Raw genomic sequence first — 83,911 nt, 5'->3', positions numbered from 1 at the left:
GCCGGGCAGAAAGTATATAAAAATGTCACAAAGACAGGCGCTTACGGCAGTACATACAGTTACAAACCAAAAGTACCATGGTATGACAGCCTGAGTTCAGCCAGTCAAGCAGAACTTACAGGGAAATATAATATACCCAAACGAATTATTACTGTTCATTATACACGGCGACAAGCAGAGATTACTCTATACTTCATAGATGATAGAGGACAACTTTTAGGACATCAGACGTATCATAACTACGAAAATAACGAATATTTGCTTTCTCCTCCACATTATCCATATTTAAGTCTTGTGAATACCAAACTTCAAACGCTCAAAGGAACATACAGTCATCCGCAAACAACAATAATTATTGAATACAAGCATATTCCAGCTTATTTAACGGTTAATTTGAGTATTGATGGACAGGTACAAAGTAGCACAGTGTTTGATGGCTACTGGGGAGACAGTTATTATTATCCAATTTCACCTTTAGGAGTGAATTATCTCATGCCTTATCCAGGTTATAGCTACGTTTCTGGGAGGTTTAATGCTATCTATAATTCAGTGACTCTGAATTACTATTATGTGAGAAGTACCGTTACGCTCAATCTTTACGGTACGGATGGGACTTATCTCACAAGCTACAGTCAATCAGGAGAATACGGACAGCTTTGGAGTTTCAACTTACCAAGCTGGATAGGTAATTATCAGTTGGCAATGAACGCCAATCAAAGTGGCAATTTCGGACTTTCAAACCAAAGTTATACTCTCTATTATAGCCAAGTTGTGCCAGTTGCCACACAAGTCGATTATACTGTAAGGACAACACGGAAAAAGAAAGTTCCGAAACGCACAGGCTTGACGGAAGCACAGTATATGAGCAAAGAGGGAATGTTGGAGTATGGCGATGACTCCTCGACAATGAAGCAATACCTTGAGTATGCTTATATGAACGAGCCAGTACTTGAAGAAAAAGTAGCAACAGAGTATCATGACAGTAAACCCGCTCCTTACTATGGTGTCATGTCGGTTGGGAACAGCACCATCGCACAGAACTTACGCACAACACGTCAGACGGTGACAAATGTTGTAAAGCAAAATATCGCAAGTTTCAAACTTTCTGCCAGTCATCACAATGTTGTAAGAAGCAAAACACAAACAAAAAACAAGAGCAAAACAAAGAAGTTAATTGGTGGGTTGCTTGCAGGGATGGCATTACTAGGTGGAACTGTAGCCTATGTAGGGAAGAAAATAAAAAATACCTTTGGTGAACAGACTGTTTATGCGGATGATGGCGAACCTCCGTATGATGATATGGAGCCTTTGTGGGGACCTGGAGGTCCTACAAAGAATCAGGAAAGTTCTGGCGGAAATCAAAAAGAGGTAATAAAGGGAAAAGGTAGTAAAAGTAGTAAAAGTTATGATAATTGGTTGAAGAATTCAACGGATACAGTTAAACATATATATAATAGCATAAAAGAAGCACCAAAATATCCGAAAGATTTTGAACCAGCTAAGAATGGTTCTGGAGGGAGTGAAGCTATAAAAAATAAAGATGTGATTGATATGTTAAAGAAGCTAGGTGGAAAATGGGTTAAGACTTATAAAAATGGCTATGATGCAGAGGGACACAAAATTTCAATTCACTACTTTCAGAATAAATCAAATGGGAAAGTTTTTAACGTTAAAGTGAAAGATAGTTGGAGTATAAAAAAATCTAATAAATAGAATGGAATAACATGGAAAATAATAAAATGATGAAAATTCTTATTGATGAGAACTTGGAAATCAATCGCACTATCTTAATTATTATTATTGGCTTGATGGAAAGCCTCTCCAAAAGTGCAATAACGGTGGAAGATGCAGAAGGTGCAATTTTTACTCCGTATAGTTACGTAGTTTTAAAAGAATTGGGAGTTAGTAATGAGCTATTGAATTTAGTTAAAGATGGTACAGAACTTGAAGACGTGGAGGCACTTGTTCCAGAACAACTTTCAAATAATTGTGAGAAGATAAAAAATGAAGCAATAAATTTACTAAAGAAATTACCAAAACGTGTTTCTCATTATTACTGGTTGAGTGTTGATAAAGAACAAACAGAGAAAGCTTTCTTTGATGAACCAGATATTAAGAAAACTTTCAATAGAGAACCTGAAAAAAAGAAAGTTACAGCTTCAGAGACAGAAAATTCGAGCCAAATTGATGCTGAAGAGCTGAAAGAATTTAGAAAGTGGAAAAGTAACAAGATGAATTAAAAAATTTTGGACTTAAAAGTTATATTTTCTGTTAGTCAATCAGGAGAATACGGACAGGCTTGGAATTTCAACTTACCAAGCTGGATAGGCAACTATCAGTTGGCAATGAACGCCAATCAAAGTGGAAACTTTGGACTTTCAAACTAAACTTACACTCTCTATTATAGCCAAGTTGTACCAGTTGCAACACAGGTCAGCTATACTGTCACGACAACACGTAAAAAGAAAGTAAAACGCACAGGATTGACCGAAGCACAGTATATGAGCAAAGAGGGAATGTTGGAGTATGGCGATGACCCTTCCACAATGAAGCAATACCTTGAATATGCTTATATGAACGAGCCAGTACTTGAAGAAAAAGTAGCAACAGAGTATCATGATAGTAAACCTGCTCCTTACTATGGGGCTATGTCTGTTGGAAATAGCCCACTAGCACAGAACTTACGTGCTACACGGCAAACAGTAACAGGTGTTATAAAACAAAATATCGCAAGTTTCAAACTTTCTGCAAGTCATCACAATGTTGCAAGTACTCAAACCCAAACCAAAAATAAGAGTAAAACGAAGGCTTTGATTGGTGGGTGCTTGCAGGTCTGGCATTAATTGGTGGAGCTGCAGCTTATGTAGGGAAAAAGATAAAAAATACTTTTGGTGAGCAGACCACTTATGCGGATGATGAAGTTTACAATCTCAATACTCGAGATGGCTTAGGCGCAGGCTATGGGAATGAACCTACACCAGCTGAGGAGGGACAATATGATGGCAATGGTCAAGAAGCTAAGACGTCAAAAGCCAAAGGTGGTGGAAGTTCTGAAAAGGTTGATGTTGAGACTGGGGCGGATTCAGGAAAATATCCACATGGAAAATATGTGGATGCCCCATATCATACAAATACCAAGAATTCTATTAAGAGCGAAAGACCAAGAAATGGTCAAGAATCCTTAAATGATTCATTGTCTGTAAGTGGAGACACTACTAATCGTAGGATTAGTGTAGCCAATAATCAGTTTGTTGTACTAGATGAAACAGAAAAAGGAGAATATCATGGTCATGTTCGAACTTGGAGAGAATTAAATCAAAAAATGCAAGCTATTTTAAGAAAAGCAGGATTAGTTACTAAGAAAGGAAAGATTATTGGATGATAAATATTTTTAAACTTTATTTAAATGACCATAGGGAAATAGACGTGAATATTGAAAATGAAGAGGTAAAAGATGAAAATTTATACTATTTTTCGAGGTGTTTAATATATTTTATAAATGAAGAAAATAAAATTTTGATATATGATGACTTTTTAACAGAAGCATTGACATCTTTAGTAAATTCATTAACATTGGTTAGAGATAATAAACAAGTAATATCAGAGAAAAACTATATGAAAGGAGCTGCCTATAATTTTAATTTGGCATTGAATATAGAGCAAGATTTTGAATTAGATGATGTATGGTCAACTATTCAGGAAGATAATCAATCACTTTGGATTTATAATTATAAAAATGAAACTTACTTAGAGATTGGAAAGATTTATCATTATCACTTTTTAGAGTTGCCAGAAAATGAGATGACTTATGAAGATTTTATGCGAGATTATAAATTTACTGTACGTATTTTGCTTACAAAAGAAATGATTGATTCTTGGCTGAAATTGACAGAACCCTTGTTAAAAAAGTTAAAAAAATGAGAAAGCTTAGAAATTAACAATAAAGAGATAATTTGAAGAAAAAGTAGCAATAGATATAGCACAGAACTTACACACCACACGTCAAACAGTGACGAGTGGTGTGAAGCAAAATATTGCCAGTTTTAAACTTTCTGCCAGTCATCACAATGTTGTAAGAAGCAAAACACAAACCAAAAACAAGAGCAAAACGAAGAAGTTGATTGGTGGATTGCTTGCAGGTCTGGCATTAATTGGTGGAGCTGCAGCTTATGTAGGGAAAAAGATAAAAAATACTTTTGGCGAGCAGACTGTCTATGCGGATGATGAAGTTTACAATCTCAATACTCGAGATGGCTTAGGCGCAGGTTATGGGAATGGACCGACACCAGCGGAAGAGGGACAATATGATGGCAATGGTCAAGAAGCTAAGACGTCAAAAGCCAAAGGTGGTGGAAGTTCTGAAAAGGTTGATGTAAAGACTGGGGCGGATGATGGGAAAAGTTTATCTAATGCTGCAAGTAACTGGGGAAAAGGAAGTTATAATTCTTCTGAAGATTCTTTACTGAATCATTTTGATAAGCATGGTAAGCAAGTTGGGGCTACGACACCTGAACAATATGCAAGAAAGGCAGAAGGAATGTTAAATAAGGTTTTAGGTAAAGTTAAAGGAAAACCAGTAGAAGGACAGACTTCTAATGTATATAGATATAGAAAAGGGGGATATTATATTGATATTCAACGGGGAACAGACAACATAATTTCATTTGGTAAATAGACAAATTATAAAAAAGAATTGGAGAAAAAATGAATACAATTAAAGATAGTGATTTTAATGTTTTACAAAAATTTTCGGCAGAATATGTAATAGGTACAGTGGGTGTACTTCCCATACCCAGAATGAAAATTAGGATTTATGAGGAAAAAGAAAGATTTATTGGATATACAGATGTTCAATTAAGAATTAAATTTGATGACTCATTTGAGCTTGCGGTTGGTTTTGGAAAAACTGAAGAAGAAGCTTTACAAGATACTCTTAAATACTTTAAAGAAATGATAGAAGAAAATTATCCAGATTTAGATGAACTAGCTTTGAATGAAAAAAATATTAATTTAGAGTAATGTCAAATCAATATTTTATTCTTTGATAGTAGCTTATTAAAAATATGGATGTAGAGTGTGGGACAATAAATAAATCACCGATTTTTTCGGTGATTTTATATGTTCAAATTAGCATAAAAAGATGCTGGTGTTTAAAGTTTTCATATTTTTTGCTATAATGAGTTAGCATAAAATTTTAACTTTAGAAAGATATAATTTTAGATACTTGTATGAAAGACATAGTTATTTTAGATAGCATAAGAACACCAATTGGTAAATATAAAGGAAAATTGAGTAATTATAGCTCAGTTGAATTAGGAACTAAAGTTGTTGGAAAGTTATTAGAGCGCAATCAGGCCGTTAAATCAGATATTGCTCAACTTATATTTGGTTCAGTAATCACTGCTGGTCAGGGGCAAAATGTAGCGCGTCAAATTTCGGTTAAATCAGGATTATCAGTGGAAATTCCAGCGATGACCGTTAATGAAGTTTGTGGTTCGGGTATGAAAGCGGCACTTTTGGCACGTCAGTTGATTGCACTAGATGAAGCAGAAGTTATTATTGCAGGTGGGACAGAAAATATGTCTGCTTCTCCTATGATAAGCACAGATGAAACAAGTCAGCCAGTGCAAGCATTTGTCACAGATGGTTTAATTGATGCTTTTTCTGAAAATTTGATGGGATTGACGGTAGAAGTTATCGCAGAAGATAATAAAATTTCCCGTTTGGAAATGGACGGATTTGCCTTAAAATCACATCAAAAAGCGTTGATAGCTCAAAAGACGCACAAATTTGATAATGAGATATTAGATTTTGGAGAAGGAATAAAAGACCAGCCAGTTCGTTCAGATACTTCACTTGAAAAACTTGCTCATTTACGTCCGGCCTTTAAAGCGGAAGGACAAATTACAGCGGGAAATGCTTCGCCGGTAAATGATGGTGCGACAGCTCTTTTGCTTTCTTCACGGGATTATGCGGAAAAGCATAAGCTTTCTTATCTTTCAATCATCAAAGAAGCTGTAGAAATTGGAGTAGAGCCAAAAAATATGGCAATTTCTCCAATAAAAGCTATTAAGAAACTTCTTGAAAAAGTAAAAATGACAGTTGATGATATTGACTTCTTTGAGATTAACGAGGCATTTGCAGCATCAAGTATTGTGATTGAACGTGAGCTTGGTATTGATAGCTCAAAAGTCAATATTTATGGTGGAGCGATTGCACTTGGGCATCCTCTTGGAAGTACAGGAGCGCGTTTATTGGGAACTCTTGCACGACAACTTATACAAGAAAAGAAACGTTATGGTATTACAAGTCTTTGTATTGGTGGTGGGCTTGGTTTAGCTGTTCTGCTAGAAAATCCTAATTTTACAAAATAAAAAGGAGCAAGCTCAGTCAGGATGAGCAGTTAATTGTTTGAATGGATAAAAAGTTTTATCAGATGAGTACCGATGAACGGATTGAAATACTTGATGCATCACAAGAGACACAAGAAATTTTGAAACAAATGTCGCTTGATAAAGATATTGCCAATAATCTCATTGAAAATCAAATTAGTGAAATTGAGCTTCCTTTGGGAGTGGCTCAAAATTTTATTGTCAATCATCATTCTTATCAAGTCCCAATGGCAACAGAAGAACCGTCAGTCATTGCAGCGGCTAGTAATGGTGCAAAGATTGCAGGGGATTTTAAGGCAGTTGTTGAACAACGCTTGATGCGTGGGCAGATTGTATTTTATGAGGTCAAACAAAGTAGCGATATCATCGAAAAAATTCAAGAAAGTCACACAGAAATTTTAAGAAAAGCGGAAAATGTTTATCCCTCAATCATCACACGTGGTGGCGGACTGCGAGAAGTAAGTACACGTAATTTTTCTAAAGAAAAATTCTTATCCGTCGATTTTAAAATAGATGTTAAAGATGCGATGGGAGCGAATATCGTCAATAGTATTCTTGAAGGTATTTCAGAACTTTTTCGTGAGTGGTTTCCAGAAGAAAATATTTTATTTAGTATTTTAAGTAATTATGCGACGGAATCTCTTGTTACTGCGCAGTGCACCATTCCTGTTGAGCATCTTTCCAAAATAGGAAATGGGCGTGAAGTTGCTGAAAAGATAGTTCAAGCATCACGGTTTTCAAAAATAGACCCTTATCGCGCAGCAACACATAATAAAGGAATTATGAATGGTATTAATGCTGTTGTTTTAGCAACCGGAAATGATACACGTGCGATTGCTTCGGGAATCCATGCTTTTGCAGCACAAAAAGGGAGTTATCAGGGATTAGGAAAATGGGAATTAAAAGAAAATGAACTTTATGGTGAATTGACCGTTCCTTTGCCCGTCGCAACAGTAGGTGGAGGAATAAAAATCCTTCCTAAAGCTCAAGCTGCATTGGAAATATTGCATGTCAATAAAGCTGAAGAACTTGCCGAGCTTATTGCGGCAGTTGGTCTGGCTCAAAATCTTGCAGCATTGCGAGCACTTGTGTCAGAAGGAATTCAAAGAGGACATATGAGTTTACAATCTCGTTCCCTTGCGATGGCAGTGGGTGCAGAAGCTGATGAAATTGCTATTCTCAGTGCACAGTTACGACAAGACAAAATAATGAACCAACAAATTGCAGAAGAATTATTAAAAAAAATCAGAAATAAAAAAGCTCATTGAGCTTTTTTATAACTGTAATTATTTTAAAAATAACAAAAATAGTCTGTCAAGTTTTTTTCTTGACAGCATCACTATATAGTGATATACTTACTAAGTAATCAAATTAAGAAGAGGAATAAATAAATATGTCTGTAAAAATCCGTTTGACTCGTATGGGTTCAAAGAAAAAACCATTTTATCGTATTAACGTTGCTGATTCACGTGCACCACGTGATGGTAAATTCATCGAAACAGTTGGAACATACAATCCACTTTTAGATGAAAATCAAGTGACTTTGAAAGAAGAACGTATTATGGATTGGATGGACAAAGGTGCTCAACCATCAGATACAGTTCGTAATATCTTATCAAAAGCTGGAGTTATGAAGAAATTCCACGAACAAAAATTCGGAAAATAATATGAGAAGCCACAGGTGTGGCTTTTTGTGCAAATTTCACAGAAGAAAAAGTAGAGGAAAGATATGCAAACAGATGTGAAAGATTTAGTTTTGACGATTGTAAAACCACTCGTGACAAAACCAGAAGAAGTGACACTTGAAATTGTTGATGGGGAAGAATTCTCAGAATATCATTTACGTGTTGCGGAAAGTGATATTGGACGTATTATCGGGCGACAAGGACGGATTATTCAAGCTATTCGTACAGTTGTTTATTTTGTACCTGTTGAAGGTAAAAAAGTCCGTCTTTTGGTTGACCAATGAGAGATTAAAGCCTGATTTACAGGCTTTTTTGCTAGAATATTTTTGAAATAAAATAGATAAGGTGAAAATTTATGTCAGAAAAATATGAATTTTTGGAGATGGCTGATGGTGAAAAAGTTCGTTTAGGTTTTTTTGAGCCAAATGATGAAATTAAAGGAGTTATTCAAATCATTCATGGTTTTGGTGAATATATTGGTCATTATTTGACTGTGATTGATTTTCTTACAAAACTTGGTTATGTTTGTGTCATTCATGATCAGCGCGGACATGGAGTACTGGCAAAAGAGTTTCCAAAAACAAAAGGAATTGCAGAAAACTATGAAAAATTTCTGAGTGATAGTTTAGAAATTCGTGAGTGGATTGGAAAACATTTTTCTGAATTTCCTGTTTTTATTTTTGGTCATAGTATGGGAGGGAATATTGTGCTTAATCTGCTTATCAAATATCCTCAAATTTATCAAAAAGCAGTTATTGAGTCTCCTTGGCTAGATTTAGCAGAACCTCCATTAGAAATTGTTCAAGTTTTAGCTAAATTTCTAGGAAAAATCAGTCCAAATATTCGCATACACACTCATTTAAAAGTAGAGGCAATCGCTCATGATACTGAATTGGTAAAGGCAATGACAGAAGATGGTTTTTATCATGATGTTCTTTCATTGCGCTTGTTTACTCAAATTAAAGAAGCAGGAAAGTATGTCCAAAAACACGCGAAAGAACTGAACACTCCTAGTATTTTGTTCTGTGCTGAGCAAGATGGAATTTGTTCGGCACCAGCTATTCGGGATTTTGCAAAGAATACAGGAGATAATGTCAAGTTTGTTGAGATTGCTGGAGGTTATCATGCTCTTCATTTGGATACTCAATCACAAGAATTTCTTGTACAAATGACAGAATTCCTGCTATAATTAAACTATGACGAATTTTTATAAAGTTGGAATAATTGTAAATACACAAGGACTTCAAGGTGAGCTTAAAATAATGCCCACAACAGATTTTGCTGAGGAGCGTTTTTCCAAAGGAACAGTTCTTTCGCTTTTTGATAAAAAAGATAATTTTGTGCAAGAATTGACGGTTAAAACAGGAAAAAGCTATAAAAATATGTATTTAGTTAAATTTGAAGGACTTTATCATATTAATGATGTAGAAAAATTTAAAGAGTTTTCGCTGAAAATTCCGGAAGAATCTCTTTCAGAGTTAGATGCTGGGGAATTTTATTATCACGAGATTATTGGACTTGATGTGTATGAAGGTGAGCGATTTATTGGAGAAATATCAGAGATTTTGCAACCTGGAGCAAATGATGTTTGGGTTGTAAAACGTAAAGGGAAACGAGACTTACTTTTGCCTTATATTCCAGCTGTTATTTTAAAAGTTGATTTGCCAAATCATCGTGTGAATGTTGATATTATGGATGGGTTGGATGATGAGGAAAATAAGTGAGAGTTGATATTTTAACCATTTTTCCAGAAATGTTCAGTCCGCTGAATCAATCAATGGTTGGTAAGGCGCAAGAAAAAGAGATTGTTGAAATCTATACACATGATTTTCGGGAAAATGCAGATAATAAACAAAGACATGTAGACGATATGCCTTATGGTGGTGGGCAAGGAATGCTCTTGATGCCTCAGCCAATATTTGATACAATGGATAAATTTTCTCATGAAAATGCGCGTGTTATTTTGCTTGACCCTGCTGGGAAAAAATTTAATCAAAAAGTGGCAGAAGAACTTGCAAAAGAAGAGCAACTTGTCTTTATCTGTGGACATTATGAAGGATATGATGAACGAATTAAAAGCTTAGTAACGGATGAGATTTCTTTGGGAGATTTTGTTTTGACTGGTGGGGAAGTAGCAGCAAATGTGATGATTGATGCAGTTGTACGTTTACTCCCTGGTGTACTTGGAAAACAAGTAAGTCATGAAGATGATTCGTTTTCAAGTGGACTTTTAGAGTATCCCCAATATACACGCCCTGAAGATTTTAGAGGTTTGCGTGTTCCTGAGGTTTTAATGTCGGGTCATCATGAAAATATTCGTAAGTGGCGTTTAACTGAAAGTCTGAAAAAAACATTGAAACGTCGACCAGATTTATTAGAAAACTATTCTGCAAATGAAGAAGAAATAAAAATTTTGGAAAAACTACGAGAAACGAGCGATGATACGCAGGATGTGGTAGAATAGATGAAGTTAAGAAATTATATCTGGGATTTTGATGGGACGTTGTTTGATACTTATCCTGTGATGCTCCAAGCACTGAGGCAGGTAATGAAGAATTATTCTATTGAGTATGATGGAGATTTAGAAGATTTTATTAAACGTTATTCAATTAGGAAATTTGCGGATGATTATGCGAATGTTTCTTTTTTGGAAAGTTACCATCAAGTAGAGCATGAGTTACAAAAAATGCCAAAGTTTTATCCTGAAATTCCTGCGATTTTAAAAAATATTGTTGTTCAAGGTGGACAAAATTTTGTATTGAGCCATCGAGACCATACAACATTTGAATATTTAGGAAATTCTAAGAAATTTTTTACTGAAATCATTACTTCAGAGGAAAATTTTGCGAGGAAACCTAATCCTGAAGCGCTTAATTATCTTATTGATAAATATGGGCTGGAAAGAGCTGAAACAATCATGGTGGGAGATCGTCCATTAGATATTGAAGCAGGGAAGAATGCAGGGATTTTAACACTTTTATTAGATGAAAATAATATTTTCGGTAATATTGCCGATAGAAAAATAAGAAAATGGAGTGAATTTTAAAATGACTTTAACAATCGAACGTGAACAAGAATTTGTCAATCAGTTTCATTATGATGCACGGAACTATGAATGGGAAAAAGAAAATGGAGCACCTGAAACAAACTTAAATGTTCAGTTTCAACTTGTGCCAGCTGACCAATTAGCTGATGGGAAAGTAAGTGAAGAAGATACAGCAATTCATACAATTCTTACATTTTTGATACCTTTGGATGATATCGTTATTTCTGGCTTTGTTAGTCAGTTGAACTATATTCGTGGACAAGTGATTCAGGAACAAACAGAAATTGATCAGGAAGATATGTCACAGATTGCTAGTCCTTTGTTTGAAATCTTGAAACGGATGGTATATGAATTGACAGAAGTGGCACTTGATCAACCAGGAATCAATCTGGAATTTTAAGAGGAAATGGATTTTTTGAAAGGAAAAGATTGTTTTTCTTTCAGAATGTGTGAAGAAAATGAAATTAGCAATAATTACAGATACTTCGGCGGATATTGCTGAGAAATTTAGGAATAATGAGCATCTTTTTGTGTTGGAAGTTCCTATTTCTATTGATGGGATAGATTATAAGCCGAGCGAATTTAGTCATGAAGCATGGTTTGACTTGATGCGTGAGGCAAAAGATGTACCGAAAACGTCACAACCTAGTGTTGCGGAGCTTTCGGAACTTTTGTTAAAGTTAGAAAAAGAAAATTATACTCATGTTTTGGGGCTTTTTCTAACTTCTGGTATTTCGGGATTTTATCAAAATGCTTTTTATTTGCAAAATGAGTTTGATAGGATGGTTGTAAAGTTTCCCGAGACTTATATCACATCAAGTCCGCTTGGTTTTATGATTGAAACAGCTCTTAACTTAGCCGATAAGGGAAAATCTTTTGAAGAAATTTTGGAAAAGTTTGAAGAGCAACGTGCGCATGATAATGCTTTTATGCTGGTTGATGATTTGCATTGGTTGGCAAAAGGTGGACGACTTTCACGTGGGGGAGAAATCCTTGGAACGCTTTTAAATATCAAACCCTTGCTACAATTTTCAGAAGATGGGAAAGTTGTGGTTTATGATAAGGTTAGAACAACTAAAAAGGCTGTTAATGAGATGGAAAAACTCTTTTTAGAAGCTTCTAATTCTGAAGATTTCAAGGTTTATATTATTCATAGTGGAGATGAAGAACGCGCTAGGGAGCTTTATGACTTTGCTAAGGCAAGTGGTTATGAAGATTTGGAATTAGTGACATTTGGTCCAGTTATTGCGACACATTTGGGACTTGGAGCTGTGGCTTATGCAGTGATACCTAAATAGAAATTAGTAGTTATAAAAGCACCTTTGGTGTTTTTATAAACACCAAAGTTATCAGAAAAATATGGAAAAGGAAAGAAAAATATGATTAAAGTCATTATCGCGGGATATAAAGGACGAATGGGTTCTACAGCTGTTAATATGGTTTTGGAGCAAGAAGATTTTGAGTTGGTAGGAGTTTTAGACCCATTTGCTAAGGAAAAAGAGGCTTTTGGAGTGCCTGTATTTACTGATAAGTCAGAACTTGTTGGATTTTCTGCGGATGTTTGGGTGGATTTTACGCAGCCATCTGTTGCTTTTGAAAATACAAAATTTGCATTGGAAAATGGTTTTCGTCCTGTGATTGGAACAACCGGATTTACAGAGGAACAGATTGCTGAATTGATAAATCTGTCGCAGGAAAAAGAAATTGGTGGATTGATTGCGCCTAACTTTGCTTTGGGGGCGGTACTTTTGATGCAGTTTTCTAAGCAGGCTGCGAAATATTTTCCTGATGTGGAAATTATTGAATTGCATCATGATAAGAAAAAAGATGCGCCAAGTGGGACGGCTGTAAAAACGGCGGAATTGATTGCTGAGGTCCGTGTGGAACATCATCAGGGAGCTGATGATGAGGAGGAAAGTATTGCTGGTGCGCGTGGTGCGGAGTTTGAGGGAATGCGTATTCATTCGGTACGATTGCCAGGACTTGTGGCACATCAGGAAGTTTTGTTTGGTTCAGCTGGTGAGGGATTGACTTTGCGACATGATAGCTATGATCGTGTGAGCTTTATGACTGGTGTGGCGCTTGGTATTCGTGAGGTTGTGAAGGTTCATGAGTTGAAATATGGACTGGAACATTTTTTAGAATTGTAAGAAGGAATTTATGGTAGAGAAATTAGAAATTCGTCAGTTGGAGTTGTCTGATGAAGGAGCTTTTGAGCGTTATTTTGCAAAATGGGAGAATGAGCCGATTGTGAATTATCATGTTCGGCGTTTTTCTGATTTGGAGAGTTTTGCGGATTATTTGACAGCTTTTGAGCGGGAAAAGACGGAATCAAATAGTTATTCTGGTTCGACTTCGACGAAATATTTTTCATTTTTGGAAAATGGTGAGATTGCGGGTTCGATTGATTGTCGTTGGGAGATTGAGAAGGGTGATTTGTTGATGACGGGCGGTCATATTGGTTATATGGTGGCTCCTGATTGTCGTAGGCAAGGTGTGGCTAGTGCTTTACTTGATTTTGCTTTGGGAAAATATCTGGAAACTGGGATTTTTCGGGTGATGATTTCGGCTTTGGAGACAAATGGGGCTAGTCGAGCGGTGATTGAGAAGTTTGGTGGTGTTTTGGAAAATATTGTTGATGAAGATGGGGAGAATTTATGTCGTTATTGGATAGAATTATAGAAATATTATAAAAATAAGCTAATCTTTCTATTAAATATTAAAAGTATGTTAAAATGGCTTTATTATTATAGAAAAGGAGCGTAAATGAAAGAGAGTGAATTAGAGATGGCGGGGGCTGAATTGCTTTCGCAGGGCTACCGAAAATATCGGGGACAGGAGTTGGATATTTATTATAATGTTTCTTTATGTGCGCACGCTGGAGAATGTGTACGTGGGGATTCAAAGATTTTTGAAGTGGGACGGAAACCTTGGATTTTGCCTGATAATGGTGGAACTGTTGAGCATACGATGACTGTGATAAATCGTTGTCCGTCTGGTGCTTTGAAATATTTGCGTCATGAAAAAAAGGAGGAAAATGTTTGATGAATCTTATATTTGAAGAAGATGATGAGAGTATCGTCATGAAAAATGAGGCTGGCGAGAAGCTGGGAGAAATTGCATTTTCTGGAGATGGGGATTATTTTACTGTTTTTCATACGGGGGTAAATCCTGATTATCGTGGGCAACATTTGGGAGATAAATTGGTCTTGCAAACGATTGAGAAAGCAAAAAGAGAGCAACGCAAGATTATTCCGACCTGTCCTTTTGCACGGAAGTATTTTTTGGAACACCCTGAATATCAGGAATTTGTGCAAGGTGACTTAAATTGAATTTTTGATGAATGAAACGCAGTTGGCTCTGCGTTTTTTTGTATAAAATGATAAAATAGAATTTATGAGATTAGAGAATTTACCTGAGGAGTTTGTGCGGGCTTTGCCTGTTTTGGAGAAATTGAATTTGGCGGGATTTGAGACTTATTTTGTCGGTGGTTGTGTGCGTGATGCTTTGTTAGGTCGTGCTATTCATGATGTCGATATTGCCACAAGTGCTTATCCTGCGGAGGTAAAGGCGATTTTTCCGAAGACGATTGATATTGGAATTGAACATGGAACGGTGCTGGTTTTGATGGGAAAATCTGAGGCTGAGCATTATGAAGTGACAACTTTTCGGACGGAGAGTGATTATACGGATTATCGGCGTCCTGACCATGTGGATTTTGTGCGAGACTTGCGGGAGGATTTGCGTCGGAGAGATTTTACGGTGAATGCTTTTGCTTGTGGGGCTGATGGAGAAATTATTGACTTGTTTGATGGTTTGCAGGATTTGCAAGACAAACGTTTGCGTGCGGTAGGACTTGCTGAGGAACGTTTCAATGAGGATGCTCTGCGGATTATGCGGGCAATGCGTTTTGCTGCGGCGCTTGGTTTTGAGATTGAGCCGATGACTTTTCAGGCGATGATGAGTCATGCTGAGTTGTTGATGAAGATTTCGATTGAGCGGATTTTTGTGGAACTGGATAAATTATTGCGGGCTGATGGTTGGCGAAAAGGTTTGTCAGTCTTGATAGAGTCGGGTGCTTGGCAATATTTGCCTGATTTTGAGTTGGCTGGCTTGAAAAAATTTTTGACAGTTTTATCAAAAACTTTTCAGTTTAAAAGTTCGGCACAAGCTTGGGCAATAATGTTGGCGCAGTTTGATAATATTTCTGTCAAAAAATATTTGCGGAAATGGAAAGTGTCAAATGAATTTATTCGGGATGTGACGGCACTGACAGAGGCACATCAGTTGGACAAATGGGATTTGGCGAGTGTTTATAAGTTTGGACTTGCGACTTGTCAGTTGGTAGATGATTGGAAAATGGCTGAAGGTCTGAAAATTGATTTTGACAGAACTGTCAAAATTGATGAGAGGCTGCAAATTCACGACAAATCAGAAATTGTTGTCAAAGGTTCGGATTTGATAAAAATGGGATTTCAGGCAGGTCCTGAGCTTGGTAAAATGTTGGCTGAAATTGAGGAAAAAATTGTCAATAATGAATGGATAAATAAACGAGAATTTATCTTAGAAAAAATAAGCACAGTAAGCGGAATTTGAATAATAAAAGAATTGGAGAAAAATTATGATTATCGAAAAACGACGCAAAGGTTCATGTACAACGGTTTTAGTTGGGAAAAATGCTACGTTAGATGGTTCAACTTTGATTGCTCGAAATGATGATGGACATGAAGCGCTTGACCCACAGCGTTTTGTTGTCATCAAGCCAGAAAATCAACCGAGTCACTATAAAGCAGTGTTGACAAGCTTTGAGATAGATTTGCCAGAAAACCCTTTGCGATATACGTCAACACCAAATGCAGATTTGAAAGATGGGCTTTGGCCTGCTGCGGGAATCAATAGTGTGAATGTTGCGATGTCAGCGACGGAAACTATCACGACGAATCCACGGATTTTGGGGCTGGACCCTTACAATGAAGCGAGCGGATTTGGCGAGGAAGATATTGTGACACTGGTGCTTCCGTATATTCATAGTGCGCGTGAGGGAGTTGAGCGCTTGGGCAAACTTCTCATGACTTACGGGACTTATGAGCCAAACGGTATCGCTTTTGCTGACCATGATGAAGTGTGGTGGTTGGAGACGATTGGCGGACATCATTGGGCTGCGGTGCGGATTCCTGATGATGCTTATGTGGTTGCGCCAAACCGCATGAACATTGATAAATTTGACTTTGATAGTAGTGATACCCTTTGTTCAAGTGATTTGCAAGCGTTGATTGATAATCATCAGTTAAATCCAGATTTTGAGGGTTATAATCTGCGTCATATTTTTGGTTCATCAGCGGTTAAGGATAATATTTACAACAATCCGCGGACTTGGTACGGTCAAAATTATTTTGGGACAATTTCTGAAAATCCGCAAAATCAGGAATTGCCATTTATTTGCCATGCCAATCGTAAAATTACTGTGGAAGATGTAAAATTTGTGCTATCAAGTCATTTTGAAAATACAAAATATGATGTTTATGGGACGACGAATACGGAAGCGGAGAAAAAACTTTTCCGTCCGATTGGGATTAATCGTAATCATTCAGCACATATCTTGCAAGTCAGAAATAATGTGCCTGAAGCGCTTGCTGGTGTGCATTGGCTCATGTTTGGAGCAAATACTTTCAATCATGCAGTACCATTTTACACAAATGTTGAAGATACCCCAGCTTGCTATCGTGATGCGACAACAGCTTATGACCCAACGAATATGTACTGGCTCTCTGCGACGACAGCAGTGCTTGGCGACAGTAATTACAATTTGTTCGTGGATTTGCGAGATAGTTACGCTCTCACGACAATGGCAAAATTCCGTGAAATTCAAAATGCAACAGATGCGCTGGGCGAAAAGGCCGATTTGGCAGCGGCGAATGAACAGCTGGCAAAAGTAGCGTTGGAAGCGCAAAATGAACTTCTTGGACGAATGGTATTTCTTGGCTCTGCGAATATGAAATTACGATTTGATTTTAATGATTAAATGATAAAAGGTTTAAGATGAAAAAAATTTATTTTTTGTGTACAGGAAATTCTTGTCGAAGCCAGATGGCTGAAGGATTTGCTGAAAAATATTTTGCGGATAGGTATGAAAGTCGTTCGGCTGGTGTTGAGCAACATGGCTTAAATCCACGAGCAGTGCGGGTTATGGCAGAAGTTGGTGTTGATATTTCTCATCATCGTTCTGATTTGATTGATGAGGATTATTTTAATCAATGTGAGCTGATAGTGACTTTATGTGGCGATGCGCGTGATAAGTGTCCAATGATTCCGCAGGGGACGAAGCATTTACATTGGGATTTGCTAGATCCTGCGCGTGCTGTGGGAACGGAAGAGGAAATTCTTACAGTTTTTCGGCAAGTGAGAGATGAGATTAAAGAATATGTCTTAAAACTTGATAAATTTTGATAAAAAAGTGAAAAAATTTTTTGACAGTTTTGCCTTGTTTGTGATAGAATATTCTGATAATTGGAAGTGGAGGAGAATTTATGAATATTGCAGAAGAAGTGCGGCCGGGAGCCAATCGTTATGTGAGTGGTCAGGGGATTTTGCAAGAGCTGGAACTTTATTTGACGGACTTTGGTAAGATTGCTGTGGTGACTGGGGAGAAGTCTTTTCGAGCTTTTAGTGACTTTTATCAGAAAGATTTGCCTTATCCTATTTTTCGTTATGATGGGACGGTTTCTGTTGAAGATGGGGAACGTTTGGCTGCTGAGATTGCGGAAAATGGTGAGACGGATACGATTTTGGCGATTGGTGCTGGTCGTGTGCTTGATACGGCGAAATTGGTTGCTGAAAATTTATCAGCTCGCTTGATTATTTTACCAACTTTAATTTCAAATTGTGCACCTTACACGCCGATTGGGGCGATTTACCATCCTGACCATAGTTTCCATAAAGTGGCATATTTTTCTCGGGTAAGTGAGTTGACCTTGGTGGATGTTGACTTTTTACTTGGAACACCGCGTGATTACTTGGTTGCGGGAATTGGTGATACTTTGGCAAAATGGTACGAAATGGAAGGAATTGTTCGTCATGTGCCTGCTGAAGAACTTTCTGCATCAACGAGACTTGGATTTGCGAGCGCACAGGAGATTTTGAAGATTTTACTTGCGGATTCAGCGCCTGCTTTGCTTGACTTGGAAGCTCAAAAAGTGACGACAGCTTTTGAGAGGATTGCGGATGCGATTATCGAGTTGTCAGGAACTGTTGGTGGCTTTGCAGGTGCTTATGGACGTATGGCTGGCGCGCACGCTTTGCACAATGGTTTGTCACTCTTGTCTGAAACACACGCGATTTTGCATGGTGCGAAAGTTGCTTACGGTGTGTTGGTGCAATTAAGTTACACAAATGATTGGGAAGAAATCGCGAAAATCTTGCCATTTTATCAAGCTTCTTCATTGCCAACAACTTTGGCTGAGCTAAATATCGCAACATTTGACCGTGAAAAATTAAGAGAAGTTGCAGATTTTGCAGCAGGAAAAAATGAGTCTTACAATTTGATTGACCCTGATGTGACAGCCGAAAAAGTGCTGACAGCGATTGAAAAATTGGAAAAATTTGTTGCTGAACAATGAAAATATTTTTGACAGTTCTGTCAAAAATATTTTTGTCTCTCGGACAATAGAATGTCCTGAAAGATGTGATATAATGGGATTAACAGAAGATAGGATGGATTGAAATGGCTGATTTTATTGCGCAAAATTTGACGAAAAGTGTTGGAGATAAAGTTGTTTTTGACAAGATAAACTTTATGATTCACCCGCTGGATAGAATTGGTCTTCTGGGCGTCAATGGGACGGGAAAGACGACTCTGCTCAACGTGATTGCTGGTGCTTCGGGTTTTGACGGCGATGTGTCGCCTTTTGACAAAGCTGTCAATTTTAAAATCACTTATCTCACGCAAGAACCTGATTTTGATGGAACATTGAGCATTTTGGAAACCGTGCTGGACGCGAGTTTGCCACAGATGAAAGCTGTCAAAAACTATGAAGCGGCTTTGACAGACTTGTCAAAATTGGAACGTGCGCAAGCGGAGATGGATGCGCTGGATGCTTGGCAGGTCGAGGCAGATGTCAAAATGATTCTCAGTAAATTAAAATTGCCAGATTCTGCGACCAAGATTTCACAACTTTCAGGTGGACAAAAACGCCGTGTTCAGCTGGCGCAAGCTCTTTTGAACGATAGTGACCTTCTGTTACTGGACGAGCCGACGAACCATTTAGATGTGGAGACGATTGTCTGGCTGCAAAATGTTCTGAAAAATAGCAAGCGAACCGTGTTGTTTGTGACACATGACCGCTATTTTTTGGATGCTGTTGCGACACGGATTTTTGAGCTGGACAATGCTGGACTGAAGGAATATCAAGGAAATTACCAAGATTATCTCGTCAAAAAAGCCGAGGATGAAGAACGAGAAGCGGCGGCGAGCCACAAAGCTCGTCAGCTTTATAAGAGCGAGCTGACTTGGATTCGTAAGTCTCCGCAAGCCCGTGCGACCAAGCAACAAGCGCGTATTGAGCGTTTTGACAAGCTGTCAGAAAATCTCAGCGCTGAAAAATCGCCGTCAGACGATTTATCTGTCAACATTGCCAGCCAGCGCCTCGGTAAAAAAGTGCTTGCTTTCAAAAATGCCAGTTTTGGCTTTCCTGATAAGAAAATCTTTGAAAATTTTGACTTGATTGTTCAGCCTCATGCGCGTCTCGGCATTGTTGGCGATAACGGTGTCGGCAAATCCACACTTTTGAATATCATTGACGGCGAATTGCAACTGAGCTCAGGCAATCTGGATATTGGCGAAACGGTCAACATCGGCTATTTCAGTCAGGAAATTCGCGGCTTGGACGAGGATAAGCGCGTGATTACATTCCTTGAAGAGACGGCAAATGCGGCGCACAATGCGTCAGGTGAAAATATTTCTATTGTCAATCTCTTAGAGCAATTTTTATTTCCCCGCAGCACGCACGGCACGCTGATTCGCAAGCTTTCTGGTGGCGAGAAAAAACGGCTCTATTTGCTAAAAATTTTGCTTTTGCAGCCAAATGTTCTCCTGCTCGACGAGCCGACAAATGACCTTGACATTGCCACATTGACCGTCCTTGAAAACTTCCTTGACAGCTTTCCAGGCGCAGTTTTGACCGTCAGCCACGACCGCTATTTTCAGGATAAAGTTTCAAATGAACTTCTAGCTTTTGAAAATGGCGAAATCAACCACATTTTCGGTGCTTACAGCGACTATTTGACGACAAAAACAGCCGAAAAAGTTTTTGACAGTTCTGTCAAAAATTCTGAAATCCCTGTCAGCGCTGACAGCCGTCGGACAACGCAAAAAATCCGCCTGACTTACCAAGAAAAACAAGAATGGGCAACGATTGAAGACGACATTTCCGAGCTGGAAAATCGCATCGCTGACATTGACAATGAAATGAACGCAAATGGTTCTGACAGCGGACTTTTACTCGATTTACAACGCGAACGTGACGAAAAATCCGCCGAACTTGACCACAAATACGAGCGCTGGGAATATCTCTCAGAGCGCGCCAATTAAGGAGAAATCATGACAACGCAAGAACTCATCACGATTTTAAAAGAACAACCGCAAAATGCGACCGTCAAAATCATCCAAGAAGACATCACAGGCGAGCGCTTTTTTGACATCAATACTGTCGAAAACCTAATACGCATTCGTATGACCACAAGTGGTGCCGAACAAGTCGAAACCGTCGTTATTGGCATATAAATTTTTTGACGTAGCAAAGCCGTTGTGAGCTTGCTCACATTACGGATAGGCTAGTTTGTTTATCTAAAACTGTCAAAAAAGGCACTGAACACCGTCAGTACCATAAAGAAATTTTTGACAGTTTTGTCAAAAATAATTTCGCTCAAAAGCATCAAAAAGGAGGCTATCATCATGTCAAAAAAAGCAACTTACACCCTTTATTACTGGCCTGTTCCCTTCCGTGGACACTTTATCCGCGCCATTCTCAGCTATGCACAAGCAGACTGGGAAGAAGGAGAAAACGTTCCAGCTCTGATGAGTACCAAACCCCACAATCAGCCGATTCCCTTTATGGGGCCGCCTGTTTTGGTCAATCATGAAAAACATTTTGCCCTCTCGCAAATGCCAGCGATTGCCAATTACCTCGGTGAGCAACTCAATTTATTACCAGAGTCAGCTGAGGACAAAGCACTCGCACTCAAAATCGTGGCCGACGCAAATGATGTCATTGATGAACTCACGCTCCAAGGAGGCATGACAATGTGGACACAAGAAAGCTGGCAAGCATTCATTCCAAGATTGCAAAAATGGATGACTTTCTGGGAAGAAGAATTAGCGCGCAGCAGTAGTAATTATCTCGTAAATACGCAATCCCCAACAATTGCCGACATCGTCTCAAGCACCCTCTGGAGTACAGTAACAGAGCGCTTTCCAGCCATCAAAGATTTATTAGAAAAAACAGCTCCCAACACAGCCTTACACGCCGAAAAACTCTGGAAAAACGAACTCGCCGATTTTGCAAAAATCAGCTGGGACACATACGGCGACAGCTATTGTGGCGGACAAATCGAACAATCCATGCGCAAAGTTATCAAATAAAATCAGCCCCAGCAAACAGAGTTTTTGCTATAATGAACTGAGAATAACAAAGAAAAGGAAAAGAAATGACCTTTGCAGACCAAATTTTCAAACAAAATATCCAAAATATCCTAGAAAACGGTGTGATGAGTGAAAACGCTCGCCCTCATTACAAAGATGGAAAAACAGCCAATAGCAAATATATCACAGGTGCTTTTACCAGCTATGACCTTGAAAAAGGCGAATTTCCCATCACAAGCCTACGACCAATTGCTATCAAATCCGCCATTAAAGAACTAATGTGGATTTACCAAGACCAAACAAGTGAACTCAGCGTTCTTGAAGACAAATACGGAGTGAAATACTGGCGCGAATGGGCACTAGAAGATGGCACCATCGGTCAACGTTACGGTGCAACCGTCAGAAAACACAATATTATCGGCAAATTCCTTGACGGTCTCGCCAAAAATCCTTGGAACCGCCGAAATATCATCAACCTCTGGCAATATGAAGATTTTGAAGAAACAGAAGGTTTGTTGCCCTGCGCCTTTCAAACCCTATTTGACGTCCGTCGCGACCCAAAAACACAAGAAATTTACCTTGATGCGACCCTCATTCAACGCAGTAACGATATGCTCGTCGCCCACCACATCAATGCCATGCAATATGTCGCGCTTCAGATGATGATTGCCAAACATTTCAGCTGGAAAATCGGGAAATTTTTCTATTTTGTCAATAACCTCCATATTTATGATAATCAATTTGAGCAAGCACAAGAACTCCTCAAGCGCACAGGTTCAGACAAAGAAGCAAAACTCGTTCTCAACGTCCCAGACGGCACCAATTTCTTTGACATCAAACCCGAAGATTTTGAACTCGTCGATTATGAGCCAGTAAAACCACAGCTCAAGTTTGACTTAGCAATATGAAAATAATCACCATTTGTGGCTCTCTGAAATTCATTGATGATATGAAAATCTGGGCAGAAAAACTAGAACTTGCCGGAAATTGCGTCCTCAGCGTGATTTATCCAACCAAAGCTGTTGAAGCATATACTGCAGAAGAAATTACAGCCTTCAGCAAAGCCCATCTGAGAAAAATTGATTTAGCTGATGCCATTTTTGTAGTCAATAAAAATGGTTATATAGGCGAAGCCGTAAAAAATGAAATTTGGTATGCCAAAAAACAGAACAAAGAAATTATTTATTTAGAAAAGAAAGATTAAAAAAGTCAAGAAGGAGCTATATGGACAACAAAGAAGAACTCAAAAAACGTTTATCTCCTCTGAGTTACGAAGTCACACAAGAAAATGCAACAGAAGCACCATTTAACAATGAATTTGATGACTTTTTTGAGCGCGGACTTTACGTTGACATCGTCAGTGGAGAAGCACTTTTTACAAGCGAAGATAAATACGATTCAGGTTGTGGCTGGCCCGCATTTACTCAACCCATTACACGCAAAGCTATTCAAGAAAAACGGGATAAAACACATGGAATGGAACGCACCGAAGTACGTTCAAAATCAGCTGACAGCCATCTAGGTCACGTTTTTAGCGATGGTCCACGTGACAAAGGAGGCTTGCGCTACTGCATTAACTCTGCAGCTTTACGTTTTGTACCCTACAAGGATTTAAAAAAAGAAGGATATGGCAGCTATTTGCCAATTTTTGGAGAGAATAAAGAATGAACATTATGATTATAGGTGCGACAGGCACGATTGGAAATGAAGTCAGAAAACGTATTTTGACAGAAACAGACTGGGAAATAACACTTCTCGTACGCAATCCCACAAAAATAGGAAAAAGCAACGCAGCACGCGAAACAATCATCGAAAGTGACGTTGACCATTTCAATAAAAACCAGTTGACAGATATTGATGCAGTATTTGTCGCCTTATCTGGCAATATGCCAGAGCTAACTAAGAAGATTGTCAATGTACTAGAAAGTTCCGAAACAAAACGTCTCGTACAGATTCTCACGATGGGAATTTACAATGAAGTCCCAGCCAAATATCTTCACGGTGGCGGTATGAGCGACTATGTTATACGTTACGCCGAAGCAGGCGAAATCATTGAAAATTCTGATTTGGATTATACCATTATTCGTCCCGCATGGTTTGACCATGGCGATGATGAAGTGAACGTTACTAAAAAAGGCGAAATGCTCACAGGACATGATGTTTCAGTCACAGCTATTTCAAAATTTGTTGTAAAAGCACTTGCAGAACCAGATTTTGCTAAAAGACAAAGCTTTGGACTCAATCGTCCCGACTAAAAAGCTCAAAACTGGCTCAACCTCAAGATTTATGCTATACTTATGAGCATGAATTATCTATTTTATACGAAAAAAAACCATGTGACACAGTCTATTCGCGATTGGATGCTGCGCGAGGAACTAGATTTTATTGAACTTCCAGTTTCTGAGATGACTCTCCCCGAGTTAAAGCAGATTTTATCATTTTGTGAAGATGGCTTTGACAATATTATCAATTATCGCTCCAACATATATAAACGACTTTTTCAAGAAGTTGGCAATTTCTCAGAACTGAAAGCAGGTTTTTTCATGAAACTCCTCCTTGCCAATCCAGAAGTCTTTAAAAATGGGATTGTCGTGAATTTTGAGAAAAAGCAATTAACCGTTGGTTATTCCGCCGAACAAATCCGAACATTTGTTCCAAGAAATCGTCGCAACATTGCGCGTATCATGCGTGGTATTGACATTTATGGCTATAAAGCGCTCAATTACGGAAAAAATGGACAAGCAGGACACAAGCATTTACTCAATCCACAAGGATAAAATCATTCTATTTCCGAACATTTAGAAATAAAAAAAATCAGAAAGTCCGTCTGGACTTTTTTATTTTTGAAAATTTTCATACAATAAAACTAGAAAGTAGAAAAGAGGAATTTCTAGTGGAAAAGCATGAATTGCTTTATGAAGGAAAAGCGAAAAAACTCTATACAACAGATGATAAAGAGATTTTATGGGTAGAGTATCAAGACCAAGCGACCGCTTTAAATGGCGCGCGTAAAGAACAAATTTCAGGAAAAGGCGCCCTAAACAATCAGATAACTTCACTCATATTTGAAAAATTAAATTCCGAAGGAATTCAAACACATTTCATCAAACAGCTATCTAAAACCGAACAATTAAATAGAAAAGTTCAGATTATTCCGCTAGAAGTTGTTTTACGTAATGTCGTGGCTGGTTCTTTTGCCAAACGTTTTGGACTAGAGGAAGGCGCAGTTCTACCTGAAGCTATCGTTGAATTTTACTACAAATCTGACGCGCTAGACGACCCTTTTATCAATGATGAACACGTGAAATTCCTAGATATTGCCACAGATGAAGAAATCGCATTTCTCAAATCTGAAACACGACAAATCAATAGCATTCTCAAAAAAATTTGGTCAGAAATTGGTTTAACACCGGTTGATTTTAAGTTAGAATTTGGGAGACTTGAAGATGGAACAATTATCCTCGCAGACGAGATTTCTCCTGACACGAGCCGGCTCTGGAATGCCAAGGGCGAACACATGGACAAAGACGTTTTCCGTCGCAATATTGGCGATTTGATTAGCGTTTATACGGAAGTTTTAGAAAAACTGGAGGCAGCAAAATGACAAAAGTACGTGTTTATGTGACTTACAAAGCATCTATCCTTGACCCCGAAGCGCAGGCAATCAAAGGCGCAACGAGCAAAATGGGGTATTCAGAAATCAAAGAGCTTCGCATGGGAAAATATTTCGACTTTGAAGTTGAAGCAGACGAAAGTACAGCGAAAGAAAAAGTCGCAGCTATCGCCAACGAACTCCTTGCCAATCCGAACATGGAAACTTATACTGTCGAAATCTTGGGGGATAACTAAATGAAATTTGCAGTCATTCAATTTCCCGGCTCAAACTGTGATTTTGATTTACTTTGGGCAATTCGTGATGTCATGGGGGCGGAAGCTGAGTTTGTCTGGCACGATGAGGCATCTCTCGCTGGATTTGACGGCGTGCTCATTCCCGGAGGCTTCAGCTACGGCGATTACCTCAGATGTGGTGCGATTGCGAGCTTTGCGAACATTATGCCAGAGATTATCCGCTTGGCAAATGAAGGCAAGCTCGTGTTTGGCACCTGCAATGGTTTTCAAATTTTGGTGGAAGCAGGCTTACTGCCCGGTGGTTTGATTCGCAATGAAAAACTGAAATTTGTGTCGAAATGGCAGAGTTTGCGCGTCAATAATCAAACGAAATTTACCAGTGAATTTGCTGAAAATGAAGGCATTAGCTTACCGATTGCCCATGGCGAAGGGCATTATATCGCGGACGAAGCGACCCTTGCGGAACTCCGTGCCAATCATCAAATCGCCTTTACCTACGACGGCGAAAATCCGAACGGTTCGGCGGAGGCGATTGCGGGCATTACCAACAAAGCGGGCAACGTCCTCGGCATGATGCCCCACCCAGAGCGCGCGGTTGAGGACTTGCTCGGTGGGAGTGATGGGAAAAAGCTGTTTGCAAGTATTTTGAAGAATTTTTTGGAAGTGCAGGCTTAGAAATAGTGAACGCGTCAAATTTGACGCGTTTTTTGTGATGGGAGTGTGGTATAATAAAGAAATGAAAGATGAGGCTGTAAATGAAAGTGGGTTGGAATTCTATTTTCACTTCGGTTGTTACTCTTATTGTTACAGCGGTTGTCAACTGGTTTGTTACCACACATACTATAAATAGAAAACAAGCCGAAATTGATAAACAGAAAAAATTACTGATATTTATTATGAAAAGAGAGCAGATAGCCTATTGTCATTGTATGGCGAATTATTTAGATTTATCTATATCAGAAAAATTTGTACATATGGCTGGACCAGAAATGCAAGTATCTTCTGATAAGGACATTGAAGGATTGAAAAAGATATTTACCCGACTGATGAATTTATCGGGTTCTTTAGGAAGTAATACTCTTAGGTCACAAATTTATCTAGATAATGACTTATACATGGAGGTTCATAGCTTTACTAGTATTGTTCAGCAAGCTTGCTCAGGTATAGTTAGTGGGATGAAGGAATTAGAACTTGTTGAAGAATTGATGTTTTCTATGTACGAAGATAGGTTTCCAACTAAAAAAGAGATGGAAAAATACGAATACTTTAGAAAAGAGATTAATAAGTTAAATTTTGAAGCTTATTGTGACACTTTAAGTAGGTATACTAATGAGTTGACTAATATAAAGATGGAAATACGTAGAAATTTGATAAAAAGTGAATATTAAATTTTAGAGTATTTAAGTAAAGGTGATATATTCAAGTAATACTATATCCTATTTTAATAATTTTATGGTAAAATGATACTAATGACTAAAAAAATTGGAACTTTTATAGATTTGTTTTGTGGAATTGGCGGAATCAGAATGGGAATGGAAATGTCAGGGTTTCAATGTGTATTTTCGTCTGATATTGATGAGGACTGTAAAAATGTATATGCTACTAATTATAGTGAACGCCCGGCAGGAGATATTTCTAAAATAGAAGCAAACGAAATACCAGATTTTGATATATTATGTGGCGGCTTTCCATGTCAGCCTTTTTCTATTTCTGGAAAGAAAAAAGGATTTGAAGATACGCGAGGAACTTTATTTTTTGAAATTTGTAGAATTGCTGAAGCTAAACAACCTAAAGTAATACTTTTAGAAAATGTTAAGTATCTGGTCCATCATGATGGTGGGCGAACCCTCAGTGTTATAACTGAAAAGCTTGAAGAACTGGGGTATATAGTAAATTGGCAAATATTAAATGCACTCGATTTTGGAATGCCACAAAATAGAGAACGCATAATTATTGTCGCAACTAAGGATTGTGAATTTGATTTTGATGATATTCAAAAAAAATCAAGAAAAACGTTGTCAGATGGCTTTCTTGATAAGAGCGGAGCTTTTGAATATCTTGAGCCTGAGGAGTATACTTTGCTTAAGGAGGAGCAAAAGACCATCCAGCTAAAATCAGGTCTGATATTTGCAGGTTACAGAAATAAGTCTATCCGTAAAGTTGGGGTAAGACCGGGTACAGAGCATCTGTCACGAGTACATAAACAACCGAATAGAATTTATGATGCTAGAGGAACGCATCCAACACTTCCATCTCAGGAAACTTCTGGACGCTTTTGGATTTTAGTTGAGGGTAAGGTTCGTAAGCTTACCATAGACGAATGCTATAGAATTATGGGCTTTCCAGATAGTTTTAAAAGAGCAGAATTACTTGGAACGCAATATAAACAGATTGGAAATTCTGTATGTGTTCCCATGTTTTCAGCATTAGCAAAATCTATTAAAAAACAATATTTTTCTCAAGGAGTGCGAAATGTCGAAAGAAAGCAAAAACAAATTAGCTTATTCTGATAAATTGCAAGAAATTTACCAAAAGGCTATGAATATTTATTCTAAAAAATCTAAATTACCAAACTTTAATGAAGAGACAACTCAAGAATTAGATGAAATTGTTTTTCGTGCTGATAATGCAAAGGGTGTTTTTGCGGTGTTGACAACATTATTAGTTCATAAAAGTTTGATGCCCCAACAAGATATTAGATATTATCAAACAAAGTTTGATAATGGTTTTTCAGGTAGAACTATTGATACTAAATTTATTACTCCATTTTTAAAGAGTATTTCTTTTCCTGCTCCCTCAACTTCTGGTTGGCTAACTCGAACTCTTGAGAGTTCTCAACCTTATATGCTTGATTATAAGCCAGCTATCAGTCCTAAGACGTTAAAAAGTGCTTTTTTAAATTTAATTGATAAAGTTCAGAATTACGATTTAAATAGTCAAGAAGCGTTAGTATACATATTTGCTCTTCTCGTTGAAAAGCGGGAAGAAGAACGGCTCGATAATTTGGCTAATCCGCATAACCTTCCAATATCTGATATTATTTTATTATTAGAAACACACTTTAATTATTCTTACGAGGGAGGAGGCTCGGGAGCTTCTAGATTACCTGTTTTAGCAATATATTCTGCATATCAATGTATGATGAATCAAGTGAAAAGGTATGAAGATAAGATACTTTGTGAGCTGGAAAACCATACATCTGCGGATACCCGTTCGGGTTCTGTTGGTGATGTTGAAATTGATGAGCAGGATGGCTCCGCTTTCGAAGGAGTAGAGATTAAACATAATATAGAGGTTACAAGAGAAATAATTGAAATCGCTTATGATAAGTTCAAATCGCAACAAACAAAACGTTATTACATTTTGACTACAGCAAATATGGATCGGGCAGATTGGAATGTATTAAATAAAGAAATTCGAAGAATTTCTAAAATACATGGCTGCCAATTGATAGTTAATGGAGTTTATAGTACTCTTAAATATTATTTAAGGCTTCTTGATGATACTTCAGAGTTCATTGAAAACTATGTGGAAAATATAAAGAATGATTCAGCAGTAAAATATCAGCATAGAAAAGCTTGGAATGACATTGTTTCTCGATTATCAAATGAATAAATGAAAGTATATATAGCAAAAGTATTTCCGAACAATAAACTGAATAATCCATAAAAAGTCCTATTAGGGCTTTTTATTTCCAAACAATCAAGGTAAAATTAGTTCTATCAAGAGAGTTTTGCGTTGGAATAGCGAATTTTTGTTTTTGGAGGGTACGTCAAATTTGACGTGTTTGTCAAATGTGAGAATGGTGTCAAATTCTGCCTGCGTCAGCTTGAAATCAGCTGTACAGGGGCGATAAGGTTTTTGACAGCTTGGTCAAAAATGTCTGACCTCGCAAAATTTCCCAAAAACCTAAAAAATAGGAGAAGATGATGACAATCGAACTGAGTCCTGAAGAAATCCGTGAGACGGCGATTTACCGCGACTGGGGCATGACGGATGCTGAATATGCGAAGGTGCAGGAGATTTTGGGCGGGCGGCTGCCGAACTTTACGGAGTGCGGGATGTACGCGGTGATGTGGAGCGAGCATTGTTGCTACAAGAACTCGAAGCCTGTTTTGAAGAAGTTTCCGACGACGGGCAAGCAAGTGCTGATGGGACCCGGCGAGGGGGCTGGCGTGGTCGATATTGGCGATGGGCTGGCGGTTGTTTTTAAGGCGGAGTCGCACAATCATCCGAGCTATGTCGAACCTTACGAGGGTGCAGCGACAGGCTCTGGCGGGATTATTCGTGATATTTTCTCGATGGGCGCGCGTCCGATTGCGATTTTGGACAGCTTGCGTTTTGGGCAGATTGATAATGCGCACACGCGGCATATCATGGACCAAGTCGTGGCAGGCATTGCGGGCTATGGTAACTGTATCGGGATTCCCACGGTCGGGGGCGAGGTGGCTTTTGACGAGAGTTATACGGGCAATCCTTTGGTCAATGTGCTGTGTGTCGGGCTGATTGAGCAGAAAAATATCCAAAAAGGGCAGGCGAAGGGCGTGGGGAATTCGATTTTCTATGTTGGTGCGAAGACTGGGCGTGACGGCATTCATGGGGCTTCATTTGCTTCTAAAACGTTTGGCTCAGGCAATGAAACGCAACGCTCGGCGGTGCAGGTTGGCGACCCATTTATGGAAAAATTGCTTCTTGAAGCCTGTATCGAGGTCATCAACGAACATGGTGATGTGCTGGTCGGTATTCAGGATATGGGGGCTGCGGGCTTGGTGTCTTCGACGTCAGAAATGGCGTCCAAAGCGGGTTCAGGCATGATTTTGAACCTTGACAATGTGCCTCAGCGCGAAACGGAGATGATTCCTTACGAGATGATGCTCTCTGAAAGTCAGGAGCGCATGGTGCTGTGTGTCAAAGAGGGGCACGAGCAGGAAATTATTGACGTGTTTAAGAAATATGAGCTAGACGCGGTCAACATCGGCGAGGTCACGGACGACGGCTTTTACACGCTCTATCACAAGGGCGAGATGGTCGCAAAAGTCCCTGTGGATAGCTTGGCGGAGGATGCGCCCGTGTATTATCGGGAAAGTCAAGTGCCTGCGCGGATTGCGGAATTTGACGCGTTACCAAAATGGACACCTGAATTTGACGATGTGAATGACGTATTTAAAAAATTGCTGGCACAACCAACGATTGCCAGCAAACGCAGTATTTACGAGACGTACGACTCGCGCGTGATGACAAACACGGTCGTGGCTCCCGGCTCTGACGCAGCGGTTTTGCGGGTGCGCGGGACGCGTAAGGCGCTCGCCATGACGACGGACTGCAACGCGCGCTATCTCTACCTTGACCCCGAAAAGGGCGGTGCGATTGCTGTTGCTGAAGCGGCGCGCAATATCGTGGCGAGCGGTGGGAAGCCTTTGGCGATTACGGATTGTTTGAATTTCGGTAATCCTGAAAAACCTGAACAGTTCTGGGAATTGACGACGGCGGCGGACGGGATTTCGCGTGCCTGTCTCGCGCTTGATACGCCTGTGATTTCTGGCAATGTCAGCTTGTACAATGAAACGAGTGGAACTGCGATTTTACCGACGCCGATGATTGGTATGGTGGGGCTGATTGCGGACACGGACGACATTACCACGCAGGCTTTCAAGCAGGCGGGGGATGTGATTGTTCTGATTGGCGACACGGGGGATGATTTTTCTGGGAGTGAAATTCAGAAGATGCTAACAGGTGAAATCTCTGGGACGGTGACGTTTGATTTGGATGCGGAGAAGAAAAATCAGGATTTTGTTTTGACGGCGATTAAGTCCGGGCTGATTCAGTCGGCGCACGACTTGTCAGAAGGTGGTTTGGCGGTTGCCTTGGCTGAATCCGCATTTGACGGAGAATTTGGTGTGGACGTCAGCGCTGAGCTCACTAACGAACAGCTTTTCAGCGAAACGCAGGGACGTTTTGTGATTTCTGTCAAATTTGACGCGATTGAAAAACTTGAAAAATTAGCTTTTGACAGTTCTGTCAAATTTGACAGACTTGGAGAAGTCACGGGTGACGGTGTTTTGAGCATCAACGGTATTTCTGTCAAAACTGACGAAGCGCTCAAAATTTATGAAAATGCACTTCCAGAGTTAATGAAATAAAAAGTTCTGTCAAAAAGAGTGCGAGCCTGAAAAAAATTATAATTTTACATAATTTCCAAAATGCTACAATTACTACGTAATCTAGCATTTTCTTTTGACGTAGTCAAAAGAAAACATTATCAGGAAAAATAAAAGGTGCAGAATGGCAAATCTTTACATAGGAGGCTTTCATCCACTGGGGAAAGTCAGTTCATTAGCAGAAGCAGCGCAGAAGATGAAAACTGGCGATATACTCACGATTGAACAAGATATTACCGAGCTGTTCAAAGAAAAAACGGCAATCAGCTTTCCTGCTCAGAGCGTCATTCAAGGCATCATGAAAAATGACAAAAAACCTATTATTGAACTTGCCAGCTATCATTCGGCAGGGCTGGTGCTGGGGGAGAATTGTCTCGTGGCAAATCTCCATCTGATTGTTCCCTCTTGTGGGGTAAATGGCTTCAATGCGAAAAATCTCAAAAAAGTCACCCTTTCCAATGTCACAACCAAGTATCTTACTACAGATTTTGAAGATTTGACCATTGAGGAAAATCAAGCGTTTTCTCCAGATATTTATGTCGAAAATGTCGGAGAGCTAACACTGGAAAATTGTGATTTTCATCATCCTTATATTGACGCAAAAATGGTGAACTTTGAAAATGACAACAATCTAGGTGATATCGGCTATCCGCAAAGTACGCTCAATGCTGCAATAAGCACCAGTCAGGCTAATTTTTTGCAACTGCAAAATATCTCGCTCAAAGTCACAGGAAATTTTCCTGTTTTGACCGCTTCAAATCTGATTTTCCAAAAAGGTAGTCAAGCAGAAATTGAACGTTTCCAGCCCTTGGCAGGCGCAGCACTGGTAAGACAAGCTCTTGCACCAAATGGCAATTATTATGATAAAAAGCATAAGACAGACGGTAACTATTGCATCCTAGCAAATTTTGGAGAGCTGAAAATCTCAGAATTGCTTGCACCAGCGACTTATACACTCGCCACAGACCAAGTTGGCGAAGATTTACCAGTGCTTTTGAAAAAAGAATTTCTCTTTAAAAATAGTGGTCAGTTGACGATTTCTGGGGAAAATACCGTTACTTATGGCTTTATGAGTGAGATTTCTCAAGGCTCACAGACTTATTTTAAAAATTATTCAGATGTCAATCGGTGGGCATACTTTGACGGAGGAAATTTTGAGCTTCAAGGAGAAAGTACAGTTAAAGTTGTTGCCAAAAATCAAGCAGGACAATGGCTACCTTATCAGGACTGGCTAACAGAAAAAGCAGAAGAAAAACGGCAGTCCAGCGCGATTTACCAGCTTGAAAATATGACAGGACTTGCCCAAGCCAAGGAGCAGATGATGCTTTATATTGCCAGTGCGCGCGCCAATCAACGCCGCAAAGCGCTGGGACAAAAAGTGTCGAGTGCCTCTCTTCACATGATTTTTGCAGGAAATGCTGGAACTGGAAAGACAACAGTCGCAAGACTTGTTGCCCAAATCTTGTATGAAAATGGTGTGATTGCTGAAAATAAACTTACCGAAGTCAGTGCCAAAGACCTTGTCGCCGGCTACATCGGACAAACAGCAACGAAAACGCATGAAGTGATTGAAAAAGCGTTGGGTGGCATTCTTTTCATTGATGAAGCCTATCAACTCGCGACAAAAGACGACACAGGAAGCAATGCAGCCTTCAAAGAAGAAGCTATCAACCAGCTCATCGCTGACATGGAAAATAATCGCGACAAACTGATTGTCATTATTGCCGGATATTCAGCGGAAATCAAAGACTTTTTGCAGTCCAATCAAGGCTTAAGTTCCAGATTTACCAACTGGATAGACTTTGAGGATTATTCAGCAGAAGAACTCATCGCGATTGCGGAAAAACAGCTTCTGAGTGAGTCGCAAGTTTGTGATAAAGAAGCAAGTGAGACCTTAGCCAAAGTCATTAGTGATGCAAAAAGTCAACATCTTGTCGATGGCAATGCCCGCTATGTGAGAAATTTATTGCAGTTAATTACTCAAAGTCGAGATGCACGTATTTTCAAAAAAGCGAGTTTTTCTGACGCTGAACTCAATCAAATCATACGTGAAGATGTCGAAGCAGGCGCAGAAAAAGCTCAAAATAATAGCAATAAGATGAATTAGGGGAAAGAAAAATGGCAACCATCAAAGAACAAAATGAAAAGGCAAGCAATCAAAGTAGCCAAAGTGAGGAAACGAAAAATCTGAAAGGCTTCTATGCCTCACTTCAGGAACATTTGACGGCTGACTATCGAAAAAAATACAATGTCCGTCGTTTTTTTAGTTGTTTGTTTTTGTATTTATTTTTAAATTTTTACTTTGCAATTCAGCCAGAACATTCGATTGTCAGTATAATTCTGCCGATTATCTGGACAGTGCTAGCTTGGATTTTCTGGAAATATGCCTTTTGGAGCTATCAGGGCGGGATTATAGATAGATTTACAAACAGTTTGATTTTATTTGGTTCGATTGGCGCATTGATTGGGAAAATTATCTTGGCAAATTTCCTTATTCTTATCTGGATTGCCCTTATTGCCCCATTTTCTGGACTGAAAACTTGGCGAAAAGCAGTGAAAAATAATAAAAATTTGTTTATCAATAATGATAGAAGCGATGTCTGGGATTAAAATGATTCTCCCATCTTGTTGTGATATTTTTGACAGTTCTGTCAAATCTGACGAAGTGCTCAAAATTTATGAAAATGCTATATTACACATATAGCATTTTCTTTTGACTATGTCAAAAGAAATATTCTCAGAAAGGAAATAAAAATGAATAAAAAATTAGAAGAGGGCAAAGCGATTTGCGCAGAATGTGGTTCAGAATTTTGGGAAGATGAGCTTGAAGATGGTTATTGTGAGCGTTGCACAGAATTTTTGATTCAATGTGGTATTGATGCCATGAATGGAGAGTGACAAATTCAACTTTTTGATGAACGAAAAAAATAATAAATCAATGAAAATTTCTTCATCAAACTTTAAAAAATAGAACTGTCAAAAAAATCAGAGCCTATAAACTCTGATTTTTTAAGTTTTGACAGACTTGTCAAATCTAATAATCATGAAAAATTTTGACAGAACTGTCAAAAACAATAAACACAAAATTTCAAAGAAAAAAAGCCATCAAAAATTTTGACAGATTTTTATTTTGAACACACCCGATAAAGCGGAAGCAAAATCTCATCCACCACACTTTCAAGCTGAGCATCGCTTTGCCGCACACCTTCCACCATCATACGCTGCCGCAAAAGCTCAAAAGGCAGGAGCTTTGCCGACTCCGAAATATCTAAACGCACCTCGCCACGTTCCTCAGCTCGCGTCAAAATTCGCTCCATCAGCACAAGATTATGCGTCCGATTATCCATCAAATGCTGTCCCTGCGTGTCTTCAAAGAAAATAAATTCGAGAAAATTTTTCGGCAAATAATCCACATTATCCCGTAAGAAACCAAGCATATCAAGCAAATCTGCCCGAAGATTTCCCCGATTAAACTTTTGCTCAATCGCAGGTTTACGATTTTTTGAATGAGACTGCAAATAATCACGACCAGCCGCATAAATCAAGCTTTCCGCATTCTCCCAGTACTTATAAAGCACTCCACGCGATGTCTGTGCTTTTTTTGCCACTTTTTGAAAATTAACCGCTAAAAATCCTTCATTTTCTAAAATCTCAATCGTTGCCACAAAAATAGCCTGTTGGAGTTCCTCGCCACGTTTTCTTTCAGACATAATTAAACCTCACATTGTTCTTTATAGTAATCATTATAGCATAAAATAAGTGAGTTTTACAAAATGATAAATTACATGGTGTTCTTTATTCTTGACAAACTTTTTCAAAAAGACTATAATCAAAATTATAAAAATAAAGAACACTATGTTCTATAAAAACAAAGGAGAATTTCTCATGCCAAAAGAAAAACAAGAAAAATTACCACGTGAATTAATGATGACTGCTTGGGTACTTGTCATTTGTGCCTTACCAACCATACTCGATTCCACCATGGTCAATATCGCCATCAATAAGTTACAGACTGACCTTAGTAGCTCACTCAATATGGTACAATGGGCGATTACAGGCTATGTCCTCGCGATGGCAGTCGCCGTCTCATTTTCAGGTTGGTTGATGGACCACTTGAACGGCAAGAAAGTACTCACCGTCGCAGTAGTTATTTTTGGTGCTTTTTCACTGTTCTCAGGACTGGCTTGGAATATCGAAAGTTTTATCGCATTTCGTGTCCTGCAAGGACTCTCAGGCGGTGTCATTACCATGCTTTCGATGAGTTTGCTCATGCAAATTGCACCTAAAAAGCTACTCGGTCAACTGATTGCCATTGTTTCCACACCCATGATTTTAGGCCCTATCCTAGGACCTGTGATTGGCGGATTTCTTGTGCAATACGGCAACTGGCGCTGGATATTCTTTGTGAATGTCCCCATTGTCATCATCTCAACCGTGCTTAACATTACCTTACTTCGCAATTTTATACCAGCAAATAAAGAGAGCAAGATGGATTGGTGGGGAACGATAAATCTTGCAGCAGCAATAACAGCCATTCTTTATGGTATAATGCAAGGCTCCGAAAATATTACCCATTTCTTCAATACAAAAATGCTGATTTTCACAGGACTTGGCCTGCTCCTCCTCATTGTCTATGTGATTTATGACTTTCTTCGCCAACACCAAACAGTTATGCCACTTCGCTATTTCAGCCATCGAAATTTTACCGCAGGAAATATTGGTGTCCTCCTGACAGGCGTTGCCGTCAATGGAGTCATGCTCCTTTTGCCCCTTTATTTTCAAAATATCCGTCATTTCACAGTAGCAGAGGCAGGACTCATTCTTGTTCCCCAAGGTATCGGAATGCTGATTGCCCGCCCTTATGTTGGACGCCTCATTGACCGTATCGGCTCACAGCTTGTCGTTCTCATTTCACTTGCGATTTCACTCCTTGGTACTTTGCCCCTCATTTTTGTCCATACAGATACTAACTTGATTCTTCTTGGTCTAGTCCTCTTTGTACGTGGTTTAGGTGTCGGTGGAATTACCATGCCAATGATGACCGACGTTTTCTACGGATTTAAGCCCACTGAGATTTCTGGTGTCTCCGTTGCCAATCGGATGATTCAATACACAGGACAAAGCCTTGGCTCCGCTATCATGTCAGCGATTGTCACAAACAGCCTCATGACTTACATGAAAACACACGCAGGAACGAGCACTTTCGCAAATTTACAACTCATAGGACAACTCAAAGGTTATCAAATGGGATTTCTAGTCAGTACAATTCTCCTGATAGTGATTGCTATCCCAGCACTCTTTCTAACGAGCAGAAAAGACAAAGAAAAAGTATAATTTTATATTAAGGAAATAAAGCAGAAAATGTACTATAATGATATTAAAAAGAGGCTGGAGGACAGCAATGAACATCATTCTAAGAGAGTTAGAACTCAAAGACTGCGAGGATTATTTATATTGGAATAATCCCTCACGCGAATTTCATCACTGGAATGGTCCATATTACGCCAGCCACAGCAAAGAAGAACTTGAAAAACAAGTTTCCCAACTCAAAAACTCTTTATCAAAAGGGCAGAAAAATGTTCTCAAAAATAAGAAAATCATCGCAGATAAAGAAAATGATGCCATCATCGGTGAAGTCAGTTGGTATTGGAAATCACAAGAAACCCTGTGGCTAGAAATTGGTATTGTGATTTTCAATGAAAATTACTGGGGAAATGGCATCGGAACAGAAGCTCTCAAAGCTTGGATTGACCAGATTTTTCAAGAAAAACCAGAATTAGTCAGACTTGGACTTTCCACCTGGTCAGGAAATAAAAGAATGATGAAACTCGCCGAAAAATGCGGTATGCAAAAAGAAGCAGAATACCGAAAAGCGAGAATTGTTGATGGCAGTTACTATGATGCCATAAGTTTTGGGATTTTGAGAGAAGAATGGCAAAATTTTTTAGAAAAAGAAAAATTATAAGCAAAAAAACGAATTTCCGAACATTGAATGCTGATTTAACCAAAATTAGCATTTTTTATCAGTAAAATTAAAGATATTCACGGTAGAATAGAACTATAAAGTTCGGAAAGAAGTGAAAATATTGACACGTGAAAAAAATTGGTTTGACCAACCACAAAACACAAACGAAAATAAACATCTCAACGAAGAATGCGGGCTTTTTGGCGTTTGGAATCATCCAGATGCAGCAAAATTGACCTTTTTTGGACTCCATGCTCTGCAACATCGCGGACAAGAAGGCGCAGGCATTGTGAGTAATAATCATGGACAACTCCAGCAAAAACGAGGATTAGGACTTGTCACAGAAGTTTTCAAAGATGAAAAAGACTTACTAGACTTAGCAGGAAAAGGAGCGATTGGACATATTCGTTATGCTACCGCAGGGTCAGCAACGATTAACAATATTCAACCTTTCAATTTTCATTTTCATGATGGAGGGCTGGCGCTTGCCCACAATGGAAACCTGACAAATGCAGTCACACTGAGAAAACAGCTTGAAAAAGACGGTGCGATTTTTAGTTCAGATAGCGATAGTGAGATTTTGATGCACCTCATCAGACGCAGTCACCATCCAGAATTTATGGGAAAAGTCAAAGAAGCTTTAAACACAGTCAAAGGAGGTTTTGCTTATCTGCTCATGACAGAAACGAGCATCATTGCTGCTCTTGACCCTAATGGTTTTAGACCCTTATCCATTGGAAAAATGGCAAATGGTGCGCTAGTCGTTGCCTCTGAAACCTGCGCTTTTGATGTGGTCGGTGCGACTTGGGTGCAAGATGTCCAGCCAGGCGAAGTTGTTACGATTGATGACACAGGCATTCATACAGACCGCTTTACTCAAAATACCCATCGTACCATTTGCAGTATGGAATATATCTATTTTGCACGTCCAGATAGTAATATCGCAGGTGTCAATGTTCATACCGCACGTAAACGAAGTGGAAAAATTCTCGCGCGTGAAGCAAAAATTGATGCAGATATCGTCATTGGCGTACCAAATTCTAGTCTCTCCGCCGCATCAGGTTACGCAGAAGAGTCAGGACTTCCCTATGAAATGGGGCTGATTAAAAATCAATACACAGCGAGAACCTTTATTCAACCCACTCAAGAACTTCGTGAACAGGGTGTACGTATGAAACTCTCTGCTGTCCGTGGCGTTGTTGAAGGAAAACGTGTCGTCATGGTAGATGATAGTATCGTCCGTGGCACAACGAGTCGCCGTATTGTCAGTCTCCTAAAAGAAGCAGGTGCGCTAGAAGTTCACGTTGCGATTGCCAGCCCACCACTTGCATATCCCTGTTTTTTTGGCATTGATATCCAAAAACGTGAAGAACTTATCGCTGCTAATCACACAGTCAATGAAATTAGTGAACTGATTGGAGCAGATAGTTTGAGTTTCCTCAGTCAAGATGGATTAGTAGAAGCGATAGGACATAACGAGCTATGTCTTTCCTATTTTGATGGAAAATACGAAACCCCACTCTATGATTATGAAGAAGAATATCTCAAAAGCCTTGAAAAATAAAACCGATTATTTTCCTTGATAAAAATAAAGCTGATTGTCTATACAACCAGTCTTTTTTTACTTTAAATTCAGAAAAATAACACCAAAATAGTTCAAAACTTTGAGAAAAGCTTCACATAAACAGTTGATTTGAGTAAATTTTAAACTAAAAGAAGTTGAATTGTAATAAAAAACGATAAATTCATGTTATACTAGACCTCATGTTTTTCCAAAAGAAAAACTATTTTACTGGTAATTGTGCCAGCAAATCGCAGCATTCTGACATTTTATTCTTTTAAGCAGAATGTCCCCTCGTTGTGAGAACGAGTGAAAGGAAAAGGACCTTAACTATCATTTCCGACTTTCTTGAGGCAGTATTTCAAGATTGAAAAACAGGAAGCAGTATGCAAGTCGTGTCTATGCAGCTGTGAATGATAGTGCCTGTTATGGTTAAACAAAAACACATTGAACATTTAAATGCTCAACAAGACTTTGCGAAAAAGTCAAATGTTGTATCATGGACAAAAATCGCAAGTCTCGTTTTACTAGCAACAAGTACGCTAACACTTGCCCCACAAGTGACAAATGCAGCTACGCAAACGAAAGTAAATTCTCATCATCTAACACAGAAGCATAAAACACTTTCTCTAGTAAAACTACCGCACTCCCAAACGAGTGCACAGCTACATCCAGTCATGACTATGACTAAGCTGACCAAGGATTCTCAACAAATAGTAGCTAATGCAAAACTAAAAGCAGCAACAGAGCAATCCACACGTCAAATGGCTAAAGAAGCAGCAGCCTACGTTGTAAAAGCGCCAGCACCAGCTCCACAAACGCCAGCTCCACCAGCACCAGCACCAGCAACGGCGGCAACAAGTCAAACAAGCCCAGCACAAAGCACACTAAATAGTAGCGGACTTGACATGAGTCAAACTACAGGCTATGTTGACATTGCAGCTCTAGCCAATTATATGGCAAGCATTTCCACCGTCAGTGGTTTCACAGCAGCCCAGTGGGCGCAAGTCATCACCCGCGAAAGTGGCGGACAAGTCGACGTCTGGAACGCAGGCGGAAGCCCCTGTTACGGCGTATTCCAAGAATGGGGCGTTAGCCAAGGCACATCCCTCGCCACACAAATCCAAATTGCAGCAGGAAAACCAGCAAGTGCTTGGGCAGAAACAATATAATAGAATAAAAACGATATTTTGAATATCGTTTTTTTATTTTTCTAACATATCAAAATGAGAAAAATATAATATTTATTTTCCTATTTCGGAAAATATATGCTATAATAACGTTATACTTTCTGAAATGAGAAAATAAATGATTGAAAGAAAACAATATACAGACTGGCTGTTGCACCATAGGGATGACCAGCTCATTAAAGTCATTACAGGGGTTCGGCGTAGTGGAAAATCTACGCTTTTTACCCTTTATCAGGAAATTTTGAAAAAAGAGGGTGTGCAAGAAAATCAGATCATTCATCTTAACTTTGAAGATTTACGTTATTATGAGCTACGTGATTTTTTGAGGCTCAATGAGTATATCTTAGAGCGTACGAATGAAAAACAGAATTATTATCTTTTCTTTGATGAAATACAGAATGTTACAAAGTTTGAAGAAGTGGTAAATAGTTTAAATCTTCAAGAAAACATTGATATATATGTCACTGGTTCAAATGCCTTTTTCATGAGTGGAGAATTTGCGACGCTTTTGACAGGACGGCATGCTGATTTAGAAGTTCTACCACTGTCTTTTAAAGAATTTCAAAGTCAATACAGTTATCTCTCACTGTCAGATGTTTACGAGCGCTATAAACATACGGCTTTCCCTCGCCTTGTTTCCGAAGAAAGTGTTCAAGAAAGAAATGATTATATTCGCAGTACCTATAATGATATTGTGTTAAAAGATATCGTTCAGCGCTATAAAATTACTGAGCAAGATATTTTAGAGCGGGTTTTACAGTTCATTGCAAGTTCTGTTGGTTCGGAAGTTTCAATTAATCGAATCAATAATTTTTTAAAAGATGAAAAAGTAGCGAAATCAAATAATACAATAGAACGCTTTGTTGATGCTTTTGTCAATGGTTTGATTATTTATAAAGTCCCAAGATATAATATAAAAGGACGTCAACTCTTGCAGCGTCTTGAAAAATATTATCTGGTTGATTTGGGTTTTAGAGAATTACTTTTGCCACTTGCAGGTGGCGATGAAGGGCATATTTTAGAGAATATTATCTACCTTGAACTTCGTAGAAGATATGTGAATGTCTATGTTGGGAAAAATGACAAAACGGAGGTTGATTTTGTCTGTATTGACCATGAAAATCATCCCGTTTACTATCAGGTAGCCTTGCAAACTTTGGATGAAAAAGTTTTAGAGCGTGAATTAAGAAGCTTGAATGAAATTGATGATATGTATCCTAAGTATTTGCTTACTCTGGATATAATTAATAAAAACGCGAATTTTAATGGAATAATCAAGAAGAATGCCTTAGATTGGCTATTAGAAGATGAGGAATAAAATGGCTGAAAATTATAAAGATGAAGGTTCAGTGAATAATTGGGTAGCTAAAAAGCTGGAAGCATTAGGTCTTAAAGATGGAAATGGTCATCATCAATTTGATGTTGGATATTTTAATCATGAATCCGGTTATAGCCAGTATATGAAAACGGCTTTAAAGGGGTCAGCTAAAACATTAAATAAGACTAATTCGGGAAAACCAGATTTTCATTTAGAATGCTATGACTTGCCTATTATTATTGAAGATAAGAATAATCTAAAAAAGTTGATTTCAAAAACTAAAGATATTATTAAAAATGATGATGATTCCGTCAAAAACTTTGCGGTGAATGGAGCACTTTATTATGCTAAAAATATGATTTCATCTGGTGGATATAGTGATGTTGTGGCTATTGGTGTAGCAGGTGATAATGAAGACAATATTACGTTAGAAGTTTACTATGTATATGGCTCGGGTCCAGATTCTCAAAAATTGATGGGTGACTATAAGAGCTTTGATTTTTTACAAAATAAGAAATCATTCGCGAAGTTTCACAAAGAGGCAACACTAACCGAAGAAGAAAAACACCAGATTTTAATTGATAGTCAAGCAAAGTTACAATCTTATGCTGGGAAACTTAATAAACTGATGCATAATCATAATATTACGGCACCTCAACGCGTTCTTTACGTATCAGGGATGTTGCTTGCAATGCAGGACTTGAGTCAAAATGGCTATGAAAGTCTAGGGATCACGCCAGAGTTCTTGAACAGTTCACCTTTAAATGGTAATCGAGATGGACAAATCGTTGTCAATCGTGTGGCGAATTATTTACAACTTAAACAAATCCCAGAAGACAAACGTCAGCTAATGCTCTCGTCCTTTAATGAGATATCAAAAGATGCTGACCGTGATAAACCTACTAAATTAGATAAAGAAGTAGCTAAATATATCAATGGAACGGCTTCAGCTAACAAACAGATTTTTACTTTCATCTATGAAAATATTTACAAATCTATTGATGGTATGACAGGAACGTTGGATATCATGGGAGAGATGTACTCTGAATTTCTGAAATATGCTTTAGGAGATGGGAAAGAAATTGGTATTGTCTTAACACCTCCTTATGTAACAAAGATGATGACGCAAATCTTGAATGTGAATCAAAATTCACGTGTGATGGATTTGGCGACAGGTTCAGCTGGTTTCTTGATTGCTTCCATGGAAGAAATGATCAATGATGCAGAAAAAGGACGCAAGGGCTCTGAAGTGGCGAATAAAAAAGTCAAAGAAATCAAAGAAAGACAATTATTAGGCGTGGAGCTTAATGCTGAAATGTTCACCCTTGCAGCCACCAACATGATTTTACGTGGCGACGGCTCGTCCAATATCCAAAAAGGCAATACGTTTGACACACCAGCCAGTCTTTATCAGAATTTCCAAGCCGACCGACTGCTTTTGAACCCGCCTTTTAGCTTTGAAGAAAACGGCATGCCTTTTATTGCCTTTGGTCTGGACAAGATGCAAAAAGGTGGGCTGGGTGCGATTATCATTCAGGATAGTGCAGGGTCAGGCAAAGCAGTCAAGACCAATCAAGGCATGCTGAAAAAGCATACGCTGGTGGCGTCTATTAAAATGCCAGTAGATTTGTTCATGCCGATGGCAGGCGTGCAGACCTCAATTTATGTCTTCAAAGTGGGGACAGCACACGATTTTGACGTCCCTGTCAAGTTCATTGATTTCCGAAAAGACGGCTATAAGCGGACCAAGCGTAGCTTGCAGGAGATTGATGCACCAACCAAGCGCTACATGGATATTGTTAAGATTTATAAGGCGGGTAAAGCGGCGAAAAATCTACAAGCCGACTGGAATCTGGACGAGATTTACGTGGAGGACCAAATCACGGACTCAGGCACTGACTGGAATTTTGACCAGCACAAGAAGATTGATACGAAACCAACTTTTGATGATTTCCGCAAGACGGTCGCCGACTATCTGGCTTGGGAAGTTGATCAAATCTTGAAAAGTGAGGATTTTGTGGGAAAATAAATCGCCAATCCATGCAAGACAAGCTCAATGGGCTTGAAAAGAGGTATGGTGTGGATTGGCGAGAGTTTAAGATAGGAGATTTATTTGAAGTCGGCACAGGTTCCTTGCTAGATTTGAAGAATTTGCCAGCAGGAAATATTCCGAGAGTTTCTGTCAAAACTGATGAAAATGGTATTATTGGTTATTTTGATACAGAAAATATTGAAGGAGCAAGGCATTTTGAGAATTTTATTTCTGTGAATTTCTTTGGAAAATCTTTTTACCACAAGAAAAAATCATCTCTGGAAATGAAAGTTCATACTCTAAAAATACCAAATCATGACTTTACAAAAAGTGAAGGAATGTATTTTTCTGCATTACTTGATAAGCAGTTACAAGGTTTTAGTTATGGCAATCAGTTGTCAAGTTCAAAATTAAAAAATGAAAATTATAAAATCATACTTCCAACAACAAATAACGAAATCGCTTTCGATTATATCAACGATTTTGTAGAGACGCTCGAAGCCGAGCGTCTCGCAACGCTCGAAGCCGAGCGTCTCGCAACGCTCGAAGCTTACTTAAAAGTAACGGGTCTGAATAATGTGGTGCTGAGCGCCGAAGAGCGCTCCAGCCTTGATAAACTACGGTCGGGAGGTTCTGTTAGTTGGAAAGTATTTAATCTTGAGCAACTGTTTGGCAGGGCAACTCGAGGCAGACGCTTGAAAAGCGCTGATCGAGTTGTCGGAAATTTACCCTTTGTCACAGCAGGCGAGGCAGATATGGGAATTTCTGCTTTTATTGGCAACGATGTACAGGTGTTCTCTGAAAATACGGTTACGATTGATATGTTTGGTTCGGCAAAATATCGCAATTACAAATATGGCGCTGACGACCATGTAGCAGTTGTGCACACTGAAAAATTGGATAAATTTTCAGCGCTATTCACAACGTCGACTATCCACAAATCCGCTCATGCAGGACAGTTTGACTACTCACGAAATTTCTATGCGACTGACGCTGACGAACTGATGATTTCGCTTCCTGTCCGCACTGACGGAAAAATTGACTATGATTTTATGTCAAATTTGATGAGTGCCATGCAGAAAATCGTGATTAAAGGTGTTGTTGAGTGGGCGGATAAGAGGATTGAGTTGACAAGGGGAGCAATCAACAAGTGAATATTAATTTAAAAATTGAGAATTATAGATTAAAAGAACTTTTTTCTGAGAAAGATTTTCTAGAAAAATCAATTTTTGTTATTCCTAGATATCAAAGGGTATACAGCTGGAAAGTTGGAAAGAATGAGATCGAGAATAAACAGGTAAATGATTTTTGGAATGATATTGTAGGTCGTTATGAAAAACAAGAAACAGATTACTTCGGAGGAATTTTACTTAATAAAAAACTTGAAGGTGATATTATTAAATATGAAGTTGTTGATGGTCAGCAGAGGTTGATCACTTCAATTCTTCTTTATGCGGCTCTTGGGAGAAAGTGGGGGGATAGACTTCCAATTGTTCTAGACGTTGACGATGAGAATCAGACAATAAGAAAGATATGTAATAATTGTGAAATTGATAATAGAGAAAAAAGAACTAACATAGGTCGTGCATATTCATTTTTTAAAAATAACATAAGGGGAGTCAATACAGAAAAATTAAAACTATATTTTGAAAATATTAAGCTATCTGTTGCCATTATCGACAATGAATTTGAAAGTAACTTGTTATTTGGACGCCTTAATACAAGAGGCTTGCCACTTTCAGACGTAGAATTGATTAAGTATCATATTTTTAGTAAATTTGATAATCATTCTGGACCAGGTTATGACGATATACCTTTACAGGTTTGGAAACAGATACAGGATAAACTTTCACATTCTATTGATATAAGCTTAAATATTGAAGAATTTATTTATATTTACTGGCGAATAGAAAATCCTGTAATAGAATTTTCATTTGATAATTTTAAATCAAGATATTCAGAGGAACATTATTTATCGGAGTTTCTATCTAAAATACTAGAACTGGTTTTGAAAGTTGAAAAATATAAAGTTAATGATTCAGGAAGTGATAATGGTATTGGAGATAATTTAAGTTGGTTATTTAAATTCAAAATTGGTTATAGAAATAAAAATACTTTACTTGCAGTAATAAAAGTACTATCAACTGACTTAAACGATAGTGATAAAAGAAATATAATAGACTTAATCACCCTTATGGAAGCTATTCGATTCATCCTAGAAATTAAAGGAGTGGAAAGAGATTTTGACAAATTAGATTATTTTTATAATAAAACTATTCTTGAAATAGGTGAGAATGCAATATATGATGAACTTATAAAAGTTATCCGAAATAATTATCAGAATAAAAAGCTTGTAGTAGAAAATATATCTCAATTACGATATGTTAAGAATTCGATTAAGATACCAAATAAATCTGATGAAAAATTAATGTCTGGATTTGTGCTTTATCGACTTTCAGGTTTATCAAATGATCAGAATATATCTGTGGAACATATATTAGACAAGGCACTTGGTAAAAATGAGGAATCACCCAATTTCAATCTTGGTAACCTAGTATTGTTAGAAAGTAGATATAATACTAGCTTACCAGCTCTGGAAACAAATAAATTAACGAATGAAAAATTAGATATTTATAATCAATCGGGACTTATTTCAATGAGAGAATTTCTTAACAGGAAAAAGAGGCAGACAAAGGGATGGAAAGTTGCAGAAGGAGACAGATGGGATCCTTTAAACTTTACTTTTAGGGACATAGAATCGCGTGCAAAATATCTTGCAGAAGATTTTTATCGCTTATTCAAAAATCATATTATCGAATATGATGATAGGCAAAGATAAATAAAAAGTTTAATTTATTAGTTCCAACAATATTTCTAATGGATACAAATGTGCTGTGAGTGAAAAATCGTAAAAGAATAACTTAATAAATTTATTAAAGAGCAATGTTTAATGTTTTAGAGAGAAAATAGATGGATATACATATACATACGATTAATGTCAGAGATTATATTGGGTTTTTAGCAGCTGCGAATTGGCTAGATTGGGATGGTTCACAGAAACTTAAACATTTAAATTCTGAAAGTATGCAATTACGAGAGCTGTTGAAATCAAAAGGAATAAAATACGATGATTTAAAGAAGGTTTTAACGCCAAATACTCAAAAAAGAGAGATTGGGCTATTTTTTGATACGTCTCAAATCAAAGAATCATTTTATGGAGAAGCGATATTCAATAAAATTTTGCCATTACTTGATAAAGTTAAAACACATGCAATATTTTCAGGAGATATAATTGTTCCTGAAGTTGGGGGAAAAAGAGATAATGAAATTTATCTAAAATTCATTAGAGAAATAAACGTCTTGCATCTCCCATTTTCACAATTTGTCTCACAGTATTTTGTTGTATATTTAAATAACATCGATGAAACTGAGCTTTTGGAAATAATTAATGGACTTTCGGAGACTCCTTCATTTACGGGTTTTGCTGATTTAAGTCACTTTTGCTTTGTAAAGGAGCTAGTTGCTCTGTCTGTTGGGCAAACTGCTCTAAAATTTAGAAACAAAATAATTCTACCGGAGGCGGAATCAACAATTGAGGGTGAAAATTTATCAATATATCCTTTTTCAAAATATGGTTTTGAAGCGGTGGGGATAGATGAGTGGTATTATGGAATATTTTTACAATATAAAATAGAAACAAGATTTATTGATCAGGAAGATTTATTGTTAAGTTTAAATTTTTTAAATCCAAATCCTACTCCTTTAGAAAGCTTTAGAGTCTTAGTGGAACCCTCAAAATTTGAATATATAACAACAAATGAGAATCATAATTTGTCAATTGTCAGGAAAGTAGGAATTGATAAGATGATACTTTCAGATTTTGAAAAAGTAATTTATGAAAAAATAAAAATTAGTTATATTTATAATCTCAAAGTGGATCAGTATATAGCTAGGTTTAATACAAAATTTGAATTTGAAAATTTAAATCATGTGGGTGTGTCATCTCTTTTAGCAAGTTTTGAATACAATTTTAATGAAAATATTTTGAGACTACTCACGATGTTTTGAATAATAGGTTAAAGAGTGAGATATTAAATTAAAAAATAGTAATGTGTTATTTCCGAACGATTCAATCAAAAAGTTTCAGTACTACCTGCTGAAACTTTTTTTATGTTTGAAAATCATTTAACATGGAAGTAGAATAAAATAAATCAGAAAATGGAGAATGACAGTGTCTGAGAATGCGTATGCAAAATCTGGGGTAGATGTAGAAGCAGGATATGAGGTGGTTTCTCGTATTAAGAAGCATGTTGCTAAAACCGAACGTTTGGGTGTGCTTGGGGCGCTGGGTGGTTTTGGTGGAAGTTTTGATTTATCTGTGCTTGATGTAAAAGAGCCTGTATTGATTTCGGGGACAGATGGTGTAGGGACGAAGTTGCAGCTTGCGATTGAGTTCAATCGTCATGAGTCGATTGGGATTGATTGTGTGGCGATGTGTGTCAATGATATTATCGCAGCAGGGGCTGAGCCACTTTATTTTCTGGACTATATCGCGATTGGAAAGACAAAGCCTGAGAAATTAGAACACGTGATTGCTGGTGTTGCTGAGGGGTGTGTACAGGCAGGTGCTGCGCTGATTGGTGGTGAGACGGCGGAACATCCGGGTGTCATGCCTGAGGATGATTATGATATTGCTGGTTTTGCGGTCGGGATTGCAGAGAAGTCGCAGTTGATTGATGGTGAGAAAAATGTGCAGGTTGGAGATGTGCTGATTGGTTTGCCATCTTCTGGCATTCACTCAAATGGTTATTCTTTGGTGCGTAAAGTTTTTGCAGATGTTGATAAGTCAGAAGTTTTGCCAGAGTTAGGAAAGCCATTGATTGATGAGTTGCTTACGCCGACAAAGATTTATGTGAAAGAGTTGTTGCCTTCAATTCATGAACATAAAATCAAGGGAATTGCACATATCACAGGTGGTGGCTTCGATGAGAATTTACCAAGAATGTTTGGAAATGACTTGACAGCGGAGATTACTGAGGGAAGTTGGGAAATTTTACCGATTTTCAAGCTTCTTGAAAAAGTTGGTAAGATTAAGCATGAAGAAATGTATCAAATTTTCAATATGGGGCTTGGGATGGTGCTTGCTGTTGCGCCTGATGAAGTTGAAAATGTTCTGTCAGATTTGACGGAAGCGAAAATTATTGGAAAAATGGTTGAGCGCAAGGATAAGGCGGTTATTATCAAATGAAAATAGCGGTTTTTGCTTCGGGAAATGGCTCAAATTTTCAGGTGCTGGCGGAGAAATTTCCAGAGAATGTGACAGTTGTTTTCTCTGATCATCGGGATGCTTATGTGCTGAAACGTGCAGAAAAGTTGGGAGTTTTGGCGGTAAGTTTTGAGCTGAAAGAGTTTGCAACGAAGATAGATTATGAGCAAAAAATTGTTCAGTTGCTTGATGACAATGAGATTGATTTATTGGTTCTTGCTGGCTATATGAAGATTATCGGTTCGACTTTACTTGCGCAATACAAGGGAAAAATTATCAATATTCATCCGTCTTATTTGCCACATTTTGCAGGAAGTCCGCATGCGATTGAGGAGTCTCACGCAGCACAATGTGGTTTAGGGGTGACTGTGCATTATGTTGATGAAGGGCTGGATACAGGAAAAATTATTGCACAACGTGAGTTGAATTATCTTTCAAATTTGGCACTTTATGAAAAATCTGTACATGAGCTGGAATATCAACTATATCCCGAAGTGATAAAAAAATTAATACAATAAAAAAATCCTACATGAGATAGGATTTTTTTATTGTATATTATTTTGAGTTTTTAAGGTAAAAATATAAAATTAAAAAATATTTAAGTAATTAATTAGATATTTTTTATACTTAGCGTTTTTGTCTGCGGGCAATTTCTGTAAAGCGAAATTTATCTACTTGGTGACGACTTTCGGTATATTGAAAAGGAGTATTATCTGCGAGATAGACATGACTTTTAACGGATACGATATGTCTATCTTGGGGAGTGAGGTCAAGCAATTCAAGGTCTTCTTCGCTTACGAAATCAATCGTAATCTCTTTTTGAGCATAGGCAATATCAAGATTGAGAGTATTTTCTAAATAGGCGTAAATAGAATCTTGAGCAATTTCTTTTGTTAAGTTGCCTGCAAAATCTTTACGTAAAAAATCACGGTCAAGTACAGTAAATTTACCATCAATTTGTCTTCTGCGTAAGATATGATAGGCTTCAGAATTCAAAGGGAAGCCGGTTAGAGCTGACAGTTCTTGATTAATAGTAATTTCTCCAAAAATAGTGACTTCTGTTTTACTTTGAAATCCTAAAGAGGTTTGAAGTTCTTTAAAAGAAGTAAGTCCAGAAATAGGAAAGAGTAATTTTTCATGAGAAATGACAATACTTCCATAGCCATGACGGCGTTGTATAAGTCCATTTTCTTCTAAAATTTTTAGTGCTTGTCTCACTGTCGCGCGACTTGAAGCATATTGTTTAGCAAGCTCATTTTCACTAGGAAGAAGATCGTTTTCTTTATATATATCTTTAAAAATTTTTTGTTCTAAATCAGTAACAATGATTTCATATTTCTTCATACTTCATATTTTATCAAAAAAAAGTGGAAATGCAATAAAAAAAATAGTTTAGCGCTTGCAAAAAGCGATTACATTTGTTATACTTTACTTGTACGTACAAGTTGTTTGATTTTTTAATAAAATAGTAAGGAGAAAAGATGTTTGGTTTTGGAAAAAAGAAAAAAGAACTGATAGATGACTCAAAGCTTTATGCTCCAGTTAGTGGAGAGCTTGTTAAGTTAGATACAGTTTCAGACCCTATTTTTGCTCAAAAGGTAATGGGAGATGGTTTTGCGATTGAACCTGATAGTGGAAAGATTCTAAGTCCTGTTGCGGGTGAAATAACGGTAAAACAAGGACATGCTGTTGGATTTAAACGAGTAGATGGTTTGGAAGTCCTTCTTCATTTAGGAATTGATACAGTAAGCCTTAATGGTGCACCATTCACATTAAAAGTTGCTGTGGGAGATATTGTAGAAGCAGGCGATGAATTAGGAAAAGCAGATTGGTCACAAGTTGAAGCAGCAGGACTTCCGAAAACAACGATGGTATTAGTTACTAATACTGCTGATAAATTGGCACATTTGACAGTCAACTATGGTCCGACAACAGCTGGTACTGTTGTTGGTGAAGCACAGGCAAAATAAATTTTTATGCAATTTTGATAAAGTTATCATACTTCATAGATAATAGATAAACTTTTGACTTTATTTATACTATGGTAAATGTTGGAACATCGTTTCATTAGATTTTATAAAATATTATTGGAAAGACTACTTAATAAGTAGTGAAGGTGGCCTCATGGCAGATTACACACAACTGGCGACAGATATTATCGCTGGGGTTGGTGGCGCTGAAAACGTCACGAAAGTTATTCATTGTATTACGCGTTTGCGTTTTACACTTGTTGACAAGGATAGGGCAAACGCTGAAGTGCTTCAAAGTCTATCAGCTAAAGGAGTACCAGCTATTACGGCTCTTTATAATGCCAATCTTAATCAGTATCAAGTGGTTATTGGTCAGGCAGTTGAAGATGTTTATGATGAAGTTGTTAATCAACTTGGAGATTCAGTTGTTGATGCTGATGCAACAAATGCAGCTGTTGCTGAAACTGGTGGCGTTAAAGGAAAAGGTTCTAAAAATCCATTTGTACGCGCTTTTCAAGTTGTTATTGGTACAATCACTGGTTCGATGATTCCAATTATTGGATTACTTGCTGCCGGTGGTATGATTAATGGATTATTGAATATGTTTGTTAAAGGAAATAACATTTTTAATGTTATTGACCCTAGTAGCTCAACTTACATCATTGTATCTACACTTGCAATGACTCCATTTTATTTCTTGCCTGTTCTTGTTGGGTTTTCTGCAGCAAAACAACTTGCACCAAAGGATAGTTCACTTCAATTTATTGCAGCGGCAGTTGGTGGATTTATGATTAATCCAGGAATTACTAATCTTGTCAATGCTCATGTTGGTACAAATGCAGCGGGAAAAAATATTGTAGTTGAAGCAGCAGCACCAATTGCACATTTGTTTGGTGTTACTTTCAATACTAGTTATTTTGGTATTCCTGTTGACTTGCCTAGTTATGCTTATACGATCTTCCCAATTATTGTGGGTGTTGCGATTGCGAAACCTATCAATGCTTGGTTGAAGAAGGTATTGCCACTTGCTTTGCGTCCAATTTTCCAACCAATGATTACTTTCTTTGTAACGGCTTCTATTGTTCTATTGCTCGTAGGTCCAGTTATTTCAACACTTTCATCTGGTTTGTCCTTCCTGATTGACCATGCACTTTCATTCAATCTTGGAATTGCTGGTATCATCGTTGGTGGACTTTATCAATGTTTGGTTATTTTCGGACTTCACTGGTTGGTTGTACCACTTATTTCTCAACAGATTGCAGCAACAGGCGAATCATCACTTAATATGATTGCTTCATTTACAATGTTAGCACAAGGTGCTGGCGCATTAGCTGTCTTCTTCAAATCTCGTAAATCAGACCTTAAAGGATTATCATTACCAGCTGCAATTTCTGCTTTCTGCGGAGTAACGGAGCCTGCGATGTATGGGATTAACTTGAAATATAGTCGCGTCTTTATCATGAGTTCGATTGGTGCAGCAGTTGGTGCTGGAATTGGTGGCTTCTTTAATCTTCATATGTATGGTTTCTCTGGATCACTTATCGGTTTCCCTAATTTTTCAGCAACGCACGTTTATAATCCAACACTTCATAAAATGGTAGAAGGAAATCCGAATAATTTCTTGATTTTCTGGATTGCAACGATTGCTTGTGTTGTCGTATCAATGGTACTTGTTTGGATGTTTGGTTATAAAGACACAGATGTGATGGGAGCAGGCGTTGAAAAGAAGAATGCTTTCAAAGATGCTGTGTCAAAATAAAATATTTGGAGGTGGTCGGTGCAACTTCCGACTGCTTTTTTGAATGAGGAGAAAATATGAGTTTACATGATAAAGTTATTTATCAAATCTATCCGAAATCGTATCTTGATACGACAGGTTCTGGTATTGGAGATTTAAAAGGAGTAACGAAAAAACTTCCTTATGTAGCAGAACTTGGCGTTGATATGATTTGGTTGAATCCTTTTTATCCAAGCCCTCAAAGAGATAATGGCTATGATATTTCAAATTATAAAGAAATTGACCCGATGTTTGGAACTTTTGAAGATTTTGATGCAATGATTGCGGAAGGAAAGAAGTATGGGATTGAGTTTATGCTTGATATGGTACTGAATCATGTGTCAATAGAGCATGAATGGTTTAAAAAAGCTTTGGCTGGAGATAGCTATTATCAAGACTTCTTTATTTTACGTGATGAGCCGACGGATTGGGTTTCAAAGTTTGGTGGGAATGCTTGGGCGCCTTTTGGAGATACGGGGAAATATTATTTGCATTTATACGATATTTCACAGGCAGACCTTAATTGGCGGAATGAAAATGTACGTCGGGAACTTTTTGATGTTGTAAATTTTTGGCGAGCAAAAGGAATTTTAGGTTTTCGTTTTGATGTGTTGAATGTAATTGGGAAAGATGAAGTATTAAAAAATAATCCTGTGGATGGTGGGAAGTTTGAATATACAGATAAACCTATCGTGCATGATTATATTCAGCTCTTAAATAAGGCAACTTTTGGTCAATCAGAAAATGCTGTGACTGTAGGCGAGATGAGTTCTACCAGTATTCAAAATTCGATTTTATATACGCGTTCTGATCGTCATGAATTAAATATGGTCTTTAATTTTCAACATTTGAAAGTAGATTATGCAGACGGAGAAAAATGGACAAAAATGCCTTTTGATTTTGCACAACTTCGTGATATTTTCCATCATTGGGGTGAGCAAATGTCAGAAAATGGTGGATGGAGTGCTTTGTTCTGGAATAATCATGATCAACCACGTGCATTGAACCGTTTTGTTGATGTGAAGAATTTTCGAGTAAAAGGAGCAACAATGCTTGCGGCAAGTATCCATTTGAGCCGTGGGACACCATTCATTTACATGGGAGAAGAAATTGGGATGATTGACCCTGATTTTACCAGTGTAGATGATTATGTGGATTTGGAAGCTTTAAATGCTTATCATGAATTGTTAAGTCAGGGAGTGGCAGAAGCGGAAGCATTTGAGATTTTGAAAACGAAGTCACGGGATAATGCAAGAACTCCTATGCAATGGGACGGAAATGAAAAAGCTGGCTTTACCACAGGGAAACCTTGGATTGCAGTTGGAAATCATTCTGAAATCAATGTGGCAGCGGATAAAAATGGTGAAATTTATGATTTCTATAAAAAGTTGATTGCTTTGCGTAAATCAGAAAAATTGATTTCTGATGGGACTTATGAAGCTGCAATGAAAGAATCAAATGATATCTACGCTTTTATCCGTGAGTTTGGAGAGGAAAAGTTGTTGGTACTTAATAACTTTAGAAATCATCCAGTTCAGTTTGAACTACCTGATGAATTTGCGGGTGCGACGATTTGGATAAATAACTATGAGGATTATGAAAAAGGAAGCTTGAAGCCTTATCAAACAGTTGCTTTTCTAAAAAATAAGTTTTAAATAAAATAAAAGCTAGTCTATATAGACTAGCTTTTATTTTATAAACGCCAAATGAAGATTAAGAATGCGCAAGCGATAATAAGTGTGATGATAAGAGGTAAAATGAACTCTGTTGTATAACGTTTTGTGTTTTTTTGGGTAAGTTCATGTGTAGAATTTTCAAAAGAGCTTTTTATTTTTTGAGTATTTACATTTTTAACTTTTTTGGCTGTTACAAGCACACGATAAGGAGTTTCTGTAGATTGATTACAAGTGACAAGGAAGATATAATTGGGACCTTTATTTGCTAAAAGGTCGGTATCTGTTGCTTTGATAATTGTGTTTTTTTCGACTTTATATTCATAATAATCATTCATATAGCGAACATAAACACTGTCTCCTTTATTTAATTGTTGGATACCGCCAAATAATAGCCAATAGCCCCATTGTAACCAGTTCCCCCCATGATGACCAATCAAAGTAAGTGAACTTTTGTCAGGCGCTCTATTAGGAAATAAACTAACAACACCGTAGGTCATATTTTCATCAGTTAGACCAACAAAAATTGGTTGATTGATTGAAACTTTTGGGATAACGACTTGTCCAATAGCGTACTGATTCATTGTTCCATCGGAATTTTTGGAATTTTGAGCGCCGGCTATTGCTGATTGTAATGATGGTGCTTTAATTGGTTGAGCTGTTGGTATTTTTTTTGGCATTTCTGTATGGATTTTTACTTCAGCTGTGTGTGTGTGACTGGCAATTAAAAAGTATTTGCTAAAAGGAATGGCAATTACAATTAGAGCGAGAAAAGTCAGCAGAGTAATGACAATTTTTATTAAGAGGTTATCTTTTTTATTTTTATTCTCATTTTTCATTCTATAAGCCTTAAAGTAAAGGGCGACTATTTTTGCCATATTCTGTCAAAAGTAGTCGCCCTCTGAGTTCTGATAATTAATTATCAGATTTTTCTTTGAGTTGTTTTTCTAATTCTGCGATTTTTGCATCTTTTTCACTGTCATCATCGTCATCTTTTTTGCGACGTTTCCAGAGGATAATAAAGAGGATGAGGAGAAGAAGGATAATGATGATTATCGCGATAATCCAAGCTGTATAAGATTTTTCAGGTTTAATCGTGACATCTTTGGCATTTAATTCTTTTGCTTTTGCTGCTGTGATTGTGAAGTCACGGGTAAATTGCCATTTATAATCAAATTTTTGCGTTTTACCTTGGCTATCAATCATGCTGTATTTGCCATTTGTAGCATCTTTTTGACCATAAGCTGTCAGAGTAAGGCGATATTTTCCAGCTTGTAACTTTTTGCCGTTACCTAAAGCAACTGGATAATTAAAGTTAGAGTTAGGAGCCATTTGCATCATTTCTTTGTTGGCTTTGTATTCTAACTTAGTATTTGTAATACCTTTAATATCGGCTTGGGCATAAAAACTATTGAGGTAAGTAGCTTCTGGATTTTGCAGGTTTGCATTTATGACGTTGCGGTAATTTACTTGTCCAGGTGCAACAGTATTCATTTTGAGATTCGGAGAAACTGGATTTTGATTTTGTTGCATGAGAAGTGCAACGACGTAAGCATATTTGTTTTGAATGCTCAATCCTTTTTTCTTAGAAGAACTTTTTGTTGTATCTGAGGTTTTTTCTTGGAAAGTTAAACCACCAGCCATGACGCCTGTGAAGTTCTTGTTAGGCATCGTTACTTTGATGTTTACTTTTTTTACTGATTTAGGAGGAAGACTTACTTCTGAGGGAAGCGTAACATAGTCTTTCATGTTGTATTTCAGTGTTGCATCTGGTTTGATGTTGTTTGGTGAATACTCAACAACACCATTAATGTTTGTCGTGGCGCTTGCAAGTCCTTCTTCCACAATGACTGTTTTGTTGGTTGAGTTTGAAAGTTCAACGGTTATTGTTTGGCTTGCCCCTGGGGACATTTTTAGGTCGAAATAGGAATTAGATCCTATTTGATTGCTTGGTAAATCTGCTTTTACACTAAAACTAAATTCATTTGCAGAAACAGAATGTGAAAATAGAGTTATAATTCCTAGCAGAAAGGCAAAAATTATAAACTTTTTATTTTTTTTCATTTAATATATCTCCTTAATTATGAGTTTTTTGATGTTTGTTAAGCTTTATTAGCTTACAAATGTACATTAAAAGAAAAATTGAAATGAAATATTCTATTTACATAACCAAAAACAGCTTTTAATATAACATGTTTATATTATATCATAAATTTAACTTTATTTAAAAATAAAGTGCAATATAATGTTTGTGGTAGCGAAATATTTCTTTTTGGTTGATATAATTTTACGTTTGTATTTAAAAAGAGAGTTACATTGTGTCGTACTTGTTAAGATGATAAGTTTCAATAAGAGAGATGAGTTTGTTTGCGTAATCAGGGTCAGTAGCATAGCCGGAGCTTTGAACAGCATGAGCTGCCGTTTTATAATTTTTTGCAGCTAAAACACTAGCGTATTGTTTCGGGTTCCATGTGGTACCTTTTGTGAAAAGTCTTGTATGACCTAAAACGGAAGCTTCGAAATTTTGATAAACTCTGAAAGAACCTTGAATAGTTATCCATTGATTATTTTCGTATTCTTGAGTATTAAGTTTTATTGTGGGGACGTCGCCATAGGATTTTACGCCAAATAAATTATGATATTTGCTGGCGAGAAGACTTTGACCAAAGTCACTTTCTAAACAGGCTTGGGCAATGGTAAGAGAGGAGAGAACGTGTTCTTCTTTCTGAGCTTTTTGGGCAAGTGGAGCAACAGTGCGAATGAAATTATAACGAATCATTGTTTGAAGTTGTGTAGAGAGTTCATGTTGTGATACTGCTTCGTTAGCATTTAGAATGTTGAGATTAAAGCCGCAAAAAACGAGGAGAACGATAACTAATTTGGAAAAAAGTGAGAGTAGATGATGACTTTTCTTTTGCTTTACTTGTTTTTTCATTTTTCTAGTGTAGCACAATTTCGATGAGCTTTGCTAAAATTTGAGAAAATTTGTTATACTAGGATTATGAAAACGATAATATTGCTAGATATAGACGGTGTTTTGTTGTCAATGGGAGAAATACCAAAAGAAGCGCTCAAAGTGGGAGATTTTGTGGTGCGAGCTTCTTTGAAAAACTGGCTCCAGGAAATGAGTGAGCAGGTAGAGATTGTTTGGTGTAGTTCTTGGCAGGAAAAATCAGATGTTTTTGCAGAATTATTAGGATTTGAGACAAGGGGTTGGTTAGATTTTTCGGGGAAACGTGAGAAAAATTATCTATGGAATAAGTTGGAGATTATTGAAGAATTTTGTGCAAAGCGAGAGAATTGTCGTTTTGTTTTGATTGATGATAATGCTAATTCTTGGTTGATTGTGCCATCACTTGTTTTGCAAAAGGCTAAAGATGAAGGACGATTACTGGTTGTGCGTCCGTTTGCCTATACAGGGATTTCTGATAGTGAAATGATGGAAATTAGTCGTTGGATTGGGTGAAATGTTGTTTTTGTGATAATATATTTTTTGACAGAATTGTCAAAAAATATTTGATGATAGATTTCAACTCATTTTTTCAATCAAATTTTTGACAAAACTGTCAAAAAAGTTTATAATCTTGATAGTATCAGAAGAGTAGTTTTTATAGGAAAATTTTCAGGAAGTCTGTGTTTGTGCGAGCAGATAATTTTCTAGAAATGAATGGACTGATAGGAAGATATGAGATTTGAAACAATAAAAATCACGGTTGCTCCCGTTAAAAAGCCACTCGTTGTTGGACGAGGCAAAGAAGATACTTTTGAAGTATCTTGAATTACGGTGGTACCGCGCAATATACGCCCGTAGAGTATTTTTTACTCTGCGGGTTTTTTGTATTATTTTTTATAGTTAGAAAATGGAGATTTTTGATGAAAATTATTTTTGACAGGGCTACAAACTTACAACTTCGTTATAAGTTCACCCTGTCCGAGAAGGCTGAGAATAAATTGTCTAGCCCCTACGGCAATTCTGTCAAAAATTTTGAACTGTTTTACAGACGATGGCAAAGCTGTCAAAAATGTTTATGGACGGAAAATGAATTTTTACAAAAAGAAAGAGAATAAAATGAGAATAAAAAAAGAAATCAGTGCGGATAGTTTGACGCCAATCTCTGTGTATCTGCGTTTGACAGGAAAAAATAAAATTATTTTGGAATCAATTCCGCGGGAAAATGACCAATCACGTTTTTCAATCATTGCGGTGAATCCTGTACATCATATTAAATTTGACAAAAATGTGCTGACGATTGATGACAAAGCTGTCAAAACAGATAATCCACTGAAAACAATAGAAAATCTAGTCGCGCGACCAGAAGATGAAAATGACGGATTGCCATTTGCCAGCGGTGCTATTGGTTATGCAGGCTTTGACACTTATGGCATTTACGAAAATATCCAAGTTGAACTGAAAGACAAAATTGGCACGCCAGACATTTATTTCATGCTCTACGAGAGTTACGTGATTTTTGACCACAAACGTGAGAAGTTGATTTTGATTGAGGACAATGTTTACAGCCAACGGGATGAGCAAGCTCTTGAAAATGAGCTTTCAAAAAAATTGACAGAACTGTCAAAAATGACAGCAAGCGAAAATGCACCAAGACAGCTTAAAAAGATGACATTTACGAGCAATACGACGCAAGAAAACTTTGAAAATAAAGTCAGTCAAGCTCGAGAACTCATTCACAACGGTGATATGTTCCAAATCGTGATTTCGCAACGTTTGACAGCAGATTTCACAGCAGAACCATTTGACTACTACCGAGAGTTGCGCGTGGAAAATCCATCTTCTTATATGTATTTCTTAGAATTTGATAATTTCCATGTCATCGGTAGCTCGCCTGAGCGTCTCGTTGCCGTGCAAAATGGCATTGTCTCAACCAATCCAATCGCCGGAACAAGAAAACGTGGCGAAAGTGAAGAAGAAGACAATCAGCTCATTGAAGAACTTGAAAACGATGAGAAAGAAACTGCCGAGCATAAAATGCTTGTTGACCTAGGCAGAAACGATATCGGTAAGATTGCCGAATACGGCTCAGTTGAAGTTCCTGTTTTCATGAAAGTCGAGAAATATCGCTACGTCATGCACATCACAAGTGAAGTCAAAGGAAAACTCCGTCCAGAATTTACAGCGATGGATGCCCTGATTTCCACATTGCCAGCAGGAACGCTCTCGGGTGCACCGAAAAATCGTGCCTACAAACGCATTTATGAGTTTGAACAGGATAAACGTGGAATTTATGGTGGGGCAGTCGGCTACCTCACGAAACATGGAAATAGCGATTTTGCGATTGCTATTCGCACGATGATTTTAAAAGACGGCAAAGCAAATGTTCAAGCAGGTGCTGGGATTGTTTACGATAGTGACCCAGCCAGCGAATATCAAGAAACGCTGAACAAAGCGCGTGGCTTGCTAGAGATTGGAGAATAACATGGAAATTTTAATAATAGATAACTATGATAGTTTTACCTACAACCTTGCGCAGTACGTTGGTTCGCTCGCAGATACGACGGTAAAAGTTTTGCGCAATAATGATGCTAAGCTTTATGAAGCAGCAGAAAAAGCGGATGCTTTGATATTTTCACCTGGCCCAGGTTGGCCCGCAGATGCTGGAAAAATGGAAGAAATGATAAAAGACTTTGCAGGAAAAAAGCCGATTTTAGGAGTTTGTCTAGGTTTTCAAGCGATTGTCGAAGTTTTTGGAGGCAAATTACGTCTCGCACACACTGTACGTCACGGAAAAACGTCGAAAATCCGTCAAACTTCTGGTAATCAGCTCTTTGCAGGACTTGCCAATAAATTTTTCGTCATGCGTTATCACTCGATTGTCATGGACGAAGGACAAGCCCTGCCAGACTTTGCCATCACAGCAGTTTCGATGGATGACGGCGAAATCATGGCGATAGAAAATGAAAAACTACAACTTTACGGCTTACAATTTCACCCAGAAAGCATTGGCACACTTGACGGTATGACAATGATTGAAAACTTTGTGAAGGCAAATTCTCATTAAGCAAGTTTATATAAAAGGTCAAAATAATCCAAAAAATATATTCACCAGAAAAAGGAGATAAAAATGAAAAATGAACTCGAAAAAGTCATGCAAAACCGTGATATGACTGTCAATGAAATGAATATGCTCGCAAACAGCATTATCCAAGGCGAACTTACCGAAGTACAAATCGCCGCTTTCCTCGTTGCTCTCAAAATGAAAGGCGAATCAAGCTCAGAACTCACAGGACTTGCGAAAGCTTTACAGCGCGCAGCTGTTACTATCCCAACACAATTTACAGATGCGATGGATAATTGTGGAACGGGAGGAGATAGGAGTTTTAGTTTTAATATCTCAACAACAGCCGCTTTTGTTCTTGCTGGTGGTGGTGTTCACATGGCAAAACATGGTAATCGTTCAATTACTAGTAAATCAGGTTCTGCCGATGTTCTTGAAGCACTCGGTATCAACCTTTATCTCCCAGCAGAAAAACTCGCAGAAGTCTTTGATAAGACAGGTATCGTCTTTCTTTTCGCGCAAAATTTGCATCCTGCAATGAAATACTTCACACCTGTTCGTCGTCAACTTGAAATTCCTACAATTATGAACTTGACAGGGCCGTTAATCAATCCAGTGCCACTTGAAACACAACTTTTGGGTACAAGTCGTCCAGATTTATTGCAAACAACTGCTGAAGTTCTCAAAGGTTTGGGACGTAAACGGGCGCTTGTCATCACAGGGCAAAATAATGTCGATGAAGCGACACTTTTTGGTGTCAATCACTACGCACTTCTTGAAAATGGCGAAATCACTTTGCACGAATTTACTGCTGCGGATTTGGGAATGGAAGAAGTGACTTTGAATGACATTCGTGGTGGCGAAGCACCTGAAAATGCCGAAATCCTTGAAAATGTCCTCAAAAATATTGCCAGTCCTTATCTTGAAACAACGGTGTTGAATGCTGGACTTGGCTTTTATGCGAACGGTAAAACGGCAAGCATTCGAGAAGGTATCAGCCTTGCCCGCGAAATCATTGCAACTGGCGCAGCGCTTGCGAAACTTCGTGAATTACAGTCAGCGCAGGTTGAATAATATGGAAGAACTAGAAATACGACGATTAAAAACGAGTGATAACGCTGCTTTTCAATGTTATGCTAAAGAATGGACGACAGATACTAGCCCTTTTCATATTGATGAAACAGATTATTATAAAGAGATTACGGTAGATAATTTTGAAAATTGGTTGGATAAACTTGAAAGAGAAGAAACAAAGGTTGAAAATCCTGATTGGTCCACAGCGATAAAGTATTTTGCAGTGATGAATGGCAAAGTAGCTGGTGTGATTAGTTGTCGTTGGCAGATTGAAAAAGGAATTTTGCTAGAATGGGGCGGCCATATCGGCTATGGTGTCGCACCGAGTTTTCGGGGGCAAGGACTGGCAGCGAAAATGCTTGCTTTTGCTCTTGAGAAGTATCGCAAACGGGGCATTTTGTGCGTGATGGTTTCTGCAGATGAGGGAAATATTGCCAGTCGTAAAACGATTGAGAAAAATGGCGGTGTGCTGGAAAATATAGTGGATATAGATGATGACAGAGTATGTCGTTATTGGATAGATTTGGAGAAGCGATGAACTACAAAACACGCTACGCTTCGCCTGTGGGGCGCTATCTTTTGACCTCAGACGGGGAGAATTTAACGGGTTGTTATCTTGAAAATCAGAAATATTTTCCGGAAATGGCGGAATTTGAAGAGAAAGATTTGCCGATTTTTGAGCAAACGAAAAACTGGCTAGATGCTTATTTTGCTGGAGAAAAGCCTAAGATTTCAGAGCTTATGCTTGCGCCTGTAGGTTCTGACTTTCGGCAGAACGTTTGGCGGATTTTATGCGAGATTCCTGTTGGACAAACGACAACTTACGGTGAAATCGCGAGAAAATTGGGGATTAAGTCAGGACAAGCGATTGGTGGTGCGGTCGGCCACAATCCGATTTCTGTGATTATTCCCTGCCATCGGGTGCTGGGCGCTGATGGAAGTTTGACGGGATATGCAGGTGGTTTATCGGCAAAACGGTATTTATTGGCGCTGGAAGGCATTGATTTGCCTGAGCAATTAAACTTATTTTGAAAAATATATGGAGTATTATAATAAATGAACATCAAACCAGGGAAATTTTTAGAGACGATAATGGCTGAAAAAGCACGTGAAGTGGCTGAGATGGCGGATTTTGGTGATTTTGGTAAAGTTCGCGAGACTTACAAGTTGTATGATTTTTTGTACGAAAATACTGCTGAGTTGCAGGTGATTGCTGAGTGCAAAAAAGCGTCGCCAAGTTTGGGTGACATTAACACGGAAGTTGATTTGACAGCGCAGGCGAAAAGCTATGAGCAGGCTGGCGCTGCGATGATTTCGGTGCTGACCGACCCTGTATTTTTCAAAGGCGAGATTGATTATTTGCGTGAAATTTCGCAAGCGGTCACTATTCCGACCTTGAACAAGGATTTTATCATTGATGAAAAGCAGATCAGGCGCGCGGTTTGGGCTGGTGCGACTGTGATTTTACTGATTGTTGCTTGTTTTGAAGGTAATGAAAATCGCTTGAAAGAGCTTTATGATTATGCGGAAAATCTTGGGTTGGAGATTTTGGTGGAAACACACAATCAGGCGGAGCTTGACATTGCGCACGGACTTGGGGCGCGGATAATCGGTGTGAACAATCGGAATCTCAAGACTTTTGAGGTGGATATTCAGCATTCACTGGACTTGGCGCAGAGTTTCAAGCCTGAAAATGTCTATATTTCCGAGTCAGGCATGTTTGGCAAGCAGGAAGCAGAAGTGCTGGCGCCTTATTTCAACGGGATTTTGGTTGGCACCGCGCTGATGCAGTCGGAAAATGTCGAAGATGCGCTGAGTCAGCTGAAAGTGACCCGCCATGCAAAATAATTTGATTCTACTTGCGACCTTGATTTTGGTGGGAGGTGTAACGATATCAAATTTGACGTAAATGAAAATGAAAGAAGAACGCGATGAAAATTAAAATTTGTGGGAACATGGAAAAAGCGTCGGTGGACGCGGCTGTCAAAGCAGGTGCCACGCACGTTGGATTTATCATGAGTGCTAGTTTTCGGCGTTCTGTCAGTTTTGACGAAGTGGTCAAAATGACTGCGGATGTGCCAAAAGCTGTCAAAAAAGTCGGTGTCTTTGTCAATGCGCCGATTGATTTTGTTAAGCATGCTGTGAGTGTAGCGGGGCTTGACATGGTGCAGCTACACGGTGATGAGGATATGGATTATATCCATCAGCTGGGAAATATTCCTGTGATTAAGGCTTTGTCAGACTTTAGTAAAATTTCGGACTTTGAAAATGTTAGCCTGCTTCTTGATGCACCCGTTGGTGGTTCTGGGAAATTAGCAGATTTCAGTTCCGTCAAATTTGGCGAAATCAATTTGCCTTATTTTATTGCAGGTGGTTTGACACCTGACAATATTGCCGAAGCTGTCAAAAAATATCCGAATGCTTATGGTTTTGACGTGAGTTCAGGCGTGGAGACGGACGGTAAAAAAGATGTGGTAAAAATTCGAGATTTTATAAAAAATGCGCACGAAGCCAAAAATGAGAAATGATGAGAATGAAATTAGAAATTTACACAGCAGATCTTGACAAAGCTGTCAAAAATTATCAGCTGGCAGATACGACACATACAGGCAATGCAGCAAGCGCGCTGACAGGACTTTTTGATTTTATTTCGCGCACAATCAGTCCAGAAATTACAACCGTCGTCCTTGCAGTCAATGCGGAAAATATCAATGCACAAAAAGCCTATCAGAAAGCAGGTTTTCAGGCATTACCACGAACTTTTGATGGAAAAATAGGCAAATTATTGCTGATGGAAAAGAAAATCAACTAAAAAACGAACAGATTTTTTTGACAGTTCTGTCAAAAAAGCTAGATAAGATTTTACAAAGATTTGGAGACAAAATGGACTTACAACTTAAAGGGAAAACAGCGCTAGTCACTGGCTCTACAAAAGGAATTGGACGTGCGATTGCTGAAAGTTTGGCGCATGAGGGAGCAACTGTCATTATCAATGGACGTAACCAGACAGAAGTCCACAAAATTGCGACAGAACTTGCCGAAAAATATGCTGTCAAAACCGCGGAAGCGCCATTTGACCTCGTTGACGATGCGCAGCGTGCGCAACTTTTTGACAGTTTTCCTGACATCGACATTCTCGTCAACAACATGGCAATTTTCGCGGATGCACGTTTTGATGAGCTTACACTTGATGATTGGCGACAGTATTTTGAAGTCAATTCTCTCGCAGGAATTGCTCTGTCAAAATTTTATTTACCAAAACTTCTCAAGAAAAATGACAATGGCAGAATTATTTTCATTGCCAGCGAAGCAGCCATCATGCCGTCACCAGAAATGCCACATTATTCGATGACGAAAACAATGAACCTGAGCCTCGCCAAATCGCTCTCACATGAGACAACAGGGACGACAGTGACCGTCAACACAGTCATGCCAGGTTCCACATTAACAGAAGGTGTCGAAAAACTCCTCGAAAGTTTATTTCCAGATTTGACAGCGTCCGCGCGCGAAGCAAAATTTATGGCTGAAAATCGCAGTACATCAACCATTCAGCGACTTATCAGACCAGAAGAAATTGGAAATTTTGTCAGCTTTGTCGCAAGCCCGCTCGCCGCAGCATTTTCCGGCGCAGCCCTCCGAATGGATGGTGGACTTGTTCCTACAATTTTTTGACATGGGATAGCCGTTGTGAGCTTGCTCACGTGCCATTTTACCTTGTGACTTTAGTCACTTAGAGCAAATGGACAGCCTAGCAAAGCAGAGATAGGCTAGTTTGCTCATCAAAAACTGTCAAAACCTTGAAAATGAGTAAAAAAATTTTTTGACAGAATTGTCAAAAAAATTATCAGCCCCAGAAAGACATTTCACATGAAAAAAGGACTTATACTTGCAGCACTTGGCACACCAACCTCAACCGCAATTTCAGATGTGCGTGATTATCTTGCAGAATTTCTCGGCGATCCGCTTGTCATTCAGTATCCGCGTTGGTTTTGGTTGCCCATCTTACACGGTATGATTTTAAAAAGTCGTCCAGCAAAGTCTGCTGAACTTTACAAAAAAATCTGGACATCAGCTGGCTCGCCACTTTTTGTCTATACGAAAATGCAAACAGAGCAGTTACAACAACTTTTGCCAGAGCTTGATGTGCGATTTGCTATGACCTACGGAAAACCACAGATTGCGGACGTTATCAGAGATTTACAGCAGTCAGGTGCAGATGACATCAGCGTTTTGCCACTTTACCCTCAATATTCGCAAACGACAGTCGAGCCGATTGTTCAGCAAGTCAAGCAGGTAGATAATCAGGTGAAAATTCTTCCAGCATTCTATGATAATCCGCAGTATATTGCACTTCTTGCGGAAAGTATTGCTGAGAAATGGCAGAGCGGCAACTACGATAAAGTCATTTTCAGTTATCACGGCATTCCAAAAAGTTATGTTACCAAGGGGAAAGACCCTTACGAAGTTCAGTGTCAAACGATTACACAGCTTACAGTAGCAACATTGGGGCTGACAGAAAATCAATACGAACACGATTATCAATCGAAATTTGGACCAAGCAAATGGTTAGAACCAGCAACCATTCAACGAATGGCAAAGCTGCCGCGCGAAAACGTTAAAAAAATCCTTATCATCTCGCCCTCCTTTGTCGCCGATTGTTTAGAGACACTGTACGAGCTTGATATTGAAAACAAAGCCACTTTTATGGAAAATGGTGGAGAAATCTTTGACTTCGTCCATCCGTTTAACGCCTCAAGTAAATTTACAGAATTTTTGAGACAGTTTACAATGGAAAATTCCCATTGATTAGTGCATAATAAAGTAAAGCAATTATTGAATAAAAAGGAGAACACATGACATACAACAAACCAGATGAAAAAGGATTCTACGGTGATTTCGGCGGACAATTCGTCCCAGAAACCCTGATGACAGCAGTCAAAGAACTTGAAGTTGCCTACGAAGAAAGTAAAAGAGACCCAGAATTTCAAAAAGAGCTTGATTATCTGCTCAAGGACTACGTTGGCAGAGAAAATCCGCTCTATTTTGCGAAGCGCTTGACTGACTACGCAGGCGGCGCAAAGATTTATCTGAAACGTGAAGACCTCAACCACACAGGCGCGCACAAAATCAATAATGCGCTAGGGCAAGTGTTGCTTGCTAAAAAAATGGGCAAAAATAAAGTCATCGCAGAAACAGGTGCAGGACAGCACGGAGTTGCAACAGCAACAGCAGCGGCACTTTACGGCATGGAATGTACGATTTACATGGGCGAAGAAGACGTGAAACGTCAAGCACTTAACGTCTTTCGTATGGAATTGCTCGGCGCGAAAGTTCACAGTGTGACAGACGGTTCACGTGTATTGAAAGATGCGGTCAATGCAGCACTGCGTGCTTGGGTGGCAAATGTCGAAGACACACATTACGTTATGGGCAGCGTTCTTGGCCCGCACCCTTATCCTGAGATTGTCCGCGATTATCAGTCCGTTATCGGCAAGGAAGCGCGGGCGCAATTTCTTGAAAAAGAAGGAAAATTGCCTGATGCAATCGTGGCCTGTGTTGGTGGTGGATCAAACTCGATGGGACTTTTCTATCCTTTTGTCAATGACGAAGCCGTTGAGATGTACGGAGTAGAAGCTGCTGGACTGGGCGTCGATACACCGTATAATGCAGCCACAATTACCAGCGGTCGTCCCGGCATTCTTCATGGACAGCTCATGGATGTTTTGCAAGATGAAAATGGACAAATTTTAGAAGCTTTCAGTATTTCTGCAGGACTTGATTATCCTGGAATTGGTCCTGAGCACAGTTATTTCAATGCAATCGGACGTGCAAAATATGTCGATATTACCGACGATGAAGCCGTTGATGCTTTTGTCCTTTTAAGTAAGCTTGAAGGTATTATCCCAGCCCTTGAAAGCTCGCACGCGATTAGCTATGCTGTCAAACTCGCAAAAGAACTTGGCAAGGACAAGAGCATGATTGTCTGCCTATCAGGTCGTGGCGACAAAGATGTTAATCAAATTAAGGAACGTCTGGAAACAGGCGAGACAAGCTTAGAGCATTATTTGAAAAATCAAGACAGGATTGATGACTTGAAAGGTAAATAATGAAAAAATCACAAAATAAAATGTCTCCCTTGGCAGAGTTGATGATTGGAGTATGCTTCTTACTTGCTTTTTTGCTCAGTTTTGTAGGGACAGGTCATGTGCGTATTGGGACGACGGGGCTTTTTGGGATTGCTAGTATTGTTTTTATTGGAGCTTCGTGCGTTCATTTTTACCAGAAAAAGAGAAATTCAAAATGAAGAAAAAGCATATGTTTCGTCCTCGTGAGGACGGTTGGGGCTTGACACCGCAAACGCGTGATGGTGTGCTTGCAGTGTTGGTTTATTTGCTGGTTGCTATTGTGCCGATTGTGATAACAACGGGACTTGCATCATCATGGTTCAGAGTTCACAGCTCAACATTGACCTTACCGATTATTGTATCCATGTGTTGGTTATTATTTTGTGTGCTTGCAGCGATTGGTTTTGTCAGCTGGTATTTGAAAAAATATTATTCCGAGTGATTGGAGAAGAAAATGCAAAAATATTTTGTTTACGATGTGAATATGATGAGTTTAAATTCAATCCTGCCTTTTACTGAAGATGATGTGGCAGACGAAGTTCAAAAAGCGCATGCTGAATTTGGAGATACAGTGATTTATCTACAATCCAAGGAACTCTTTAAAACTTTAAAAGTGGGAAAGAAAAAGGAACGTGGTGCAGAAGCAGAGATTATTCTATCGCCTGTCTTGCAACAATACATAGAAACTTTTCGCCTAGAATTTCCAAAAGCTATCGTTTGGGTTTATGATGAAGGAATAACTAAAGCAGGACCGAAAGGACCGATGTCCGTCTGGGGAAATCAGAGCTAAAAAGCGGAGAAAGAACAATGAAAATTTTAATTGTATATGCTTGCGGGCGAGATGGCGCACGCACTACGGAAAAAGCAGCTCATCAGTTGGCAAGTAATTTCGAGCAAGTTACCTTAGTAGATATTGCAAATGAAACAGTTAATCCGAGCGAATTTGACATTGTCGTTGTTGGAAGTCCTGTGTATGACCATCGTTTTGAAAAGCCTGTAAAAGCTTTTCTTGCAAAATATGAAGCCGATTTGCTCACAAAATCTTTTGCCTTTTTCATTTCTTTAGTAGAATATGAAACTTTAACAAAAGTTGTGACACGAGAAATCCCTGTGTCTTTGCGAAATCATGCTTTTACATTTGAAAATGTCGGTGGGGAAATCGTGCTGGATAATCTTGGGTGGTATGATAAGATTTTGGCACGTTCCATGATGAAAAATGAAGGTAAAAAGCATGAGATTGAACTGATGAGAGAAAGTTTTGAAGAATTAACGAAAAAAATAAAAGATGAAATGGAGAGAATATGAAAAATACAGCATTGATTACTGGTGCGACAAGTGGTATCGGACAAGCGACAGCACGGATTTTTGCGAAAAATGGGATTGATTTGGTAATTACGGGGCGCAGAACAGAGCGCTTAGAGGCACTGCAGGCAGAATTATCTCAGAAAGTCAAAGTCACGACGTTGAACTTTGATGTGCGTGACCGACAAGCCGTTTTTGCTGCGATTGACAGCTTGAGCGATGAATGGAAAGTAAAAATCAATATTCTTGTGAATAATGCAGGCAATGCACACGGTCTGGCGAAGTTTCAAGATGCAGATTTGGATGATTTCGATGCGATGATTGATGGCAATGTGAAAGGCTTGCTTTATGTCTCAAAGGCAGTTTTGCCTTTGCTCCTTAAAAATGGTCATGCACACATTGTCAATCTCGGCTCTGTTGCAGGAAAGCAGGTTTATCCTGCCGGAAATGTTTATAATGCTAGCAAGTTTGCGGTGGATGCAATTAGCCAAGCGATGCGGATTGATCTCGTTGATGAGGGTGTGAAAGTAACTGAGATTGAGCCGGGACTTGTCAATACTGAGTTTTCATTGGTACGTTTTAAAGGAGATGAAAAAACGGCAGATGGCACTTATGATGGCTTAGAACCGTTGACAGCAGAGGACATTGCCAACACGATTTATTACGCTATCAGTCAACCTGAACATGTGCAAATTGCCGAGCTTCTTGTCTTTCCAAAAGCTCAAGCAAGTGCGCGTGATACTCATCGTGAAGAGTAAGAAAGCTGACAATAGGGAACTTTAGCATGAATAAAGAACGATTCCTTGCTTTTACAGATGCGATTATTGCTATCATCGCAACAATCATGGTGCTGGATTTACCACGACCAACGAATGAGAGTGCTGCAGCGCTAAGTACTCTGGGGATACCAATCTTTGCTTATTTTTTGAGCTTTCTTATGATTTGGAATGTTTGGTATAATCATCATGCCCTTTTCAAAGAAGTCAAAATTATCAACGCACGGATTTACTGGCTGACAGGATTGTGGATTCTAGTGATGTCACTTTTTCCTTTAATAACAGGCTATGTCGGGCGTTATCCGAATGCACGGATTCCTGAATTGCTTTATCTTATTGTGCTGACGGTCTGGGCGATTACTTTTAATCTGACGGAAATAGAGCTCATTCGTGAAAATCCACATATTGTAAACACGATGCGCCCTTATGGCGGAAGTTATCGGATTGTCACTTTCGCTATGCTTGTCTCAGGTTACATTGTTATCTGGTTTTGGCCAGCATATATTCTTGTCACCGTCTTGTTTCTGAGCGTGATGGCGATTTTCATGCAATTAAGACACCGAGGGCAGCAAAAATGATTGATTTTACATCTTTTACAAACGAAAAAGATATTTATATTTGTCCTGACCCGCAAGGTCACAGGCCTGTTTGGATTGGCTTTGTGTTGCTGAATAATCAATTTTATATTGAAGCAGAAACTGGAAAACGCTCTAGCTGGTATCAATCAGCGATTGTCTCAGGTACAGGGCAACTTCACTTGGCGGATAAGATTTATCAGGTAGGATTTACAGCAGTGACAGATGAGAGATTGCTGGCAGAGATTCAGATGGCTTACTATGAAAAATATGGTCCTGAAGCCCGCGTGATGGAGGCACATGGCAGTGAAGCCTGTTTACGTGTCAAATTTCTAAAGGAAATTGGTTTGAGAAAGAGAAATGAATAAAGAATAAAAAGGAAACAAAAATGGATAAAGAAGAAATCAAATCTCTCATCAACCGTTGGGCTTTCTATGCGGATGCGAGAAAAGCAGAAGCACAAGTCGCACTCTTTGCTGATATTTTTGAAAATAGCACGATAATGCCAGATGGGAGCAAGCAAACTTTTACAGATAAAGCAGAGTTATGTGCTGGGATCAAGTCCGCACTTGGTGCTTTTCAGAAGACTTTTCACATGAATGGACAAACTGAAATTACTGAAAATCATGCGACGAGTTATTGTATCGCACATCATTTTCGTGCGGATGGGACGGTGCTTGTGATGTATATTCGTTATGAGGACGATTTTGTATTGGAAAATAATGAAGTTAAATTTTCACAACGTGTATTGCATATTGAACAGGTGGAGGAACGGTAACTTGAAAGGAAGTAAACGATGGATAGAAATCTAGTATTGGCGGAGCATGAGAATTTTGAGACCGAACGTTTGAGATTGCGACGGTTGACAATGGCTGATGCGGCAGCATTCTTTGACTTGGCGAGTAATGACGAGGTGGCACGCTTTGTGCCCTGGGAAGTGCATAAAGATTTGGAGGAGACCAAAGCGGTTTTGGCGAATGTCTTTTTGCCGAATAGCCTGATGCACTGGGGAGTTGTTGAAAAAGCTTCAGGACGGTTGATTGGTGAGATTTGCTTAATTTTCAAGAAAGAAAAAATGGCGGAATTTGGCTGGGAAATGAATCACGACTACTGGGGGCAAGGAATGATGCCTGAAGCAGCGCGTGTTTTACGGGATTTTTGCTTTGATGAGTTGGAATGCGAAATTGTGACTGCGCGCCATATGACGGAAAATCAGAAGTCAGGACGTGTAATGGAAAAAATCGGGATGCACAAGATTGGGCAGAGTTACGATTATTTTGAAAAATTTGGAAAAGTTGTCCTACTGGATAACTGGGCGATAACAAGAGAGGAAGTTAAAAAATAATGAAAACATTAGAAAAACAGTTACGTGGAATTGAGAAGATTTTCATTCCTTATATTATGGCAGGAGATCACGAGCGCGGGCTTGATGGCTTACAGGAGACAATTTCTTTGCTTGAGACGGCTGGTGCTTCGGCGATTGAAATTGGTGTGCCATTTAGCGACCCAGTGGCGGACGGACCTGTGATTGAGCAGGCAGGACTTCGTAGTCTGGCGAAAAATGTCAGTTTGACAGCAATTATTGAGACCTTGAAAACTGTCAAAACGGAGATTCCCTTGGTTATGATGGGTTATATGAACCCAATTTATCAATATGGCACGGAAAAATTTTTGACAGAACTGTCAAAAACGCCTGTCAAAGGGCTGATTGTGCCTGATGTGCCAAAAGAAGCGCAAAATTTTTTGACAGACTTTTTGACGGCTGAAATGGACATTTGTCTGGTGCAGTTGGTGAGTTTGACGACGGGAGTTGAGCGTCAGAAATTGCTTGTTGATGGCGCAGAGGGCTTTATTTACGCGGTTGCGGTCAATGGAGTAACAGGTGCTGGTGCGACCTATTCGGACGAGCTTGATGAACATATTTCGACCTTGTCAAATTTGACGGACTTGCCTGTTTGTGTTGGCTTTGGCGTGAGTACACTTGATGATGTCGCGCGTTTTAATAAAGTTTCAAGTGGTGTGATTGTTGGTTCAAAAATTGTGCGTGACTTGCATGAAGGAAAAATTGAAGAAGTCACCACATTTATTCAAGAAGCAACAAAGTGAATGCTGATGAAATAAAAGGACTAAAAAAATTAGTCTTTTTATTTTACAAATATAAAAATGTGAAAATGCAAAGTAAAAAAATGAATTAGAAATTTATGAAACATAACACGAAAAACAGAGAAGTTTTACATTAGTTTTGTTTTTATATTGTTGTTTAATTATACAAAATTAACTTTTTTGTTAAGTAAAATGAAGGAAAAGAATAAAATTTTATATTAGATAAAAAAGGAAGGGACAAGAAAAGCTAGATAGAGCGGATATTGGCACTTTGTTACATAAAATAAAGCGCAAACATTTTGCTCGAAAAACAATCTATAAAAATAGTATATTTTTGATAAAAAAGAACTAATAATGTAAAATATCTCTAAGTTAAAATGTTTAAGGAGAAAATATGGGGAGTACAACGAATGAAAGCAGGTTTCAAGATGAACTTTTTCGGATTTATAAAAATGCACGAGTTAATTTTGAACAGCAACAAAAGTTACTAAAAGAAGAAAAAGGGACAAATTTAGAGCAATTAGAGTTAGATTATCAATTTGCGAAAAGTAAATACGAAAACGCCAAAAAGGAAATGCAACTTTTCTGGAAAATTCGTAGGCAAAATATTAAAGATGACGTGTTAGAAACAGGAAACTAATTTATTTTACTAAATAAACTATAATAAAATTGGAGATAGAAAATAAAAGGTCTCCTTTTTTTATATTTTCCGCTAAAAAAGTCATTTTAATTATACAAGCAGCGCGATTTTTTGCTATAATAGTCCTACTATGACAAGAAAAAATATTTTGAATGCCAAGCGGATTGTGATTAAAATAGGGACAAGTTCGTTGATTTTGCCAAATGGAAAGATAAATTTATCAAATATTGATGACCTTGCTTTTGTGCTGTCCGATATGAATAATAAAGGCTTTGAGGTAATTTTAGTCACTTCTGGTGCTGTTGGTGTTGGAATGAATGTTCTCGGTATGGAAAAACGACCGATGGAAATCGCTCAGCAGCAAGCACTAGCAAGCATTGGTCAGGTTGAGCTGATGAGTTTATATACGCAGATGTTTCATCGATATTCACAAAAAGTGTCGCAGCTCCTGCTGACGCGTGATGTGACAGATTTTCCTCTTAGTCGTGAAAATGCTGAGAACGCGCTTGAGGCATTACTTAGCTTGAATATCATTCCGATTATCAATGAAAATGACGTGGTGGCGATTGATGAAATGGATCATCAGACGAAATTTGGAGATAATGATAAGCTGGGGGCGATTGTAGCAAAATTGGTGAATGCTGATTTGCTGATTATGCTGTCTGATATTGATGGACTTTTTGATAAAAATCCAACACTTTTTGACAATGCAAAAATTTTTACAGAAATTAACAGTATTACAGATGAGTTGCGTGCAGCAGCTGGAGGAGCTGGAAGTCGTTTTGGTACAGGTGGAATGGCATCAAAATTAGCAGCAGCACAGATTTTATTTGATAATCAGCAGGAAATGGTGCTGACAAATGGAACGCGCATTCGAGAAATCTCAGATATTCTTGCTGGAAAAGAGATTGGAACTTATTTTCATCAATAAAATATTTTTGACAAAACTGTCAAAAAATTTGAAAGGCAAACTATGATTGAAGAACTTGGACAAAAAGTAAAAAATGCTAGTCGCGAACTTGCAAAAGTTTCGACATTAGAAAAAAATGAATTTTTACGTCAGTTGGCAAATAGTTTATTAGAAAATACTGAAAGAATTCTCATTGAAAATCAAAAAGACCTTGACAAAGCAGTTGAACATAATATTTCAGAAGTAATGGTTGACCGTTTGAAATTAACATCAGACCGTATCTCAGCTATGTCTGAAGGACTTCGTCAAGTTGCAGAATTAGCAGACCCTATCGGGCAAGTTTTGCAAGGATTTACTAATCTTGATGGTTTAAAAATTGTACAAAAACGTGTGCCTTTGGGAACGATTGGCATGATTTTTGAGAGCCGTCCAAATGTGACAGTTGATGCATTTTCACTGTGTTTCAAAACAGGAAATTCTGTTCTCTTGCGCGGTGGTTCTGATGCTATCTATTCCAACAGTATTTTAGTGAAAATTATTAAAGAAGAATTAAAAAAGGCTAATTTGACAGAGGCATCAGTGGAACTTTTGACAGACACAAGTCATGCAGAAGCTGAAAAAATGATGCAAGCAACAGATTATCTGGACGTTCTCATTCCCCGTGGGAGCGCGCGACTTATCAATACTGTCAAAGAAAAAGCCAAAGTTCCAGTGATTGAGACAGGAGTGGGAAATTGTACGATTTTTGTTGATGAAACGGCTGATATAGATATGGCAGTAGCGATTGTTATCAATGCGAAAACACAGCGTCCAAGCGTTTGTAATGCCGCTGAAAGTCTCGTTGTTCACTCAAAAATTGCTGCCGAATTTCTTCCAAAATTGGAAAAAGAAATCAATAAAGTTCATTCTGTTGAGTTCAGAGCAGATGAAAAAAGTTTGACAGTTCTGTCAAAAGCAATTCCAGCAACTGAGGAAGATTTTGCCACAGAATATTTGGATTATATTTTATCTGTCAAAACTGTTGATACACTTGATGAAGCTATCACACATATCAATCGTTATTCAAGCAGACATTCCGAGAGTATCGTCACAAAAGATTACTTTAATGCACAGAAATTCCAAGATGAAATTGATGCAGCAGCGGTTTACGTCAATGCGTCAACTAGGTTTACAGATGGATTTGTGTTCGGACTGGGTGCAGAAATCGGAATTTCTACTCAAAAGCTTCACGCACGCGGTCCAATGGGATTGGAAGCACTTACGAGTACAAAGTATCTTATCGAGGGTACAGGACAAATTCGCAAATAAGTTTACAAATAGGGTGACAATTTTAGTGAAAAGACTTCCAAAATCGTCAAAAAGTGATATAATAGAAATAAGTTTACAAGGAGGAATGGCAAAATTGCCAAAACATTATGGAATTCAAGCACAACACAGTTCTTTTGCATGAAACCGTAGATATGCTTGAAGTGAAACCTGACGGGATTTATGTTGACGCCACGCTTGGTGGTGCAGGTCATAGTGCTTATCTTTTAAGTAAACTCACTACAGGTCATCTTTACGCTTTTGATCAAGATGATACTGCACATGAAAATGCAAAAAATCGTCTTAAAGAGGAATTGGCAGCAGACAAAGTAACTCTCATCAAAGATAATTTTCGCCATCTAAAAACAGCATTAGCTGAGTATGGTATCACGAAAATTGATGGTATTTTGTATGATTTAGGCGTTTCTAGCCCTCAATTTGATGACAGCCAACGTGGTTTTTCTTATAAAAAAGAAGCGCGTCTTGATATGCGTATGGATCGGACGCAAAGTCTTTCTGCTTATGAAGTAGTCAATGATTATCCCTATGAAAGTCTCGTTCGGATATTCTTTCGCTATGGTGAAGATAAGTTTTCTAAGCAAATTGCTAGAAAGATTGAGCAAGCACGAAAAGTTGTACCGATTGAAACGACAATAGAACTCGCAGAGCTTATAAAATCTGCCCTACCACAAAAAGAGCTCAAGAAAAAAGGGCATCCAGCCAAACAAATTTTTCAAGCCATTCGCATTGAGGTCAATGACGAACTTGGTGCAGCAGAAGAATCCATTGAACAGGCGATAGATTTACTCAATGTCGGCGGCCGAATTTCTGTGATTACCTTTCATTCACTTGAAGACCGCTTGACAAAGTCAATTTTCAAGGAATATAGCACAGTTAATGTTCCCAAAGGGTTGCCAATGCTTCCCAAAGAAATGGAAGCCAAGCTTCAACTTGTCAATAGAAAGCCAGTTTTAGCAACAGAAGAAGAATTGGCTGATAATAATCGTGCACACAGTGCAAAATTACGTGTGGCACAAAAACAACGTGACTAATATCTTTATAAGTAAGATATCTTACTTGCAGATAAATAAAACAGCATAAAGAAATAAAACAAAGTATCAAAGATAGGAGGAAATCATGGCAGCACAGCCGAAAGAGTATTTTGATATAAAAACAGCGGCAAAAAAGGATAGTTATCTGATTGATACAAATTCCCTTGCTCCAGAAGTCCTAGCAAGTAAATTCAAGAAATTTAGTGGTGTTGAGAAAGTTTTCTATCTCTCAATGGTCTTTGCCGCTTTAGTTGTCGCAATTGGTTTACTTTATATTCAAACAAAAACGTATGAAATTGAAGGAAATACTGTCGATTTGAACACAAAAATTTCCCAACAACAAGAAAAAAGTTCAGAATACAATCAACAAATTCAAGATTTAACAGGTGCAAACCGCATCAATAGTGCCGCAACAAAAGCAGGCATGACCCAAAATTACTCTAATGTATTGAAAGCGACGAAATGATGAGATTTTTTAGAAAGCTATTTAGCCTTCCCTTCCGAAAAGTAGTCAAAAATGCACGAAAATATAAATTAAGGCCAGAAAAAAATCGTAAACACGTAGGTAAGAGCCTCTTTTTCCTAGCTATTGCTGTGTTTACGATTTTTATATTTCGTTTTGTTTGGTTGATTACGACCAATCAAGTAGCAGGTTACAATCTCCGAGAAATGGCAAAAAGTAACTATCAAAGTACAGTAACTGTCTATGCAAAACGTGGAACGATTTATGACCGTAATGGTGTAGCAATCGCAGTAGATTCAAGTACATACACTATTTATGTTGTTCTTGATAAAACGCAAGTGGATGCTAATGGGAATAAATTGTATGCCAGTCCTGAAGAATTTGACCGTTTGACAACATTTTTAAACAGCAAACTTGGGATTGATAAAGATTTAATTTCTACACAACTTCATTCTAAAGAAAAGCAAGTTGAGTTTGGTGTCAAAGGAAATGGTATCAAGCTCCAGCAAATGCAAACTCTGCAAAAAGAAGCAGATGATGAAAGACTTGTTGGCATAGGATTTTTACCACAACTTTCACGTTCTTATCCAAATGGAAATTTTGCTTCACAATTTATCGGTATTGCTAGTTTAGTCAATGATGGAAAAAATCAAGTATTACAAGGTACAAATGGTGGAATAGAACAATCTTTTAATTCTATTTTGGGTGGTTCAAATGGTGAGGAGACCTATCAAAAAGATAATCTCGGTCGTCCAATGCCAGGAACGACAAAAATCATAAGACCTGTAAAAAATGGGGATAATATCTATACAACCCTTGATGCTCAGCTCCAAACGACTTTAGAAAAGTTAATGGACCAGGCAGTCATCCAATCTGGAGGCGAACAACTTTCAGCAACACTTGTTGATGCGCATACAGGTGAAATTTTGGCGACAAGTCAACGTCCAACATACACACCATCAACGGTAAATACCACAGCGCCACAGCAAAAAAACTTTACATGGAACAGTTTGCTCTTTCAATCTGCCTATGAACCAGGCTCAGTTATGAAAACGTTCTTGATGTCTGGCGCATTGACGAGTAATAAAGTAGATTTGAATGCGACTTACCAACGTAAACTTGATGTTTATGATACAACTATCAACGACTGGGATGTAACAGAAAATCATGCTTATACATTACCGGAAGTAGTTAATTTTGCTCAAGGATTTATGATGTCCTCAAATATTGGAATGAGTAAAGTTGAGATGCAAATGGGAAATAGTCTTTGGGACAGTTACTTGAAACGCTTTAAGTTTGGTGTTCCTGCACGTATCGGTATGATTGGTGAGCAATTTGGCAATCTTCCTGCTGCAAATGCTGTTTCTCAGATTCAGTCTGCCTTTGGACAAGGTATTGCGGTCACTCAGTTGCAGTTGCTTCGTGGCTGGACAGCCGTTGCGGGAAATGGCACAATGCTTGAACCGCATATTATCAGTAAATTAGTGAATACAAATAATGATACTATTTTACAATCAAAACCTGAAGTGGTTGGGAAACCTGTTTCTGCAAGTGCAACAGCACAAGTAAGAAATCTGATGTTAGGTGTTAATACAGACCCAGAATTTGGAACTTCTTATTCTATTCAAGGAGACCCTGATGAAAATCTTCCAGCAGGTCCATTATTTATGGTAAATGGACAAGCTGCAGCTGTGAAAACGGGGACTGCTCAAATCGCAGCTCCAACAGGCGGTTACATGACAGGTTCGCAAGATTATCTCTACTCAGCAGTTGTGATGTATCCAGCGAAAAATCCAGATTATATTTTCTATATGAATGTAAAAATTCCTTCAGAACCTTGGACTTTGAAATATATTGCTCGTGTAGCAAATCCAATATTGACACAAGCAGAAGCGCTCAAGAGTCAAATCAATGCTACAACAGCAACAACGGATAAAACAGGGAAAGTAACTCTGGATAATTATGTTGGTAAAGCGCCAGGTGATGCTTCAGATAGTTTACGTCGTACGGTACTTGAACCTGTTGTCATCGGACAAGGGGCAAAAGTAACAGCGCAGTCTATCAAAGCCGGCACAAAAATTGGTGCAAATACACGTGTTCTCTTGCTAACAGCTGGTCAAGAAGTCATGCCAGATATGTATGATTGGACAAAAAATGAAGTCAATACATTGGCAAAATGGTATGGTTTGAAAGTGACTTATGAAGGTTCAGGAAATCATGTGACAAATCAAAGTATCACAGCAAGTGATGGTATCAAAAAAGGACAATCAGTCACTGTCACTTTGGGTAGTTGATATTATTTTGAAATAGAAAATGGGCAAAGTCTTTCAAAAATGTATATTTTTTGAAAGCTTTAAAAAATAGGAGAAAAAGATGTTATTTGATGGGATAATAGTAGCGGTAATTTCAATGATTGTGACAATGATTGGAATTCCTCGCTTCATTATGTTTTTCCATAAGAAAAAATTGGGTGGACAGCCTACTCTGGAAGAAGTAAAACAACACGCGAGTAAAGCTGGAACACCAACAATGGGGGGATTTGTTTTTGTTATTACTTCATTGATTGTAGCATTGCTTGCAGCGATTATTTTTGGAAAATTCACTTCGGGATTTATTACAGCTTGGTGGGTTTTTGCGATGTATGCAGCGATTGGTTTTGCAGATGACTTTTTAAAGGTTTTTCGTCAGATAAATGAAGGTTTGTCGGCGAAACAAAAAATGCTTGCACAGATTGTGATTGGGATTGTTTCATTTTTCATCTACAATCATGAATCAAATTCTAGTTTTTTGCATATTTTAGGTTGGCGCTTTGATATTGGTTGGTTTTTTACGATTTTCATTATCATTTGGTTGGTCGGTTGGTCAAATGCAGTTAATTTGACAGATGGTATTGATGGCCTGGCGTCAATTACGGTGGCAATTTCATTGCTTGCTTATGCAGTGATTGCTGTGGCTTCTCATCGTTATGATATTTTACTGATTATCCTTGCTGTGGTAGGAAGTTTATTAGGTTTCTTTGTGTTCAATCACAAGCCGGCGAAGATTTTTATGGGAGATGTTGGAAGTCTTGCTTTGGGAGGATTTTTGGCAATCATCTCAATTTTACTTCGTGCGGAATGGACATTGTTATTGATTGGTTTGATTTATGCGATTGAAACTTTGTCGGTTATGTTGCAAGTGACTTATTATAAGCAAACAGGTGGGAAACGTATTTTCCGTATGACACCTATTCATCATCACTTTGAGTTGGGTGGATTTTCTGGGAAAAGTGATGGTTGGTCAGAATGGAAAATTGACTTTGCTTTCTGGGGCTTCACGGCTGTTACTTCTGCGATTGCACTGATTATTTATTTTGTTGTGTGACAATAGAGAGTTTTGCTTTTTAGCAAGGCTTTTTTATTTTATTAAAAAATCTGTCATTTTAGCTTAACTTTAGGTTCTGCTAAGACTTTATTAAGTTGTAGTCATTATAATAAATTCAGTATTTAAGAAAGGAAATTAGAAAGATGTCGAGAGTTAAAAATTTTTTTAAAGGAAAAATGGTTATTATTCTTGTAGCGCTGTTGACTTTTGTTGTTGGCGGAGTTGGTGGATTTTTTGCTGGACAATCTCATGAGCAAGCCCAACAAAAAACGGAAATTGCGCAAAGAATGTCCAAGCGTTTTGGAAATGCTAGAAATTCCAATAGCTATGGAAATTATGGTGGGACAAATGGTTACGGTTCTTCAAATGGTGGACCAGATGCGAATGCTGGCGCTTCTACAAGTGACGGAAGTAGTTCGGGAGATTCGGGTTCGTCTGGAAATTCGAGTGCCAATTCATCAGACAATGCAAGTAATGGCCTGTAATCGAGCAAAATCAATTTTTGATAGGGGTACAAACTTACAACTTCATTATAAGTTCACCCTGTCCGAGAAGGCTGAGAATAAATTTTCTAGCCCCTTCGGCAGCTTTGTCAAAAAAATAAATGAGAAAAAATTTTTGACAGAACTGTCGAAGAGACTTAGTGGCTTTGCCACTTAGAATTATCGGTCTTACATCAAAGATGTGAGGTTGTATCCTGTCAAAAAAATTTGGATTAAAAAAGAGGTATATTATGGATTTTATAAGACGTGCATGGCTTTTTACAAAAGCAAAAATTTCACGAACAGTTTTACTTATCATTGCATTTTCAGCAATTTTGATTTTTGTACTTTCTGGTTTGATTATCAATAGTGCGGCAAATCGTTCTATTGAAAATGCGAAAAAAGCAGCTGGTGCAACGGTTTCCTTGGCAGTAAATATGCAGGAAGTTGTTAAGCAAGCGCAAAGCTCGGCATCAACATCAAGCTCGGATACATCGAGTTCCGAACGGCAACATTTTAATATTGACTTGCCAACAATTTCAGAGACGACTGCACAGAAAATCGCTGATTTGTCGGGCGTGAAATCATACAGTTTTTCTTATGCGGCTTCAGCAGATGCTGATTCTGGCATTACAAAAGTTTCCGACAGTAGTACAAGTTCAAGCATTTCAAGTAAAGGTGGCTTTGGTGGAGGAGGTGCAGCTGGTGGAATGTTTGGTGGCTCTCAAGAAGATTTCACAATCAATGGCACAAACAATCTGAGTGATAACACAGCTTTCACAGGTTCTTACAAGCTTAGTTCTGGTCGTGGCATCGAAAGTTCAGACCAAGGAACAAATAATGTTGTGATTGAAAAAACACTTGCGAGTCAAAACAATCTGACTGTCGGCTCAACATTTACCTTGAAAGACAGTAATAGCAAGACTTACACAATGAAAGTTGTTGGTATCTTCACGACAACAAGTGCTTCAACTGAAAATTCAATTTCTTATATGAACACGATGTACACAGCCCTTTCAGTCGCTAATGCAATGAAAGCAACGACAGGACAAGTTTCATCCGCCAGCTATAATATGTCAAATCCGGCTAACGCGACAGCTTTTGTCAAAAAAGCAAATGCGCTGGTCAATAGTGATAAATTTGAAGTGTCCAAAAATGACACAGCCTATCAAAATGTCAAAAGTTCACTTGATAATGTTGCAAGTTTTGCTCGCAATATTGTCTTGATTGTAGCGATTGCAGGTGCGATTATTTTGGCTCTTATTGTCATGCTGATGGTGCGCGAACGTCGTTTTGAAATCGGAGTTCTGATGAGTTTGGGCGAAACAAAAATTAAAATCATCGGTCAATTCTTTGTGGAACTGCTCATGGTAACGATTGTCAGTGTTGTGATTGCGACAGCAGCAGGAAATGTTGTTGGAAATGTCGTTGGACAACAGCTTTTAAAACAAGAAACTACAACAACGCAAACGACACAAACTTCTGGACGTCCATCTGGTATGGGGCAAGGTGCTCCAGCAGGAGGAGAACGAACAGGCGGAGGATTCGCTGGTGGTGCAGGTCGTGCATTCGGCTTCGGTCAATCTCAAGCCCAAGTGAAAGCACTCAATAAACTCAATGTCAAAACAGGTTGGAAAGAAATTGCTCTATTAGCAGGAATTGCAATTTTGATTACACTTGTAGCAGTTGGACTAGCAAGTATCGGTATTCTCTATCTCAATCCAAAACAAGTACTGACAAATTAAAATAATTTTTTGACAGAACTGTCAGTAAAATAATTTACTGATAAACTGTAAAAATCTTATTCAAAAGTTTTGACAGTTTTGTCAAAAAATATATCCCCATAAAAAGGAGAAAAAATGACTTTAAAAGTTGAAAATTTAACTTATTATTATACAAATCCTGAAGATTACCTTTTCAAAGATGTCAGCGAAAGTTTTGAAAATGGCACAATGTATGCTATTTTAGGGCAATCAGGTTCCGGAAAAACAACATTTCTCTCGCTCCTTGCAGGACTTGACACACCAAAAAACGGCAATATGTTCATTGATGATAAACAAGTGAAATGGAGCAATTTAACAAATTATCGTAAAAAAACAGTCAGCACAGTTTTTCAAGCTTATAATTTATTGACCTATATGTCAGCTTATGAAAATGTCAAAACGGCAATCAAAATATCCACTGTCAAATTTGACAACGAAAAAAAAGCGATTATAGATGCTTTGCAAGAAGTCGGATTAACAGAAGATTTGATTTACAAACCTGTCAGTAAACTCTCAGGAGGGCAGCAGCAGCGTGTTGCGATTGCACGAGCGCTGGTGTTAAATCACGAAGTAATCATCGCTGATGAACCCACAGGAAATCTTGATGAAGAAACAACCAATCAAATCGTTGAACTCTTTAAAGAAATTGCCCATAAAGACAATAAAATAGTCATCATTGTGACCCACGAAAGTGAAGTAGCACAAGCAAGTGACGTTGTTTACACTCTCAGACATCGCAAATTTGAACGCAGTGCCTAAATTTAATTTTTGACAGAACTGTCAAAAAAATAAAAGCCTCATTATTTTAATGAAGCTTTTTTTGTTATCTAAAATAAGTATTATTGCAATTATAAATAACAATATTTCAGATATAGTTAATATTTTAGTTAAACGTATTGACATTATTAAAATAATGTGTAATAATATATTTATAATAAAGGGCTTTTAATTACAAAACGAAACTTAAAATTTTATTAAATATGTAATATCTACAAATTCATATTTATTTAGAAATAATTTTAAAACAACTTTCTCATTTATTTGATAAAAAATGAAAAATATATCCTTTCAACTACCATTAAAAAAGAATTTTATTAGCTTTGTAGCTAAAAAAGAACACAAGCAGTTCAAGTTTTTAACTACAAAGGTGATAAAATCACCGTTTCAATATACATCTTTAACAAAGAAGCTGTATAGCATTATTGAGAAAGGAGACGCTATGTTAAAGAAAATCCTGTTTCTTGCCACAGTTGTTCTATTTGCTGTAGTTCCCCCTATCCGTGCGGACGCAGCGACAAGTGCAAACTACGGTACAAATGGTAGTGTTGGTTTTACTGGAAAATACGAAAGTCCTCCAACTACGAATAAACTTTCACCGAAGGACCAAGCTCAACTTCCAAAAGCTAATAGTACTAAAACAAGTACAAAAGCAACTACCCAAGAAAG

General features: G+C 38.2%; 95 protein-coding genes, 1 pseudogene and 1 other annotated feature (1 of these 97 running past the window's edge). Of the genes and pseudogenes, 91 read left to right on the top strand and 5 right to left on the bottom strand.

Features of this window, described 5'->3' with window-relative positions:
• The 44 genes and pseudogenes from KJS36_RS05885 to KJS36_RS05670 all read left to right on the top strand — a co-directional run.
• Positions 1-1,713: pseudogene (locus KJS36_RS05885) on the top strand (hypothetical protein); the annotation flags it as partial.
• Between the two features lie 11 nt (positions 1,714-1,724).
• On the top strand, positions 1,725-2,240 hold the full coding sequence (locus tag KJS36_RS05880) for a DUF3969 family protein (RefSeq protein WP_213535519.1): 516 nt from the start codon (positions 1,725-1,727) through the stop codon (positions 2,238-2,240).
• Between the two features lie 6 nt (positions 2,241-2,246).
• Positions 2,247-2,387 carry a hypothetical protein gene (locus KJS36_RS05875; RefSeq protein WP_213535511.1) on the top strand — a complete coding sequence of 47 codons (141 nt, stop codon included), beginning with the start codon at positions 2,247-2,249 and terminating at the stop codon, positions 2,385-2,387.
• A 96-nt stretch (positions 2,388-2,483) separates the two neighbouring features.
• A complete protein-coding gene (locus KJS36_RS05870) occupies positions 2,484-2,843 on the top strand; it encodes a hypothetical protein (RefSeq protein ID WP_213535502.1) in 360 nt (119 codons plus the stop codon).
• A complete protein-coding gene (locus KJS36_RS05865; protein WP_213535497.1) occupies positions 2,822-3,382 on the top strand; it encodes a hypothetical protein in 561 nt (186 codons plus the stop codon). The genes KJS36_RS05870 and KJS36_RS05865 overlap by 22 nt, the downstream gene beginning before the upstream one ends.
• Positions 3,379-3,921: a hypothetical protein gene (locus KJS36_RS05860; RefSeq protein ID WP_213535495.1), complete on the top strand. Its 543-nt coding sequence runs from the start codon at positions 3,379-3,381 to the stop codon at positions 3,919-3,921. The genes KJS36_RS05865 and KJS36_RS05860 overlap by 4 nt, the downstream gene beginning before the upstream one ends.
• Before the next feature lie 88 nt (positions 3,922-4,009).
• The gene (locus KJS36_RS05855) at positions 4,010-4,675 is read left to right on the top strand and encodes a hypothetical protein (RefSeq protein WP_213535487.1); all 666 of its coding nucleotides are present in this window, start codon (positions 4,010-4,012) and stop codon (positions 4,673-4,675) included.
• 29 nt (positions 4,676-4,704) lie between these two features.
• Positions 4,705-5,019: a hypothetical protein gene (locus tag KJS36_RS05850; protein WP_213535482.1), complete on the top strand. Its 315-nt coding sequence runs from the start codon at positions 4,705-4,707 to the stop codon at positions 5,017-5,019.
• 209 nt (positions 5,020-5,228) lie between these two features.
• Entirely contained in the window at positions 5,229-6,374 is a 1,146-nt protein-coding gene (locus KJS36_RS05845) for a thiolase family protein (RefSeq protein WP_213535472.1), read from the top strand.
• A gap of 41 nt (positions 6,375-6,415) precedes the next feature.
• Positions 6,416-7,660: a hydroxymethylglutaryl-CoA reductase, degradative gene (locus tag KJS36_RS05840; RefSeq protein WP_213535462.1), complete on the top strand. Its 1,245-nt coding sequence runs from the start codon at positions 6,416-6,418 to the stop codon at positions 7,658-7,660.
• Positions 7,661-7,785: 125 nt separating this feature from the next.
• Entirely contained in the window at positions 7,786-8,058 is a 273-nt protein-coding gene (gene rpsP / locus KJS36_RS05835; RefSeq protein ID WP_213535453.1) for a 30S ribosomal protein S16, read from the top strand.
• 63 nt (positions 8,059-8,121) lie between these two features.
• Positions 8,122-8,361, top strand: coding sequence for a KH domain-containing protein (locus KJS36_RS05830; protein WP_213535444.1), 240 nt, complete (start codon positions 8,122-8,124; stop codon positions 8,359-8,361).
• Positions 8,362-8,432: 71 nt separating this feature from the next.
• The gene (locus KJS36_RS05825; protein ID WP_213535435.1) at positions 8,433-9,266 is read left to right on the top strand and encodes an alpha/beta fold hydrolase; all 834 of its coding nucleotides are present in this window, start codon (positions 8,433-8,435) and stop codon (positions 9,264-9,266) included.
• A 7-nt stretch (positions 9,267-9,273) separates the two neighbouring features.
• On the top strand, positions 9,274-9,801 hold the full coding sequence (gene rimM, locus KJS36_RS05820) for a ribosome maturation factor RimM (protein ID WP_213535430.1): 528 nt from the start codon (positions 9,274-9,276) through the stop codon (positions 9,799-9,801).
• On the top strand, positions 9,798-10,541 hold the full coding sequence (gene trmD / locus KJS36_RS05815; RefSeq protein WP_213535420.1) for a tRNA (guanosine(37)-N1)-methyltransferase TrmD: 744 nt from the start codon (positions 9,798-9,800) through the stop codon (positions 10,539-10,541). The genes rimM and trmD overlap by 4 nt, the downstream gene beginning before the upstream one ends.
• A complete protein-coding gene (locus tag KJS36_RS05810; protein ID WP_213535410.1) occupies positions 10,542-11,123 on the top strand; it encodes an HAD-IA family hydrolase in 582 nt (193 codons plus the stop codon).
• 1 nt (position 11,124) lies between these two features.
• Positions 11,125-11,523: a DUF1149 family protein gene (locus KJS36_RS05805; RefSeq protein WP_213535408.1), complete on the top strand. Its 399-nt coding sequence runs from the start codon at positions 11,125-11,127 to the stop codon at positions 11,521-11,523.
• Between the two features lie 58 nt (positions 11,524-11,581).
• Positions 11,582-12,421, top strand: a complete 840-nt coding sequence (locus KJS36_RS05800; protein WP_213535400.1) for a DegV family protein — start codon at positions 11,582-11,584, stop codon at positions 12,419-12,421.
• 81 nt (positions 12,422-12,502) lie between these two features.
• Positions 12,503-13,273 (top strand): 4-hydroxy-tetrahydrodipicolinate reductase, encoded by a 771-nt coding sequence (gene dapB, locus KJS36_RS05795; protein ID WP_213535394.1) that lies wholly within the window; start codon positions 12,503-12,505, stop codon positions 13,271-13,273.
• Between the two features lie 10 nt (positions 13,274-13,283).
• Positions 13,284-13,805, top strand: coding sequence for a GNAT family N-acetyltransferase (locus KJS36_RS05790; RefSeq protein WP_213535389.1), 522 nt, complete (start codon positions 13,284-13,286; stop codon positions 13,803-13,805).
• An 84-nt stretch (positions 13,806-13,889) separates the two neighbouring features.
• Positions 13,890-14,168, top strand: a complete 279-nt coding sequence (locus tag KJS36_RS05785; RefSeq protein ID WP_213535384.1) for a (4Fe-4S)-binding protein — start codon at positions 13,890-13,892, stop codon at positions 14,166-14,168.
• Positions 14,168-14,455, top strand: coding sequence for a GNAT family N-acetyltransferase (locus KJS36_RS05780; RefSeq protein ID WP_213535378.1), 288 nt, complete (start codon positions 14,168-14,170; stop codon positions 14,453-14,455). The genes KJS36_RS05785 and KJS36_RS05780 overlap by 1 nt, the downstream gene beginning before the upstream one ends.
• Positions 14,456-14,519: 64 nt before the next feature.
• Positions 14,520-15,719 carry a CCA tRNA nucleotidyltransferase gene (locus tag KJS36_RS05775; protein WP_213535373.1) on the top strand — a complete coding sequence of 400 codons (1,200 nt, stop codon included), beginning with the start codon at positions 14,520-14,522 and terminating at the stop codon, positions 15,717-15,719.
• Positions 15,720-15,744: 25 nt separating this feature from the next.
• Positions 15,745-17,145, top strand: coding sequence for a C69 family dipeptidase (locus tag KJS36_RS05770; protein WP_213535368.1), 1,401 nt, complete (start codon positions 15,745-15,747; stop codon positions 17,143-17,145).
• A 17-nt stretch (positions 17,146-17,162) separates the two neighbouring features.
• On the top strand, positions 17,163-17,570 hold the full coding sequence (gene arsC, locus KJS36_RS05765) for an arsenate reductase (thioredoxin) (RefSeq protein ID WP_213535363.1): 408 nt from the start codon (positions 17,163-17,165) through the stop codon (positions 17,568-17,570).
• An 80-nt stretch (positions 17,571-17,650) separates the two neighbouring features.
• Positions 17,651-18,739, top strand: a complete 1,089-nt coding sequence (locus KJS36_RS05760; RefSeq protein WP_213535360.1) for an iron-containing alcohol dehydrogenase family protein — start codon at positions 17,651-17,653, stop codon at positions 18,737-18,739.
• A 104-nt stretch (positions 18,740-18,843) separates the two neighbouring features.
• Positions 18,844-20,709, top strand: coding sequence for an ABC-F family ATP-binding cassette domain-containing protein (locus KJS36_RS05755; RefSeq protein ID WP_213535355.1), 1,866 nt, complete (start codon positions 18,844-18,846; stop codon positions 20,707-20,709).
• 9 nt (positions 20,710-20,718) lie between these two features.
• On the top strand, positions 20,719-20,901 hold the full coding sequence (locus tag KJS36_RS05750) for a hypothetical protein (RefSeq protein ID WP_213535353.1): 183 nt from the start codon (positions 20,719-20,721) through the stop codon (positions 20,899-20,901).
• 171 nt (positions 20,902-21,072) lie between these two features.
• Positions 21,073-21,759: a glutathione transferase, Atu5508 family gene (gene gst, locus KJS36_RS05745; protein ID WP_213535351.1), complete on the top strand. Its 687-nt coding sequence runs from the start codon at positions 21,073-21,075 to the stop codon at positions 21,757-21,759.
• Between the two features lie 65 nt (positions 21,760-21,824).
• Positions 21,825-22,667 carry a thymidylate synthase gene (locus KJS36_RS05740; RefSeq protein ID WP_213535345.1) on the top strand — a complete coding sequence of 281 codons (843 nt, stop codon included), beginning with the start codon at positions 21,825-21,827 and terminating at the stop codon, positions 22,665-22,667.
• A 41-nt stretch (positions 22,668-22,708) separates the two neighbouring features.
• A complete protein-coding gene (locus tag KJS36_RS05735; RefSeq protein ID WP_244842744.1) occupies positions 22,709-22,963 on the top strand; it encodes a hypothetical protein in 255 nt (84 codons plus the stop codon).
• Positions 22,964-22,983: 20 nt separating this feature from the next.
• The gene (gene msrB / locus KJS36_RS05730; RefSeq protein WP_213535337.1) at positions 22,984-23,427 is read left to right on the top strand and encodes a peptide-methionine (R)-S-oxide reductase MsrB; all 444 of its coding nucleotides are present in this window, start codon (positions 22,984-22,986) and stop codon (positions 23,425-23,427) included.
• The gene (locus KJS36_RS05725) at positions 23,424-24,014 is read left to right on the top strand and encodes an NAD(P)H-binding protein (protein WP_213535332.1); all 591 of its coding nucleotides are present in this window, start codon (positions 23,424-23,426) and stop codon (positions 24,012-24,014) included. Before msrB ends, KJS36_RS05725 begins: the two co-directional genes overlap by 4 nt.
• 48 nt (positions 24,015-24,062) lie before the next feature.
• The gene (locus KJS36_RS05720; protein ID WP_213535325.1) at positions 24,063-24,536 is read left to right on the top strand and encodes an ArsC/Spx/MgsR family protein; all 474 of its coding nucleotides are present in this window, start codon (positions 24,063-24,065) and stop codon (positions 24,534-24,536) included.
• Between the two features lie 116 nt (positions 24,537-24,652).
• Positions 24,653-25,363, top strand: coding sequence for a phosphoribosylaminoimidazolesuccinocarboxamide synthase (gene purC / locus KJS36_RS05715; RefSeq protein WP_213535320.1), 711 nt, complete (start codon positions 24,653-24,655; stop codon positions 25,361-25,363).
• Complete coding sequence (gene purS, locus KJS36_RS05710) at positions 25,360-25,608, top strand: phosphoribosylformylglycinamidine synthase subunit PurS (RefSeq protein WP_213535315.1); 249 nt, start codon at positions 25,360-25,362, stop codon at positions 25,606-25,608. Before purC ends, purS begins: the two co-directional genes overlap by 4 nt.
• The gene (purQ, locus tag KJS36_RS05705; RefSeq protein WP_213535308.1) at positions 25,609-26,283 is read left to right on the top strand and encodes a phosphoribosylformylglycinamidine synthase subunit PurQ; all 675 of its coding nucleotides are present in this window, start codon (positions 25,609-25,611) and stop codon (positions 26,281-26,283) included.
• Positions 26,284-26,363: 80 nt separating this feature from the next.
• On the top strand, positions 26,364-26,996 hold the full coding sequence (locus KJS36_RS05700) for a hypothetical protein (protein ID WP_213535307.1): 633 nt from the start codon (positions 26,364-26,366) through the stop codon (positions 26,994-26,996).
• A gap of 81 nt (positions 26,997-27,077) precedes the next feature.
• Positions 27,078-28,118, top strand: a complete 1,041-nt coding sequence (locus tag KJS36_RS05695; protein ID WP_213535304.1) for a DNA cytosine methyltransferase — start codon at positions 27,078-27,080, stop codon at positions 28,116-28,118.
• Positions 28,081-29,223: a hypothetical protein gene (locus tag KJS36_RS05690; protein ID WP_213535299.1), complete on the top strand. Its 1,143-nt coding sequence runs from the start codon at positions 28,081-28,083 to the stop codon at positions 29,221-29,223. The genes KJS36_RS05695 and KJS36_RS05690 overlap by 38 nt, the downstream gene beginning before the upstream one ends.
• A 314-nt stretch (positions 29,224-29,537) precedes the next feature.
• Positions 29,538-31,748 carry a phosphoribosylformylglycinamidine synthase subunit PurL gene (gene purL, locus KJS36_RS05685; protein ID WP_213535295.1) on the top strand — a complete coding sequence of 737 codons (2,211 nt, stop codon included), beginning with the start codon at positions 29,538-29,540 and terminating at the stop codon, positions 31,746-31,748.
• Positions 31,749-31,890: 142 nt separating this feature from the next.
• Positions 31,891-33,873 (top strand): AAA family ATPase, encoded by a 1,983-nt coding sequence (locus tag KJS36_RS05680; protein ID WP_213535289.1) that lies wholly within the window; start codon positions 31,891-31,893, stop codon positions 33,871-33,873.
• 11 nt (positions 33,874-33,884) lie between these two features.
• Positions 33,885-34,376: a hypothetical protein gene (locus KJS36_RS05675; RefSeq protein ID WP_213535284.1), complete on the top strand. Its 492-nt coding sequence runs from the start codon at positions 33,885-33,887 to the stop codon at positions 34,374-34,376.
• Positions 34,377-34,520: 144 nt separating this feature from the next.
• Complete coding sequence (locus KJS36_RS05670) at positions 34,521-34,664, top strand: hypothetical protein (RefSeq protein WP_213535281.1); 144 nt, start codon at positions 34,521-34,523, stop codon at positions 34,662-34,664.
• 227 nt (positions 34,665-34,891) lie between these two features.
• Here KJS36_RS05670 and KJS36_RS05665 read toward each other — a convergent pair whose 3' ends face one another.
• Positions 34,892-35,476: a TetR/AcrR family transcriptional regulator gene (locus KJS36_RS05665; RefSeq protein WP_213535277.1), complete on the bottom strand. Its 585-nt coding sequence runs from the start codon at positions 35,474-35,476 to the stop codon at positions 34,892-34,894.
• Between the two features lie 175 nt (positions 35,477-35,651).
• Here KJS36_RS05665 and KJS36_RS05660 point away from each other — a divergent pair, with 175 nt between their 5' ends.
• The 11 genes from KJS36_RS05660 to purN all read left to right on the top strand — a co-directional run bounded on the left by KJS36_RS05660 (position 35,652) and on the right by purN (position 49,616).
• Positions 35,652-37,100 carry an MDR family MFS transporter gene (locus KJS36_RS05660; protein ID WP_213535273.1) on the top strand — a complete coding sequence of 483 codons (1,449 nt, stop codon included), beginning with the start codon at positions 35,652-35,654 and terminating at the stop codon, positions 37,098-37,100.
• A 67-nt stretch (positions 37,101-37,167) separates the two neighbouring features.
• Positions 37,168-37,731, top strand: a complete 564-nt coding sequence (locus KJS36_RS05655; RefSeq protein ID WP_213535271.1) for a GNAT family N-acetyltransferase — start codon at positions 37,168-37,170, stop codon at positions 37,729-37,731.
• Positions 37,732-37,843: 112 nt separating this feature from the next.
• The gene (gene purF, locus KJS36_RS05650; protein WP_373306161.1) at positions 37,844-39,295 is read left to right on the top strand and encodes an amidophosphoribosyltransferase; all 1,452 of its coding nucleotides are present in this window, start codon (positions 37,844-37,846) and stop codon (positions 39,293-39,295) included.
• Positions 39,296-39,720: 425 nt separating this feature from the next.
• The gene (locus KJS36_RS05645) at positions 39,721-40,464 is read left to right on the top strand and encodes a hypothetical protein (RefSeq protein WP_213535267.1); all 744 of its coding nucleotides are present in this window, start codon (positions 39,721-39,723) and stop codon (positions 40,462-40,464) included.
• Between the two features lie 136 nt (positions 40,465-40,600).
• Positions 40,601-41,800, top strand: coding sequence for an ATP-binding protein (locus tag KJS36_RS05640; protein ID WP_213535263.1), 1,200 nt, complete (start codon positions 40,601-40,603; stop codon positions 41,798-41,800).
• Between the two features lies 1 nt (position 41,801).
• The gene (locus KJS36_RS05635) at positions 41,802-43,829 is read left to right on the top strand and encodes an HsdM family class I SAM-dependent methyltransferase (protein WP_213535262.1); all 2,028 of its coding nucleotides are present in this window, start codon (positions 41,802-41,804) and stop codon (positions 43,827-43,829) included.
• Between the two features lie 11 nt (positions 43,830-43,840).
• Entirely contained in the window at positions 43,841-44,986 is a 1,146-nt protein-coding gene (locus KJS36_RS05630; protein ID WP_213535252.1) for a restriction endonuclease subunit S, read from the top strand.
• A complete protein-coding gene (locus KJS36_RS05625; RefSeq protein ID WP_213535247.1) occupies positions 44,983-46,671 on the top strand; it encodes a DUF262 domain-containing protein in 1,689 nt (562 codons plus the stop codon). Before KJS36_RS05630 ends, KJS36_RS05625 begins: the two co-directional genes overlap by 4 nt.
• A 131-nt stretch (positions 46,672-46,802) precedes the next feature.
• Positions 46,803-47,900 (top strand): hypothetical protein, encoded by a 1,098-nt coding sequence (locus KJS36_RS05620; protein ID WP_213535243.1) that lies wholly within the window; start codon positions 46,803-46,805, stop codon positions 47,898-47,900.
• A gap of 157 nt (positions 47,901-48,057) precedes the next feature.
• The gene (gene purM / locus KJS36_RS05615) at positions 48,058-49,080 is read left to right on the top strand and encodes a phosphoribosylformylglycinamidine cyclo-ligase (RefSeq protein ID WP_213535239.1); all 1,023 of its coding nucleotides are present in this window, start codon (positions 48,058-48,060) and stop codon (positions 49,078-49,080) included.
• Positions 49,077-49,616 (top strand): phosphoribosylglycinamide formyltransferase, encoded by a 540-nt coding sequence (purN, locus tag KJS36_RS05610; protein WP_213535235.1) that lies wholly within the window; start codon positions 49,077-49,079, stop codon positions 49,614-49,616. Before purM ends, purN begins: the two co-directional genes overlap by 4 nt.
• A 109-nt stretch (positions 49,617-49,725) precedes the next feature.
• Here the strand turns inward: purN and treR are convergent, their stop codons facing one another.
• Positions 49,726-50,442: a trehalose operon repressor gene (gene treR / locus KJS36_RS05605; protein ID WP_213535234.1), complete on the bottom strand. Its 717-nt coding sequence runs from the start codon at positions 50,440-50,442 to the stop codon at positions 49,726-49,728.
• A 137-nt stretch (positions 50,443-50,579) separates the two neighbouring features.
• On the opposite strand from treR, the gene KJS36_RS05600 reads away from it, so the two are divergent.
• The 3 genes from KJS36_RS05600 to KJS36_RS05590 all read left to right on the top strand — a co-directional run bounded on the left by KJS36_RS05600 (position 50,580) and on the right by KJS36_RS05590 (position 54,500).
• On the top strand, positions 50,580-51,068 hold the full coding sequence (locus KJS36_RS05600) for a PTS sugar transporter subunit IIA (protein ID WP_213535233.1): 489 nt from the start codon (positions 50,580-50,582) through the stop codon (positions 51,066-51,068).
• A 154-nt stretch (positions 51,069-51,222) separates the two neighbouring features.
• Positions 51,223-52,827, top strand: coding sequence for a PTS transporter subunit EIIC (locus tag KJS36_RS05595; RefSeq protein WP_213535232.1), 1,605 nt, complete (start codon positions 51,223-51,225; stop codon positions 52,825-52,827).
• A 56-nt stretch (positions 52,828-52,883) separates the two neighbouring features.
• Complete coding sequence (locus KJS36_RS05590) at positions 52,884-54,500, top strand: alpha,alpha-phosphotrehalase (protein WP_213535231.1); 1,617 nt, start codon at positions 52,884-52,886, stop codon at positions 54,498-54,500.
• Positions 54,501-54,538: 38 nt separating this feature from the next.
• Here KJS36_RS05590 and KJS36_RS05585 read toward each other — a convergent pair whose 3' ends face one another.
• From KJS36_RS05585 to KJS36_RS05575, 3 genes are all read right to left on the bottom strand, one after another.
• On the bottom strand, positions 54,539-55,396 hold the full coding sequence (locus KJS36_RS05585) for a class A sortase (protein WP_244842743.1): 858 nt from the start codon (positions 55,394-55,396) through the stop codon (positions 54,539-54,541).
• 37 nt (positions 55,397-55,433) lie between these two features.
• Entirely contained in the window at positions 55,434-56,582 is a 1,149-nt protein-coding gene (locus KJS36_RS05580; protein WP_213535229.1) for a WxLIP family cell surface protein, read from the bottom strand.
• A 247-nt stretch (positions 56,583-56,829) separates the two neighbouring features.
• Positions 56,830-57,453 carry a glycoside hydrolase family 73 protein gene (locus KJS36_RS05575; RefSeq protein ID WP_213535225.1) on the bottom strand — a complete coding sequence of 208 codons (624 nt, stop codon included), beginning with the start codon at positions 57,451-57,453 and terminating at the stop codon, positions 56,830-56,832.
• Between the two features lie 66 nt (positions 57,454-57,519).
• On the opposite strand from KJS36_RS05575, the gene KJS36_RS05570 reads away from it, so the two are divergent.
• The 33 genes from KJS36_RS05570 to KJS36_RS05415 form a co-directional block, all read left to right on the top strand.
• Positions 57,520-57,984: an HAD domain-containing protein gene (locus KJS36_RS05570; RefSeq protein WP_213535222.1), complete on the top strand. Its 465-nt coding sequence runs from the start codon at positions 57,520-57,522 to the stop codon at positions 57,982-57,984.
• A 112-nt stretch (positions 57,985-58,096) separates the two neighbouring features.
• Positions 58,097-58,330 (top strand) — a binding site (T-box leader).
• Between the two features lie 257 nt (positions 58,331-58,587).
• The gene (gene trpE, locus KJS36_RS05565; RefSeq protein WP_213535217.1) at positions 58,588-59,952 is read left to right on the top strand and encodes an anthranilate synthase component I; all 1,365 of its coding nucleotides are present in this window, start codon (positions 58,588-58,590) and stop codon (positions 59,950-59,952) included.
• 1 nt (position 59,953) lies between these two features.
• Complete coding sequence (locus tag KJS36_RS10820; protein WP_244842732.1) at positions 59,954-60,535, top strand: aminodeoxychorismate/anthranilate synthase component II; 582 nt, start codon at positions 59,954-59,956, stop codon at positions 60,533-60,535.
• A gap of 63 nt (positions 60,536-60,598) precedes the next feature.
• Complete coding sequence (gene trpD, locus KJS36_RS10815) at positions 60,599-61,606, top strand: anthranilate phosphoribosyltransferase (protein WP_244842724.1); 1,008 nt, start codon at positions 60,599-60,601, stop codon at positions 61,604-61,606.
• A 1-nt stretch (position 61,607) separates the two neighbouring features.
• Positions 61,608-62,144 carry a GNAT family N-acetyltransferase gene (locus KJS36_RS05555; RefSeq protein ID WP_213535212.1) on the top strand — a complete coding sequence of 179 codons (537 nt, stop codon included), beginning with the start codon at positions 61,608-61,610 and terminating at the stop codon, positions 62,142-62,144.
• Complete coding sequence (locus KJS36_RS05550; RefSeq protein WP_213535208.1) at positions 62,141-62,638, top strand: methylated-DNA--[protein]-cysteine S-methyltransferase; 498 nt, start codon at positions 62,141-62,143, stop codon at positions 62,636-62,638. The genes KJS36_RS05555 and KJS36_RS05550 overlap by 4 nt, the downstream gene beginning before the upstream one ends.
• A 24-nt stretch (positions 62,639-62,662) precedes the next feature.
• A complete protein-coding gene (gene trpC, locus KJS36_RS05545) occupies positions 62,663-63,454 on the top strand; it encodes an indole-3-glycerol phosphate synthase TrpC (protein ID WP_213535207.1) in 792 nt (263 codons plus the stop codon).
• Between the two features lie 83 nt (positions 63,455-63,537).
• Positions 63,538-64,134, top strand: a complete 597-nt coding sequence (locus tag KJS36_RS05540) for a phosphoribosylanthranilate isomerase (RefSeq protein ID WP_213535203.1) — start codon at positions 63,538-63,540, stop codon at positions 64,132-64,134.
• 5 nt (positions 64,135-64,139) lie between these two features.
• Positions 64,140-64,418 carry an N-acetyltransferase gene (locus KJS36_RS05535; protein ID WP_213535197.1) on the top strand — a complete coding sequence of 93 codons (279 nt, stop codon included), beginning with the start codon at positions 64,140-64,142 and terminating at the stop codon, positions 64,416-64,418.
• A gap of 71 nt (positions 64,419-64,489) precedes the next feature.
• Entirely contained in the window at positions 64,490-65,278 is a 789-nt protein-coding gene (locus KJS36_RS05530) for an SDR family NAD(P)-dependent oxidoreductase (RefSeq protein ID WP_213535193.1), read from the top strand.
• Positions 65,279-65,473: 195 nt separating this feature from the next.
• A complete protein-coding gene (gene hemH, locus KJS36_RS05525) occupies positions 65,474-66,412 on the top strand; it encodes a ferrochelatase (protein WP_213535192.1) in 939 nt (312 codons plus the stop codon).
• Positions 66,413-66,459: 47 nt separating this feature from the next.
• Positions 66,460-67,713 (top strand): tryptophan synthase subunit beta, encoded by a 1,254-nt coding sequence (trpB, locus tag KJS36_RS05520; protein ID WP_213535188.1) that lies wholly within the window; start codon positions 66,460-66,462, stop codon positions 67,711-67,713.
• The gene (locus tag KJS36_RS05515) at positions 67,713-67,910 is read left to right on the top strand and encodes a hypothetical protein (protein WP_213535185.1); all 198 of its coding nucleotides are present in this window, start codon (positions 67,713-67,715) and stop codon (positions 67,908-67,910) included. Before trpB ends, KJS36_RS05515 begins: the two co-directional genes overlap by 1 nt.
• The gene (locus KJS36_RS05510) at positions 67,907-68,173 is read left to right on the top strand and encodes a hypothetical protein (RefSeq protein WP_213535183.1); all 267 of its coding nucleotides are present in this window, start codon (positions 67,907-67,909) and stop codon (positions 68,171-68,173) included. The genes KJS36_RS05515 and KJS36_RS05510 overlap by 4 nt, the downstream gene beginning before the upstream one ends.
• Positions 68,174-68,185: 12 nt before the next feature.
• On the top strand, positions 68,186-68,521 hold the full coding sequence (locus tag KJS36_RS05505; RefSeq protein WP_213535182.1) for a hypothetical protein: 336 nt from the start codon (positions 68,186-68,188) through the stop codon (positions 68,519-68,521).
• Between the two features lie 17 nt (positions 68,522-68,538).
• The gene (locus KJS36_RS05500; RefSeq protein WP_213535179.1) at positions 68,539-69,036 is read left to right on the top strand and encodes a flavodoxin domain-containing protein; all 498 of its coding nucleotides are present in this window, start codon (positions 68,539-68,541) and stop codon (positions 69,034-69,036) included.
• Positions 69,033-69,791 carry an SDR family NAD(P)-dependent oxidoreductase gene (locus tag KJS36_RS05495; protein WP_213535178.1) on the top strand — a complete coding sequence of 253 codons (759 nt, stop codon included), beginning with the start codon at positions 69,033-69,035 and terminating at the stop codon, positions 69,789-69,791. The genes KJS36_RS05500 and KJS36_RS05495 overlap by 4 nt, the downstream gene beginning before the upstream one ends.
• 26 nt (positions 69,792-69,817) lie before the next feature.
• Positions 69,818-70,387 carry a TMEM175 family protein gene (locus KJS36_RS05490; RefSeq protein ID WP_213535175.1) on the top strand — a complete coding sequence of 190 codons (570 nt, stop codon included), beginning with the start codon at positions 69,818-69,820 and terminating at the stop codon, positions 70,385-70,387.
• Complete coding sequence (locus KJS36_RS05485; protein ID WP_213535172.1) at positions 70,384-70,752, top strand: DUF2255 family protein; 369 nt, start codon at positions 70,384-70,386, stop codon at positions 70,750-70,752. The genes KJS36_RS05490 and KJS36_RS05485 overlap by 4 nt, the downstream gene beginning before the upstream one ends.
• 20 nt (positions 70,753-70,772) lie before the next feature.
• Positions 70,773-71,162 carry a nuclear transport factor 2 family protein gene (locus KJS36_RS05480; protein WP_213535166.1) on the top strand — a complete coding sequence of 130 codons (390 nt, stop codon included), beginning with the start codon at positions 70,773-70,775 and terminating at the stop codon, positions 71,160-71,162.
• A gap of 18 nt (positions 71,163-71,180) precedes the next feature.
• Positions 71,181-71,729 (top strand): GNAT family N-acetyltransferase, encoded by a 549-nt coding sequence (locus tag KJS36_RS05475; RefSeq protein ID WP_213535159.1) that lies wholly within the window; start codon positions 71,181-71,183, stop codon positions 71,727-71,729.
• A complete protein-coding gene (gene trpA, locus KJS36_RS05470) occupies positions 71,726-72,490 on the top strand; it encodes a tryptophan synthase subunit alpha (protein WP_213535623.1) in 765 nt (254 codons plus the stop codon). The genes KJS36_RS05475 and trpA overlap by 4 nt, the downstream gene beginning before the upstream one ends.
• A gap of 391 nt (positions 72,491-72,881) precedes the next feature.
• On the top strand, positions 72,882-73,127 hold the full coding sequence (locus KJS36_RS05465; RefSeq protein WP_213535156.1) for a hypothetical protein: 246 nt from the start codon (positions 72,882-72,884) through the stop codon (positions 73,125-73,127).
• A 130-nt stretch (positions 73,128-73,257) separates the two neighbouring features.
• The gene (gene proB, locus KJS36_RS05460) at positions 73,258-74,058 is read left to right on the top strand and encodes a glutamate 5-kinase (protein WP_213535152.1); all 801 of its coding nucleotides are present in this window, start codon (positions 73,258-73,260) and stop codon (positions 74,056-74,058) included.
• Between the two features lie 42 nt (positions 74,059-74,100).
• Positions 74,101-75,345 (top strand): glutamate-5-semialdehyde dehydrogenase, encoded by a 1,245-nt coding sequence (locus KJS36_RS05455; protein WP_213535148.1) that lies wholly within the window; start codon positions 74,101-74,103, stop codon positions 75,343-75,345.
• Between the two features lie 107 nt (positions 75,346-75,452).
• A complete protein-coding gene (gene rsmH / locus KJS36_RS05450; protein ID WP_213535144.1) occupies positions 75,453-76,394 on the top strand; it encodes a 16S rRNA (cytosine(1402)-N(4))-methyltransferase RsmH in 942 nt (313 codons plus the stop codon).
• 85 nt (positions 76,395-76,479) lie between these two features.
• Positions 76,480-76,860, top strand: coding sequence for a cell division protein FtsL (ftsL, locus tag KJS36_RS05445; protein WP_213535127.1), 381 nt, complete (start codon positions 76,480-76,482; stop codon positions 76,858-76,860).
• Positions 76,857-79,151 carry a penicillin-binding transpeptidase domain-containing protein gene (locus tag KJS36_RS05440; RefSeq protein WP_213535124.1) on the top strand — a complete coding sequence of 765 codons (2,295 nt, stop codon included), beginning with the start codon at positions 76,857-76,859 and terminating at the stop codon, positions 79,149-79,151. The genes ftsL and KJS36_RS05440 overlap by 4 nt, the downstream gene beginning before the upstream one ends.
• Before the next feature lie 79 nt (positions 79,152-79,230).
• Positions 79,231-80,220, top strand: a complete 990-nt coding sequence (mraY, locus tag KJS36_RS05435) for a phospho-N-acetylmuramoyl-pentapeptide-transferase (RefSeq protein WP_213535120.1) — start codon at positions 79,231-79,233, stop codon at positions 80,218-80,220.
• Positions 80,221-80,396: 176 nt separating this feature from the next.
• Positions 80,397-80,705, top strand: coding sequence for a hypothetical protein (locus tag KJS36_RS05430; protein ID WP_213535116.1), 309 nt, complete (start codon positions 80,397-80,399; stop codon positions 80,703-80,705).
• A 248-nt stretch (positions 80,706-80,953) separates the two neighbouring features.
• On the top strand, positions 80,954-82,447 hold the full coding sequence (locus KJS36_RS05425; RefSeq protein ID WP_213535111.1) for an ABC transporter permease: 1,494 nt from the start codon (positions 80,954-80,956) through the stop codon (positions 82,445-82,447).
• Between the two features lie 114 nt (positions 82,448-82,561).
• Positions 82,562-83,224: an ABC transporter ATP-binding protein gene (locus KJS36_RS05420; RefSeq protein WP_213535106.1), complete on the top strand. Its 663-nt coding sequence runs from the start codon at positions 82,562-82,564 to the stop codon at positions 83,222-83,224.
• A 460-nt stretch (positions 83,225-83,684) separates the two neighbouring features.
• Positions 83,685-83,911, top strand: partial view of an EF2685/EF0750 family sortase-dependent surface protein gene (locus KJS36_RS05415; protein ID WP_213535103.1) — the 5' portion only. Its footprint extends 130 nt past the window's final position; the window shows 227 of its 357 coding nt (coding positions 1-227); its start codon is at positions 83,685-83,687; the stop codon falls past the right edge of the window.

The organism is Lactococcus nasutitermitis (assembly GCF_018403765.1).
GTDB classification, from domain to species: domain Bacteria; phylum Bacillota; class Bacilli; order Lactobacillales; family Streptococcaceae; genus Lactococcus; species Lactococcus nasutitermitis.
Note: the sequence above shows the minus strand (reverse complement) of the source record. Positions and strands in the feature narration are given on the sequence as shown.

Coding starts and splice junctions, on each gene's coding strand:
- KJS36_RS05430 (WP_213535116.1), top strand. CDS start 80,397: ATGGTTATTATTCTTGTAGCGCTGTTGACTTTTGTTGTTGGCGGAGTT.
- KJS36_RS05845 (WP_213535472.1), top strand. CDS start 5,229: ATGAAAGACATAGTTATTTTAGATAGCATAAGAACACCAATTGGTAAA.
- purQ (WP_213535308.1), top strand. CDS start 25,609: ATGAAATTTGCAGTCATTCAATTTCCCGGCTCAAACTGTGATTTTGAT.
- KJS36_RS05760 (WP_213535360.1), top strand. CDS start 17,651: ATGAATATTGCAGAAGAAGTGCGGCCGGGAGCCAATCGTTATGTGAGT.
- KJS36_RS05530 (WP_213535193.1), top strand. CDS start 64,490: ATGGACTTACAACTTAAAGGGAAAACAGCGCTAGTCACTGGCTCTACA.
- KJS36_RS05805 (WP_213535408.1), top strand. CDS start 11,125: ATGACTTTAACAATCGAACGTGAACAAGAATTTGTCAATCAGTTTCAT.
- KJS36_RS05480 (WP_213535166.1), top strand. CDS start 70,773: ATGGATAAAGAAGAAATCAAATCTCTCATCAACCGTTGGGCTTTCTAT.
- KJS36_RS05425 (WP_213535111.1), top strand. CDS start 80,954: ATGGATTTTATAAGACGTGCATGGCTTTTTACAAAAGCAAAAATTTCA.
- KJS36_RS05490 (WP_213535175.1), top strand. CDS start 69,818: ATGAATAAAGAACGATTCCTTGCTTTTACAGATGCGATTATTGCTATC.
- KJS36_RS05595 (WP_213535232.1), top strand. CDS start 51,223: ATGGCAGATTACACACAACTGGCGACAGATATTATCGCTGGGGTTGGT.
- KJS36_RS05825 (WP_213535435.1), top strand. CDS start 8,433: ATGTCAGAAAAATATGAATTTTTGGAGATGGCTGATGGTGAAAAAGTT.
- rpsP (WP_213535453.1), top strand. CDS start 7,786: ATGTCTGTAAAAATCCGTTTGACTCGTATGGGTTCAAAGAAAAAACCA.
- KJS36_RS05600 (WP_213535233.1), top strand. CDS start 50,580: ATGTTTGGTTTTGGAAAAAAGAAAAAAGAACTGATAGATGACTCAAAG.
- KJS36_RS05635 (WP_213535262.1), top strand. CDS start 41,802: ATGGCTGAAAATTATAAAGATGAAGGTTCAGTGAATAATTGGGTAGCT.
- ftsL (WP_213535127.1), top strand. CDS start 76,480: ATGGCAGCACAGCCGAAAGAGTATTTTGATATAAAAACAGCGGCAAAA.
- purM (WP_213535239.1), top strand. CDS start 48,058: ATGACAGTGTCTGAGAATGCGTATGCAAAATCTGGGGTAGATGTAGAA.
- KJS36_RS05485 (WP_213535172.1), top strand. CDS start 70,384: ATGATTGATTTTACATCTTTTACAAACGAAAAAGATATTTATATTTGT.
- KJS36_RS05550 (WP_213535208.1), top strand. CDS start 62,141: ATGAACTACAAAACACGCTACGCTTCGCCTGTGGGGCGCTATCTTTTG.
- KJS36_RS05770 (WP_213535368.1), top strand. CDS start 15,745: ATGATTATCGAAAAACGACGCAAAGGTTCATGTACAACGGTTTTAGTT.
- KJS36_RS05495 (WP_213535178.1), top strand. CDS start 69,033: ATGAAAAATACAGCATTGATTACTGGTGCGACAAGTGGTATCGGACAA.
- trpC (WP_213535207.1), top strand. CDS start 62,663: ATGAACATCAAACCAGGGAAATTTTTAGAGACGATAATGGCTGAAAAA.
- KJS36_RS05535 (WP_213535197.1), top strand. CDS start 64,140: ATGAAATTAGAAATTTACACAGCAGATCTTGACAAAGCTGTCAAAAAT.
- KJS36_RS05640 (WP_213535263.1), top strand. CDS start 40,601: ATGATTGAAAGAAAACAATATACAGACTGGCTGTTGCACCATAGGGAT.
- KJS36_RS05775 (WP_213535373.1), top strand. CDS start 14,520: ATGAGATTAGAGAATTTACCTGAGGAGTTTGTGCGGGCTTTGCCTGTT.
- KJS36_RS05830 (WP_213535444.1), top strand. CDS start 8,122: ATGCAAACAGATGTGAAAGATTTAGTTTTGACGATTGTAAAACCACTC.
- KJS36_RS05665 (WP_213535277.1), bottom strand. CDS start 35,476: ATGTCTGAAAGAAAACGTGGCGAGGAACTCCAACAGGCTATTTTTGTG.
- KJS36_RS05630 (WP_213535252.1), top strand. CDS start 43,841: ATGCAAGACAAGCTCAATGGGCTTGAAAAGAGGTATGGTGTGGATTGG.
- KJS36_RS05620 (WP_213535243.1), top strand. CDS start 46,803: ATGGATATACATATACATACGATTAATGTCAGAGATTATATTGGGTTT.
- KJS36_RS05500 (WP_213535179.1), top strand. CDS start 68,539: ATGAAAATTTTAATTGTATATGCTTGCGGGCGAGATGGCGCACGCACT.
- arsC (WP_213535363.1), top strand. CDS start 17,163: ATGAAAAAAATTTATTTTTTGTGTACAGGAAATTCTTGTCGAAGCCAG.
- KJS36_RS05575 (WP_213535225.1), bottom strand. CDS start 57,453: ATGAAAAAACAAGTAAAGCAAAAGAAAAGTCATCATCTACTCTCACTT.
- KJS36_RS05690 (WP_213535299.1), top strand. CDS start 28,081: ATGTCGAAAGAAAGCAAAAACAAATTAGCTTATTCTGATAAATTGCAA.
- KJS36_RS05655 (WP_213535271.1), top strand. CDS start 37,168: ATGAACATCATTCTAAGAGAGTTAGAACTCAAAGACTGCGAGGATTAT.
- KJS36_RS05680 (WP_213535289.1), top strand. CDS start 31,891: ATGGCAAATCTTTACATAGGAGGCTTTCATCCACTGGGGAAAGTCAGT.
- KJS36_RS05505 (WP_213535182.1), top strand. CDS start 68,186: ATGCAAAAATATTTTGTTTACGATGTGAATATGATGAGTTTAAATTCA.
- msrB (WP_213535337.1), top strand. CDS start 22,984: ATGGACAACAAAGAAGAACTCAAAAAACGTTTATCTCCTCTGAGTTAC.
- KJS36_RS05800 (WP_213535400.1), top strand. CDS start 11,582: ATGAAATTAGCAATAATTACAGATACTTCGGCGGATATTGCTGAGAAA.
- KJS36_RS05750 (WP_213535353.1), top strand. CDS start 20,719: ATGACAACGCAAGAACTCATCACGATTTTAAAAGAACAACCGCAAAAT.
- KJS36_RS05475 (WP_213535159.1), top strand. CDS start 71,181: ATGGATAGAAATCTAGTATTGGCGGAGCATGAGAATTTTGAGACCGAA.
- purL (WP_213535295.1), top strand. CDS start 29,538: ATGACAATCGAACTGAGTCCTGAAGAAATCCGTGAGACGGCGATTTAC.
- KJS36_RS05850 (WP_213535482.1), top strand. CDS start 4,705: ATGAATACAATTAAAGATAGTGATTTTAATGTTTTACAAAAATTTTCG.
- KJS36_RS05880 (WP_213535519.1), top strand. CDS start 1,725: ATGGAAAATAATAAAATGATGAAAATTCTTATTGATGAGAACTTGGAA.
- trpD (WP_244842724.1), top strand. CDS start 60,599: ATGAAAAATGAACTCGAAAAAGTCATGCAAAACCGTGATATGACTGTC.
- gst (WP_213535351.1), top strand. CDS start 21,073: ATGTCAAAAAAAGCAACTTACACCCTTTATTACTGGCCTGTTCCCTTC.
- KJS36_RS05700 (WP_213535307.1), top strand. CDS start 26,364: ATGAAAGTGGGTTGGAATTCTATTTTCACTTCGGTTGTTACTCTTATT.
- KJS36_RS05695 (WP_213535304.1), top strand. CDS start 27,078: ATGACTAAAAAAATTGGAACTTTTATAGATTTGTTTTGTGGAATTGGC.
- KJS36_RS10820 (WP_244842732.1), top strand. CDS start 59,954: ATGGAAATTTTAATAATAGATAACTATGATAGTTTTACCTACAACCTT.
- KJS36_RS05510 (WP_213535183.1), top strand. CDS start 67,907: ATGAAGAAAAAGCATATGTTTCGTCCTCGTGAGGACGGTTGGGGCTTG.
- KJS36_RS05725 (WP_213535332.1), top strand. CDS start 23,424: ATGAACATTATGATTATAGGTGCGACAGGCACGATTGGAAATGAAGTC.
- KJS36_RS05515 (WP_213535185.1), top strand. CDS start 67,713: ATGAAAAAATCACAAAATAAAATGTCTCCCTTGGCAGAGTTGATGATT.
- hemH (WP_213535192.1), top strand. CDS start 65,474: ATGAAAAAAGGACTTATACTTGCAGCACTTGGCACACCAACCTCAACC.
- KJS36_RS05440 (WP_213535124.1), top strand. CDS start 76,857: ATGATGAGATTTTTTAGAAAGCTATTTAGCCTTCCCTTCCGAAAAGTA.
- purN (WP_213535235.1), top strand. CDS start 49,077: ATGAAAATAGCGGTTTTTGCTTCGGGAAATGGCTCAAATTTTCAGGTG.
- KJS36_RS05785 (WP_213535384.1), top strand. CDS start 13,890: ATGAAAGAGAGTGAATTAGAGATGGCGGGGGCTGAATTGCTTTCGCAG.
- KJS36_RS05755 (WP_213535355.1), top strand. CDS start 18,844: ATGGCTGATTTTATTGCGCAAAATTTGACGAAAAGTGTTGGAGATAAA.
- KJS36_RS05555 (WP_213535212.1), top strand. CDS start 61,608: ATGGAAGAACTAGAAATACGACGATTAAAAACGAGTGATAACGCTGCT.
- KJS36_RS05740 (WP_213535345.1), top strand. CDS start 21,825: ATGACCTTTGCAGACCAAATTTTCAAACAAAATATCCAAAATATCCTA.
- KJS36_RS05735 (WP_244842744.1), top strand. CDS start 22,709: ATGAAAATCTGGGCAGAAAAACTAGAACTTGCCGGAAATTGCGTCCTC.
- KJS36_RS05570 (WP_213535222.1), top strand. CDS start 57,520: ATGAAAACGATAATATTGCTAGATATAGACGGTGTTTTGTTGTCAATG.
- dapB (WP_213535394.1), top strand. CDS start 12,503: ATGATTAAAGTCATTATCGCGGGATATAAAGGACGAATGGGTTCTACA.
- KJS36_RS05780 (WP_213535378.1), top strand. CDS start 14,168: ATGAATCTTATATTTGAAGAAGATGATGAGAGTATCGTCATGAAAAAT.
- purS (WP_213535315.1), top strand. CDS start 25,360: ATGACAAAAGTACGTGTTTATGTGACTTACAAAGCATCTATCCTTGAC.
- KJS36_RS05580 (WP_213535229.1), bottom strand. CDS start 56,582: ATGAAAAAAAATAAAAAGTTTATAATTTTTGCCTTTCTGCTAGGAATT.
- KJS36_RS05660 (WP_213535273.1), top strand. CDS start 35,652: ATGCCAAAAGAAAAACAAGAAAAATTACCACGTGAATTAATGATGACT.
- KJS36_RS05675 (WP_213535284.1), top strand. CDS start 33,885: ATGGCAACCATCAAAGAACAAAATGAAAAGGCAAGCAATCAAAGTAGC.
- KJS36_RS05860 (WP_213535495.1), top strand. CDS start 3,379: ATGATAAATATTTTTAAACTTTATTTAAATGACCATAGGGAAATAGAC.
- KJS36_RS05540 (WP_213535203.1), top strand. CDS start 63,538: ATGAAAATTAAAATTTGTGGGAACATGGAAAAAGCGTCGGTGGACGCG.
- KJS36_RS05790 (WP_213535389.1), top strand. CDS start 13,284: ATGGTAGAGAAATTAGAAATTCGTCAGTTGGAGTTGTCTGATGAAGGA.
- KJS36_RS05590 (WP_213535231.1), top strand. CDS start 52,884: ATGAGTTTACATGATAAAGTTATTTATCAAATCTATCCGAAATCGTAT.
- KJS36_RS05840 (WP_213535462.1), top strand. CDS start 6,416: ATGGATAAAAAGTTTTATCAGATGAGTACCGATGAACGGATTGAAATA.
- proB (WP_213535152.1), top strand. CDS start 73,258: ATGACAAGAAAAAATATTTTGAATGCCAAGCGGATTGTGATTAAAATA.
- rimM (WP_213535430.1), top strand. CDS start 9,274: ATGACGAATTTTTATAAAGTTGGAATAATTGTAAATACACAAGGACTT.
- KJS36_RS05585 (WP_244842743.1), bottom strand. CDS start 55,396: ATGGCAAAAATAGTCGCCCTTTACTTTAAGGCTTATAGAATGAAAAAT.
- rsmH (WP_213535144.1), top strand. CDS start 75,453: ATGGAATTCAAGCACAACACAGTTCTTTTGCATGAAACCGTAGATATG.
- KJS36_RS05465 (WP_213535156.1), top strand. CDS start 72,882: ATGGGGAGTACAACGAATGAAAGCAGGTTTCAAGATGAACTTTTTCGG.
- mraY (WP_213535120.1), top strand. CDS start 79,231: ATGTTATTTGATGGGATAATAGTAGCGGTAATTTCAATGATTGTGACA.
- KJS36_RS05420 (WP_213535106.1), top strand. CDS start 82,562: ATGACTTTAAAAGTTGAAAATTTAACTTATTATTATACAAATCCTGAA.
- treR (WP_213535234.1), bottom strand. CDS start 50,442: ATGAAGAAATATGAAATCATTGTTACTGATTTAGAACAAAAAATTTTT.
- KJS36_RS05810 (WP_213535410.1), top strand. CDS start 10,542: ATGAAGTTAAGAAATTATATCTGGGATTTTGATGGGACGTTGTTTGAT.
- KJS36_RS05670 (WP_213535281.1), top strand. CDS start 34,521: ATGAATAAAAAATTAGAAGAGGGCAAAGCGATTTGCGCAGAATGTGGT.
- KJS36_RS05720 (WP_213535325.1), top strand. CDS start 24,063: ATGAATTATCTATTTTATACGAAAAAAAACCATGTGACACAGTCTATT.
- KJS36_RS05455 (WP_213535148.1), top strand. CDS start 74,101: ATGATTGAAGAACTTGGACAAAAAGTAAAAAATGCTAGTCGCGAACTT.
- trpB (WP_213535188.1), top strand. CDS start 66,460: ATGACATACAACAAACCAGATGAAAAAGGATTCTACGGTGATTTCGGC.
- trpE (WP_213535217.1), top strand. CDS start 58,588: ATGAGAATAAAAAAAGAAATCAGTGCGGATAGTTTGACGCCAATCTCT.
- KJS36_RS05645 (WP_213535267.1), top strand. CDS start 39,721: ATGGTTAAACAAAAACACATTGAACATTTAAATGCTCAACAAGACTTT.